Here is a 114,067-nt window from a genome sequence, read left to right as displayed (position 1 = left end):
TGCTGCTGGCCGATGACGCGGCGGTGCAGGATCTGAACAAGCGGTTCCGCGACAAGGACCGGCCGACGAACGTCCTGTCCTTCCCCGCCGCGGAAAGCGCCTTTCCGCATCTGGGCGACGTGGTGCTGGGCTACGCCTATTGCGCGGCTGAGGCTGCGGCGCAGGGCAAGACCCTGTCGGATCATCTGAGCCATCTGGTCGTCCACGGCGTGCTGCACCTGCTGGGCCGCGATCACGAGGACGACGCCGAGGCCGAGGAGATGGAGGCCGAGGAGCGCGAGATCCTGGCCGAATTGGGCGTCGCCGACCCCTATGCCGCCGAGAATGGTGCGATCGAGCATGAGGGCGCCGCGTGAGCGGGGCGATCGCCGCCCGGTTCGCGGGCCTTCTGAACAACCGCTGGGGCCGGATCGTTCTGGCGCTTCTGGCCGGGGCGGGCGCCGCCCTGGCGCATCCGCCGTTCGGTTTCCTGCCGGGGCTGTTGGGCTATCCGCTGCTGCTGCTGCTGGCGGATCGTTCAGGCGGCATGAAGGGCGGCTTCTGGGTCGGCTGGCTGGCCGGCTTCGCCTATTTCTTCATCGGCTGCTGGTGGGTGGCCGAGGCCTTCCTGGTCAATCCGGCCCAGGCGTGGATGGCGCCCTTCGCGGCCAGCCTGCTGCCGGCGGGCATGGGGCTGTTCTGGGGGCTGGCGACCATGGCCTATCGCCGGCTCAGTCCGGCAGGCGTGTGGCGCGTCCTGCTGTTCGCGGCCCTGTTCGCCCTGCTGGAATGGACGCGCGGCCATGTGCTGACGGGCTTTCCGTGGAACCCGGCGGGCGCGAGCTGGGCGGCCGGATCGGCCATGTCCCAGTTCGCCTCGATCGGCGGGGTCTATGGGCTGGGCCTGGTCACGGTGGCGGCGGTCAGCGCGTTTGCGACTCTGGCCGACGCCGGGCCGCGTCGCCCGCGCCTGATCGCGGCGGGGCTGGGCGTGTCGACCCTGATCGGCCTGTTTGCCTTCGGCGCCGTGCGTCTGTCATCGGCGCAGGTGGTGGAGACCCCGACCTTGGTGCGCCTGGTCCAGGCCGACATCGCCCAGGACTACAAGTGGAGCCCCGAGGCCTATCACGCCATCCTGGGCCGTTATCTGGAGCTGACGGCCCAGCCCGCCGCCGCCCTGCCTGACGTGGTGATCTGGCCCGAGGGCGCCCTGCCGACGACGGCCAATGACCTGTTCGCCACCAACGACGCCTATGCGGTGGCCGCTGCGCTGCAGACCGGCCAGACCCTGTTGGCGGGCCTGAGCCGGGGCGAGTCGGACCCGAGCGCCGAGACCGGCGCCCGCTATTACAACAGCCTGTTCGCCCTGCACGACGAAGGCGGCGAGGCGGGGCTGCGCATCGGCCCCATCTATGACAAGCACCGGCTGGTGCCGTTCGGCGAATACCTGCCGATGGGCGAACTGATGAGCAAGATCGGCGTGCGTAGCCTGGTTCACGTTCCCGCCGATTTCACCGCCGGACCGACGCCCGCGCCGATCAGCCTGGTCAACGCGCCGCCGGTGCAGCCGCTGATCTGCTACGAGGCCCTCTATCCGGGCTTTACGCCGGCGACGGGGGCGACGCGCCCGGCGTGGATCGTCAACGTCTCCAACGACGCCTGGTTCGGCAAGACGTCGGGCCCGCGCCAGCATCTGAACCTGGCCTCCTATCGCGCGCTGGAGACGGGCCTGCCGGTGGCGCGGGCCACGCCGACCGGCGTTTCGGCCATGATCGATCCGTGGGGCCGCATCGTCGAAGGCAAGCGGCTGGACCCCGGTCAGGCCGGGATCATCGATGTGCGTCTGCCTCAGGCGGCGGCGCCGACGCTTTACGGCCGGTGGGGCGATATGGGGTTCGCCGTCCTGCTGGTTATAATGCTGATCGCGGGGCGACGCCGCGCCGGAAATGCGCTGCTGGAGCGTTAACCCTATCGAGAGCCGCGGCGCCCCTGTGACGCGAAAACGCATGACAGAAGCCGAGAGCGGCGGCATGTCGAAAAGAAAATCAGGGAAGAGGGCAGGACATGGTCAGGGGTTCCGGGGCTGATGGTCCCCATCTGGTGGATCGGCATGTGGGGCGGCGCGTCTGCGAGAAGCGCATCGCCCTGGGCTATAATCAGACCGATCTGGGCCAGGCGCTGGGAGTCACCTTCCAGCAGGTGCAGAAATACGAAAAGGGCGCCAACCGAATCTCGGCGTCCAAGCTATGGGACATCGCCCGCTTCTTTCGCGTCGACATCGGCTACTTCTTCGATGGGCTGACCGGCGCGGCCCAGCCCGGTATGGCCGAGGGCGAGGCCGAGCCCTTCGTGCATGACTTCCCCGCGACCCGTCAGACTATCGAGATCGGCCGCCTGGCGCCGCGCCTGTCGTCACGCCAACAGAAGCTGGTGGTCGATCTGATGCGTGAACTGGTTGAAGACGGCGCCGACAACGACGGCTGAGGGCGCCGCGAGCCGGCGGACAAAGAAAAGGCGCGGAGCGATCCGCGCCTTTTCCTGTCTTGGAATTCGCTCGGGATCAGGCGGTCAGCGCCGTCTCCGAGGCGATGATGCGGCTGGCGGCGTGGACGACGGCGCCGATGCGTAGGGCGGCCTGAATCTGGACGTTCGGCACGGCGTGCTTGCGCAGTTCGCCTTCGTGGGCGTCCAGGCAGGCGCCGCAGCCGTTGATGGCCGAGACGGCGGTCGACCACAGTTCGAAGTCCAGCTTGTCGACGCCCGGATTGGCGATGATGTTCATCCGCAGCTTGGCCGGCAGCGTCGTGTACTCCTGGTTCTTCATCAGGTGCAGCGAGCGGTAGTAGATGTTGTTCATGCCCATGATGGCGGCGGCGGCCTTGGCGGCGTTCATCGCTTCGGGCGTCATGACGGTCGCGGCCTGGGCCTCGATCAGCTTGACCACGGGGCCGACGCCGATGGCGTGCGCCGAGGCCAGGAAGCTGCCCCACTTCTGCTGATCGTTCAGCACGGTCTCGTTGGCGAGCGAGGACAGGTTCAGCGAGATGTCCTTGCCATAGGCCGGGATCAGGTCGCGCAGGGCGTCGATGGACATTTTCGTGTTCCTTTCAGGAAGCGGCTATCGTTCGCGACGCGGTCGCTCACTGCTTGAGCCGCACGGCTTGGATGGGCGCTCAAGCCGCGAGGCTCCGCGAGCCGAGCATAGCGCCCAAGAATAACGAAGCAGGCATGAAAAAGGCGGCGACAGTCGCCCGCCGCCGCCTCTTTCGAGGGGCGGCCCGGACCCTACTCACGCGGTCCGGGCCTGTCTGGGCCAGTACTTACGCGGCCAGAGTGTCGCCGCCGACCGGGCGGTTGCAGGCGCACAGCTCGTCGGTCTGAAGAGCATCGACGACGCGCAGGGTGTCTTCCGGCGAACGGCCGACGTTCAGGTTGGTGACGTAGACGTGCTGGATGACGTTGTGCGGGTCGACGACGAAGGTCGCGCGCAGGGCCACGCCTTCTTCTTCGTCCAGCACGCCCAGGGCGCGGGCCAGCTTGCCGCCGTTGTCGGCGAACTGCCAGATCGGCAGCTTGTTCAGGTCGGCGTGGTCGCGGCGCCAGGCCAGCTTGGTGAACTCATTGTCGGTCGAGCCGCCCAGAACCACGGTGTCGCGGTCCTCGAAGTCCTTGCCCAGCTTGGCGAAGGCGGCGATTTCGGTCGGGCAGACGAAGGTGAAGTCCTTCGGGTAGAAGAAGATGACCTTCCACTTGCCCTCGAAGCTGTCCTGCGTGACGGCTTCAAACGCCGAGACGCCGTTCTCTTCGTGAGCGTTGAAGCCCGGCTTCACACCGATAATCTTGAATTCAGGCAGTTTTTTACCGACGCCGAGCATCGCGCTTCTCCATCCGATGATAAAAGATTTCGGCGGCGTCGATTGGGGAGGACGCCGTCGATGGACAGGGGATCGGCTTTTCCCGGCTTGAAGTCAAATCGATGATTTGACGCATGACGATAGATTTAATCTATCAAACCGGTCGTGCTTGATAAGCGAGGCCTGCAAAGCAAATTCAGGCTTCGCTATAAGTTTCTTCTGTGATCGCGAACAAGTTAATCGATTTTCCTTTCCTCCTGAGCGGTCATAGCCTCGAGGCTTCGAACCTGAGGAGGAACGATCATGGACGGCAACACCGACGGAGCCCCCAAGGGCCGCCCGATGAAGAAAGACGCGGTGCGCTCGCTGCTGGGACGCACCAATCGCGATTGGTGGCCCAATCAGATGTCGCTCGACATCCTGCATCAGCAGGGGATTAACGGCGATCCGATGGGCGACGACTTCAACTACGCCGAGGCGTTCAAGTCGCTGGATCTGGCGGCGGTCAAGCGCGACCTGACCGCCCTGATGACCGACAGCCAGCCCTGGTGGCCGGCGGACTACGGCCATTACGGCCCCTTCTTCATCCGCATGGCCTGGCACTCGGCCGGCACCTATCGCACCGGCGACGGACGCGGCGGCGCGGGCGCCGGCCAGCAGCGGTTCGCGCCGCTGAACTCCTGGCCGGACAACGGCAATCTGGACAAGGCGCGCCGCCTGCTGTGGCCGATCAAGCAGAAGTACGGCTCCAAGCTGTCCTGGGCCGATCTGATGATCCTGGCCGGCAATGTCGCCATTGAATCGATGGGCGGGCCGGTGTTCGGCTTCGGCGGCGGCCGCGCCGACGTCTGGGAGCCCGAGAAGGACGTCTATTGGGGCACGGAAGAGCAGTGGGTCGGCGAAGAGGGCAATGAAACCCGCATCCAGCCCGACAAGGGCATGGCGCTGGAAGAACCGCTGGCCGCCATCCAGATGGGTCTCATCTACGTCAATCCGGAAGGCCCCGGCGGCGTGCCCGAAGCCCTGGCTTCGGCCCGCGACATCCGCGAGACCTTCGCCCGCATGGGCATGAACGATGAGGAGACGGCCGCCCTGACCGCCGGGGGTCACACCTTCGGCAAGGCGCACGGCGCCGGCGACGCCGGCAAGGTCGGCGCCAGTCCCGAGGGCGCGGACATCGCCCAGCAGGGCCTGGGCTGGATCTCGGGCCATGAGAGCGGCGTGGGCGACCACGCCATCACCTCGGGCATCGAGGGCGCCTGGACGCCGACGCCGATCACCTGGGACATGACCTTCTTCGACATGCTGCTGGACCACGACTATGAGCTGGTCCGCAGCCCGGCGGGCGCCAAGCAGTGGCAGCCGATCGGCAATCCGCCCGAGACCCTGGCCCCGGCCGCCCATACGCCGGGCAAGCGCGTGCCGACGATGATGACGACCGCCGACATGGCGTTCAAGATCGACCCCGAGTACCGCAAGATCATGGAGCGGTTCCGCGCCGACCCGGCCTATTTCGGCGATACGTTCGCGCGGGCCTGGTTCAAGCTGTGCCACCGCGACATGGGGCCGAAGGCCCGCTATTTGGGCCCAGACGTCCCGGCCGAAGACCTGATCTGGCAGGATCCGATCCCGGCGCAGCAAGGACCGGTGATCGACGCCGCCGACATCAAGGCGCTGAAGGCCAAGATCGCCGCCTCGGGTCTGACGGTGGCGGAGCTGGTGCAGACGGCCTGGGCTTCAGCCTCGACCCATCGCGGTTCGGACCATCGCGGCGGCGCCAACGGCGGCCGCATCCGCCTGGCTCCGCAGAAGGACTGGGACGTCAATCAGCCGGAACAACTGGCCCGGGTGCTGCAGGCCTATGAGGCGATCAAGGCCGAGTTCGACGGCCAGGCCTCGGGCGGCAAGACGGTGTCGATCGCCGATCTGATCGTCCTGGGCGGCGGCGTCGGTGTCGAGACGGCGGCCCGCGCCGGCGGTCATGCGACGGAGGTTCCCTTCGTCCCCGGCCGCACCGACGCCTCGCAGGAGGAGACCGACGTCGAAGGCTTCGCGGTGCTGGAGCCGCGCGCCGACGGCTTCCGCAACTATCTGCAGGTGCGGTTCAACGTGCCGACCGAGGAGCTGCTGGTCGACCGCGCCCAGTTGCTGGGGCTCAGCGCCCCGCAGATGGCGGTGCTGGTCGGCGGTTTGCGGGTCATGGGCGCCAATCACGGCGGCTCGACCCACGGCGTGCTGACCAATCGTCCGGGCGTCCTGTCTAACGACTTCTTCGTCAATCTGCTGGACATGGGCACGGCCTGGAAACAGGTGGACGACAGCGCCGACGAGGTCTTCACCGGCAATGACCGCGCCAGCGGCGAAGAGTTGTGGACGGCGACGCGCACCGATCTGGTGTTCGGCTCCAACGCTCAGCTGCGCGCCCTGTCAGAGGTCTATGCCTCGGCCGATGCGGGCGAGAAGTTCGTCCGCGACTTCGTGTCGGCCTGGGTCCAGGTGATGAACGCCGACCGCTACGACCTGGCCGCCTAAAAGGGCTGCGAGGCCGAACTCCACGCGGGCGCCGTCGATCGGCGGCGCCCGCAAGTGTTCGGAGCTGCATCATGGATTTTGCTCTCTGGGCCGCGAGCCCCTATGTCGCTCGCATGCTCCCCACTCTGCGCCAGCTTCAGTATCTCAAGCTCCTGGCCGAGCACGGCTCCTTCAGCCGCGCCGCCGAGGCCGCTCACGTCAGCCAGCCGGCCCTGTCGGCCGGCGTTCAGGAGTTGGAGAAGATCCTGGGCGCGCCCGTCGTCGAGCGCACGCGCGGAGCGGTGATCCTGACCGCCGTGGGCGCCGAGGCGGTCAAGCGGGCCGAGGACGTTCTGGCGCGCACCGAAGATCTGGTCGAGGCGGCCCGTAACGCCGGCAAGCCCCTGTCGGGCCGGTTCCGCCTGGGCGTCATTCCGACGGTCGCGCCCTTCCTGCTGCCCAGGACCATGCCGGGCCTGCGAGACCGCTATCCGGGCCTGCGCCTGTTCCTGCGCGAGGATCTTACGCCGCGGCTGATCAGCGCCCTGAAGGCGGGACAGCTGGACGCCGCCGTCATCGCCTTGCCTTACGATGCGCCGGGCATCGACCACGCCCGTATCGGCGACGATGAAATCCTGGCCGCCGTGCCCGCCGGTCACGCCCTGGACGGCGCCGGACCCATCCCTGAAGGCCTGCTGAAGTCCGAGGATCTGATCCTGCTGGAGGACGGCCACTGTCTGCGCGACCAGGCCCTGGCGGCGGTGAAGATCGAGGCGCCGCGCGGCGAGGACGTCTTCGCAGCGACCACCCTGCCGACGCTGGTGCAGATGGTCTCGTCCGGCCTGGGGGTCAGCTTCCTGCCCAATATGGCGGTGAAGGCGGGCCTGGCCGATCATCCCGGCGTGGTCATGCGCCCCATCGCCGAGAACGCCCCGCACCGCGAGATCGTCGTCGCTTGGCGGGCCGGATCCAGCCGCGCCGCTGAGGCGCGCCTGCTGGCCGAGGCGCTGAAGCTGGATTGAGCCGCGTCAGCCGAACAGGCGGCTGTCCCACCAGACCGGCGTCTCCAGCCCCGGCTTGATGCGGGCGAAGTCGGGATGGGCGGTGTTGAAGACGAAGTTGCGCTCCATCCGCGCCACGACCGAGGGCGTGATCAGCAGGGCCGAGCGGCCTTCCGCATGCCAGGCGCGGCCGAAGGCGCGGGCGGCCGCCCCGCCCGGCTCGGCCCAGCCGGGGACCAGGTCCGGGTTGACCACTTCATAGGAGACGCCCGCCGGGATGTGGATCTCCACATGGTGCTGGCCCAGCGGCAGTTCGCCGCCGAAGTGGACCAGCTTCTCCAGCATGGCGGTGGAATAGTGCTCGGCGGCGTAGATCACCCTCTGGCCCGCCTCGTGCCAGCGGCCGGAAGCTCGGCGCGAACCGCCGTCGCTCCAGATGGGATATTCGCCGCGCGGATCGCCGATGCGGAATCCCTTGAGCGCGTCGTCCAGCCGACGGTGCATGGGAGGGCCTAGACCGCGAAGCCGGCGTCGGCGCGGCGCACCAGATTGATCACCGCTTCGGCCCCCGCCGAACTGGACTGGGCCATGGCCAGGGGGGTGCGGCCGTTCAGCAGCTGATGCGGGCGGTTCAGGAAGCGGACCACGGCGGCGCTGTCGCCGCGATAGGCGCGGCCCACGGCGTCGACCACGCGGCCGACCTCGTACAGGCGCTCGCTCATCTCGCGCGACAGGGGCTTGCGGCTGGTGCGGGCGCGCCGCAGCGTCGCCTCGGGGATGATCTGGCCGACCACGCGGGGCATGCCGATCACCTGACCCAGGGCGGCGGCGGCGGCGGGCTTCAGCCCCTGCGACACCCGCTCGGCCAGGGCCACGTCGTCCATCGTCTCATTGTCGTTCAGGCCCAGCAGCTTGCCGATCCGCGCCGCGTCGCTGGCGGGCAGGGTCTCGGGCGAGGCGTAGAGGTCGAGGGCGGTCATGGCGGCGGCTTTCGTCATATGACGACAATATGGGCGTCAAGCGACGATGCGGCAAGGGATGAGTGGAATGTGCCGGTCGGCGTCCAAGAAAAAAGGCCGGCGGATCGCTCCGCCGGCCTTCATTCTGGTTGGTCTAACGCGCTTTCGCGCGGCTTGAGACCGCTTACTTCTCGTCGCCGCGCGCCAGGTTGCGCAGGACGTAGGGCATGACGCCGCCGGCCTTGAAGTAGTCCAGCTCCGTCTGATTATCGATGCGGCAGCGGACCGGGAAACGGGCCATCTTGCCGTCCGACGGGCGGAACATCTCGACCCACAGATCCTGGCGGGGCTTCAGCTTGCCGACGTTGGCGTCGGTCAGGCCGCGGATGGTGACGATCTCTTCGCCCGTCAGGCCCAGCTTCTGCCAGCCGTCTTCCTTGAACTGCAGCGGGACGACGCCCATGCCGACCAGGTTCGAGCGGTGGATGCGCTCATAGCTTTCGGCGATGACGGCGCGGACGCCCAGCAGGCGGGTGCCCTTGGCCGCCCAGTCGCGCGACGAACCGGTGCCGTATTCCTTGCCGGCGAAGACGACCAGCGGACGGCCTTCCGACTGATAGCGCATGGCCGCGTCGTAGATCGACATCGTGTCTTCCGAGGGGAAGTGCTTGGTGACGCCGCCCTCGATGTCCGGGGTGATCTTGTTGCGGATGCGGATGTTGGCGAAGGTGCCGCGCATCATGACTTCGTGGTTGCCGCGGCGGGCGCCGTAGCTGTTGAAGTCCAGGGCTTCGACGCCGTGGTTGGTCAGGTACTGACCGGCGGGCGAGGCCTTCTTGATCGAACCGGCCGGCGAGATGTGGTCGGTGGTGATCGAGTCGCCGAAGATGCCCAGGATGCGCGCCTCGACGATGTCCGTGACCGGAGCGGGCTCCATGGTCAGGCCCTCGAAGTAGGGCGGGTTCTGGACGTAGGTCGAGGTGTCTTCCCACTCATAGGTCTGGCCGCCGGTGACGGCGATCGCCTGCCAGTGCTCGTCGCCCTTGAAGACGTCGGCGTAGCGCTTGGCGAACATCTTGGGCGTGACCGACTTCTTCTGGATGGCGGCGATCTCTTGCGAGGTCGGCCACACGTCCTTGAGGAAGACGTCATTGCCCTTCTTGTCCTTGCCGATCGGCTCCTTGGTGATGTCGATGCGCATCGAACCGGCCAGGGCGTAGGCGACCACCAGCGGCGGCGAGGCCAGGTAGTTGGCCTGGACGTCCGGGTTCACCCGGCCCTCGAAGTTGCGGTTGCCCGACAGGACCGAGGTGGCGACCAGGGCGTTGTCGTTGATGGCCTTGGACACGGCCGGGTCCAGCGGACCCGAGTTGCCGATGCAGGTGGTGCAGCCGTAGCCGACCAGGTTGAAGCCCAGGGCGTCCAGATCCTTCTGCAGACCGGCGTCGGTCAGATAGTCGGTGACGACCTGCGAGCCGGGGGCCAGCGAGGTCTTGACCCACGGCTTGGGCTTCAGGCCCAGGGCGTTGGCCTTGCGCGCCACCAGACCGGCGGCGATCAGGACCGACGGGTTTGAGGTGTTGGTGCAGGAGGTGATGGCGGCGATCACCACATCGCCGTCGCCGATGTCGAAGCTTTCGCCTTCCACGGCGGCGCGCGGGGCGTCGGCCGGACGGGCGAAGACGCCGGTCAGGGCTTCTTCGAACGACGGGGCGGCGACGGTCAGTTCAACGCGGTCCTGCGGACGCTTCGGACCGGCCAGCGACGGCACGACCGTCGAGATGTCCAGCTCCAGAACGTCGGTGAAGATCGGGTCTTCGGACTCTTCGTCGATCCACAGGCCTTGGGCCTTGGCGTAGGCTTCGACCAGGGCGACGCGCGCCTTCTCGCGGCCGGTGGCCGTCAGATAGTCGATGGTGGCCTGCGAGACGGGGAAGAAGCCGCAGGTGGCGCCGTATTCCGGGGCCATGTTGGCGATGGTGGCCTGGTCCTCGATGGTCATGCCGGCGATGGCGGGACCGAAGAATTCCACGAACTTGCCGACCACGCCCTTCTTGCGCAGCATCTGGGTGACGGTCAGCACCAGGTCGGTGGCCGTCGCGCCTTCCGGCAGCTTGCCGGTCAGCTTGAAGCCGATGACTTCGGGGATCAGCATCGGGATCGGCTGGCCCAGCATGGCGGCCTCGGCCTCGATGCCGCCGACGCCCCAGCCCAGGACGGCCAGGCCGTTGATCATGGTGGTGTGGCTGTCCGTGCCGACCACGGTGTCCGGATAGGCGACGGTCTTCTTGCCTTCCTCGGCGGTCCAGACAGTCTGGGCCAGGTTCTCCAGGTTCACCTGGTGGCAGATGCCGGTGCCGGGGGGCACGACGCGGAAGTTGTTGAAGGCCGAAGAGCCCCAGCGCAGGAAGTTGTAGCGCTCGATGTTGCGCTCATACTCACGCTCGACGTTCTGGCCGAAGGCTTGGGCGTTGCCGAAGTGGTCGACCATGACCGAGTGGTCGATGACCAGATCGACCGGGACCAGCGGGTTGATCTTCTTGGCGTCGGCGCCGAGCTTGTCCATCGCGTCGCGCATGGCGGCCAGGTCGACGACGGCGGGAACGCCGGTGAAATCCTGCATCAGCACGCGAGCCGGGCGGAAGGCGATCTCGTGCTCGACGGCGCCCTTGTTCTCGATCCAGGCGGCGACGGCCTTCAGGTCGTCTTCGGTGACGGAGACGCCGTCTTCGTTGCGCAGCAGGTTCTCCAGCAGCACCTTCATCGAGCGCGGCAGGCGGGAAATCCCGGCCAGACCGGCTTCCTCGGCGGCGGGAAGGCTGTAATAGGCGTATTTCTTGCGCCCGACCGCGAGGTCTTGGCGGGTCTTGAGGCTGTCAATCGACGGCATGGAGAGTAGTCCTCTGACAAACGCCGCCCGACAATTCGGTTGCGCCTTCGCGCGCTGGACGTCGGGGCGCACAGGTCCCCGGCGCGCGCGGCGAAAGCCTGCTGCGGCGCTTGCGCATATAGTCCCGCGCGCGAGAGCCGTCCATGTATCCACACCCTCGACGTGGACATTGAGAGAGACTCGCAAGTGTTGACCCGTCTGGAGATCGCAGGTCTGAGCCTGTCGCGCGGCGAGCGGCGGTTGTTCAGCGACCTGTCTTTCGCCCTTTCGGCAGGCGAGGCGGCGGCGCTGACCGGGGCCAATGGGGCAGGGAAGACCAGCCTTCTGCGCGCGGTCGCGGGGTTCATTCGCCCGGATGCGGGCTCAGTCGTCTTTCATGACGCCGACGGCGAGATGGAGGCTGAGACGGCCAGGCGGTCCGCCCTGCATCTGCTGGGCCATCACGAAGGGTTGAAGCCCCAGCGCACGGCCCGGCAGGAGCTGGGCTTTCAGGTTGAGTGGCTGGGCGGTTCTGCGCAGGCCTTCGGCGCCGCCGTGGAACGGTTGAAGCTGGCGCCCTTGCTGGACCTCGAAACGCGCAAGCTGTCGGCGGGGCAGAGGCGGCGGCTGTCGCTGGCGCGCCTGGTCGCCGCCCCGCGCGCCCTGTGGTTGCTGGACGAGCCGCTGGCGCCGCTGGACGAGGCCTGGCGCGGCGTCGCCGCCGAGTTGATGGCCGAGCATCTGGCGGGCGGGGGCATGATCCTGGCCGCCGTGCACGATCCCTTGCCCGTCCCGGCTCGGTCGCTGAATCTAAAGGGGTCGCGATGAAGGCCGTCCGCGCCCTGTTCGCGCGCGAGTTGTCGCTGGCCTGGGGCGGCGGCGGCGGGCCGCTGCTGGCCTGCGGCTTCCTGTTGTGTCTGACGGCCATCCTGCCGCTGGCGGCGGGGGGCGATCCGCGCGTCTTGGCCCCGGCGGCCTCGGGGGCCAGCTGGATGGCGCTGGCTCTGGCCTCCCTGCTGTCGCTGGAGCGGATGTTCGAGCGCGATCTGGATGACGGGGCGCTGGACTTGCTGGCGACAGGGCCGCTGCCGCTGGAGGCTGTGGTGGGCATCAAGGCGCTGGCGCAATGGCTGGCGAGCGGCTTGCCCCTAGCGCTGGCCGCGCCCGTCGCGGCCCTGGCCCTGGGCCAGCCGCCGGAGCTGATCGTGCTGACAGGATTGTCGGCGGCGCTGGGCGGTCTGGGGTTCGCCTTCACCGGGGCGCTGGGCGCGGCGCTGGCGCTGGGCGCGCGGCGCGGCGGGCTGCTGATCGCCGTGGTGGTGCTGCCGCTGTTCATCCCGCCGGTGGTGTTCGGGGCGGGCGCCCTGACCCGCGCGGCCAGCGGTCAGAGCCCGACCTCGGCGCTGGCCCTGCTGGGCGCTTACGTCCTGTTCGCCCTGGTGATCGCGCCGATCGCGGGCGCGGCGGCGGTCAGGAACGCGCAGGGCTAGCGCGGTTTCAGCGTGACATAAAGCGCGCCGTCGCCGCCGTGGCGCTGGTGAGCGGAGGCGAAGCCCGACACCACTCCGCGCAGGTGCGGACTGGTCAGCCATTCGTGCACCGAGGCGCGGATGACCCCGCCGCCACGCCTGCCCTGGCCTGTGATAACCAACACCGAGCGCAGGCCGCGCATCTGGCAGCCGATCAGGAAGCCGCGCAACTGATCCTCGGCCTCGAAGCGGCCGAAGCCGTGCAGGTCGATGCGCGCCTCGATCGGATCGCGCTCGCGCGACAGGCGGCGCTGGCGGCGCGGCTCCAGCTCTTCGGGCGCGGAACGAGGCCGTGGCGCAGCGGCCTTCGGGGGCGGAGGCGTCGCCGCCCGTCCGGCCGAGGCGGTCGTCAGGGCGGTCGCGCGCTTCTTGCCCGCGACGCCGCGCGGCGGCGGCGCGATGAGAGGCGCGGCTTCGTCTCCAAGCGCAGGAATAACGGCGCCGGGCGTCACGCGCGCGGCCTTGCGGCGGACGGGCGGCGTCACCGTGGACGTCACTCGGTTCCAGATGCGCTTGTCGTCGTCGCCGGTCGCGGAGGCGGCTTTCGGCGGTCCCTTGCCCGAAGGGGGGCGGGCCACGCTCAGCCCTCGTCGTCGAAGGCGTCCGGCGGACCGGGCTCATGGGCCAGCAGGTCGCCGGGCTGGCAGTCCAGCTCGCGACACAGGGCGTCCAGGGTGGAGAAACGCACGGCGCGCGCCTTGCCCGTCTTGAGGATGGACAGGTTGGCGACGGTCACGCCGACGCGGTCGGCGAGCTCCGTCAGCGACATGCGGCGCTGGGCGAGGATACGGTCGAGTTGGACGCGGATGGCCATGGGGTGAGCTTTAGCGTTTCTCGATCAGATCGTCAGTTCGGATTCGCGACGAAGGCGCGCGCCCTCGCGGAACACCTCGGCCAGGACGAAGACGACCAGGACGGAGAAGACGGGGGTGAGCAGATCGCTGATCCCTTGCGGCTCCATCACCCCGGGCGCCAGACGCGCGGCGACCAACCCCTGTACGATCCAGACGCCGCCGGTGACGACGGCCAGGATCAGGCCGATCTGGCGCAGGCGACGGACGTTGTCCGGTTGGAACGGATCGCCCAGGGTCAGGGTGCGGAAAATCTTGCGCAGATGGCGCAGGATCATCAGGAATCCGCCGAAATAGGCGGTCAGCGCGCCCAGGCCGAACAGCAGCAGCGGACGGGTCAGCGGCATTTCGCGGCCGTCCGCGCCGTCCGAGACGGTGACATTCAGGTTGTCGATCGGAATGAAGATCGAGGCGACCCACAAGAGCAGAAGCAGGCCGGTGACGAGGATCATCACCACATAGGCCACGTCCAGGGCGATCTTCAGCAGGCTGGAGACCGAGCCGGGGCCCAGAGTGCGCAACGGGGTGCGGAAATGAGGCGCGCGCAGCGGGGTCTGATGGCCGAGAGGTTTCGGTTTCCGCAAGCGCGTCATCGGGCGTCTCAGGCCGGGGACAGGGGCGCCGTCGCCGCGGCGGGTCCGGCCGACCCGCGCACGGCTCTATTCTTCATGGCGTTCATGGCGATCGTCAAAGCCTCCTCGCTCGCAGGAGCGGTCAGAAGCTTTGGATGATCAGGGCGATCGCGGCGGCCGGCAGGGAGGCCAGCAGGAAGGCGTTGCCCAGGCTGTGCGCCAGACGGTCCATCAGATTGGTTTTGTGCATGGCTTGCATATCGGTCTCTCCATCGATGCACGTTTTTTGTGCGTATCTGTTGTGCCGCTGGATCATTGTTGCGAGATGTTTCTCTCGTTTGAACGGTGCGGCCGCCCGTCCTTGAAAATGAAGATAGGTCGTGCGCCGGCCAAAGCCAACTTACATATCGTTTAACGATGTTACCATTTCGCAATGGATCGGACGGGGCTAAGGTCGGGCCATGAATCTCAAGCTGATCAAGGGGATGCGGCTCGTCGCCGCCACCCACAATCCGGGCAAGGCGCGCGAGATCGAAGCGCTGCTTGACGGACATTACACGATCGTCACCGCCGGAGAGCTGAATCTGCCTGAACCGGACGAGACGGAGACCACTTTCGTCGGCAACGCCATGCTGAAAGCGCGCCACGCGGCCCAGGCCTCGGGCGAGGTCGCCCTGGCCGACGATTCCGGCCTGTCGGTCGCAGCCCTGGACGGGGCGCCGGGCATCTATTCCGCGCGCTGGGCCGGGCCGACCAAGGATTTCGCACTGGCCATGAAGAAGGTGGAGCAGCGGCTGGAGGAGATCGCCTCGACCGACCGCCGCGCCTGGTTCACCTCGGCCCTGGCCGTGGCCTGGCCCGACGGCCCTTGCGTAGTGGTCGAGGGGCGGATTGACGGCGAATTGGTCTTCCCGCCGCGCGGCGACCGGGGCTTCGGCTATGATCCGATCTTCCGGCCGGAAGGCTCCGCCCTGACCTTCGGCGAGATGGACCCGGTCGAGAAGGACGCTCTCAGCCACCGCGCGCGCGCCTTCGCCCGCCTCAAGGCGGCGCTGATTGACTGAGAGGACCGCCCCACAAGCCGCGGCCCTGCGCCAAGGCGGCGATCGAGGCGAGCATCAATCTGTCCCTCAAGCAGCCGCCCTCCGCGAGGGCGGCGATAGGGACGAAAAAGACTCCATCGCCCTCTATGTCCACTGGCCCTACTGCGCGCGCATCTGTCCCTATTGCGACTTCAACGTGGTGCGCGACCGGGGGCGGACGCAGGAGCAGGCGGAGCTGGCGCAGGCCATCCTGAACGACCTGGAGGCGCAGGCCGCCCTGGTCGGGCCGCGCGCCCTGGCCTCGATCTTCTTCGGCGGGGGCACGCCGTCCTTGATGCCGCCCGACGCCGTGGCGGCGGTGACGGCGCGGGCTAGGGCGCTGTTCCCTCCTTCTGGCGATATTGAGATCAGTCTGGAGGCCAATCCCACCGACGCGGAGGCCGGGCGCTACGCCGCTCTGGCCCAGGCCGGGATCAACCGCCTGTCGATGGGGGTGCAATCGTTTGACGACGCGGCGCTGAAGTTCCTGGGCCGCGATCATTCGGCCGCCGAGGCGCGTCGCGCCATCGCCCTGGCCGCGCAGGCCTTTCCGCGGCTGTCGATTGACCTGATCTACGCCCGGCCGGGCCAGGGCGTCGCCGACTGGACGGCCGAGCTGACCACGGCGCTCGATCTGGGGTTCGAGCACGTCTCGCCCTATCAGCTGACCATCGAGGGGACGACGGCCTTCGGCCGGGCCGTGGCGCGCGGCGCCTGGTCGCCGCCGGACGAGGATCTGGCCGCCGCCCTCTATGAAGCCACGCAGACGACGCTCGAGGCGGCGGGGTTCGAGGCCTATGAGGTGTCCAACCACGCGCGCGACGTGGCCGCCCGCTCCAGCCACAACCTGCATGTCTGGCGCGGCGGCGACTATCTGGGCCTGGGGCCGGGGGCGCATGGGCGGCTGACCCTGGCCGAGGGGCGGATCGCCACCGTGGCTGCGCGCCGCATCGGCGACTATGTGGCGGGCGTCGCCGCCGGTTCGCCCTGGGCCGAGCGCGAGGTTCTGGAGCCGCAGGACGCCGATGAGGAGCGCGTGCTGCTGGGCCTGCGCACCGTCGAGGGCGTGCCCTTGGCCCTGCTGCAGCGGCTGGGCCTGTCGGCGGTTGAGGGCCGGCTGTTCGACCTTCTGACGGACGGCTTCCTGAGTCTGAAGGACGGCCGCGTCGCCGCCACGGCGACGGGCCGTCCCTTGCTGGACGCGGTGCTGAAGAGCCTGCTGGTCTAGACGATCAGACGATCAGACGGTCGCCGCCGCCTCTTCGATCAGGTCGCAGATTTCGGACGGATGCGACGCCAGGGAGGCGTGGCTGGCGTCCAGGGTGATGACCTTGCGGGCGTTCAGCCGCGCCGACATCCGTTGCTGGTTGGTCGGGGCGATCATGTGGTCCTGGCTCGAGACCTGATACCAGCTCGGCTTGCTGCGCCAGGCGGGCGCCGTGACCGCGTCGCCGAAGGTGGTGGCCAGGGGCGCCTTCTGCGTCACCGCCATGACCAGGGCCTCGTCCGCCGTCAGATCCTGGCAGAAGCTCTCGTGGAACTTGTCGGCCTTCACCCACAGATAGCCGTCGCTGTCGGGGGCCAGGTTGGGGGCGGCGACCGGGGGATCCTGCTGGGTGATGGCGCCGGGGCTTTCGCCTGCGTCGGGCGCGAAGGCGGCGACGAAGACCAGGGCCGCCACGTTCGGCAGGTCGCCGGCCTCGGACAGCACGGCTCCGCCGTAGGAATGGCCGACCAGGATGACCGGCCCCTCCTGCTGACGCACCATCTTGCGCACGCGCTCGGCGTCGTCGGCAAGCGAGGTCAGCGGCATCTCGACCGCGTGCAGGGAGGTGTAACCGCGCTTGGCCAGTTCGGTGATGACCTTGCCCCAATGGGCGGCGCCGCCCCAGAAACCGTGAACGAGGACGATGGAGGCGGATTTGGACATCGGCTCGGTTTTCCTTGGAGTTCAGCGGCTCTGACGCCGCGTGTGGCTGAAATGTGTCAAGGCCGCTCGCGTTCCCTGATGGTCGCCGCTTTCACGACACCGTGACGGTGACTAGGATGGCGTCATGTCCGACGCCTCCCTGTTCCCGCTGATCGCCCCGCCCGCGCGCCCCGTTTCGCCGGGCCTCTATCTGGTGGCGACGCCGATCGGCAATCTGCGCGACATGACGCTGCGGGCGCTGGACGTGCTGGCGGCGGCCGACCTGGTGCTGGCCGAGGACACGCGGGTGACGGCCAAGCTGCTGACCGCCTACGGGCTGAAGGCCAGGCTGGAGCGTTGCGACGACCACGCCTCGAACCGCGCCGCCGAGATCGCCGTCGAACGGTTGAAGGCGGGCGAGGTGGTGGCCCTGGTGTCGGACGCCGGCACGCCGCTGGTGTCAGACCCCGGCTATGTGGTGGCGCGGGCGGCCGTGGCCGAGGGGTTGCCGGTTCATCCCGTGCCGGGTCCGTCCAGCCTGCTGGCCGCCCTGTGCATCGCCGGCCTGCCCGCCGACCGGGTGCTGTTCGCGGGCTTCCTGCCGCCCAAGTCGGCGGCGCGCCGCACGGCGCTGGAAGAGCTGCGGCCCGGCCGTCAGACCCTCGTCTTCTTCGAGAGCGGGCCGCGCCTGCGCGACAGCCTGGCCGACATGGCCGAGGTGCTGGGCGCCCGCCCGGCCGCCGTCGCCCGCGAACTGACCAAGCTCTATGAAGAATGCGTGCGCGGCGACCTGGCCGATCTGGCTGTCGATCCGCGTCTGGACGCGCCCAAGGGCGAGATCGTGGTGGTGGTCGGCCCCGGCGAGGCCGAGACGGCCAGCGCCGCCGACGCCGACGCCGCCCTGGCCGAGGCCCTGACCCGCCTGCCGCCCGGCGAGGCGGCCGCCGAGGTGTCCAAGGCGCTGAGCCTGCCGCGCAAGCCGCTCTACAAGCGCGCGCTGGAGTTGAAGGGGCGGTGAGTCAGGCCCTGCGACCGCATCCGCCGCCGAAGACGTCCAAGGCGGGCTGGCGCCGCAGCCTGGGCGGGCGGTCGCATCGTCAGGGGCATGACGCCGAGTGGATCGCCGCCGTGTGGCTGATGCTCAAAGGCTATCAGGTGCTGGCCTTCCGCCTGAAGGGGCGGGGCGGAGAGATCGACATCCTGGCCCGGCGCGGGCGCGTCCTGGCCGCCGTCGAGGTCAAGCGCCGCGCGACGCTGGAGGCCGCGACCCTGGCCCTGGGGCCGGACCAGCACCAGCGCCTGATCCGCGCGGCCGAGGCGGCGGCGCGCGGGCGACCGGCCCTGTCGGGGCTGGAGCTGAGAATCGACATGGTGGCGCTGGCCCCCGGACGCTTTCCGCGCCATCTTCGCGGCGTGATCTCCACGGGAGCGGACCGGCGTTGACGCGCGAGGAAGCAGAGGCGGTGCTGGCCCAGGCGGGGCAGGGGGCGGACGAGGCCTTCCCCCTGCTGGATTGCGCCATCGCCTGCGCCATCCACGACTATCCGTTCCGCGACGCCGACTGCGTGCGCATTCTGGCCGACCACGCGGCCCAGCGGCTCAAGGAGCGGGCCGCCAACGAAAGCCCCGACGACGCTTTGACCGAGGCCCTGGCCGGCGACCTGCGTCTGAACGGCGACCTGTTGAACTACGACCATCCGGCCAACACGGACGTGATCGACGTGGCCGAGCGGCGGCGCGGCCTGTCGGCGGTGCTGGTCATCTTCTATCTGGACGCGGCGCGGCGGGCCGGGCTGACGGCGGCGCCGGTCGATTTTCCCGGCCACGTCCTGCTGCGGGTCGAGACGCCTGAGGGGCCGGTGGCGCTGGACCCGTTCAGCCAGGGGCGGCTGGTCCTACCGTCGGAGCTGACGCGCCGGGCCCTGCTGGCGGGCCTGACCCCGCATGTGGCCGACCGTCTGGACCTGCTGATGGCGCCGGTCAGCGAGCGTCAGGCCTTGATCCGTCTGCAGAACATCCTGTTCACCCGCGCGCTTCAGGCCCGCGACTACGAAGGCGCCGAGCGCTCGGCCCTGCGTCGCGCCCTGCTGGACCCCGAGGATCACCGCCCCTGGTTGGACGTGGCCGCCGCCCGCGAGAAGCAGGGCGCTCTGACCGGCGCCATGCAGGCCCTGTCGCGCGCCCGCAGCCTGGGCGAGCCGATCGCCGCCTGCGACGCCCGGCTGGACCGCGTGCGGATGCGGTTGAACTGAAGCGCGGCCTTGCGGCGGGCGCTGTCGGGCCTCAAGTAACGCCCAGCGGCGCTCTTGCTCGGGCGCTCAAGCAGCGCGCGCCCGCGGGGCGAACGTTAGCGCCACTAAAATCAGCTCAAGCAGCGAGCGCCCGCGGCGCGAGCGATAGCGCCACCAAGAAGGACACCCCATGCTCAAGGTCGCCATCCAGATGGACCCGCTCGAGGCGGTCAACGTCGAGTCGGACACCACCTTCCTGATGGCCCTGACCGGGCAGGCGCGCGGCCACAAGCTGTGGGTCTATGACTTCCGCGCCCTGGCGCTTGAGGACGGCCGCCTGTTCTGCCGCGCCCGTCCGGTGACGGTGAAGCGCGAGCAGGGAAACCACGCCGACTTCGGCCCCGAGCAGCGGCTGGACCTGGCCGAGGACGTGGACGTCATCCTGATGCGTCAGGATCCGCCGTTCGACATGGCCTATGTCACCGCCACCTATCTGCTGGAGCGGGTGCATCCCAAGACCCTGGTGGTCAACGACCCGGCCGAGGTGCGCTCGGCGCCCGAGAAGCTGATCGCCACCCTCTTCCCCGGCCTGCAGCCGCCGACCCTGGTGTCGTCCGACCCCGAGGCCCTGGTGGACTTCCACCGCCGTCACGGGGACGTGGTGCTCAAGCCCCTGCACGGCGCGGCCGGGTCGGGCGTGGTGCGGCTGAAGGCGGACGATCCGAACCTGGAGGCCCTGATCGAGATTCACGCGACCGGGTCGCGCGATCCTCTGGTGATCCAGAAATTCATCCCGGCCGTCTCGGCGGGCGACAAGCGCATCATCCTGATCGACGGCGAGCCGGTCGGCGCCATCAACCGCATTCCGGCCAAGGACCAGGTGCGCTCCAACCTGCGCGTCGGCGGCACGGCGGCGCCGGTCGAGCTGACGCCGCGCGATCTGGAGATCTGCGCCGCCATCGGCCCCTATCTGAAGGAACGCGGCCTGATCTTCGTCGGCATCGACGTGATCGGCGACTATCTGACCGAGATCAACGTGACCTCGCCCACCGGCGCCCAGCAGTTGCTGAACTTCGCCGGGATCGATGCGACCGAGCGCATGTGGGAGGTCATCGAGCAAAGGAAACGCGCGGCCGCCTGACGCCGCGCTGCACGGGAGGAGACTTTATGAGCGTACTGAACAAGGCCGGGGCGTCCGCCGCCCTGGCGCTGGCGATCGCCTGCCCGGCGGCGGCCCAGGAAGCCTCGCCAGACGTCGCCCCGAAACGCCCGTCGCTGGAGGTGCTGGAGCGGATCATCGAGACCCGCACGCCCGAAACCCGGATCGAGACGCCGGACCATGACCGCATCAGCGCCCGCCGCATCGACATCGTCGACGCCGACGGGACCATCCGCATGACCCTGTCGGGCGCGACCCCGCCCCCGATCATCGACGGCGTTCAATATAAGCGCGCCTTCAACGTCGCCGGACTGATCCTTTACGACGACAAGGGCAGCGAGCGCGGCGGTTTCGGCACGGCCGACGTCGAGGGCGGCATGGCCGTTCTGGCGCTGGATCACCCGGCGATGGACGCCGTCGGCTGGCGGGTGTCGCCCGACGGCTCGGTCAGCTTCGTCTTCAACCAGGCGCCGCCGCTGGTGCGCGAACCCGGGCTGGGCGGGGCGCTGGTTCCGGGCGTGCAGACGCCGACGCGGATGCGCCTGTCGCTGGCGGCCGACGGGACGCCCGCCGTCGCCCTGTCGGACAGGAACGACAAGCCGCGCCTGCGTCTGACCGTGACCGAGGAAGGCTTCGGCGCCATCCAGTTCCTGAACGCCGAGGGTCAGGTGATCCATACGATCGCGCCGGAGGCTGACCTGCCGTCGAACTGACCGAACAACGCTCTTGCAGTGTTGATTGGTTCGTGATTTGTTCTCTCGACTGCGGGAGGGAACGACATGGTCGCGCGGGTGGTGACGGTGGCTTTCGACGGCGTCGATGCGCGCCGGGTCGATGTCGAAGTGCAGCAGGTCGGCTCCCCCGCTGGGGCTTTCGCCATCGTCGGCCTGCCGGACAAGGCGGTGGCCGAGAGCCGCGAGCGGGTGCGCGGCGCCTTTGCGGGCATCGGCCTGGCGCTGCCAGCCAAGAAGGTGATCGCCAATCTGGCCCCCGCCGACCTGCCCAAGGAAGGCAGCCATTTCGACCTGCCCATCGCCCTGGCCCTGCTGGCCTCCATGGGGGTGATCGGGCCGGACGCCCTGGACGGCTGGGCGGCGGTGGGCGAACTGGGCCTGGACGGCCAGATTGCGGCGGTGGGCGGAACTCTGCCTGCCGCGATGGCGGTGAACGCCATGGGGCTGGGCCTGATCTGCCCCGAGGCCAATGGGCCCGAGGCGGCTTGGGCGGGCGAGGCGCGGCTGCTGGCGCCGCGCTCCCTGATCGGCCTGATCAACCATTTTCGCGGAACTCAGGTGCTGCGCCCGCCTCAACCGGGGCCGGTGCTGGAAGGGCGCGCCGTGCCCGACCTGCGCGAGGTCAAGGGACAGGAGGGCGCCAAGCGGGCGCTGGAGATCGCCGCCGCCGGGGGCCACAATCTGCTGTTCGTCGGCCCGCCGGGTTCGGGCAAGTCGATGATGGCGGCGCGCTTGCCGGGCCTGCTGCCGCCGTTGACGCCGATGGAGCGGCTGGAGACGTCGATGGTGTGGTCGGTGGCCGGACTGATCGAACGCGGAGGGCTGACGCGCGAACGGCCTTTCAGAGCGCCGCATCATTCGGCGTCGATGGCGGCCCTGACCGGCGGCGGGCTGAAGGCCAAGCCGGGCGAGGCCTCCCTGGCGCACAACGGCGTCCTCTTCCTTGATGAACTGCCCGAATATTCGCCCCAGGCGCTGGACAGCCTGCGCCAGCCGCTGGAGACAGGCGAGATCGTGGTGGCGCGAGCCAACGCCCATGTACGCTATCCGGCGCGCTTCCAGCTGGTGGCGGCGATGAACCCCTGTCGCTGCGGGCTGGGCGGGCCGGGGCGCGGCGCCTGCGGCAAGGCCCCGCGCTGCCAGAAGGACTATCAGAACCGCATCTCCGGCCCGATGTTCGACCGCATCGACCTGACGGTGGAGACCCCGGCGGTGACGGCGGCCGACATGATCCTGCCCGCCCCGGCCGAGGGGACGGCCGAGGCCGCCGCCCGCGTCGTCGCCGCCATGCAGATGCAGGAGGCCCGCATGGCCGAGGCCGGGTTGGCGGGAATGCAGGCGCTCAACGCCCGGGCCTCGGGCGAGGCGTTGGAGCGGTTCGCCGCGCCGGATCAAGCCGGCCGCGCCCTGTTGATGAAGGCGGGCGAGGCCGGGGGGCTGACCGCGCGCGGCTGGACCCGCACCCTGCGTCTGGCGCGCACCATCGCCGATCTGGACGGCGCGGACGGCGTGCTGCGCCGCCATGTGGCCGAGGCGCTGATGTATCGGCGCAGCACGGTCGGCGCCCATGAGGACTTCGATCGTCAGGTCAGTCGCCGCGCGCTGTTTCCCGCGCAGGAAGGCGAGGCGGGACAAACGCCGTTCGTCTGGAATTAACCCCTCGGCCCTAGCGTGGCCTTATGGGACAGACCCGTCGCAAACCGTCGCCGCAGAGCGATCTCTTTCCTGTCGCGCCCGACGTCGCGCAGGCCGCGATAGAGGCGTCCGCCGACGGCGTCTCGCCCGAACACCAGTTCCTGCGACTGATGAGCCATGAGATGCGCACGCCCTTGAATGGGGTGATCGGCATGCTGGGCCTGCTGTCGCGCACCCGTCTGGACGGCGCCCAGCGCGCCTATGCCGAGGCGGCGCAGAAGTCGGCCGAGCATCTTCTGGGCCTGGTCAACGATCTGCTGGACTATGCTCGGCTGGAGGCCGAGGCGCTGGAATTCGACCCTGCGCCGGTTGATCTGGAAGGCCTGGTGCGCGGCGTGGCCGAACTGCTCAGCCCGCGCGCCCACGACAAGGGGTTGGAGATCGTCTGGTCGGTCGCCGCCGACGCCCCGGATGTCGCCGCCGATGAGGGTCGCCTGCGGCAGATCCTGTTCAACCTGGCGGGAAACGCCGTGAAGTTCACCGACCGGGGCGGGGTGCGCCTGGCGGTTGAGGCGGTCGGCGAACGCATGGATGGGGCGCCTGCGCGCCTGGCCTTCATCGTCGACGACACCGGCCCCGGCGTGCCCGAAGCGGCGCGCGGCCGCATCTTTGAGGAGTTCGGACACGCCGACATCTCGGACGCCGCCCGGTTCGACGGGGCGGGCCTGGGCCTGGCGGTGGTGCGACGGCTGGCCCGCGCCATGGGCGGCGAGGCCGTGGTCGAGGATCGGCCGGGCGGTCCTGGCGCCCGCTTTCGCTTTGAAGCCGAGTTTCCGGTCGTGGCCGACGTGGAAGCGCGTGCGCGACTTCTCGACGGGCTGGCCGTGGCGATCCGCACGCCGAATCCCTTCGTGCGCCGGGCGGCGACCGATCAGATCGAGGCTTCGGGCGGTCGGGTGGCGCGTCAGGCCGGCGTGACGCTGATCGACCACGCGGGCGCCGAAGAGGAAGGCTTGGCGGTTCGACCCAGACAGGGCCAGGCCATCATTTTGTTGCGCCCGTCCGAGCGTGACCTGATCAGCCGCTATCGGGCGGCGGGCTTCTGCGGCTATCTGATCAAGCCCCTGCGCCGCGAGTCGCTGGCGGAGCGCGTGCTGGCGGCCGCTGCGCCGCGTCGGGGCCTGCCCTCGCCGCCGGTGCGGCCCGGCGACGACGATCGCGTGGCCCATGTGGCCTTCAAGGGCGTGCGGGTGCTGCTGGTCGAGGACAATCCGGTCGGCGCCCTTCTGGCCAAGACCTTGCTGCGACGCGAGGGCTGCGTGGTCCAGACCGCCGCCGACGGTCAGGAGGCGCTGGACGCCCTGAAGGCGGCGCGGTTCGATCTGGTCTTCATGGACATGCGGATGCCGCGCCTGGACGGACCGAGCGCCGCGCGGGCGCTGCGGGCGCGCGGGGACCAGACGCCGATCATCGCCCTGACCGCCAACGCCTTCGCCGAGGATCGCGTCGCCTGCCTCGAGGCCGGGATGGATGATCATCTGGCCAAGCCGCTGGAGGCGGACGCCCTGCGCGTCGCCCTGGCCCGCTGGACGAACGCCGCCAACCGCGCCAAGGTCGCCGTTTCCTGATCTGCCAGTAGTCCGTCGTCCGTATCGTCCGGCGGCGCCCCGCCGGAGCCACGCATGACCGATTCCAAGACGCCCGCTTCCGAGGTCGCGGCGTTGCAGCCGTCTCCCAAGGGCCTGGGCGTGCTCAAGGCGGCGTTCCGCGAACGGCGCACCCTGGCCATGCTGCTGCTCGGCTTCTCGGCGGGCCTGCCCTTCGCCATGTTGTTCGGAACGCTGAACGCCTGGCTGTCCGATGCGGGGGTGTCGGTGGCGACCATCGGCGTCCTGTCGTGGGTCGGGCTGTTCGGGGCCTTCAAGTTCCTGTGGTCGCCCGCGGTCGGGCTGACGCCGCCGCTGATCGGCCGGATGGGCCGGCGTCGGTCGTGGCTGATCCTGTGCCAGATCGTGTTGGCGGGCGCGCTTTTGACCATCTCCCTGTCGCATCCGGGCACGGGCGCCATCGTGGTGCTGGCGGGCGCCGCGGCCCTGGGCGCCTTCGCCTCGGCGACCCAGGACATCGTCATCGACACCTGGCGGATCGAGGTGGCCGACGAGCGGACGCCGGTCGACCTGCTGTCGACCGTCTATCAGCTGGGTTTCCGCACGGCGGCCCTGGTCGGCGGGGCGGGCGCCCTGGTGCTGGCGGATCAGCTGGGCTGGTCGGCGACCTTCGTCATCGGCGCCGGGCTGATGGGGCTGGGCGTTCTGGGCACGCTGATCGCGCCCGAGCCCAAGGCCGCGCCGCGCGCCGCGATCGCGCGCGAGCGCATCGGCTCGCCGCGCCTGCGCATGACCGCCCTGGTCGTCACCCTGGCCGCCTGGGCCTGGGCGGCCTTCATGCTGGTGCGCTTCATGGTCACGGCCCTGACGGTCAAGCCTGCGCCCAGCGCCGGAGAGTTCACCGCCGTCTGGGGGCCGTGGATTGTGGGCATGGCGGTGATCCTGCCGGCCGTCCTGGCCGGGATCATCGTCTGGCGCGGCGGCAAGTCGGCCCCATCATCGTCGCCGTCGAGCGCCAAGGGAACGAGTTTCGCCGACACCCTCTACGACGCCATCCTGGCGCCCCTCGTCGAGCTGATGGGCCGTCTGGGCTGGGGCGCCGTCATCGTGCTCGGCCTGATCCTGACCTATCGCATCACCGACGGCGTCTGGGGCCCGTTCGCCTTTCCCTTCTACATGGGAGACACGGGCGGGGCGCTGGGCCACACCAAGACCGAGATCGCCCTGGCGTCCAAGACCTTCGGCGTGGTCATGACCATCGTCGGCATCGCCCTGGGCGGCTGGGCGCTGCTGGTCATCGGGCGGATGGCCAGCCTGCTGCTGGGCGCGGCCCTGTCGGCGGCGACCAATCTGCTGATGATGGATCTGGCCATGGGCGCGCCGGTGATCGGCGGCTTCATGAGCGCGACCGGCCTCTACAAGCTGTTCGGCGCCTTCGGCGTGGGCGAGCCCCTGGCGCGGCTGATGATGGCCATTGCGGGCGAGAACATCGCCGGCGGCTTCGCGGGCGCGGCCTTCGTGGCCTATCTGTCGGCCCTGTCGAACAAGATGTTCGGGGCGGTGCAGTTCGCCGTCTTCACCTCCCTGGCCCTGCTGATCGGCACCCTGGGGCGCGGCGCCTTGGGCGAGTTGATCGAACGTCAGGGCTATGCCGCCATGTTCGTCATCGCGGCCTGGCTGGGCGTGGTGGCGGTGGTGTTCTGCGCGATGGAGTGGGGGCGTCAGACGATGGAGCGTCGTCGCCTCAACCTCGATTCCTAGAGGCTGAAGCGCCCTGAGTTGGAACGCAAAGAGGCGGCCCGAAGGCCGCCTCTCAACGTCGTCGCGACAGAGCGGACGATCAGTCCTCGATCTCCACCCCTTCGGCGTAGGCGGCGAAGGTGGCGGCGGTGATAATCTCGCCGACCGAGGCGCCCAGAGGCACGATCTGCACCGACTTCTCGAGGCCGACCAGCAGGGGGCCGATCACCGTGGCGCCGCCCAGCGACTGGACCAGACGGGTCGAGATGGCCGCTGAATGGATGGCCGGCATGACCAGGACGTTGGCGTCTCCGGTCAGGCGCATGAAGGGATAGTTGGCCCGCGCCTCGGGGTTGAGCGCCAGCTCCGGCGGCATCTCGCCTTCGTATTCGAAGTCGACGTCCATGGCGTCCAGGATTCGGATGGCTTCGCGCACCTTCTCGCCGCGATCGCCCGGCGGGTCGCCGAAGGTCGAATAGCTGAGGAAGGCCACGCGCGGCTTGCGGCCCAGCTTCTTGACCGTGGCGGCGGCCTTGACCGCGATCTCGGCCAATTCGGCGGCGTTGGGCAGTTCATGGATCGAGGTGTCGGCCACGAACAGGGTGCGGCCCTTGGCCAGTAGGATCGACAGGCCGATCATGCGGTCCGTGACGTCGAGGACGCGGCGGACCTCCTTCAAGGCCATGTTGAAGTTGCGGGTGACGCCGGTGACCATGCAGTCCGCCTCGCCGCGCGCGACCATGGCGGCGGCGAAGTAGTTGCGGTCCTGGTTGATCATGCGCTGCACGTCGCGGCGCAAATAGCCGCGGCGCTGCAGGCGGGCGTACAGCCACTCGACGTATTCGGCGTTTCGATCCGATACGCGGGCGTTCATGATCTGAATGCCCAATTCGTCGAAGTTCAGACCGGCTTCGGCGGCGTTGTGGCGGATCAACTCCTCGCGGCCGACCAGGACCGGCGTGCCCAGATCCGCTTGCTTGAAGGCCCATGCGGCGCGGATGACGACCTGCTCCTCGCCCTCGGCGAAGACGACGCGCTGCTTCGGACCCGAGCGCACGCTGGCCTGGATCTTCTGCATCAGGGCGGCGGACGGATCGACCCGTTGGCGCAGGGCGATGCGATAGGCGTCCATGTCGGCGATTGGCTTTCGCGCCACGCCGGTCTCCATCGCCGTCTGGGCGATGAAGGGCGGGATGTACCAGATCAGGCGCGGGTCGAACGGGGTGGGGATGATGTATTCCGGGCCGAACTTCAGCTTGCGGCCGCGATAGGCGGCGGCGACTTCGTCCGGCACGTCCTCGCGAGCCAGGGCCGCCAGGGCCTGGGCGCAGGCGATCTTCATCTCGTGGTTGATCTGACGCGCGCGCACGTCCAGCGCGCCGCGGAACAGATAGGGGAAGGCCAGGACGTTGTTGACCTGGTTCACATAGTCCGAACGGCCGGTGGCGATGATGGCGTCCGAGCGCACCGACTTGACGTCTTCCGGCGTGATCTCGGGGTCCGGGTTGGCCATGGCGAAGATGATCGGATTGGGCGCCATGGAGGCGACCATTTCCTTGGAGATCGCGCCCTTGGCGGACAGGCCCAGCACCACGTCGGCGCCGACCATGGCCTCGGCCAGGGTGCGCAGCGGCGTGTCGGTGGCGTGCGCCGCCTGCCATTGCGAGACGTTGTCGCGGCCCTTGTAGATCACGCCCTGACGGTCGCAGATGACGGTGTTCTCGGCCTTGACGCCGGCGGCCTTCATCAGGGCGATGGACGACAGGCCTGCGGCCCCGGCGCCCGACAGGACGACCTTGAGGTCTTCCAGCTTCTTGCCGACGATATGGGCGGCGTTGATCAGGCCGGCGGTCGAGATGATGGCCGTGCCGTGCTGGTCGTCGTGGAAGACGGGGATGTCCAGCAGATCCTGCAGCTGGGCTTCGATCTCGAAGCACTCGGGGGACTTGATGTCCTCCAGGTTGATGCCGCCCCAGGTGTCGCCGATGTTCTTGACCACGGTGACGAATTCATCCGGATCGGTGGTCTTCACCTCGACGTCGAAGCTGTCGACGTCGGCGAAGCGCTTGAACAGGACCGACTTGCCTTCCATCACCGGCTTGGACGCCATGTGGCCCAGGTTGCCCAGGCCCAGGATGGCGGTGCCGTTCGAGATGACGGCGACCATGTTCCCCTTGGCGGTGTAGTCGTAGGCCTTGTCCGCATCGGCGGCGATGGCCAGGACCGGCACGGCCACGCCCGGCGAATAGGCCAGCGACAGGTCGCGCTGGGTCGCCATCGGCTTGGTCGGGGCCATGGAGATCTTGCCCGGCGTCGGATCGCGGTGGAACTCCAGCGCGTCGTCGTCGGAGAAGGTCTGTTTGTCGGTCAATTCGGGCATTTCGATCTCGGGAAGGGGCAGGCGCATTTCGTTCCTAGATCGTGGGATCGGCGGCGACAACCGCTGACGCTGGGTCAAGGCCGATTGCGTGGTTTCTCCGTCACCCGGCGGGCAGGAGTCCTGTTCCTTCGATCTCGACCGGGCCGGTCATGAAAACGTGGCCGGACGCCTCGTCCCAGTCGATGATCAGTTCGCCGCCGTCGACCGTCACGGCGGCCTTTCGGTCGGTCAGACCGCGTCGCGCCGAGGCGACCAGGGCGGCGCAGGCGCCCGTGCCGCAGGCCAGGGTCAGGCCCGCGCCGCGCTCCCATACCCGCAACCGAATGTGATCCCGGGCCAGCACGTCGGCGAAGCCGACGTTGACCCCTTCGGGGAACAGGGGGTGGTGTTCGATCAGGGAGCCGGAGCCGCGCACGAAGGCGTCGTCCTGTCGGTCGGTGAAGAAGACGACGTGGGGGTTGCCCATCGAGACGGCGCCCGGCGTGTGCAGCACGGGGGCGTCGATCGGCCCGACCTGCAGCTCGATCCCGCGCGTGTCCATTTCTTCGGACAGCGGCACCTGGGCCCAGTCGAGGCGCGGCGCGCCCATGTCCACGGTGACTTGATGGGTTGCGGTCGTCGGCTCTTCGGGATTTCCGGACCCGACGCGGCCTGCCGCCCGGCGCGCCGTCGTCGGTCCGCCCAGGGTGTCGATGACCACCTCTTCCTTGTTCGTCGCCTCCAGCAGCAGCCAGCCGACGCAGCGCAGGGCGTTGCCGCAGGTCTCGACCATGGAGCCGTCCGCGTTCCAGACGCGCATGAAGGCGTCGGCCGTCTCGGACGGTTCGACGCCGATCAACTGGTCGAAGCCGCCCAGACCCGCCGCCGGACCGGCCAGGGCGCGCACCTGATCCTCAGTCGGGTGGAACGGCGCTTCAAAGGCCTGGACGACGATGAAGGCGTTTCCGGCGCCGTTCATGCGGATGTAGGGTCGGGCGGACTGGCTCATGTTCGTCTTCATATAGGATTTTTCGCCGGTTCATGTATCGGTGGCGGCGATGACGTCTGACCAGAGCCAAACCGCCAAATCCGACGGGCTGCGGCTGAGGGCGCGTTTGCGCTACCTCTATCACGGCTCACAGCCGGCGGCGGTGAAGTTCCGCCTGATGGTCATCGTCATCGATCTGATCATCATCGGCTTCTTCCTGGCCACGCCGATCCTGAAGGAGGCGGGCTGGGCCTTCTATGTGCTGGACTATCTGATCGCCGCCGTCCTGGGGCTGGACCTGGCGGCGCGCGCCTACGCCTATTCCGACATCCGGTCGTGGCTGAAGCGGCCGATCGTCTGGGTCGATCTGTTCGTCCTGGCGACCCTGCTGTTCCCGGCCTGGCTGGCCAATTTGGGCTTCCTGCGGCTGTTGCGCTTCTGGAGCCTGCTGAACAGCGACCTGTTCTGGCGCACCATCGGCCGCCGCTTCGACGACACGCGGGTCGAGGAGGTCACGCGCGCCCTGACCGCCCTGGTCACCTTCGTCTTCGTGACCACCGGCTTCGTCTACGCCTATTTCCGGGGCAAGGCCGAGCACATCAACGGCTATCTGGACGCCCTCTATTTCACCGTCGCCACCCTGACGACGACGGGCTTCGGCGACATCACCCTGCCGGGTAACTGGGGGCGGGTCATCTCCATCGTCGTCATGCTGGTGGGCATCACCCTGTTCATCCGCCTGGCCCAGACCCTGATCCGGCCGCACAAGGTGAAGTTCCCCTGTCCCACATGCGGGCTGCAGAAGCACGATCCCGACGCCGTCCACTGCAAGGCCTGCGGCCAGATCCTGTGCATCCCCGACGACGGCGACTGAGGCGCGTCCTGCGGCGAAAGATTACAAGCCTGTAAGATTACACACGCTTGCCCCCTGCCTCCGGTCTCGCCAAGGTGCCGCGCGAAACACACCGTCCGTTGGGGGACCATCATGATCATCCGCACCCTGGCGTCCGTCGCCGTCCTTTCCTTCGCCGCCGGAGCCGCACCCGTCGCCATGGCCCAAGCCGCCGCTTCCGCAACCGCCGCCTCGACGGCTCCGGGCTTCGCCACCAGCGACGCTACCGACCCCTACATCTGGCTGGAGGAGGTCGAGGGCGACCGCGCCATGGAGTGGGTCAAGGCGCACAACGAAACCTCGCTGGGCGTGCTGCAGGGCGACCCGCGCTATGAGGGCCTGCACCAGCAGGCGCTGGACCTGGTGCAGTCGCGCGACCGCATCCCGTCACCGGGCTTCACCCACGACGGCCATGTCGACAACTTTTGGCAGGACGCCGAGCATGTGCGCGGCATCTGGCGCCGCACGACGCTGGACTCCTACCGCACCGACGCGCCGCAGTGGGAGACCATCCTGGACATCGACGCCCTGTCGGCGGCCGAGGGCGCCAACTGGGTCTATAAAGGCGCGTCCTGCCTGCCGCCGGACGAGCGTTACTGCCTGATCTCCCTGTCGAACGGCGGCAAGGACGCGGTGACGGTCCGCGAGTTCGACAGCGTCACGAAAACCTTCGTGGAGGGCGGCGTCAACCTGCCGGAATCCAAGGGCGGCGCCAGCTGGATCGACAAGGACACCCTGCTGATCTCGCGCGACTTCGGCGAGGGCTCGCTGACGGACTCGGGCTATCCGCGCACGGTGCGTCTGATGAAGCGCGGCCAGAGCGTCGATCAGGCGATCGAGGTCTTCGCCGGCCAGCAGACCGACGTCTCAGTTTCGGGCTACACCCTGCGTGACGCCGACGGCGTGGTTCAGGCGGTGCTGCTGAACCGGGGGATCAACTTCTATGAGAGCGAGACCTGGCGCCTGAACGCCGACGGCTCGACGACCAAGCTGGAGCTGCCGCTCAAGGGCAATATCAACGCCCTGGTCGCCGGCCAGCTGGTGGTGACGACGGATCAGGACTGGACCGCGCCCTCGGGCCAGGATTTCAAGACCGGCGATGTCATCGCCTGGAACCTGCAGGCCTGGCTGGCCGACCCCAAGACCCCGGCGCAACTGGTGATCCGTCCCGGCGAACGCGAGGCGATCGAGGGGATCAACGCCACCCGCAACAAGCTGGTCGTCGCCCTGTACGAGAACGTGCGCGGCTCGGTCTATGTTTATGACCCGGCCGACTGGAGCCGCACGCGCCTGGACCTGCCGCAGAACGTCTCGGTCGGCGTCGGCTCGGCTTCCGAGCAGGACGACAAGATCTTCGTCAGCGTCACCGGCTATCTGAACCCGTCCAGCCTCTACCTGGCCGACGCGGCGACCGGCGCGGTCGCCCTGACCAAGGCCCTGCCGGACAAGTTCGACGCCAGCGGCATGCGCGTCGATCAGTTCGAGGCGCGCAGCGCCGATGGGACGATGATTCCCTATTTCGTCGTCCACAAGGACGCCATGGCGATGGACGGATCGAACCCGACGCTGCTGTACGGCTACGGCGGCTTCCAGTCGTCGCTGCTGCCCGGCTATTCGCCGACGGTCGGCAAGCTGTGGCTGGAGCGCGGCGGCGTCTATGTTATCGCCAACACCCGCGGCGGCGGCGAGTTCGGTCCGAAATGGCACCAGGCGGCCCAGCAGGAAAACCGCCAGCGCGCGCACGAGGACTTCCAGGCCGTGGCCCAGGATCTGATCACGCGCGGCGTCACCTCCCAGCCGCACCTCGGGATCATGGGCGGCTCGCAGGGCGGCCTGTTCATGGGCGCCATGCTGACCCAGCGCCCGGACCTGATCAATGCGGCGGTCATCCAGGTGCCCCTGTTCGACATGCTGCGCTTCCACAAGCTGCTGGCCGGCGCCTCGTGGATCGGCGAATACGGCAACCCGGACGTCCCGGAGCAGCGCGCCTGGATCGAGCAGTATTCGCCCTATCAGAAGCTGTCGGCGGGCCAGCCCTATCCGGAAGTCTTCATCCACACCTCGACCAAGGACGACCGCGTCCACCCCGGCCACGCGCGCAAGGCGGCGGCGCGGATGGAGGAGCTGGGCTATCCGGTGCTCTTCTATGAAAACGTCGACGGCGGCCACGCGGCCGGCGCCAACCTGCGCGAGACGGCCCGCCGCATCGCGCTGGAATACACCTATCTGACCCGTCGGCTGATGGATCAGCCGGCCCAGCCGTAACCGACGGAGCCCGAGATCATGATGAAGTCCCTGTTCCTCTCCGTCGCCTTGCCCGCCCTGATGCTGGCCGACGCGCCCGCTATGGCCGGGGGCGCCGTGTCCGATCCGGTCGCCGCGTCCGCGACCAATCCGCCGCCGCACTTCCCGCGCGACCTGTCGCCCGAGGGGGTCAAGGCCGCCGATGACCATCTGGCGCTGGAAGAGGTGGACGGCGCCGAAGCGCGCGCCTTCGTCGCCGCCTCGAACGAAAAGGCCCTGGCCGCCCTGACCGGCGACCCCCGCTATGAGCCGTTCCGCCGGCAGGCCGAGGCCATCCTGACCGCCACCGACCGCATCCCCGGCGTCAGCTTCCTGGGCGAAGGCCTGGGGAACTTCTGGCAGGACGCGGCCAATCCCAAGGGCGTCTGGCGCCGCACGACGCTGGCCTCATACCGCACGGCCCAGCCGCAGTGGGAGACGCTGCTGGACATCGACGCCCTGGCCAAGGCCGAGGGCAAGGACTGGGTGTTCAAGGGCGCCAACTGCCTGGCGCCGGACGAGACCCGCTGCCTGATCAACCTGTCGGACGGCGGCAAGGACGCCGTGACGGTGCGCGAGTTCGACCTGACGACCAAGCGGTTCGTGGACGGCGGCTTCGCCATCCCCGAGGGCAAACACCGCATCAGCTGGCTGGACCGCGACACCCTGCTGATCGCCACCGACTTCGGTCCCGGCAGCCTGACGGAGTCGGGCTATCCCTTCATCGTCAAATCCCTGACGCGCGGCCATCCGCTGGCGCATGCGACCGAGGTCTATCGCGGCGAGCAAGGCGACGGCGGCTACGGCGTCTCGCCCATGGTGTTCCGCGACAAGGCGGGCGCGGTCGAGGCGGTGCTGTTCAGCCGCCCGCTGGACACCTTCCGGTCAGAAATCTGGGCTCTGGGCGGCGACGGCAAGCCGTATAAGCTGAACCTGCCTGAGCGCGTCGCCATCGAAGGCGTAAGGGATGGCAAGCTGGTCTTCTCGCCGGAACAGGCCTGGAGCTTCGACGGCCAGGACTACGCCGCTGGATCGCTGTTGTCGTTGCCGCTGGGCGTGCTGGGCGATGTCCGTCTGCATGTCCGCATCGACGCGAAGTCGGCGACCATTTTCACGCCTGGTCCGCGCCAGTCGCTGCAGAACGTCAGCGTATTCGAGGACAGCATCGTCGCCGTCATCGCCGACAATGTTGTCGGCACGCTGAAACGGTTCACCCCGAGCGCGAACGGCTGGATCGCGACCGATCTGGATGTCCCCGCTAACAGCGCCGTGGGCCTGGGCGACAGCTCCAAGGCCAAGGGCCAGGTCTTCGTCTCGACCCAGGGCTTCCTGACGCCGCCGACCCTCAGCCTGGCCGATGTCGCCACCGGCGCCCTGAGCGAGCTGAAATCGGCCCCGGCCAAGTTCGACGCCTCGACCCATGTGGTCGAGCAGTTCGAGGCGACTTCGACCGACGGGACCAAGATCCCCTACTTCGTCACCCGGCCCAAGAACCTGGCGATGGACGGGACCGGCCCGACCATCCTGTTCGGCTACGGCGGTTTCCAGGCCAGCTTCCCGCCCGCCTACAAGCCCGAGATGGGCAAGCTGTGGCTCGAGAACGGCGGCGTCTTCGTTCAGGCCAACATCCGCGGCGGCGGCGAGTTCGGCCCCGGCTGGCACCAGGCGGCTCTGCGCGAAAACCGCCAGCGCGCCTTCGACGACTTCGCCGCCGTGGCCCGCGATCTGGAGCAGCGCCGCATCACCAGCCCGCGCCACCTGGGCATCTACGGCCGCTCGAACGGCGGGGTGCTGACCTCGGTGTCCATCACCCAGCATCCGGAACTGTTCAACGCGGCGGTCATCGAAAGCCCGCTGATCGACATGCTGCGCTATCAGGAGCTGCCGGCGGGCGCCTCGTGGATGGGCGAGTACGGCGATCCGCGCATTCCGGGCGACGCCGAATTCATCGCTCGCTACTCGGCCTATCAGCAGCTGCGGCCCGAGGTGAAGTATCCGCGCGTCTACATCACCACCAATACGCGCGATGACCGGGTGCACCCCGGCCACGCCCGCAAGTTCGCGGCGCGTCTGGGCGACCAGGGTCACGACCATCTCTATTTCGAGGACACGGCGGGCGGCCACTCCAACGACGCCGACCCGGTCGCCAACGCTCGCCGCTGGGCGCGCCATTACGTTTATCTCAGCCAGCAACTGATGGACTGATTGTAGCACTCGTCGCGCCCGACGCGCCGCTCACGCATTTATGAGCGGCGTTATCGGGCCGAAGGGATAGGATCGCCGCCATGATGGCACGGGGCCTGTTCAGGTACGGAATGACGGCGGCGGTCGCGGGCGTGGGCCTGCTGGCCGTCGCCGCCGCGCCGTCGCGCGAGCGGGACGCCCCGGTCCAGCCGGTGGTGGTCGAGCTGTTCACCGCCCAGGGCTGCGCAGGCTGTCCCGACGCCAACCGCACGGTCGAGACGGTGGCGGCTGAGCCGGGCGTGATCGTCCTGACCTACGGCGTCGACTACTGGGACTATCTGGGGTGGTCCGACACCTTCGCTCGGCCCGAGTTCGCCGAGCGCCAGCGCGCCTATCGCCAGGCCTTGAAGCTGCGGAACGTCTCGACGCCGCAGGTGGTGATCGACGGGCGCCGTCATGTCTCGGGCGCCCGCTCGCCGGAGCTGAAGGCCGCCGTCGAGGCCGAGGCGCAGGGCCGGGGCTGGCCGCCCGAGATCGAGTTCCGCGAGACCGGCGATCGCGTCGGCGTCGGTTCAGGGCGTCCTCCGGAAGGCGGAGCCGAGGTCGTCGCCGTCGTCTATCGACCGGGGCAGCAGACGGTCGAGGTCAAGGGCGGCGATAACCGCGGCCGGGCCGTGACCCACGTCAATGTGGTGCGCGAGGTGCGCCGTCTGGGCGACTGGAACGGGCGGCCGGTGCTGTTCCCCCTGCCCCAGGACGCAGGGAGCGACGACGGGGTGGTGGTGCTGCTTCAGGCCAAGGACGATCGCCGCATCCTGTCGTCGGCCGCGCGCCCGGAACCGGGGCGCGATTGAACCGCTGACGGAAAAGGTCTAAAGGCCCGCCGCTCTTGATGGGCGCGCGCCTCCTCGCGCGACCCGGAGAACATTGCATGGTCGGGGATACGCCCCGCGGCGACGCCGCGCCAACCGCCAACGCCTCCTCTTCTGCGAACGCCCAGACTCCGCCTTCCGGCGGGGCGGACGGGCACGGCGGGGGCAAGGCCAGCCATCGCGCCCTGATCCTGGGCGCCATCGGCGTGGTCTTCGGCGATATCGGCACCAGCCCGATCTACGCCCTGCGCGAGGCGACGGCCCACGCCCAGAAGGGCGTCGGCGGCGATCTGGCGATCATCGGCGTGGTGTCGCTGGCCTTCTGGGCGCTGATGATCGTCGTGACGTTCAAATACGTCATGTTCCTGATGCGGGCGGACAACAAGGGCGAGGGCGGCACCCTGTCGCTGATGGCCCTGGCCCAGCACGCCATCGGCCGACGCAGCGCCTGGCTGTTCGTCCTGGGCGTCTGCGGCGCGGCCCTGTTCTACTCCGACGGCGTCATCACGCCTGCGATCTCGGTCCTGTCGGCGGTCGAAGGCCTGCAGGAGGCGCCCGGCCTGAACGGGCGGTTGGATCCCTTCATCCTGCCGCTGGCGGCGGGCATTCTGATCGCCCTTTTCCTGGTGCAGTCGCGCGGCACGGCGGGCCTGGCCAAATTCTTCGGCCCCATCACCCTGATCTGGTTCCTGTCGCTGGGCCTGCTGGGCGTGGTCCATATCTTCGACGACCTGTCGATCCTGAAGGCCCTGTCGCCCTACTATGGGATCAAGCTGCTGATCGCCGACGGCTTCCTGGGCTTCGTCATCCTGGGCAGCGTCTTCCTGGCTGTCACCGGCGCCGAGGCGCTGTATGCGGACATGGGCCATTTCGGCAAGGCGCCGATCCGCCAGAGCTGGCTGTTCATCGTCCTGCCGTGTCTGACGCTCTGTTACCTGGGCCAGGGCGCCTTCCTGCTGTCGCACCCCGGCGCGGCGCATAACCCGTTCTGGAACATGGTGCCGCAGCTGGCCTATTGGCCCATGCTGATCCTGGCCACGGCGGCGACGGTGATCGCCAGCCAGGCGATGATCACGGGCGCCTTCTCGGTCACGCAGCAGGCGGTCCAGCTGGGCCTGTTGCCGCGTATCGACATCCGCAACACTTCAGAGACCCAGGCCGGTCAGATCTATGTGCCCGCGATCAACAGCCTGCTGCTGGTCGGGGTGCTGTTCGTTCTGGTCAGCTTCCAGTCGTCGCACAACCTGACGGCCGCCTATGGCGTGGCGGTGACGGGGACCATGATGGTCAACACCCTGATGGCCTTCACCGTCGTGCGTCACAAGTGGAAGTGGTCGTGGTGGGCCATCCTGCTGACGCTGGCGCCGTTCGGCTTCATCGACGCGGTCTTCCTGACGTCCAACCTGCTGAAGATCCCGGCGGGCGCATGGATGCCGCTGGTGCTGGGCGGGGGCTTGGTCATGCTGATGTGGACCTGGGTGCGCGGCTCCCAGATCCTGGCTGACAAGACGCGCAAGGACAGCCTGCCGCTGAATGATCTGATCGAGATGCTGCGCGCCCGTCCGCCGCACCGGGCGCCGGGTACGGCCATCTTCCTGACCTCGGACCCGGACGTGGCGCCGGTGGCCCTGATGCACAATCTCAAGCACAACAAGGTGCTGCACGAGAAGAACATCATCCTGACCGTGCATACGTCCGACCGGCCGCGCGTGCCGGACCTGCAAAGGGTGGCGGTCGAGCCGATCAGCGATGATTTCAAGCGACTGACCCTGACCTTCGGCTATATGGAGACGCCGAACGTGCCGCGCGCCCTGGGTCTGTGTCGCAAGCAGGGGCTGAAGTTCGACATCATGTCGACCAGCTTCTTCCTCGGCCGACGCTCGGTCGTTCCATCCGCCCGCCAGGGCATGCCTCTGTGGCAGGACAAGCTGTTTATCTTCCTGATGCGTAACGCCGCCAATCCGACCGACTTCTTCCGCATTCCGCCCGGCCGCGTGGTCGAGCTCGGCACCCAGGTGTCGGTGTGAGCGGGGGAACGCCCAAGGGGCGCAGCTCGGCCGCGCGCGGCCGCCGCATCGCCGAAAAGGCGCGCGGGCCGCGTCGTGAACCGACCCGGCAACCCGTCGCGCACGATCCGCACGCGGACATCGGCGTCGAGGCGCGGTTGGTCGCAGGCATCCTGCTGAACGCGGCGCTGGAGAAGCGCACGGGTCTGGACGAGGCCCTGTCGCAATCGCCCGCGCGCGACCTGCCGCCCCAGGACCGGGCCTTCGCCCGCGCCGTGGCCATGGCCGCCCTGCGCCGTCTGGGCGAGATCGACCAGATCCTCGATCGTCGTCTGCAGAAGGCGCCGCCGCTGGCGGTGCTGACGATCCTGCGCGTCGCCCTGGCCCAGACCCTGGTGCTGGACACCCCGGCGTTTGCGGCGGTGTCGACGGCGGTCAAGCTGGCCGAACGCGACGCCAAGACCCGGCCGTACAAGAATCTGGTCAACGCCGTGCTGCGCGGCGTCGGTCGCGACGGCCCCGGCTTGACGACTGCTGAATCCAACCTACCCGACTGGCTGGCCCAGCGCTGGAAAGCCACCTATGGCGAGGCGGCCCTGATCGGCCTGGCCCTGGCCACGCGCGAAGAGCCGGCGACCGATTTGACGGCCAAGCCGGGCGTCGCTCCGGCCGAACTGGCGGCGTCGGTCGAGGGCGAAGCCCTGCCCGGCGGCACGGTCCGCACGGGCAAGCGCGGCGACGTCGCCTCATGGCCCGGCTTTGAGGCCGGCGACTGGTGGGTGCAGGACGCCGCCGCCGCCGTCCCGGCGCGCCTGCTGGCGGTCAAGGCGGGCGAGACGGTGCTGGACCTGTGCGCCGCGCCGGGCGGCAAGACGCTGCAATTGGCCGCCGCCGGGGCCGAGGTCGTCGCCCTGGACCGCTCCGAGGCGCGCCTGAAGCGCCTGCGCCAGAATTTCGAGCGCATGAACCTCAAGGCCGAGGTCGTCGCCGTCCCGGCCGAGGACTGGGAGGACGACCGGACGTTCGACGCCGTCCTGCTGGACGCGCCCTGCACCGCCACCGGCACCTATCGCCGCAATCCGGAAGTGCTGCGCGCCACCCGCCCCGCCGACGTGGCCAAGCTGGCCGACGTGCAGCACCGTCTGCTGGACACGGCCGCCGCAAAGGTGAAGCCGGGCGGTCGTCTGGTCTATTGCGTCTGCTCGCTGGAACGCGAAGAGGGCGAGACGCAGATCATCGCCTTCCTGCGCCGCAACCCGGCCTTCCGCACCGTCGCAGCGGTCACGGCTGAGATCGGCGCCCCTGACGAGGCCCTGACCCCCGAAGGCTGGCTGCGCATCCTGCCGTCGCAATGGGCGGAAAAGGGCGGGCTGGACGGCTTCTTCGCCGCCAAGCTGGAGCGGATCGCGGACTAGGACGCGGGTGTCTCAGTCCTCGTCGTCCTCGATGGCGTGGATCTGGTCGTCGTCCAGGCCCAGGTGGTGGCCGATCTCGTGGATCAGGACGTGGGCGATGATCTCGGCCAGGCCGACGTCGCCGCGCTCGCACCATTCGTCGAGGATCGGGCGGCGATAGAGGAAGACGCGCGACGGCTCCGGCGCCGGGCCCATGGCGTCGCGCTCGCCGATGTGGACGCCGGAATACAGGCCGGTCAGCTCGAACGGATCCTCGATCCCGAGGTCGTGCAGGGTCTCCTCGTCGGCGAAATCGTCGATGCGGATGACGACATCTCCCGCCGCCTGACGGAACAGGACGGGCAGGGCGGCGAAGGCCTCTTCGGCCAGGCGGGCGAAGTCGTCGAGGGAAGGGGCGGTCTGATTGTTCCAGGTCTGGCTCATGCCTTTGGATATCGCGCGCCGGGCGCGCTCCGGCAATCGGCGGCGACGCCGCATCGCAAATCGCGCAATCAGGTTATGGTAAACGCGAATCGGTCGGCTGGCTGACGATCAGCGGCGGCCGCAGCGCGACGCATCATTCGGGGATCCATGGCCGAGGCCGACATCGCTTATGCAGCCACAGCAGGGGCGGCCGGTCTGGCGCTGGCGGTCAGCGCCTGGACCTGGCGGCTGCGCGCGCGGCTGGGCGCGCGCGAGGTCGAGGTCGAGCGCTGGCTGGGCGGCGCCCAGGCGTCGGCCGCGGCCAGCGAGGGCGCCCTGACCGCGTTTGACGACGTGCGTCTGGCCCTGACCCCGGAAGGAAGGCCGCTGGCCGTGTTCGGATCGGTCGAGGCCTTGTCGATCCTGGCGCCTGGCATGGAAGGGACTGCGGCGGCGGAAGCGGTCGTCGATGTCCTGAACCGGTTGCATACGGGGCGCATGGAAGCTCTGGTTCAGGGCGGTGAAGCTTTCGAGACCTTGATGGAGACGCCCGAGGGCGCCTGGGCGGTCGAGGGGCGGCCGCACGGCGGATCGGCCTGGCTGCGACTGTCGCGCCTGACCGGCGTGGGCGAGGAGGGCGCGCTGGACGGCGGCGTGGGCGCGGGGGTTCTGGCCGAACAGTCGCCGGCGCCGACCTGGGTCGTGGACGGGGCCGGGCGTCTGGTCTGGGCCAACAGCGCCTGGCTGGCCGAGACGGGGGCCGAAACCCTGGCCGAGGCGCGCGAGCGGGGGCTCAGTTTTGATCGCGGCGCCGACGGGGTGGTGGGCGAGGCCCTGCGCCTTAACGCGCGCCAGGAGGGCTTTCGCTGGACCACCGCGGGCGGGCGGCGGCGGGCGTGGAAGATCCTGGCCGAGCCGCTTGCGGGCGGACGGGGCGCCGTCATCGCCTTCGCCGTCGAGATGACCGAGGCGGAGGAGACCCGAGACACCTTGCGTCGTCATGTCGAGGCCCATGACGAAACGCTGAACCACCTGGCGGACGCCGTGGCGATCTTCGGCCCGTCCAAGCGGCTGGCCTTCCACAACACCGCCTTCCAGTCGTTGTTCGGGGTTGATCCGGCCTGGCTGGACGAGCGCCCGACCCACGCCGAACTGCTGGACCGGCTGCGTCAGAAGCGACTGCTGCCCGAGGTCGTCGACTACGCCGCCTGGAAGGCCGAGGAGCTGGACTTCTACGGCGCCGCCGAGGCCTCGCCGGACGATAGCTGGTCCCTGCCGGACGGGCGGACGCTGCGGGTGGTGCGCCAGCCGCATCCGCTGGGCGGCATCCTGCTGATCTTCTCGGACATCACCGGCGAGCTGCAGCTGCGTAGTCGCTACAACGCCCAGATTCAGGTCCAGCGCGCGACCCTGGACAAGCTGAACGACGCCGTGGCCGTGTTCGGCTCGGACGGGCGGCTGCGGCTGCACAATGAGGCGTTCGAGACCTTCTGGGCCGTCTCGGGCGAGCGGCTGAACGAAGCCGCCGACTTCGACGCCGTGGCGGCCCTGTGCCGTCCGATCCTACCCGATGCGGCCCTGTGGCTGGGCTTGAAGGCGCGGGTGGCCGATCCCGATCCCGAAAGCCGGGTGCCGATTGCGGGCGAGGGGCGAACTGAGGACGGCCGCAGCGTCGCCTGGCAGACCCGGCCTCTTCCGGACGGCGCGACCCTGGTCGCCTTCTCGGACGTCACGGCGCGGCGTGGACTGGAGCAAGCCCTGGCGGCCAAGGAGGCCGCCCTGGCCGAGAGCCAGGCGCTGAAGCGCGAGTTCGTCGGCAGCGTCTCCTATGAGCTGCGCACGCCGCTGACGACCATCGTCGGCTATTCCGAACTGCTGGAGGCCATGGGCGACCTGCCCGAGCGCAGCCGTCAGCACGCAGGCGCTATCCGCGTGGCGGCCAGCCACCTGGCCCGCTCCATCGACGACGTGCTGGACATGGCCCAGATCGACGCGGGGGAGATGGAGTTGACCCTGGGCGACGTGCGGGTCTGCGACCTGCTGGACGAGGCGGCGGAAAAGATCAGGGCCAAGGTCGAGGGTCGCGGGGCGACGCTGCATCTGGCCTGTCCGACGGGGCTAAAGCCGATCCGCGCCGACGCCCGCCGCATAGCCCAGGCGGTCGATCATCTGCTGGAGAACGCCTGCCGCGCGGTGTCCGAAGGCGGCGCCGTCAGCCTGACCGCCGAGGCCGGACCCGGCGAGGTCCGCATCCGTGTCGAGGACACCGGCCGGGGCATTCCCTACCATCTTCAGGCGCACGTCTTCGATCGCTTCGTGCGGCGCGAGCGCGGCGGACCGGGCGTGGCCCTGGCCCTGGTCAAGGCCCTGGTCGAGCTGCACGGAGGCTGGGCCGAGGTCCAGTCGGAACCGGGCAAAGGGGCCGCCTTCATCCTGCACCTGCCGGTCGAGGCGACGGCGCCGACCGCCGCGCCGGAATTGCTGCTGGGCTGATCTGACCCGCCCAGTCGTGCTAGAGGGCGTGTCCAAGCCTTCCAGGACGTCCTCATGGCCGACACGAACCGCCCCCTGCTCAAGACCGCCGTCATCTATGATTTCGACGGCACCCTGGCGCGAGGAAACATGCAGGAGGTCAGCTTCATTCCCTCGATCGGGATGACGCCGGCCCAGTTCTGGAACGAGACCGTCCGTCCACGAACCATCGCTTCGGACGGCGACGGCATCCTGATGTACATGCAGATGATGCTGCTGGCCGCGCGCGAACAGGGCGCCCCGGTGACGCGCCAGACGCTGCGCGACCACGGCCGCGACGTGGCCCTGTTCGAGGGCCTGCGCGACCGCTCCTGGTTCGACCGGATGAACGCCTTCGGCGCCCAGTTCGGGCTGGAGATCGAGCACTATATCATCTCGGCGGGCCTGACCGAGATGATCGAGGGCTGCCCCATCGCCGAAGCCTTCACCCACGTCTTCGCCTCGAAGTACGCCTATGACGACGAAGACGTGGCGGTCTGGCCCGCCGTGGGCGTCAACTACACCACCAAGACCCAGTATCTGTTCCGCATCAACAAGGGGGTGCGCAACCACTGGGATGATGAGCGCATCAACCGCTTCATCCCGGACGAGGAACGCCCCATTCCCTTTGATCGCATGATCTTCCTCGGCGACGGCGATACCGATGTGCCGACCATGAAGATGATGCACACCAAGGGCGGCTTCTCCATCGCCGTCTACGACCCCGACAGCACCCCGCGCGACCACGACAAGATCCACCGCCTGATCTCGGAGGACCGGGTCAACTTCGTCGCGGCGGGCGACTATCGCGAAGGCTCGCCCGTCGACCTGATCGTCAAGGGGCTGATCGGCCGCATCGCCGTCAACTATGGCCGGATGCCGGCGGACTGAAGCAAGCGGGCTGAGGCGGGTCCGCCTTAACGCGGGGCGCGTTTCGCTAGGATGCGTTGCAGGGTGCGACGGTGCATGCCCAGGCGGCGCGCCGTCTCGGACACGTTGTGGTCGCACAGCTCATAGACGCGCTGGATATGCTCCCAGCGCACTCGGTCGGCCGACATGGGGTTCTCGGGCGGCTCGGGCGCTTCGCCGGACGACAGAAGGGCCTTGACCACGTCGTCGGCGTCAGCGGGCTTCTGCAGATAGTCGACGGCGCCGGCCTTGACCGCCGCGACAGCCGTGGCGATGGCGCCGTAGCCGGTCAGCATGACGATGCGGGCGTCCTCGCGCCGCTCGCGGATCATTTCGACCACCTTCAGGCCGTTGCCGTCCTCAAGCCGCATGTCCAGAACGGCGAAGGCCGGGACCGACTGGCGCAGGGCGTCGCCCGCCTCGGCCACTGAGCCGGCGACGGTGACGGCGAAGCCACGCGATTCCAAGGCTCGGCCCAGGCGGGTGCGCAGGGCTTGATCGTCGTCCAGCAACAGCAGGGACTTGTCGTTGAGGGCGGCGATCTGGGTCTCGAGTTCGGACATGAAATTCTCCTGCGGTTCAGGTCGTGCGTCAGCGACGCAGGGTCAAGGGCCAAGCTCGCAACTGCGACATCAGGTTCCGCTCTCGTCTGCGGGCCCGTCCATGGCCGAGGCGGTGACTTCCAGCGCCTGTCGCGGCCAACGCACGGAGACCAGCGCGCCGCCGGGCTGCCCCTTGGCGGCGTCGCCGGAGCCGACCGAGACCTTGGCCCCGGTCCGTTCCAGCAGGGTGCGGGCGATGAAGAAGCCCAGGCCCATGCCGCCCTGGCTGGGGGCGATGGGGGCGGTGACCGGCGGCGGCGCTCGGCGTCCGCGCTTGACCGCCGACCGGCCGGGGCGGGTGGCCGAGGCGATCTGGGCGGCCAGGGCGCGGCGCGCCTTGGCCTGGGGGCGACTGGTCACATAGGGCTCGCCCAGACGCGGCAGGATTTCGGAGGCGAAGCCGGGGCCGTCGTCGATGATGTCGATCTCGATCCATCCGGCGTCGACCACGGCGGTCAGCTGGACGCGGGCGGTGGCGAAGTCGGCGGCGTTCTCGACCAGGGTGGACAGGCCGTGGATGATCTCGGGCAGGCGACGCAGGCGCGGGGCGTCGTGGCCGAGCGGAATCTTCAAGGCGATGTCGAAATCGAGGTCAAAGCCCCGATGCGGTTCGGCCACTTCTTCCAGCAGAGCCTTCAGGCCGATGTCGGCGAACAGGGCGTCGCCCTCCTCGGGTTTGGCCGACAGTTGTTTCAGGATGGCGCGGCAGCGTTCCGCCTGCTGCAGGATCAGGGCGGCGTCCTCGGCGGCCGGACTGTCGGCGGGCGCGTCGCGCAGCATCTCCTTGGCGACGACCTGGATGGTGGCCAGGGGCGTGCCCAGTTCATGCGCGGCGGCGGCGGCCAGACCGCCCAGGGCCGCCAGCCTCTGTTCACGTTGCAGCACGTCCTGGGTCGTGGCCAGGGCCAGCTCCAGCTTGTCGGCGTCGGCCGCCACCTTCCAGGCGTAGCCGGCCGTGAACAGCACCCCCGTCACGAGGGCCAGCCCCAGCCCCAGTCGATAGAGGCCCGGCAGCTCCAGGTGCTCATGCAGCCGCCACGGCAGGGGCAGGGACCAGGAGAACAGGAATCCCACGGCGATCAGCGCCATGACGCCCAGGATCACCGCCTGGCGCGCAGGCAGGGCCGCCGCCGCGATGGTCACGGGCGCCACCAGCAGCAGGCAGAAGGGGTTGGCCAGCCCGCCGGTCAGGGCCAGCAGCGTGGCCAGCTGCAGGATGTCGAAGCCGAGCTGGGCGGCGGTTCTCGGCCCGTCGGGCAGGCTGCCGTCGATGCGCCGCGCCCGCGCCATGGTGGCCAGGTTCATCGCCACGCCCGCGCCGATCACGGTTAAGCATTCCCACAGAGGCAGGGGGAAGTGCAGGGCGAAATAGGCGGTCAGGATGGCCGAGGTCTGGCCGATCACCGCCATCCAGCGCAGCACGATCAGGGTGCGCAGCGACAGGCCCCGCCCGCGTCGGGGCAGTTCCGGCAGATCGGCCAGTTCGCCGGCCGCCTGGATTAGGTCATGCGGATGGGCCTGGGGGCGGGCGTGCGACGGGATGGGGGCTTCTGTACGGCTCACCGCTCTTCTATAGACCGGGCGAAGAGCGGCTGCACGGTTCGCCGTGTCGCGGCCGCCGAAATGACCTCCGTGCCTGATGAGGAGACGCCATGCCCCGCCGTCCTGTGATCCTGTTCGCCGCCGCCTGCGCGGTCATCGCCCTGGCGCTGGGCCTGATCACCATGGTGGTCGTCGGCGGCCGCCAGCAGGCGGCCCAGACCACGGACGTCGCGACGGGCCAGCCCCTGGTCGGCGGCGACTTCACCCTGACGGATCAGGACGGCAAGACGATCGATCAGACGATCCTGAACGGCAAATGGACCTTGGTCTTCTTCGGCTTCACCTATTGCCCCGACTACTGCCCGACCACCCTGGGCGTGCTGAACGCCGTGCAGGAACGGATGGGCGACAAGGCTGAGGATCTGCAGATCGTCTTCATCAGCATCGACCCCGAGCGCGACACGCCGCAGATGCTGAAGGACTACCTCTCGTCTGACGGCTTCCCCGACGGCGTCATCGGCCTGACCGGCACGCCGGAGCAGGTGGCCAAGGCCGCCAAGGCCTATCGCGCCTTCTATCAGAAGGTCGGCGAGGGCGAGGGCTACACCATGAACCACGGCCTGACCGTCTATCTGATGGGGCCGGACGGAAAGTTCCGCAGCGCCGTCGCCCACGACCTGGGGCCCAGCCGCACCGCCACCCTGATCGAGAATGCGATGGAGAAGGGCTGATCACCTTTCCCTGAACGAAGCGCGACCGGTCTTTTTTGCGGCGCGTCACTCTGTATGATCGGCGTTCCGCATCGGCGGGGGCCGCAATCGGGGTTTCATGCTCTACGCTTTTCACGAGCTCGCCTATCATTCGGCGACGCCGTTCCGGATCGGGGCCCAGATGGCCCGCCAGTTCTGGACCTCTCCGTTCAATCCGGCGTCGGACACCGCGATCGGCCGCACCGCCTATGCATCGGCCGAGGTGTTCGAGAGCCTGACCCGCCGTTACGGCAAGCCTGACTGGGGCCTGGAGACGCTTGAGATCGACGGCAAGCCGGTTCGCACCATCGAACAGGTCGTCTGGTCTTCGCCCTGGTGCCGTCTGGTGCGGTTCGCCCGCAACATCGGCGACTTGAAGCGCGCAGGCAAACCCGCGGCGGCGCCCGCCGTGGTGATCGTGGCCCCGCTGTCGGGCCACTACGCCACCCTGCTGCGCGGCACGGTCGAGACCTTCCTGCAGGACCACGACGTCTATGTCACCGACTGGACCAACGCCCGCCAGGTGCCGATGCTGGAGGGGCGGTTCGACTTCAACGACTACATCGACCACGTGCGCGAGATGCTGGCGGCGGTCGGGCCGCGCGCCCACGTCGTCGGCGTCTGCCAGCCGGGGCCGCCGGTGCTGGCGGCCTGCGCCGTGATGGCGGCGCAGAATGACCCGAACCGCCCCGCCTCCATGACCTTCATGGGCTCGCCCATCGACGCCCGCCTGTCGCCGACGGTGACGAACCAACTGGCCGAGGAAAAGCCCTTCACCTGGTTCAAGTCGAACATGATCCACACCGTGCCCTGGCCCTATCCGGGCGCGGGGCGGCGGGTCTATCCGGGCTTCGTCCAGCTCTACAGCTTCATGTCGATGAACGAGGACAAGCACGTCGACGCCCATCGCCGCTATTTCGAGGATCTGGTGGCGGGCGACGGCGACGGGGTCGAGAAGCACGAGCAGTTCTACGATGAATATCTGTCGGTGCTGGACCTGACCGAGGAGTTCTATCTCCAGACCATCGACATCGTCTTCCAGCAGCACCTGCTGCCGCGCGGCCTGTTGCAGCATCGTGGCGAGACGGTTGATCTGACCGCGATCACGGACATCGGCCTGGCCACCATCGAGGGCGAGATGGATGACATCTCCGGCGTCGGCCAGACCCAGGCGGCGCACGGCCTGACGCCCAATATTCCCGACGACCGCCGCCTGCTCTACGTCCAGCCCAAGGTCGGCCACTACGGCGTCTTCAACGGCCGTCGTTTCCGCGAGGAGATCTATCCCCGCGTGCGCGATTTCATCGCCAGCAACGAAGCCCTCAGTGTCGTACCGGAACGGTCAGCGTCTGCCGCTTGAGGGCGGCGGCGCCCTGAGGCTATCGGTCAATCCGCGCGCGCGTCGGCTGTCGATCCGCATCGACGCCCGCGCCGGCGAAGCCGTGGCCGTGGCCCCCAGCGAGCGACGCCTGGGCGAGGTGGTGGCCTTCGCCCGCACCAAGGCCGGATGGATCGCCGAGCGACTGGCCGCGCGGATCGAGACCTTGGCGTTTGCGCCGGGCGCGGTCGTGACCTGGCTGGGTCGCCCGGTGCGCCTGGAAACCAGCGGGGGCGCAGGGGCGGCGCGCCTGATCGACACGCCGGAGGGTCCGGTGTTGCGTTCGGGCGGCGAGGGCGAGGCCTTCTCGCGCCGCATTGAGAACTGGTTCCGCCGCGCCGCGCGCGACTTTCTGGTCGAGCGAACCGACGTCCATCTGAAGACCCTGGGCCAGAAGCCGGTGAAGGTGTCCATCGTCGACACCCGCTCGCGCTGGGGCTCGTGCAGCCCGCACAATCGCTCGATCCGCTATTCCTGGCGCGTCATCATGGCCCCGCCCGCCGTCGCCGACTACCTGGCCGCGCACGAGGTCGCCCACCTGGTCCACGCCGACCACAGCCCCGCCTATTGGGCGGTGGTCGCCCGCCTGGTCGGAGATCACCGCCCGCACCGCCGCTGGCTGCGCGATCACGGCGCGGCCCTGCACGCCGTCGGCGGCTAAAGCCCTTCTCCCACAAGGGGAGAAGGATCAGAAGAACAGCGCGTCGGGGCGGCGTTCCTGTTGAGGCGCGGCCTGCGGCGGAGCAGGGCGCGCCGCCGGGGGTTGCTGCGGCTGAGCCGGCTGCGGAGCCTGGCCGTCGATGACGACGGGCGGTTGCGCGTCGTCATAGGGCTGCGCCGTGGCGTAGGGGTCTTCGACCTGGCCCATCAGGTCGCCGACGGGATCGGGCGGGATCCAGCCCTCGGGCAGGGGCGGGCCGTTGGGGATGGCCTGGACCGCCAGCTTGGGCAGGGCCGCCTCCATGAAGCCGCGCCAGATGGCGGCGGGCGAGGAGCCGCCGGTGACGCGGGCCATTGGCTTGTTGTCGTCCTTGCCGACCCAGACGGCGGCGACGAAGCCGCCCGTGTAGCCGACGAACCAGGCGTCCTTGTAGTCCGAGGTGGTGCCGGTCTTGCCCGCGATGTCGCGCCCGCCGATGGCGGCCGAGCGGCCGCTGCCCGAGGTGATCACCCCGCGCAGCATCTGGTTCATATAGTAGAGCGGCGGATTGTTGATGGCTTGGCCGCCTTCGGACGGGCCGTGGGTGTAGATCACCCGCCCGGACGGGGTGCGGATGCGGCTGATGCCATAGGCGTCAACGCGGCGGCCGCCGTTGGCGAAGGCGTCATAGGCCTGGGCCATCTCCAGCGGGCTGACCTCGACGGCGCCCAGGGCCATGGACGGCTGCAGGCCGATTTCGCTGGTGATCCCCAGGCGCTTGGCGGCGCGGGCCACGCTGTCGCGGCCGACCTGATCGGCGACATAGGCGGCGACGGTGTTGGTCGACTGGGCCACGGCCTGAGCCAGGGTCATCTGGCCTGAGAAACGGCCGGAATAGTTGCGCGGCGACCAGCCGCCGATGGTCACGGGCTGATCGACCACGGGGGTCTCGGGCGTATAGCCGGCCTCGACCGCCGCCAGATAGACGAAGGGCTTCCAGGCCGAGCCGGACTGGCGACGCGCATCGACGGCGCGGTTGAACTGGCTGTCGCCGTAGGCGGCGCCGCCGATCATGGCGCGCACTCGGCCGTCGCCGTCCAGAGCGACCAGGGCGGCCTGTTCGACGCCCTTGCCCTTGTCGCGATCCAGGATGCGGCGCACGGCGCGTTCGGCGTCGGTCTGCAGCGTCAGGTCCAGGGTGGTCTCGACCACCAGATCCTCGGTCGGTTCGCCGACCAGGCCGCGGATCTGCTTGTCCAGCCAGTCGATGAAGTACTGGGCGTGCTGGCTGGCCAGGGTCTTGGACACCCGCACCGGCTCGGCCACGGCGGCTTCGCGCTGGGCCGGGGTGATGGCGCCGACCTCGACCATTTCGTTCAGCACGACGTTGGCGCGGGTAGCGGCGCGCTCGCTCTCGGACACGGGCGAATAGCGCGAGGGCGCCTTCAGCAGACCCGCCAGCAGGGCCGCCTCGCCGACCGTCAGCTTGTCGGCGCTCTTGTCGAAATAGCGCTGCGAGGCGGATTCGATGCCATAGGCGCCGGCGCCGAAATAGACGCGGTTCAGATAGAGGGCGAGGATCTCCTTCTTGGAGAACTTCATCTCCAGCCACACGGCCAGCATCAGCTCCTGGACCTTGCGCTTCATGTTCTGATCGGGCGTCAGGAACAGGTTCTTGGCCAACTGCTGGGTGATGGTCGAGCCGCCCTGGACCACGCGCCCGGCCTTCAGGTTCGAAGCCATGGCGCGGCTCATGCCGATCGGGTCGAAACCGGGGTGGTGATAGAAGCGGCGGTCCTCGATGGCCACGAAGGCGGCGGGGACGTAGTCGGGCAGGGCGTCCAGATCGACCGGCGGCGCCATCTGGGTGCCGCGCACCGCGATCAGGGCGCCGGAGCGGTCCAGATAGGTGATCGAGGGCTGGCGATCGACTTCATACAGGCTGGAGGTGTCCGGCAGGTCGCGCGCGAAGACGGCGAAGAAGACGACGGCGAAGATCAGGCCCCAGACGGCCAGAACCGCGCTCCAATAGAACAGGCGGCCCATGAAGGTCCGGCGCGGTTTTCCTCCGCCCTGATCGTTCCCATCGGGTCCGCGGTCTTTGCGCGCCATGAACATCCCTCTATGCCAGCGGCGCGAACCCTAGCCGTTCGCGTCGCCGACGAAAACGCCCCCGTTTCCGATCACGGCAGCGTGAGCGCCTATTTCGCCGAAAGAATGGCGCGCCGGGCCAGCCAGACGCCGTTGTCGCCGGCGTTCTCCACCGTCAGATCGGCCTCGGCCAGCAGGGCGCGATAGGCGTCGGGGTCCAGGCTGCCGTGATAGAGCGCTTCGCCGCGCCATTCGCCGATCGCCTCGCCGTGGGCGGGACCGGCGGTGAACATCAGCCGTCCGCCGGGCGTCACACGGGCGGCCAGGGCGGGCAGGACCGCCGTCTGCGCTTCCGGCGTCAGGTGGAACAGGCTGTGCCAGGCCAGCACGCCGTGAAAGGCGCCGTCCGGCAGGCCGTCGCGCATGTCGCCGACGCGCCAGTCGCCTTTGGGCAGGGTCTCGCGCGCATGGGCGATCAGGCCGGGCGAGGCGTCGACGCCGACGACCTCGAAGCCGCGTTCCAGCAGGGCGGCGCCCATCGGCCAGCCCGAGCCGCAGCCGACGTCCAGCACGCGGGCGACGGGCGGCCAGCCTTCTGTGAAGCGATCCAGCCAGGCGACCTCGTCCCAATCGCCGTCATGACGGCGCAGAACAGCGCCCCGGTCGCGAATCCAGTCCGCCGCCTTGTCCTGATAAAGGCCGACGATCCGATCCGCGGCTGGGTGGCTCATTTGGCCAGGAAGGCGTCCAGTTCGCCGTAGAAGGCCGTCGGCTGGTCGAACATGATGAAGTGGGCGCTGTCGTCGATGCGCTTCAGCTTCGCGCCGGGCAGGGTCGCGAAGGACATCTGATAGATGGCGTCGGTGACGGCGTCGGTCATGCGGGCGTCGTTGAACTTGACGTAGAGCACCTGGGTCGGGACGGTGATCTTCGCCAGTTCGGGGCGCAGGTCGGTCGTGACCAGTTCGCGGAAGGCGGCGGCCGAGACCTTCTGGTCGCTGTTGCGCATGTCCTCAAGCGCCTCCTCGCGGCGGCTCTCGGTATTGATCATGCCGTTGATGGCGGTGGTGGCCTGGGCGACGTAGGCCTCGCGCGGGCTGGCGGACTGGGCGGTCCAGATCTGGTCGGCGACGGGGGTCACGCTTTCGGCCGTTGTTCCCGGCGCGCCGAACATGGCGCCCATGAAGGGGATCATGTCCACGACCATCAACTTGCCGACCAGATCAGGGTGACGCGCGGCCAGCATCATGCCCATGGTTCCGCCCATGGAGTGGCCGACGACGGCGGGCTTGTTCAGATGCTGTTCGCGGATGTAGCGGGCGATCTCTTCGGCCACGGGGGCGCCGACCGGCTGGGGCGCATCGCCCTGGGCGTTGGCTTGCGGCGCGGCGCCCGCGAAACCGGCGACGTGGATGCGGTGGATGCGATAGCGCCCGGCCAGGTGCTCGACCGTGCCCTGCCAGATGTCGGGCGAGGACGACAGGCCGGGGATCAGGATCAGATCGGGCGCGCCTTCCGGCCCGTCGACGCGGACGCTGAGGCGGTCGGACGCAAAGGCGGCGTGCGCCGCGCCGTGGGCCGCGTGGTTGACGTGGCCGTCCTGAGCCAGGGCGGGCGCGGCGGCCAGCAGCAGGGCGGCGGCGATGAAGGCGGCGGAGGCGGTGCGGATCAAGGCGTCTCTCCCAAAGAGAATTTGAGACAGATTAATTCATCGGCTGAGGAAGGGAATGGCCTTTGGACGGCCAGCCGTCCCTGCTGCTACAAGGCGGCCATGACCGCAGACGCCGCGCCCGCATCATCCGCCACGCCTGAAGCCAAAGCCCCGCCGACGGCCTTCGGCAAGGGCTTCGTCACCGACGCCTGGTATTTCGTCGCCCTGGCGCGCGACGTGCCGGTCGCCAGCCTGAAACGCTATGAGATCATGGGCGAGCCGGTCCTGATCGGGCGCACCCGCGCGGGCGAGGTCTATGGCATGCGCGACATCTGCCCCCATCGCGCGGCGCCGCTGTCGGCCGGGCGGCTGGTCGAGAAGCCGGGCGAGGGCGAGACGATCGAATGCCCCTATCACGGCTGGCGCTTCCGGCCGGACGGGGTGTGCGCGGCCATCCCGTCGCTGGTCGAGGATCAGGCGTTCGAGGCGAACCGCATCAAGGTCCGCTCCTATCCGGTGCGCGAGAGCCAGGGCATGGTCTTCGTCTGGATGGCCGCCGACGCCCGCAACCCGTCTGAACCGGATCAGGAGCCGCCGCAGTTTCCCGGCGCCGTCGGCCAGCCGCGTCTGATCGAATGGATGGATTTCGACAGCCATATCGACCACGCCGTCGTCGGCCTGATGGACCCCGCCCACGGGCCTTATGTCCACCAGCAGTGGTGGTGGCGTTCCGAACATTCGATGCACGAGAAGGCCAAGACTTTCGCCCCGGTGGATTTCGGCTGGGCCATGGTGCGCCATGCGCCGTCGTCGAACAGCCGCCTTTATAAGGTGCTGGGCGGGGCGCCTGCGACCGAGATCACCTTCCGCCTGCCGGGCTATCGCTGGGAGCATATCCAGGTGGGGGCAAAGCAGGTGCTGGCCCTGACCTGCCTGACGCCGGTCAGCGAGACCAAGACCCGCATCACTCAGATCTTCTGGTCCGACCACTGGGTGTTCGGCATCGCCAAGCCCTTCCTGCGGATGGGCGTCGTCGCCTTCCTGAAGCAGGACGGCGGCATGGTGAACCTGCAGAACGAGGGGCTGAAGTACGACCCGGCCCTGATCTGGATCGACGACGCCGACAAACAGGCCAAATGGTATCAGCAGCTGAAGCGCGAATGGCTGAAGAGCCGCGCCGAGGGCCGCGCCTTCGTCAATCCGATCAAGGAGACGGTGCTGCGCTGGAAGAGCTGATGGTCAGGGCGGGGGGCTCTGGTCGTCGGCGCTTAATAGCGTAATCATGCGGCCATGAAGCGGGTCGCGCGCATCTTCCGTCTGCATTTCGCCCTGTGGCTGGGGCTCGCCGTGCTGGCGGTCGCGGTGGGGCTGACGCCCGCCGTCTGGGACTGGCCGATGCGGATCGCCGCCGCCTGGGACGCCAGCGTCAGCGTCTTCCTGAGTCTCACCTTCATCCGCCTGTATCGCCATCGCACGGCGTCGGCCATTCGCAAGCGGGCGGCGGACCTGGATCAGGCGGGCGGCGCCGTCCTGCCGCTCAGTTTGCTGGCGGCGGCGGCCAGCGTCTTCGTGATCGTCATGGAGACGGCGGACGGCGGCAAGCCGAGCCTGGGCGAGGCGTTGTTCTCCCTCGGCACCATCGTCGCCTCCTGGCTGTTCACCCACGTCCTGTTCGCCCTACACTACGCCCATGAGTTCTATGCGCCCGCTCGCGGCGGCGGCGATCGGCGCGGGTTGATCTTTCCCGGCGAAGAAGAGGCGGACTACGGCGACTTCCTGCATTTCTCCCTGATCATCGGCGTGGCCAGCCAGACGGCCGACATCCAGATCAGCAGCCGTAAACTGCGCCGGATCGCCACCGTGCACAGCCTGATCGCCTTCGTCTTCAACACGGTGATCCTGGCCCTGGCGGTGAATATGGCCGTGAGCCTGCTTTAGGCTTTCGCACGCCCATTCCAGCCGGGCGCCTTGACTTGGCCGCTATTGAGGCCCATCTGCGCTGCATCGCACAATGCGGTGACCGGCGCCTCCAGCGCGTGTTTGGCCTCCCTCCCCGGAAGGCCTGTCTGTCGAGCGGCCGGCTCATTCGATTTCATACGTCGTCCATACACGCGGGGCGGCGCCCGTTCCCCGCCCGATTTCGGGCAGGCGACGTGCGCCCTTTGTGAAGGCTGGTTCGTCCAGCCGCGCGCGCCGCCGTTCGTGAAAGACAGACGTGAGCGACACCATCACCTTCGAATCCATGGGCCTGAACAAGGCTCTCCTGACCGCCCTGGCGTCGACCGGCTATGAGAAGCCGACGCCGATCCAGGCCAAGTCCATCCCCGACGTCATGAAGGGCAAGGATCTGCTGGGCATCGCCCAGACCGGCACCGGCAAGACGGCGGCCTTCGCCCTGCCGATCCTGCATCGCCTGGCCGAGAACCGCGTGGCGCCCAAGCCGCGCACCACGCGCGCCCTGATCCTGAGCCCCACGCGCGAGCTGGCGACCCAGATCGCCGACAGCTTCAAGCAATACGGCGCCCACCTGGGCTTCCGCGTCGCCGTCATCTTCGGCGGCGTGAAATACGGCCCGCAGGAGCGCGCCCTGCAACAGGGTCTCGACGTTCTGGTCGCCGCGCCGGGCCGCCTACTGGACCACCTGCAGCAGAAGACGCTGGACCTCAGCTCGACGGAAATCTTCGTCCTGGACGAAGCCGACCAGATGCTGGACCTGGGCTTCATCAAGCCTATCCGCCAGATCGTCAGCCGCATCCCGGCCAAGCGCCAGAACCTGTTCTTCTCGGCCACCATGCCGTCGGAGATCGGCAAGCTGGCTGGCGAGCTGCTGAAGGATCCGGTCAAGGTCCAGGTCACGCCGCAGTCGACCACGGTCGAGCGCATCAAGCAGTCGGTGATCTGGATCGAACAGGGCAAGAAGCGCGCCCTGCTGACCGAGCTGTTCTCTGATCCCGCCTATACGCGCTGCCTGGTCTTCACCAAGACCAAGCACGGCGCCGACAAGGTCGCGGCCTATCTGGAGGCCGGCGGCGTCGAGGCCGGGGCCATCCACGGCAACAAGAGCCAGCCCCAGCGCGAGCGCGCGCTGGAAGCCTTCAAGAACGGCAAGCTGCGCGTCCTGGTCGCCACCGACATCGCCGCGCGCGGCATCGACGTGGACAAGGTCACCCACGTGGTGAACTTCGAGCTGCCCTATGTGCCGGAAGCCTATGTCCACCGCATCGGCCGTACGGCCCGCGCGGGCAAGGACGGCACCGCCATCAGCTTCGTCGCCGGCGACGAGATGAAGCTGCTGAAGGACATCGAGAAGGTCACGCGCCAGAAGATCCCGGCGATCGACCGCCGCAACGACAAGGCCCTGGCCCAGCTGGACGCCTCCATCATGTCGGCGGGCGTGGCCAAGAAGGCCACCCTGCCCGAGCGTGAAGGCCGTTCGGACGGCGAAGGGCGCGGCGGCCGTCGCGGCGGGCGCAACCCGCACCGCGAAGGCGTCAAGCAGGAGGGCGGCGGTCAGCCGCACCGCCAGCGTCGCGGCCGCAACGGCGCGCCTGCGGCCGAGCGTCCGGCGGCGGCCTATGATCCGATGGCGGGCGACCGCGCCCGTTCGTCGGCGCGCGCCGCCCCGGCGGCCGAGCCCAAGCCGGTCGGCGAGCTGCAACGCCGCCCGCGTCGTCGCCGTCCGTCGAACGGCGGCAAGGGCCACGCCGCCCAGGGCTGATGCTCTCGGCGTAGAGGCGAATAAAAACGGCGGCTCCTTTGCGGGAGCCGCCGTTTTCACGTCAGTCGTCAGGCTTGGGTCAGAAGGCCCAGCGCGCGCCCAGCGAGGCGACCAGGGCCGAGCCTTCGGCTTCACCACGCAGGTGCGAGGTCATGGCGCCCTGGTACAGGGTGCGGTCGTCGCGGATCGTCGAGTCGCTGAAGGCGATGTAGGTCAGGCCGGCGTCGAAGGTGACGCCCTCGGTCACTTCGGTCGAACCGCCGACCGAGAACAGCCAGCGGTCGGCGTCGGGGATGCGGGCGGTGCGCAGGCTGTCGCGGGTCGGGGTCGGGTCATAGCCGACGCCGGCGCGCAGCGTGGTCTTGTCGCTGATCGCATAGTCCAGGCCGATGGCGCCGGTGGTCACGTCCTTGTAGTCCTGATGGATGACGTCGCCGCCGCCCGTGTATTCGACGGTGATGGCGTCAAACTCGGACCAGCCGATGCGGTTGACCTGGGCGTTCAGGGTCAGCTTGTCGTTGACGGCGTAGCGGACCGAGGCCGAGGCGAACCACGGGGTGTTGAAGCTGGCCTTGCCGCCGGTCGAGACGTTGGCGCCCGCCAGCGGGCCCAGCAGGCCGGCCACGGTCACGTCGCCTTCCAGTTCATGCTCGATCTTGGAGCGGTAGCTGAGGCCGAAGTCCCACGGCCCCTTGTGCACCTGGGCGCCGACGTTCCAGCCGAAGTCCCAGCCGTCGCCTTCCAGGTTGTTGGAGCCGTCGGGCAGCAGCGGCGACAGGTTCGGCATGGCCGAGGTCAGCTTGGCCTTGACGAACTGGGCGTTCAGCCCGGCGCCGACATCCAGCCAGTCGTTGACCTGATAGGCCACGGTCAGGCTGGCGTCGCCCGAGCGCAGCTCCGATGTCAGGGCGTCATAGCGGGCGAAGGAGCCCTGTTCGTACTTGGTGGTGAAGTTGTAGGGGGCGGCCACCGAGACGCCGACGGCGAAGCGGTCGCCGATCGGCGTGGCGAACGCGAAGTTCGGCACCAGGCCGCTTTCGATCGGATCGACCTCGGTATTGCGCGGGTTGACCACCGGCACGTCCACGCCGCCCGGATAGGTCAGGTAGGAGCCGGCGTTCTTCACTTCGGAATCGATGCGAATGGCGTGCATGCCGACGGAGACTTCACGGCCGCTGCGGGCGATGGAGGCGGGGTTCCACCACATCGAGCCGACGCCGCGATCGGCGGCCTCGCCCGAGAAGGCGCGTCCGGCGCCGCGCACGGACTGTTCCTGCAGATAGAAGGAGCCGGCGAAGGCCGGGGCGGCGACGCCCGTCATCAGGGCGGTGATCAGTGCCAGGCCGCCGAGGCGGGCCATGTTCCTGGGGGTCATTTACGCTTCACCTATGTAATGGGCCGGCCATTTTTGTAGAGGCGGCCAGCCTTGGTTCGGGGAGAGCCGTCACGCTAACAGCCACAGCGTCCGTGTCATGAAAGCGTTGCGTCCAAGGCCGGTGTCGGACCCCTTCTCGGCGAAAGCGTGGCGCAAAAATCGCACAATTTCACACCTTGGTGAGGTTACGTAACGGCAATTTCGATGCCTGAAGAACGCAGGTTTGCGGCAAGATCGTGTTCCGCAGCGTCAACTTCAGACTGATCTCGACCCCGGATCACCAGCTGGGTTCCGACCTCGCCGGTGGTCTGTCCGGCGCCGAAACCGAAGGGGTAGGAGCCGAAGGACAGATGCGGTCGCGCCACGGCGGCGGCGCGCAATATGTCGGCCACGGCGCCCTCGCCGACGCCGGTGACGCGCAGGGACCGGCTGTGGACCGGGGCGCCGGCTTTCAGGCGCGGCGCCACGTCGTCCAGCATGGCCTCCATGATCTTGGGCACGCCGGCCATGACGAAGACGTTCTCAACCTGGAAGCCCGGCGCGTCGCTGACCGGATTGGCGATCAGGACGCCGCCTTCGGGCACGCGGGCCATGCGGCGCCGCGCAGCGTTGAACTCTCCCGGCGCATAGCGACGCGCGAGGATGGCGAGGGCCTCGGGGTGTTCGCGCACGGGAAGGCCGAAGGCGGCGCCGACCGCATCGGCGGTGATGTCGTCATGGGTCGGGCCGATGCCGCCGGTGGTGAAGACGTAGTCGTGGGCCGTGCGCAGAGCGTTCAGCGCCGCGACGATCTGATCCTGACGATCGCCGACCACCCGCGCCTCCATCAGATCGACGCCCAGCGGCGCCAGGAAGCGGGCCAGGCTGTTCAGATTGGTGTCGCGCGTGCGGCCTGACAGGATCTCGTCGCCGATGATCAGAGCGGCGGCGGTGGGGGAGGGGGCGATCTGGGACATGGGCCGTAGATAGGAAGGGCGGGGCCCTGCGTCAGCCGTGAGCCCTGACGGGCTTGAGGTTTTATGCTAGTCTGACCATCTGAAGTCCTGAAAGCAGCCTCTTCGCCTGTTCCGCGCCCTTGCGGAGCGCGCCTCCCCGAAAGCCGAGCATGTACGAGACCCCCGACCTGGAAACCGACGTCTTTGTCCGCAGCCACGAAATCCGCATCTATGACGCGGAAGGGTTCGAGGGCATGCGCAAGGCGGGCCGTCTGGTCGCCGAGGCGCTGGACATGATCGGCGAGCATGTGAAGCCGGGCGTCACCACGGGCGAGCTGGACGATCTGGTGCGCGAGTTCACCCTGGACAACGGCGGCGCCCCCGCCTGCCTGGGCTACAAGGGCTATACCAAGACGGTCTGCACCTCGATCAACCACGTCGTCTGCCACGGCATTCCCGGCGACAAGGTTCTGAAGGAAGGCGACATCGTCAACATCGACCATACGGTCATCGTCGACGGCTGGCACGGCGATAGCAGCCGGATGTACCCGGTCGGCGAGATCAACGCCCGCGCCAAGCGGCTGATCGACGTCACCTATGACTCGCTGGACCTGGGTCTGGCCCAGATCAAGCCGGGGAACACCTTCGGCGACATCGGCTTCGCCATCCAGAAATTCGTCGAGGCCCAGCGCATGAGCGTGGTCCGCGACTTCTGCGGCCACGGCATCGGCCGGGTCTTCCACGACAGCCCCAACGTCCTGCACTACGGCCGTCGCGGCGAGGGCGCGGTGCTGAAGCCGGGCATGTTCTTCACCGTCGAGCCGATGGTGAACCTGGGCAAGCCCGCGGTGAAGGTGCTGTCGGACGGCTGGACCGCCGTGACGCGCGACAAGTCGCTGTCGTCGCAGTGCGAACATTCGATCGGCGTGACCGAGGACGGGCTGGAAATCTTCACCGCCTCGCCCAAGGGCCTGTTCCGCCCGAAATTCTGAGCTAGTCTCCCTTCCGGGGGAGGCTGATGCTCGATCAACCGCCGGAACAACCGAAGGCCAAGCCGCACCACGCCGGTCATCGCGAACGGCTGCGTGAACGCGCGCGCGGGGCGGGCCTCCATCATCTGCCGGACTATGAGCTGCTCGAGCTGTTCCTGTTCCGCAGCCAGCCGCAGGGCGACGTCAAGCCGGTGGCCAAGGCCCTGCTGACGCGGTTCGGGTCGCTGGCGGCGGTGCTGGCGGCCTCGGTCGAGGATCTGATGACGGTCAAGGCCGAGGATTCGCGGGGCCGGGCCAAGGGGTTGGGGCCTGAGACGGCGCTGGACCTGGCCGCCCTGCACGAAGTCTCGCGCCGCGTGGCCAAGGAGGAGGCGAACAAGCGCACCGTCATCTCGTCGTGGACGGCGCTGCTGGCCTATGTGCGCCTGTCGCTGCAGCACGAACCGCGCGAGCAGTTCCGCGTCCTCTACCTCGACAAGAAGAACCAGCTGATCCTGGACGAGATTCAGAACCGGGGCACGGTCGACCACGCCCCTGTCTATCCGCGCGAGGTGGTGCGCCGGGCGCTGGAGCTGTCGGCCAGCGCCATGATCATCGTCCACAACCACCCCTCGGGCGATCCGACGCCCAGTCGGGCCGATATCGACATGACCAAACAGGTGATAGAGGCGGCGCGCGCCCTGTCGGTCCAGGTTCACGACCACCTCATCGTCGGCCGCGACGGCGTGGCCAGCTTCAAGCAACTGGGATTGATGTGACCGTTCTTTCGACTGAACGCCTGACGTTGACGCCCGTCGCCGTCGGCGACATGGGCGACCTGACCGCCCTGTGGGCCGACGCTGAGTTCACCCGCCACATCATGGGGCGCGGCCTCTCCGAGGAGGAGGTGTGGTTCCGCCTGCTGCGCGATCTGGGCCACTGGCAGGCCAGGGGTTACGGCAACTGGACCATCCGCGAGACAGCCACAGGCGCCTATGTCGGCAGTGTCGGCGTTCTGGACTATCGCCGGGACATCACGCCGCCGTTCGACGCGCCGGAACTGGGTTGGGGCGTGGCGCCCGCCTTCCAGGGGCGCAGCATGGCGCGCGAGGCGCTGCAGGCGGCCCTGGCCTGGGCTGATCGTCGCCGACCTGAGCCGCGCACCGTCTGCATGATCTCGCCCGACAACGCCGCTTCGATCCGTCTGGCCGAGCGGGTGGGCTATCGCCCTTACGGTCACGCCGACTACAAGGATTCGATCGTCACCCTGTTCGAGCGGCCCAGGGGCGGATGAGCGCGCTGACGGCTGACAGGGCCGCCGCCGCCGGGTAGGCTTTACATTCTCGGGTCAGGCTCTACGGCCCGTCGTTTCTGGAGTGCTTTCCCATGCCCATGTCCGTCGATGATCTTCGCGCCCATCTGACCGAGGCCTTCCCCGACGCGGACATCGCCATTGAGGATCTGGCCGGCGACGGCGACCACTATCGCGCCCGCATCGTGTCTCAGGCGTTTCACGGTCTGAATCGCGTGCGTCAACATCAACTGGTCTACGCCTCGCTGAAGGGCAAGATGGGCGGTGAGCTGCACGCCCTGGCGCTGGAGACCTCGACCCCTGTCGAGGCGGGCTGATCCATGCGCTATCGCCCCTTCGGCGTGTCGGGGGCGGCTGTCTCCAACCTGACCCTGTGCCTGGGGGCGGCCGCGGCGGCGCGCGGCGGCGTGCATGTGCGCGACATGATCTTCGCGGCGCTAGAGGCGGGGATCAACGCCTATCACTTCGACATCGCCGATCCGGCGCTGCTGCGGGCGGCGGGCGAGGCCCTGGCCCATGTCGAGCGGCGGCTGGTCATCGTCAGCCTGGAGCTGGGCGCAGGCGCGGACCGGGATTTTTCCCCGATCGGCCTGGGGCGGGAGATCGAGCAGGGGCTGCACGCCTCGGGCCTGGGCTGGTTCGACATCGCCGTGCTGGATCGGCCGGGTGAAGACGAGTTGCCGCAGACGTCGCTGACGGCGCTGAAGACGATCCGCAAGGCGGGTCATGTGCGGATGCTGGGCGTGTCCGGGAATGAGGCCGTGACCGACCTCTATGTCTCGACCGGGGCCTTCGACGCCCTGTTCACCCCCTTTCACGCCAATATCGAGTGGCGGGTGCGCGCGCGGATGCGCACGGCGCTGGAACGGCAGATGAGCCTGTTCGTCTATGATTATTTCCCCGACAGCCTGTCGACCGAACGCAAGGCGGCCGAGACCGGGGCGCCGAAGAAGCGCGGTCTCTTCGGCCTGGGCGGGCGAGGGCCGGTCGAGGAGGCGCGGCGCGGCTCCTTCGCCTTCCTGCATCAGACCCAGGGCTGGACCGCCGAGGCCATCTGTCTGGCTTACGGCCTGACCGATCCGGGGGTGTCCAGCGTCCTGATCCGTCCGCGCGACCGGGCGCATCTGGAGGCCCTGGCGGCGGCGCCGGAGCGCGACCTGCCCGCCGGTCTGTCGGCCCAGATCGAAATGGCCCGGGTCGACGCCCAGGTCTGAGGCGCGGGCCTGGCTCTCAGGCGCCGATGGCCGAGAAGGGGCCGTTCAGGAAGCCGGGCTTTCCATAGGCCAGGGGGCGGCCGTCCTCGGCCAGGACGCGCCCGCCGGCCGCCTCCAGCACCGCCTGGCCCGCAGCCGTGTCCCATTCGCTGGTCGGGCCGATGCGCGGATAGGCGTCGTAGCGACCCTCGGCGATCAGGCAGAACTTCAGCGAGGAATCCATGCCTTGCCACTGGGGGCAGCCGTTGCGCGCGGCTAGGCGCAGGGCGTCCTCATCGCTAATGCTGTGGCTGACTAGGGCGACAGCCTCCTGCGGGCGCTCGCGCACCCGGATCGGCTTCCAGGTTTCGCCGAACGCCCGGCGCAGAGCGCCTGCCCCCGGCGCGGAGGAACGCCAGGTCAATCCAAGGGCGGGCGCCGTCACCGCGCCGGCGACGGGGGCGTCGCCACGGATCAGGGCGATGTTGACGGTGTAGCTCTCTCGACCCTGGATGAAGCCCTTGGTCCCATCCAGCGGATCGATCAGCCAGAACCATTCGCCGACCTCGGTCGGCAGCCCATCGGCGCAGGCGGCCTCTTCGGCCACGGCCTCCACCTGGGGCCAGAGGGCGGTCAGGCGCTTCAGGATCAGCGCCTCGGCGGCGCGATCGGCGGCGGTGACGGGGCTGTCGTCGGCCTTGATCTCGGCCGTTGTTCCGGCGCGCCAGTAGGGCAGGATCAGTTGGGCCGCTTCTTCGGCGATGTCGGCCAGAACGCCGGCCAACCGGCCCGAGGCGAGATCGTCTTCAAGAGCGGCGAGGGCGGAAGAAGAGGCGGAGGCGGTCATGCTCATCCGATAGCCCATGCGGCCGGTTTCAAGAACCGGCAAATCAGGTCACCTTGGCTTTAACCTTTTAAATACCATGCCGCTGATCGCCGTGTCCGACCTGACTCCAGAGCCCATCATCGCCGACCTGCCTGTCGCAGACTTGCCCGTGGACGGGGCCGAACTGGCGGCTTACATCGCCGCCAAGCTTTGTCATGACTTCATCAGCCCGGCGGGCGCGGTGATGTCGGGGCTGGATCTTCTGGATGATCCCAGCGCTCAGGACATGCGTGACGACGCCCTGGGCCTGATCCGCCAGAGCGCGGCAAAGATGGTGGCCCTGGTTCATTTCGCGCGCGTGGCCTTTGGGGCCGCGACCACCAGCGAGCGGTTCTCGGGCGAGGAGTTGCGAAACGTTCTGGCAGGGCTGACCGACGGCGGACGGGCGACGCTGGACTGGCGCGTCGGCGAGGAAACCTTCACCAAGATTCAAGCCCGCGCCTTGTTGAATCTCGCCTATCTGACGGTGTCGGCTCTGCCGATGGGCGGAGAAGCGATCGTGGCCGTTCGGAGTGAAGACGGGCAGCTGATCCTGGTCGGCTCGGCCGAGGGAGCGCGGGCGCGGCTCAAGGCCGAGGCCCTGACCGGCCTCCGAGGCGAGCGCCTGACCGAAGGGCTGGCCGGACAGTGGATTCAGCCCTACTGGCTGTGGCTGACGGTCTGCGACGCGGGGGGGCGGCTGCAGACCACGGTCGAGGACGGTCGCGTGGCCCTGATCGCACGCCTGCCTTCGGCGGGCTGAGGCGAACCTTCCGTTAACCGCCGCTGGATCATGGTGGTGGGAATATCGTCGTTATTTCGCGTGTTGCGAGAATGAACTCCGTGGATCCTAGAACCTGTCTGATCGTTGATGACAGCCGCATCATCCGCAAGGTGGCGCGACGCATCCTCGAAGATCTTGCTTTCGAGGTACAGGAAGCGGCTGACGGCGCCGAGGCGCTGGAGGCCTGCGTCGCCGCCATGCCGGACGTGGTCCTGCTGGACTGGCAGATGCCGGTCATGGACGGCATGACCTTCCTGGGCCGTCTGCGCCACCTGCCCGGCGGCGACGATCCCAAGGTGTTGTTCTGTTCGGTCGAGACCCGCGCTGATCGTATCGCCGAAGCACTGTCTGCGGGCGCCGACGAATATGTTATGAAGCCTTTCGACGGCGAGATCCTGTACTCAAAGCTCGCCGAAGTGGGAGCGGTTCAAACGCCGTCATGACGCCGGAGGATTTCGAACGTCTTCAAGCACTCCTGTCCTCGCGCGCGGGTTTCCGCCTCTCGCGAGAACGGATGCAGCTGGCCGAGCATCGGCTGGGGCCTGTGGCGCGGCGCGAGGGCTATCACAATGTCGAGGCCATGCTGGCCAGCCTGTGGAGCCGCCCTGTGGCCTCGCTCGGCTGGGGCGTGATCGAGGCCCTGCTGAACGGCGAGACCTGGTTCCGGCGTGACCGGGCGGCCTTCGAGGTGCTGGAGCGCGAGCTCCTGCCGGCCCTGACGGCGGCGCGCGGCGGGCGGGTGCGAATCTGGTCGGCGGGCGGCGGCACGGGCCAGGAAGCCTATTCCCTGGCCATCGCCGCCCTGGAAGCCGGCGCCGAGGTCGAGGTTCTGGCCACCGACCTGTCGCGCCAGGCGATCGAAAAGGCCATGTCCGGCCTTTACACCTCCTTCGAGATTCAGCGAGGTTTGTCGGCTCGCGTCATGTTGCGCTGGTTCGAACAGGTGGACGACCAGTGGCGTGCTCGACCCGAACTGCGCGCCGCGATCCGTTTCAAGCGCGCCAACCTTCTGGACGAGCCGGGGGACGAAGGTCGCTTCGACATCGTCTTCTGCCGTCATGTGTTGAACGACATGGCGTCGGACCGCCGGGCGCGCCTGCTGGATGGACTGGAGCGCCGACTGATCGACGACGGCTGTCTGTTCCTGGGCGCGGACGAGCGGCCGGACGGCGATAGCGTCGCCTTCCGTCCGGTGGCGGGGCGGCGGGGATTGTATGTAAAGGCGCCGTCAGCCTATCGCCGCGCCGCCTGACCGTCAGGGCTTGAGCAGGCCCGCGGCCGCCACCGCCTTGACGCCGGGGCCGGGAACCTCGGCGAAGGCCAGGTCCGTGACGCCGAAATATTCATGCTGGTTCAGGGCGCACCAGTCGGTGGTGACGATGCGGACCGTCTCGCGCTGTTCGCCGCCTTCGACCGCGCCATAGACGAAGTCGCCGGTGCGGCGTGCGAAGGGCATGACCCGGTCCTGATTGGCCAGGGTCGTCAGTTCGGCCAGGCGAGCGGCCGGAACCTCGGCGGCCATCAGCTTGCCGTCGAAACGCACCACGGCGTCGAAGGCGTAGCGGCTGACCGGGCCGGCGCTCAGGCCCGTGCCCAGGGTGGTGTGGCCGATGAAGCCCGCCTGGGCCCCGGCGAAGCGGGCGAAGGCGGCGGCCACGGCGCGGCCGGTGTCGCCCAGAGACAGGGCGGTCGAACTGGTCCCGAGGATTACGCGCTCCTGATCGGTCAGATGCCGGTTCAGCGTCGTGCGGATCAGGGCGGCCAGGGCCGGGTCGGCGGGGCCGTCCAGGGCGACGGTGCGCGACTGCGCCCGGACGCTTCCGTCGCTGAGATAGTCGGCCGCCGTATAGGCGTTGCTCCACGATCCGGTGTGGGCGTAGAGGCCGCGCCCCAGCGTCTCCTGGAACAGCAGATGATTGTGGCCGCCGATCATCAGGGCGCCGTCGGGCAGGGCGGACAGCATCCCACGATCGCCCGCCACCCCGGCGTGGCTTATCACCAGGGTCAGGTCCGCGCCGTCCAGAAGGGTCGGCAGCTGGACATTCGCCCATTCGCTCGGATCGGGGATCGACAGCCAGTCGCGGCTGGCCTTGGGATAGGTGTTCAGCGCGTTCGTGCCGAAACCGATGATGCGCAGCCGTCGATCGCCGAAGGCCAGTTCAGTCGCCGCCGGCGCATAGGGCTGACCGGTTCGGGCGTCGATGATGTTGCTGATGACGGCGATCCCCAGGCCGCGCATCCGCGCGACCACCTCATGCAGGTCCGGCGTCAGGTCATTGTCGTGGTTGCCCAGATTGACCACCGTCGGGGCGATGGCGGGCAGGGCGGCCAGGAAGGCCCAGTCGATCGCGCCTTCGGAGCGTACCGAGACGACGTTGCCGTGCTCGAAGATATCGCCGTCGATCGCGATCAAGTGCGGAACGGGATGGCTGCGAACCTCGGCGCGCAGAGCGGCCAACAGTTGGGCGCTGCGTTCATAGGCGGAGTGAAGGTCCGACATGGCCAGGACACGGCCGATCACGGCGGACGGTTTGTCAGCGCCGAAAACAGACGTCGCGCCGAACAGGGGCAAGGCGGTCGCGCCCTGCATGAAGCGGCGACGGGACGGGGCGGCGATCAGCATGGGCTTCTCCTGCGGCGGGTCGCGCGCTTCGTGCATCTGCCAGCCGCAAGGGGAAGGCGCAGCCGATCTGCTTTACACGTCCTTCTGCGGCGCACAACGGCAAGGCCGCTTCGTTGATGAATCGAACATTGGTTTCTTTTGGCCTGTGGCCATGTCGCGAAAGGTTCACGCGGGAGCGCGTCTCGCCGCTGGCGCCGGCTCAGCTTCGGGCCTAGGGCCTGCGGCGAATTCACCCACTCCAGATCATCAAGAAGGGGATATCTCGATGACGCGTCTCTCGGTTCTCGCCGCCTCCGCCAGCGGCCTGGCTTTGTTGCTCTCCACGCCGGCTCTGGCGCAATCCGCCGATGTCCAGGCAGAACAGGCCGCCGCCGTCGGCGACATCGTCGTCACCGCCCAGCGCCGCAGCGAAAACATCCGCGACGTGCCGTTCGCCGTCACCGCCATGAACACCGAGACGCTGAACGCCGTAAACGCCGGCGGCGGCGACATCCTGCAGCTGTCGGGTCGCGTGCCCAGCCTGCAGGTTGAGAGTTCGAACGGCCGTTATGCGCCTCGCTTCTACATTCGCGGCCTGGGCAATGTGGACTTCGACTTCAACGCCTCGCAGCCGGTTTCGGTCGTGTTGGACGACGTGGTGCTGGAGAACGTCTATCTGAAGGGCTTCCCCCTGTTCGACGTGAAGCAGCTGGAAGTGCTGCGCGGTCCGCAGGGCACCCTGTTCGGCCGCAACACTCCGGCGGGCGTGGTCAAGATCGATACGGTGAAGCCGGGCGATGACTTCACCGGCTTCGGCTCGCTGACCTACGGCAACTACGGCTCGATGCGCGCCGAGACGGGCGTGACCCTGCCGGCGTCGGATACGCTGTCGGTGCGCGTGGCCGCCCTGTGGAACCACCGCGACGACTGGGTCAACAACGCCTGGGACGCCCCCTTCGCCAAGAAGGACGGCAAGGATCTGGGCTCCTTCGACGACGTGGCGGGTCGTATCCACGTCGCCTGGACCCCGACCGAGCGTCTGTCGACCCTGCTGACCCTGCAGGCGCGCGACTATGAGGGCACGGGCACGATGAACCGCGCCAACGTCCTGACCAAGGGCTCGAACAAGCTGAACGACAACTTCGACCGTGAGACGGTCTGGTACGACGGCGGCCGCAACAACTATCAGAAGCAGAAGACCCTCTCGCAGTCGCTGCAGGTCGCCTATGACTTCGGCCCGGCGACGCTGACCGGCGTCATCGGTTCCTATCAGGGCGAAAGCCAGGGCAATGGCGACATCGACGGCGGGGTCTCGGTCGGGGCTCCGACCGGCGCCGGTTACAAGACCCCGTTCGCGGTCGAGACCGGCACCCTTTCCAGCGACCTGATCCAGAACACCTATGAGCTGCGCCTGGCCTCGAACGGCGACGGCCGCTTCGGCTGGCAGGTCGGCGCCTTCTACTGGGACGAGCGCTTCAACCTGGTCTCGGGCACCTTCAACGGCGTCGGCGGCATCGCGCCGACGGTGGTTCCCGACGTCATCCAGAAGTCGGACTCCTGGTCGATCTTCGGTCAGGGCCGCTATCAGGTCACGGACGCGCTGAAGCTGACGGCCGGGGTTCGCTACACCGACGACAGCCGCGACTTCTGGGGCCGCCGCATCATCCCGGCAGGCAGCTCTTCCACGGCCAAGCCGCTGGATAATGTCACCAAGTCGGTCGGCGACGAGCAGGTCAGCTGGGACGTGAGCGCCCTTTACGAGGTCAATGACGGCCTGAACCTGTTCGCGCGCGTGGCCAACGGCTATCGCGGCCCGTCGATCCAGGGCCGCATCGCTTCGGCGGACATCGTGACCACGGCGGATTCGGAAACGGTCATGTCCTATGAGGCCGGGTTCAAGGCTCGCCTGTGGGACGGCCGCGCCCGCCTGAACGCCACGGCCTACTTCTACGAAGTCTCCGATCCGCAGTTCACGGCCATCGGCGGCGCCGGCAACTTCAACCAGCTGCTGAACGCCGACAAGGGCGAGGGCTATGGCCTGGAAGTGGACGGCGACGTCTATCTGGGCGCGGGCTTCAGCCTGGCCGGCGGCCTGGCCTGGAACCATACCGAAATCAAGGACAAGGATCTTCAGGTCGGCGTCTGCTCGCCGCTCGCCAACTGCACCGTCACTGACCGGATGGTGACGGTTGGATCGGCGCGTCTGGCCTATATCGACGGCAACCCCTTCCCCCAGGCGCCGGAATGGACCGCCAATCTGACGCTGTCCTACGTCCATCCGATCGGCGACGATCAGGAGCTGTTCGCCGCGACCGACTGGGTGATGCAGAAGGACTTCAACCTGTTCCTCTATGAATCGGTCGAGTTCATGCAGGACACGGCGTTCGAAGGCGGCCTGCGTGCGGGCTGGCGCGACCTGAACCAAGGTCTCGAGGCGGCCGTCTACGTCCGCAACATCACGGACGAGGCCAACATCCTCGGCGCCATCGACTTCAACAACCTGACGGCCTTCGTCAACGAACCGCGTATGTACGGCGTGGAGCTGTCGAAGCGCTTCTAAGCCTTTACGGCTGATCGCATGGGTGGGCGGCGGCGGGGAGACCTGTCGCCGCCCTCTTGCCATTCCGGTCCAGCTTGGTCCTACTGCGGACCGGATCGGGGAGGATCTCGCATGCGGCTGGCCTTGCTGTTCGGATCGCTGACGCTCGCCTTCTTGCTGGCGGTGTGGACCACCCAGACGCCGAAGCCGCGCGCGGCGGACGCGCCCGCCGTCGCCTTCTCGGCCGCGCGGGCCATGACCGATATCGAACAGATCGCCCGCGCCCCCCACCCGGTCGGCTCGCCCGAACACGCGCGGGTCCGCGCCTTTCTGAACGCCCGGCTGACGCAGCTGGGGCTGGAGGTCAGCGAGCAGGCGGGGCCCTTGTCGCCCGCCTCGGTCAAGCGGCTGGCGCGCGCGGGAGGCGATCCGGCGGCGGCGAACAATCAGGCGATCAATCTGATCGGCGTCCTGCCCGGCAAGGACCGCAGCCAGTCCGCCGTCATGCTGATGGCCCACTATGACACCGTGGTCGGATCGCCGGGCGCGGCCGACGATTCCGCCGGGGTCGCCGCCATTCTGGAAGCCGTGCGGGCCATCAAGGCGCGCGGCCCGGTCGAGCGCGATCTGGTCGTCCTGCTGACCGACGCCGAGGAGCTGGGTCTGGACGGGGCGCGGGTCTTCTTCGGCGGCCATCCCCTGCGTGACCGCATCGGGGCGGTGGTGAACCTCGAGGCGCGCGGCGGCGGCGGCCGCGCCGCCATGTTCGAGACGGGGCGCGAGGCCGGGCCGACCGTGCAGTTGTTCCGTCGTGCGGCGGCCAGGGCCGACGGCGGGACCACCGCCACTTCCATCGCCGCCTTCATGTACGAGCGGATGCCCAACGGCACCGACTTCACCGTGCCCAAGGACCGGGGGATCGGCGGTCTGAACCTGGCCTTCATCGGCCGCCCGGATCAGTACCATTCGGCCAACGCCACGCCCGCTAACCTGGATCGGGGCGCGGTTCAGCATCTGGGCTCCCAGGCGCTGGAGGCGGCGGATGCGTTGACGCGCGCGTCCAGCCTGCCGGCCAAGGGCGAGAACCTGGTCTACTCCGACGTCTTCGGCCGCTGGATGGTCGCCCATGCGCAAGGAACCGGCTGGGTTCTGCTGGCCCTGGCGGCGGCGTTGGGCGGTTTCGCCGCCTGGCGGGCGCGGCGCCGGGCGGGACTGACGGCGGGGCAGGTCGGCCTGGGCGTGCTGGACGGGCTGTGGTTCCTGACCGGGGGCGTGATCCTGGTGCAGGCGACGCGCCTTCTGGCCGGGCCGATGTCGAGCCGGGCCGATTCTCCGGACGTCTATTACACCCTGTTGCGCCGCCTGCCGTGGATGGAGGCGGGGGCGACGCTGGCGATCGTCGCCCTGGCCCTGGTCCTGCTGACCGGCGCGCGCCGGGCGCGGCCGCGCGTGATCGGCGGGGCGTTCGCCGTCTTGACCGCCGTCGTCCTTCTGGTCGGCGGGTTCAGTCCGGTGATGCTGGGGCTGGGCGTGGCCGCTATCATCCTGTCGCTGTGGCCAGGGCGCGCCGAGCGTTCGGCCTGGGGCGGCTGGCTGGGCCTGATCGCCCTGATCTTCGTCTTCGGCTGCGCCTTGCAGGGCGCGGCGCCCGAGGCGGCCCTGCTGTTTGTCTGGCCAGTGTTGCTGGCCGCGACGGCGGCGGCCCTGGCGGCCTTGATCGACCCAGACCTGACGCGGCCGCTCGGTTTTCTGCCCGCCGCCGTGGCGACTGTGCTGGGCGGCGCCTGGTTGCTGGGGATCGGCCACTTCGTCTTCCTGGGCGTGGGGATGGACATGCCGGGCGCCCTGGCCCTGATCGCCTTGCTGGCCCTGTTGTTCGCCCGTCCGCTGGCGCCGGGCGCGAAGACGACGCGCCTGGTCCTGTTCGCGGCGGCGGCCTGTCTGATCGCGGGCGTCGGGCTGAACATCTCGGCCCAGCTGCTGGCGCCGTCGCCCGCCGTGGCGGAGGCTCTGCCCTAGAGGGGTGCTGGCGTCGGACCGCGTGAGCGTTTATCGCAGCCGATCATGAGCGATCCCGTCCTCGTCACCGGCTCCGCCGGCTTCATCGGCTTCCACACCGCCCGGCGTCTGCTGGAGCGGGGCGAGCGCGTCATCGGTCTGGACAACCTCAACGCCTATTATGATCCGGCGCTGAAGCAGGCGCGTCTGGCACAGCTTCAGGCCTATCCCAACTATCGCCATCATGCGCTGGACCTGGCCGACCGCGACGGCGTCGCCGCGTTGTTCGCTGAGCACAGGCCGCGCCGGGTGGTGCATCTCGCCGCCCAGGCGGGCGTCCGCTACAGCCTGGAAGCGCCCGAGACCTATGTCGATTCCAACGTCGTCGGCTTCCTCAGCATCCTGGAAGGCTGCCGCGCGGTCGGGGCCTCCAACCTGGTCTTCGCCTCGACCAGTTCAGTGTTCGGCGCCAACCGCGCCCTGCCGTTCTCGGTGCGTCAGCCCGCCGATCATCCGCTGACCGTCTATGCCGCGACCAAGCTGGCCAATGAGGCCATGGCCCATTCCTACGCCCACCTGTTCGGCTTTCCCGCGACGGGCTTGCGGTTCTTCACCGTCTACGGGCCGTGGGGGCGCCCGGACATGGCCCTGTTCAAATTCACCCGCGCCATCCTGAAGGACGAGCCGATCGACGTGTACGGCGAGGGGCGGATGAGCCGCGACTTCACCTATGTCGACGACATCGTCACCGGCGTGGTCGCCGCCCTGGACCGGCCCGCGGCGATCGACCCGGCGTGGGACGCGACCGCTCCCAATCCGGCGACCAGCGGGGTCGCCCCCTGGCGTATCCTGAACCTGGGCGCGGGCCGCCCGGTGCCGCTGATGCGCTACATCGAGGTGCTGGAGACCAAACTGGGCCGCAAGGCCAAGCTGAACCTGATGCCCATGCAGGACGGCGACGTGGCCGACACCGAGGCCGACGTGACCGACACCCTGGCCGCCCTCGACTACGCTCCTACGACCCCGGTGGAGGAGGGCGTCGCCCGCTTCGTCGACTGGTACTGCAACTTCTACCGCGAGAACTGAGGCGCAGAGGCGCTCGCCCTGGAGGGCGGTCGAACGTCAGCGATTTCGTGAAGGTGCCCTGGTGGAGCCGAGGGGAAACGAAACACCCCTTGATTTCACACGACTTTTTTTAGGCTGGTGTTACAGATTGAGCTTATTGCTGTAGCAGCTTCTCAATCGGTCTGCCAGCCTTCGGCAGAGATGGCGGGGCTGTCGCCTCTGCTGCCGATTACGATAGAAACTGACTTTAATCGCCGTCGGGAGAGGCAGGTGCTTGATCCGACCCGGGGTCGGGCAACACCTCTACGTCTTCGCCGTTTGCGATCCGCCGGGCTGTTCGGAGCTGTGCTTCGGTCATCATGCCCTCGCTTTGCTCGGGATTATAATCATACCAGCGGAGCACCTCTAAGACGCCCACCGGGCAGACGCTTTCCACCAGCTCAAACATCGGCCGGTCTGCTGTCACAAACACGGCACCGTGAGCCCCGTCGCAGTCGCCCGCCACGACTAGCGCCATCACTCGTCGTCGCTCATTCGAGAAGGCGCTATCGCCTAGGGGACCCGCCGGGGCTTCTTGGCTCGCCATCACGCCAACTGCGACCGCTAGCATCTGACCAATCATTCCGCCCTCCACGATCTTCTCATGCTGCCTCTACCGACAAGGCGTCAAACGACCAAGCCTGTGGCGGAGACGGAGGGATTGCCCTAGTCCGCCCAAAATCTCAATGAAATCAATGCCCTCACGAAAGGGGCATGTAGCGGTTGAGGGATACGAATGTAGCAGTCGGCCGGACAGGCGCAAGCCCATCCGGCTATTCTTTACCAGCCGTAAGTCGGCCGTCGGTCCAGATCGCTCACCTTGCTTTCAAGGCTGTCGAGGCGACTAGATAGGTCATAAGCGTTTTGATCTGCGTTTGCCGCCGCGTCTGACGCATCTTCAACCCTCGAAGAAAGTTGCGTGTAAAGGATTAGGGCGGTCAATGCCCCCACCACCGCAAGTCCACCGGCTTTCCTATGAGCCATTATTGCGGCTCCCGTGCAGGCCGAGTTGCCCGCACCCCGATTGCTGCTAACGCAAAAACAGCAGCGAGAGTGATCGTGTCGACATCATAGCGATCCTCCATTGCCACGAATGCGAACCAGCCGAAGCCTAGCCACAAGGCGGCTTCTCCAAACGGAAACGCCTTAAGGCGATTGGGCTTAGTGGTCTGAACGTCTGACATGATGTCCTCCTACGGAAACGACAGGGGTAGAAGATCAACATTACTCAACCCTTGCTATTCACTCCGAAAGCCCTTGAATGGTTACGGTTGAAAACAAACGAGGGGCGTCGTGAACAGCGGCATTTTGCGACTTAGGTTCTACGGCGGCATAGCGTCACTGATCCTGATCAGTGCGCTCGCTTGTTCTGGTTCGGTTGCGGCGCAGTCCCAATCCGATGTGCCGCTCTACGTTGGCGAGGTGACAACGGCCAATGCCGAGAGGTTCACGTCCACCCTGGCTAATCACGTCGATAAGGTCGTGGGCCTACAGATCGCCTTCGGCACGATCAGCGAAGGCAACACATTGACAGACGGGTCGCCGAACGGCGGTGCCTATATCTCATACGCCAACTCGTATTACGGGGGCGTGCAAATCAATATTCCCGACGCTTATTGGCGGCATGGTCAATGGGTCTCAGATGGCTTCTACACCGTTAAATATGGCGGGATGGGTCAGGGCATCATGGGCTACTATCTGCGCCCGGCAGACGAAGCTGCAATCCGCCTCTCGGAAAAGCCAATCGTCCAGCATCCGGTTGCGTCATTGCCGCCTGTCGAGCGCGAGAGGACCGCCGACTAAGGTTCGGTGGCTGGTTAGGTTTCATCGGCCGAAATCCGGCTTAGCTATGCGAGAGGCGACCTCCGATCTTAAGAGGCATTGGCTCCCCCGTTATCCCCTCCCGGCTGGCCGCAAATCATCATGCCGCCAAGCCATTGGCTGCCGCCACGATCCAGCCAGCGGGCCTCTCACGAAAATGGAGAGGCTTCCGCCCCCGCCAGAAACAGACGTCTCGCTTGGCTATACCCATGCAAGGCGTCTCATCCGGGCGCACTTAGTGTCTCATACGGGCCTTTACAGCAGTTACGAGACAAGCTAACGCTGATGGTCTAGACCCATTCGAGACACAGAGACAGTCATGGCCGCCATTGGATACGCCCGCGTCAGCAGCACCGGGCAGAGCCTAGAGGTTCAGACGGAGAAGCTGATAGCCGCAGGCGTCGAGCCCGATCATCTATTTGCAGAGAAGCGCAGCGGGACCACGGCCAAGGATAGGCCGGAACTGGAGGCAGCCCTGCGCTCAATCCGCAAGGGTGACGTGCTGATCGTCACAAAGATGGACCGCCTCGCCCGCTCCGTCTCAGACCTCCGCAGCATAGTCGATCAACTGGACGCCAAGGGCGTAGGCTTCCGCGTTCTGGATCAGGCCGCCGTGGACACCACTACGCCTAACGGCCGCCTGATGCTCAACATGCTCGCAGCCTTCGCGGAGTTTGAGACGGACCTGAGGAAAGAGCGCCAGCGCGAGGGCATCGAGAAGGCGAAGGATCGCGGCGTCTATAAGGGCCGCCCGGTCACCCTGCCCCGCGATCAGGTCAAGGCGTTGAAGGCCGAAGGGCTAGGCGCAACGGAGATCGCCAAGCGCCTCGGCATGGGCCGCGCCTCGGTTTATCGGCTGCTCAATGAGGCGACGGCATAGGCCGGGACCGCAGCGGCCACGCTAGGCCCATTTTCCGGCCCGTGGGCGGGCTTCTCTGGCTCGCTCGACACTTGGGGCGCCGACGCTTTCCCGGCGCTCCACGGGCCTCGCAGCAGCATTTGGTCGAGCCGCCCCATTTCACCCAGGCATTCAGGCACGGGACGCCCGGACCTGAGGACCGGCAGGATATTTTCGACGGGCGCGAGGAAATTCAGGAAAGCAAAGATCGTGCGCTGTCCGGCCGACAAGCGAGGATCAAGGGGTCGGATCGTGCCGGTCGGAGTTTCGATACCCTTCGGGAGAGAAACCATTTTCGCCCCCCGGGTTATTTGAACAGAATTTCCCCGTCTTGGCCGACGCAAAAAGGCATGGTCGCAGGTAGGGCGTTTCGCCCGAGGGAGGTCGGCGAAAGCCGATCACGGCCACCGGGCACACTCACGCAACGCTCAATCCAACTCATGGTCAGACCAAGAGTTAGCGTCGCTGATCCGGCAAACTCGCCATCTATTTTGGCCGAGGGAGCCGGGCAGCCTACGAACAACTCATCCAATCTATGGTCAGATTAGGTTAGCGGGACTTATCGAGACCCCGTCGGCGCAAACATGCGGTCGATTTCCATATATGATTGGATAGTCTGAACGCTGGCCTTCATCAAAGCGCGCCGCGCCGCCTTAACCGAAAGCTGGCGGGTTGCGATCTGGGCATCAGCAATAACTTCCAGTTCAATCAGCGCGGCGCGTAGCCGGGACATGTCATCCTGATCCAGTCGCAGCTTAGCTTGGTTCAGGAGACTGCCTAGCTCGCGGTGCAGGGCATGGTCGGATCGCTCCCGACCTATCGCCGCGAAGAACCAGATCGCTGCTAGGACGACCAAACCACCGACTACAAATTCCACCACACCCTCCATTCAGCAAGACGAATGGTGCATAGATCGGGTGGTGCGTAAATCCAACGTGCGGCGACGCTGTATGGGTGCCAAGGGTCGCCGTCAGTCCTGATAATCAACGCGCGCTGGGACGCCTCGGCGATGCTATCCGCGCGCGCAGAAACGAGCGGAGGATGTCGCAGGAAGCGTTGGCTGACGCCGCAGGGATTAACCGGACCCATATGGGCGAGGTCGAGCGTGGCAAGCGGAACGTCAGCCTTGTAGCCCTGATCGGCATAGCAGCAGCGCTGGGCTGCACCGTGTCGTCAATATTGTCTGAGGCCGGGATTTAGACCGCCGAATTCGCGAGCCGCATCTGTCTCGAAAAGCCGGCTATCCGAGCCAGTGGACCCCGGCCACGTTGAGAGGCCCTTCCACCTGAAGGCCATTCTCAGCGTCAAGCGGCTTCCCGTCGCCGATACGCGGGCGGTGGTGCGGGAAGCGTAAGGCCAGTTACGCGATATTTCGACATCGCAAGCACCATAGGGCGTAGCGGATACGCGAGCGACGATCCGTAGCGGCGGGCGACGGCCTGCCCTCGGTGTCCGGTGAACGCGTCATTCACGTCCTCAGGAATTTCCGCCTCCCGCGCATAATCCTTGAACGCGTGGCGGAATGAATGGAACCGCATTCTGTCGTCCGTAACCTTGATCGTGCCGCGCAGGTAGCGCCCAAACCACTTGGACCAGTTAGCGGTGATGGTCCCATACTTGTCAGGCCGCAACTCAGAGAAAATGCGCGCCTGCCCAGCCTCGCGCGCAGCATCCACGTATTTGAGGAAACCCAGCGCGACCAAGTCGGCGTGGATAGGCATACGGCGCGCGCTCCATGCGTTCTTGAGCTTCAGACCGTCCTTCTTGTCGGCGATGATACGGATGCACCACGCCTCCTGTTCCTCGCCGTCATGGTCCAGGTAGGGCATTTTGAGTATGTGGATGGGCGAAGCTGCCCCACCTCATTCAGGCGTGCGCCAGTGTACATCGCAAGGAGAGGCAACCAGTAGGCCGCCTCACCAGCTCCAGCCTCTGGGCGCTCATCGTTCGTGTAGATCGGCGACGCGAAGATCGCCTTGAGGGCGGGAAGGTCAAAGGGCTGAACGTCTTCTTCCGGGTCAGCCTTAACATCGACGGTCACCCCCGCCGCCGGGTTTGACGGAATGAGGCGAGCCTTCAACCATGCCACCCGAAGCAAGGTGTTGAAGTTTGACATCTTGGTCCGTGCGTTGGCGGGAGACGTCTTCGCTAAAAGTTTTTCGGACCAGCTGATCACTATCTCCGGGGTGATTTCCTCGACCGGGACGCGGCCCATGTCGTCTTCAAACCACGCAACTACCTGCTTCATCCGGTCGATGGTCTTCTGGTTTTTCTGGTTAGCGGCCCACCTATCAACCACCGCGTTCAAAGGCGTTCCTCGGGTAGGGCGTGGCGCTGCTGCTCCAGCTTTCTGCGCCGCAGCCTCCGCAAGTCGGTCCTGACGGACTATTTCGCGCTCATCTCGCTGGCTCTGTTCCCAGCGTTCGCGCGCGGCCTCCACCGCGTCGCGTATGCCTTGCTCCTCGGGGCTCAAGTCTTCGTAGTCGGGATAGGGGTTCTCTGCCCAGTAAGCCTCGTTCTCCCTCTCCCACTCAAACTGCTGGCGCTCTTGCTTGGCCCGCTCGGCGGGCGTTAGCGGTCTGCGGGCTGTGGCGCGGTCGTCCGATGGCGCTGCGAGCTTGGCCTTCGCGGCCATGAACTCCTCATCCCAAGCCATCTGCTGGAGGCGTTCGAGCGGCTTGGCCTGCTCAAAATCCGTGGTCCCGAGAGATTTCCACACCTCTCGCCGCCCGTAGGCTTTCTGGAGTACTTTTGGGATTACGCGCCGGGCGTAATAGACGGCGCTGCCTTGGCGGCGGCTAGGCTTAGACATGCTGCTACATCCTATAACAGGTGTAACACCCGACCGTCATAAGCCCGTGGAAAGCAAGCTTTTTCCAGGCTCCGAAAGGGGAATAGATTGCCTGGTGGAGCCGAGGGGAGTCGAACCCCTGACCTCGTCATTGCGAACGACGCGCTCTACCAACTGAGCTACGGCCCCGACCGACAGGCAGGCGCGGGACATAGAAGCGTGCGGGGGGGCGTGTCAACGGGCCGCGCACGAATCCTTGGCGATCTGCGGCGGGGCCGCTAGAAGCGGCGTGAACGAAGCAGGAGTTTCTCATGGGTTTCGCCCTTGTCTGGCTGGTGAACGCCGTCGTCACCTTGATGATCTGGTGCATCATCGCCTCGGCGATCCTGAGCTGGCTGTTCGCCTTCGACGTGATCAATCGACGCAACCGTTTCGTGGGTCAGGTCGCCTATGTGCTGGATACGGTGACGCGGCCGATCCTGGGACCGCTCCAGCGGGTGGTGCCGTCGCTGGGCGGCATCGACATCACGCCGATCATCGCCTTGCTGGCGTTGCAGTTCTTGAGCGTGCTGTTCAACCGGACGGTCGCGCCGATGCTGATCATGTCGCTGGGCTGATCCACGGCTGCGTCGAGGGGGAGGCCGTCGGGCGTTGAGCCCGGATCACGGCCCCCCAGGAATCCGCACATGGAGCCCAATCCGCCCTTGCGCGGCGCGAGCGGGCTCCTAAGGTGCCGACGACTGGTCCCTGGCGGACCGCCTTTTTCGCGTAATTCATGACCACGATCAGGACAGTCGCCGTCATCGGCGCCGGGCAAATGGGTTCGGGCATCGCTCAGGTGGTGGCCGCCGGCGGCTATGAGGTGAAGCTGTACGACATTGCGCCGGACCGCGTGACCCTGGCCCTGGGCGAGATCGCGGCCAGCCTGGCGCGTCGCGCCGCACGCGGCCTGTCGAGCGAGGCGGAGGCCCAGGCGGCCCTGCAGCGCATCGCCCCGGTGACGACCCTGGCTGAGGCGGCCAAGGCGGATATGGTCATCGAAGCCGCGTCTGAGGAGGAAGCGGTCAAGAAGGGCGTCTTCGCCGAACTGACGCCGCTGCTGGGGCCGGACACCCTGCTGGCGTCCAATACCTCCTCGATTTCCATCACCCGCCTGGCCTCGGTCACGGATCGGCCTGAGCGCTTCATCGGCCTGCACTTCATGAAGCCGGCGCCGACGATGAAACTGGTCGAACTGGTGCGCGGCATCGCCACCTCGGCCTCGACCTTCGAGACGGCGGTCGCCTTCGCCGAGAGCCTGGGCAAGATCATCACGGAGTCCGAGGACTTCCCCGCCTTCATCGTCAATCGCGTCCTGGTGCCGATGATGAACGAGGCGGTTTATGTCCTGTACGAAGGCGTCGGCGACGTCGCCTCGATCGACAAGGCGCTGAAGCTGGGCGCCAACCACCCGATGGGGCCGCTGGAGCTGGCGGACTTCATGGGGCTGGACGTGGCCCTGGCCATCATGAACGTGCTGTATGACGGCCTGGCCGACAGCAAATACCGGCCCTGTCCGCTGCTGGTGAAATATGTCGAGGCCGGCTGGCTAGGCAGGAAGAGCGGGCGCGGCTTCTACGACTATTCCGGCGAGACGCCGGTGCCGACCCGCTGATGGCCGTCGCCTTTCCCTCCCTGCCGGGTCTGAAGCGCGTGGCGCCGCGGCGCGGCGCGGGCGCCCTGGTTCCGGCCGCCCTGGCGGCGGCGGCCTGGCCGCCGGTGATCCTGACCCTGTTCATCTGGCCGCCCGAGAATTGGTGGTCGGGCGTGGATACGGACTGGCGGCTGGTGATGTTGGCGGTCGGACTGATCGCGGCGCCGTTGGGGCTTTGGCTGCTGCTTGACGGCCACGGCAAGACCGGGCGCCCGTCGACGCGACTGGGCGTGGCGTGTCGCTTCACCGTGTTCGGCGGTCTGCTGGCGGCGGCGATGCAGACGATCATGGCCGTGGTCATGGCGGGTCTGGCGGGCGCCGCCTCGCAGAGTCTGGTCCAGGGCCTGGGCGCGATCGAGACGGCCCTGCTGATCTATGGCGTCGGCGGCCTGCCGCTGGCGGTCATGGTGGGCGTCAGCTACGCCCTGTGGGGCGGTCTGTGCGTGGCCTATCTGGGCTTTGTCCCGGCGCCGGTGGTCAACAACCGCATGGGCGTCCTGTCCGAACGGGACGTTACGGGGATTTAACGTGAACCGAAGCGGCCGTCCCGCCTAAGCCTGAACCCCTATGCGACGAACGGGGGGAGCATGAGGGACCAGGTCACGACGGCCGAGCCGAATCCGGTGGCGGCGAACCAGCGGATCGTGACGCTGGACGTGCTGCGCGGCGCGGCCGTTCTGGGCATTCTGGCGGTCAATGCGGCGGCCTTCGCCCTGCCGATGGTGATCCTGGAATCGGCGCCGGATCAATCGCCCTTTCCCGCCGTCGTGGGGACTTCGGGCGTGGCGCAGTGGGCGGTCGATGTCTTCTTCCGCCAGAAGTTCGTGACCCTGTTCTCCATGCTGTTCGGCGTGTCGATCTTTCTGGTCGGCGGCGAGCGCGGCGATGAGGCCAAGGGGCGCGTCCTGCGCCGTCGCCTGATGTTCCTGGCTCTGTTCGGCCTGATCCACGGCCTGGCCTTCTGGTACGGCGATATCCTGCTGCTCTACGCCTGGTCGGGGCTGTTCGTGATGCTGATGCGGTCGATGCCTGCCAAGCCGCTGATCTGGATCGGCGCCGGGGCGACCGTTCTGCTGGCTACGCTTCAGGCGGGCCTGATGATGACGATGGCGCATTTCCCGGAGGCCATGAGCGAAGGCGGGCCTGCCGATGGCGCGGTCGCCGCCTCCATCGTCGCCTACCAGAGCGGCTGGGCGGGCGCGGCGCTGGAGAACCTGAAGGCCTGGGCTTTCGCCCAGGGCGCCAGCCTGCTGATGTATGTCTTCTCGACCGTGCCGCTGATGATGCTGGGGCTGGGCCTGTTCAAGGCGGGCTTCTTCCATGGCCGCGTTCCGACGCGCGTCTATGCGATGCTGATGGCGGGCGGCGCGGCGGTCTTGGCGCTGCTGGGCGTTCTGGAGTGGCTGGAGATCCAGGCCGGTCCAGGCGTCGAGGCCACCGGCGGCTGGGCGGCGGTCGTCGCCTCCTATCCGATCATCATCACCCTGGCCTACGCCTCGGCGTTGATCCTGGCGACGACGCGCGGCGTGGTTTGGCTGCGCAAGGTCTTGGCGCCGGTGGGGCGGATGGCCTTCACCAACTATCTGACCCAGACCCTGATCATGACCACGATCTTCTACATGCCGTGGGGACCGCGTCTGTTCGGCCAGGTCGACTATCCGATGCAGTGGGCCATCGTCGTCGGCGTCTGGGCGCTGCAGCTGATCTGGTCGCCGCTGTGGCTGTCGAAGTTCACCATGGGGCCGTTCGAGTGGCTGTGGCGACGCCTCAGCTATGGGCGCGACCTGCCGCTGAGGCGCGCGGCCTGAGCGGGAAGGGGCGGCGGCGAGTTGCGGCGACGGAACTGATGGCTTAATCGCCGCCTCATGACCGACGAAGCCTCCAACCGCCCCGAAGCTCGCGCGCCGCGCGGGTTCGCCGACCGTCGCGGCCGCGACCTGACCGCCGAGCGCCGCATCGTCGCGCGCGTGTCCGAGGTCTATGAGCGCTGGGGCTTTGAGGCGCTGGAGACGCCGGCGTTCGAATACGCCGACGCCCTGGGTAAGTTCCTGCCCGACGCCGACCGTCCGAACGAGGGCGTCTTCGCGCTTCAGGACGATGACGATCAGTGGATGGCCCTGCGCTATGACCACACGGCGCCGCTGGCCCGCTTCGCCGCGCAGAACTGGGAGACCCTGCCCAAGCCGTTCCGCCGCTACGCCTATGGGCCGGTGTGGCGCAACGAGAAGCCGGGACCGGGCCGCTTCCGCGAGTTCTGGCAGTGCGACGCCGACACCGTCGGCTCCGACCGGCCCGAAGCCGACGCCGAGATCATCGCCATGGGCTGCGAAGGCCTGCGCGCCGCGGGCCTGGAGGCCGGGCAGGCGGTGATCCGCGTCTCCAACCGAAAGCTGTTCGACGGCCTGTTCGACGCGGGCGGGATCACCGATCCGATGCAGCGCCTGACGGCTCTGCGGGCCGTGGACAAATACGATCGCCTCGGCGTCGAGGGCGTGCGTCTGCTGCTGGGCGAGGGCCGTCTGGACGAGTCCGGCGACTATACCAAGGGCGCCAACCTGCCCGCCTCGGTGATCGGGGCGATCGAGGCGTTTCTGGCCTCGGCCGAGACACCGGGCCTCAGCCGCGCAGGCGTGCTGGACGCCGTGTCGGGCGCCGCGCGTTCAGGTTTCTTGGGCGTCGCCGGCGAAGAAGCGTTGAAGGAGCTGGCCGCCATCGACCGCGCCCTGATCGCCATGGGCGTGTCGCAGGACGACGTGCGTTTCGACCCGACCATCGTGCGCGGGCTGGAATACTATACCGGCGCGGTGTTCGAGGCTGAACTGCTGCTGGACACCAAGGACGAGAAGGGGCGCGCAGTGCGTTTCGGCTCGATCGGCGGCGGCGGGCGCTATGACGACCTGGTGTCGCGTTTCACCGGCCAGTCGACCCCGGCGACCGGCTTCTCCTTCGGCGTGTCGCGTCTGGCCTCGGCCCTGCGCGCGGCCGGTCGCGGCGCCGAGGACGAGACGCGCGGGCCGGTGGTGGCCATCGTCTTCTCCGAGGACGACATGCGGCACTATCTCGACGCCGTGTCCGAACTGCGCGCGGCGGGCATTCCGGCCGAGCTGTATCTGGGGCGGGCGGGCATGAAGGCGCAGATGAAATACGCCGATCGGCGCGGCGCCCCGGCCGCCGTCATCCTGGGCGGAGACGAGATCGCCGCCGGTCAGGTGACGATCAAGGATCTGGACGCCGGACGCGCCCGCGCCGCCGCCATCACGGACAATAACGCCTGGAAGGCCGAGCGTCCGGGTCAGCAGACCGTGGCCCGCGATCAGCTGGTCGCGGTGGTTCGTTCTATTATCGAATAAACTTCGATAATATCCATGACGACAGCGTGACTTATCAACGTTTAGTCATAAAAGGATGCGCTTTGGGCCAGGGTTTGGTTGACGTAGGGCAGCGGAAGGCGTCATTTGGTCTCACTCAAGAGGCGCAGCGCACCGTCGCAGCGACATCTTGAAGGCGTTTCGGGGAGGAAACGTCCGCTCCTTAGAGAGCGTGAAGGCCCGCTGCGATGTATCCCCCGCAGCGGGCTTTTTCATGTCTGGAAGTCAGGGTTCTCGACGGTTGTTTGATAAGGTGGGCGAGGCGCTTCGAGCGCCGTCATGCAAGGGCGCGGCGGTGCGGGGGAGTGCGCCAATGCAAAAGGGCCGGAGCGTCGCGGCTCCGGCCCTTTCTCATTAATCCGGCGTCGCCTTACCAGATACGAACGCGGTCTTCCGGTTTCAGGTAGTATTTGTCGCCGGGCTTGACGCCAAAGGCTTCGTACCAGGCGTCGATGTTGCGCACCGGGCCGATGACCCGGAATTCGGCCGGGCTGTGCGGGTCGGTGGCGATCTGGTTCTTCAGGGCGTCCTCGCGGTATTTCGACTGCCATACCTGAGCCCAACCGTAGAAGAAGCGCTGGTCTCCCGTCACGCCGTCGATGACCGGGGAGGGCTGGCCGTTGAGCGACAGGTGGTAGGCTTCGAGGCCCACCGCCGTGCCGGCTGCGTCGCCGATGTTTTCGCCCATGGTCAGGCCGCCCTGGACGTGGAAGCCGGGCAGGGGTTCGAACTGGTCGTACTGGGCGCCGAGGCGCGTGGTCAGGGCCTTGAAGTTGGCCTTGTCCTGCTCGGTCCACCAGTTGCGCAGCACGCCGTCGCCGTCGGATTTGGAGCCCTGGTCGTCGAAGCCGTGGCCGATCTCGTGGCCGATCACGCCGCCGATGCCGCCGTAGTTGACGGCCGGGTCCGCGTTCGGATCGAAGAAGGGCGGCTGCAGAATAGCCGCGGGGAACACGATCTCGTTATTGGCTGAGTTGTAGTAGGCGTTCACCGTCTGCGGGGTCATGCCCCACTCATCTTTATCGACCGGCTTGTTCAGGCGGTTGAGCTGGTAGTTCCACATGAACTGGCCCAGGCGCTGGGTGTTGCCGAACAGATCGTCGGCCCTGATCTCCAGCGCCGAATAATCCCGCCACTTGTTCGGATAGCCGATCTTGACGGTGAATTTGCGCAGCTTCTCCTGGGCGGCCGCCTTGGTCTCGGCGCCCATCCAGGTCAGGTTGTCGATGCGGTGCGACAGGGCGGTGCGCAGGTTGGCGACCAGCTCTTCCATCTTGGCCTTGGATTCCGCCGGGAAGTATTCGGCGACGTAAAGACGGCCCGCAGCTTCGCCCAGCGAACCTTCCGCAAAGCTGATGGCGCGTTTTTCGCGACTGCGCTGCTCGGGCTGGCCCGACAGGTCGCGCGAACGGAATTCCCACTGGGCGTCGGAAAAGCGCTTCGACAGGCTGCCGGCGGCGTCGTCGGTGGTGTGGAAGGCCTGCCAGGCCTGTAGAGTGGCGACCGGCGTCTCGTCGAAGATGGCGGCGATCTTCGGCATCGCCGTGTTCTGGCGCACGATCAGGCGATCGATCGAGCCCAGGCCGGCGGCGTTGAAGTAGCCGGTCCAGTCGAAGCCGGGCGCTTCGGCTGCCAGGCTTTGAATCGAATACTCGTTATAGGTCTTGTCACGATCACGGTTCTCGATCGGCGTCCAGTGAGCTTCGGCGATCTTGTCTTCCAAGGCGACGATGGCGGCCGCAGAACCCGCCGGATCCGTCCAGCCGATGTTGGTCAGCATCCGCTCGACGTAGGCCTGATACTTCTCCTTCTTGTCGGCGAAGCGAGCGTCCAGATAGTAGTCGCGGTTGGGCAGGCCCAGGCCCGACTGCCCGGCGGTCACGGCGTAGCGGGTCGGGTTCTTCTGATCGATTGTGATACCGGTGCCGAAGAAGGATGAGCCGACGCGGCCTTGCGTCTGGCCCATGTAGGCGGCGATCTTCTCGTGCGTGTCGGCAGCGCGGATGGCGGCCAGGAAGGGCTGCAGCGGTTGCGCGTCCAGCGCCTCGATGCGGGCTTCGTCGATGTAGGAACGATAGGCGTCCGCGATCTTGGCTTCGTCCGATCCGGCGGCCAGGTCGGTGCGCGCGACCAGGCTCTGGATCAGGGCCTTCATGCGATTGTCAGACAGCTCACGCAGAAGGGGGAAGGAGCCGTAGGAGGTGCGGTCCGACGGAATCGTCAACTGGTCCAGCGCCGCGCCGTTGGCGTAGCGGAAGAAGCTGTCGCCCGGTTTCACCGAGGTGTCGCGTCCCGCCAGATCGAAACCCCAGGCGCCGTAGCGGGGCGCTTCCGTGCCTTGCCAGCCAGAGGCGCCGCCCTGGGCGGCTGGAGTCTGGAACAGTTCGAAGACGGAACAGGCGTCGTCGATGCAGGCGTGGTCATGGCCATCATGGGCCAGGGCCGCGCCCGGCGCCAGAAGGGCGACGGCGGCGACGCCGACAAGCAGTTTCTTCATGGGTGTTTCCTCATTTCAGCCCCGGAACCGTGCCGCCGAGCCTAGGCCGGATGCGCGGAGCCGCTGTCTTAAAAAAAATTCATGCTGAGAGCGAGAGCTCTCTCCCTACGGCGGCGGGGGCGCGACGCTCTGCCCATTTATGAGGGTGTAAGTAGATGTATGCAAAACTATAGTTTTTCGCCCGAAAAGCCGTATCGTTGTTCATATGACGTGATAGTCATTCGTATAATTGCGTAGGCTTCTTGATTGCTCCGCTTAGGCAGGGCAGAGATTTTTACCCGCCATGACCCATTTTGGTCATTGTTCGGTGATGAAAGTTCGCCCTTAGTTTCAGGGGCGCCCGTCGTCTTAAGGTTCGGACCCATGTCAAGCAGGCAGGGTCTGGCTTGCCGAGCGCGCCACCCATTTAAGCCCAGAGCCACCTGTCTATGCGCGTGCCCTCCCCCACTCTTGCCGAAACCGTCGAAACCGTCGCCCCGCCGCGGATGAACCGCCGCCAGGCGGCGAAGGTTCGTACGCGCCTCAAGGTGCTGGACGCGGCGCGGACCCTTTTCGCCGAGCGCGGCTATGACGCGGCGACGATCCGCGACATCGCCAAGGGCGCGGGCATGTCGACCGGCGCCGTCTTCGCCAACTTCCAGGACAAGGCCGAACTGTTCGAGACGGTCTTTGCTGAAGAGATGGAAGGCTTGCTGAACGACATGCGCGCCGGCGACGCGGGCGCCGATGCTCGCGTGACGGATCGCCTGACGGCAGCCCTGACCGCAGGTTATCACCGCTCTCTGGGCCATCTGCCGTTGATGCAGGCCATGGTTGCCCGTTCCTGGTTCCAACCGGAAGACGCCGATCAGCGCTCGCGCGCTTTTGTTGGTCCGCTGGTAGTCTGGATTCAGGACGTGCTGCAGGCGGCCGTGGGGCAAGGTGAGCTTCGCCAGGATATCGACCAGACGCTGCTGCCGCGCATGATCTGGGATGTCTTCATTTCCAACTTCCGCTACGCTGCTTATGACGGCTGGGGCGTTGAGGAATTGACCCCGCATGTGCGCAAGCAACTGGATCTGATCCTGTCGAGCCAGACGGCGCGTCAGTAGCTTTCGCTTGCGACAGTATTCGAGGGCCGCTTGCCGAGAGGCGAGCGGCCCTTTTTCACGACGGGCTCAGGGCGGCTGTGGCCGACTTACGCCCTTTCCGTCAGCCTAACGTCAACAATGGCGCTCTCCGCGGTCAGGACGGTCTTGGGCGCGATGCGGACGAAGCGCGACGCGTAGGTCGACCAGCCGGCCAGAATGCGTCGCGCCAGAGGCGAGCCGGTGGCGCCGGCGTGGGCCTCGATTAGGGCCTTGAGCCTGCCTTCCGCCTCGGCGTCGATGCGACCGACCCCGGCCATGTCGCCGTTCAGCGCCTGAACCGCGCGGCCCTCGGCGTCGAGCACGAACAATTCGCCGCCGCTCATGCCCGCCGCCAGGTTCCAGCCGACCGCGCCGAGCACGACCACACGACCGCCGGTCATGTATTCGCAGCCGTGCGCGCCCAGCCCCTCGACTACGGCCTCGGCGCCGGAATTGCGGACGGCGAAGCGTTCGCCCGCCGCGCCGGCCACGAACAGACGGCCCGAGGTGGCGCCATAGAGGGTGGTGTTGCCGCAGACCTGCTGGTCGGCGCGCCACTCATGGGGACGAACATGGATGTCGGCCCCCGACAGACCCTTGCCGACGTAGTCGTTGACCTCGCCGGTGACGTCGAGGATCAGGCCCTTGGCCCCAAAGGCGCCGAAGCTCTGACCGGCGATGCCTTCCAGCTTCAGCTTCAGGCGGCCCTGCGGACCCTGAGGGCCGAACTTGCGGACGATGGCCGAGGAGACCCCGGCGCCCGCCGTGCGCTGGGTGTTGTTCAGCGGATAGGACAGCTCCAGCGTCTGGCCGCGCTCGAGGAAGGGGGCGGCGTCCTTCAAGACCTGGGCGTCCAGGCTCTCGGGGACCGGCTGGCGCGCCTTGTCGGCCCAGCGGCCGGGCCGGTCGACGTCGACCTTCATCAGCAGGGGGTTGAGGTCCAGGTCGTCCAGATGCGAACCGCCGCGCCGCGTCTGACGCAGCAGGTCGGTGCGGCCGACAATCTCGTCGATGGTGCGGGCGCCGATCGAGGCCAGGATCTCGCGCACCTCCTCGGCGATGAAGGTGAAGAGGTTGACCACCTTTTCCGGCGTGCCGGTGAACTTGGCGCGCAGGCGCTCGTCCTGAGAACAGACGCCGACCGGGCAGGTGTTGGAGTGGCACTGACGCACCATCAGACAGCCCATGGCGATCAGGCCCGAGGTGCCGATGCCGTATTCCTCGGCCCCTAGTAGAGCGGCCAGGACCACGTCGCGACCGGTGCGGATGCCGCCGTCGGCGCGCAAGCTGACCGAGGAGCGCAGGTGGTTCAGGCTGAGCACCTGATGGGCCTCGGCCAGACCGATCTCCCACGGCATGCCCGCGTGCTTGACCGAGGTCTGGGGTGAAGCGCCCGTGCCGCCGTTGTGGCCGGCGATCAGGATGGCGTCGGCTTTGGCCTTGGCCACGCCGGAGGCAATGGCGCCGATGCCGGTGGCCGAGACCAGCTTGACCGTGACCTTGGCGTCGGGATTGATCGCCTTCAGGTCGTAGATCAGCTGGGCCAGATCCTCGATCGAATAGATGTCGTGGTGCGGCGGCGGGCTGATCAGGGTGGTGCCCGGAACGGCGTGGCGCATCCGTCCGATGAACTCGGTGACCTTGAAGCCGGGCAGCTGGCCGCCCTCGCCGGGCTTGGCGCCTTGGGCCACCTTTATCTCGATTTCGCGGCACTGGTTCAGGTATTCGGCGGTGACGCCGAAGCGGCCCGAGGCCACCTGCTTGACCGCCGAGTTGGCGTTGTCGCCGTTCGGACGAGGGACGTAGCGCGCCGGGTCTTCGCCGCCCTCGCCGGAAACGGCGCGCGCGCCCATCCGGTTCATGGCGATGTTCAGGGTCTCATGGGCCTCAGGGCTGAGGGCGCCCAGGGACATGGCCTGGGACAGGAAGCGGCGGCGGATGTCCGAGACGCTCTCGACCTCGTGCAGTTGGACGGGGGTCAGGCCATCCTTGAAGTCCAACAGGTCGCGCAGGGCCAGATCCGGCTGCTCGCGGACGGCGGCGGAGTATTGCTTGAAGCGCTTGTAGTCGCCGCGGTTCACCGCGTCCTGCAGCAGGTGGATGGTCTTGGCGTCATGGGCATGGGCTTCTCCGCCCGCACGGATGCGGAAGAAGCCGCCCATCGACGGGGAGGGGACCGCCGCGCCGAAGGCCACGGCATGACGCTTTAGCGCCGCCTGCTCCAGACCGGCCAGGCCGATGCCGGAGATGCGCGACGGCGCGCCGGGGAAGAACTCGGCGGCCAGGGCGCGGGACAGGCCCAAGACCTCGAACTCGCAGCCTCCGCGGTAGGCGGAGATGATGCTGATGCCCTTGCGCGCCAGCACCTTGAGCAGCCCCGCCTCTATGCCGTGCTTGTAGTTGAGGCAGGCGTCGTGGAGCGTCAGGCCCGGATAGGCGCCGCGATCCAGACGCTCCTGGAACAGTTCCTGCGCCAGCCACGGATTGACGGCGGTGGCGCCGACCCCGACCAGAACGGCGAAGGCGTGCGGGTCCAGGGTCTCGGCCGACCGCACGACCAGCGAGCAATAGGTCCGCAGGCCCGCCGCGATCAGGCGGCCGTGGGTGCCGGCGGTGGCCAGGATCATCGGCGCGGCCAGACGCTCGGCCGAGGCGTGCTCGTCGGTCAGGACGATCAGGGTGGCGCCCTCGCGCGCGGCGGCCTCGGCTTCGTCGCGGATGCGGTCGAGCGCCTGACGCAGGCCGGCGCCGGGGCGGTCGCCTTCGGCCGGAACGGGATAGGTGCAGTCGATCACCGTGGTCGAGCCGTCGGCGACGACGCCCAGCAGGCGCTGGTACATGCCGGTGGTCAGGACCGGGCTGTCCAGCACGAAGACCTCGGTCTGGGCCTCGTCCTGGGCCAGGATGTTGCCGAGGTTCTTGAAGCGGGTCTTCAGGCTCATGGCCCCGGCTTCGCGCAGGGGGTCGATGGGCGGGTTCGTCACCTGCGAGAAGTTCTGGCGGAAGTAGTGGGCCAGGGGGCGGGGCAGGCTGGATAGGACGGCGGGCGGGGCGTCGTCGCCCATGGAACCCACGGCCTCCTTGCCGTCACGGACCAGGACGTCCAACAGCAGGTCCAGATCCTCGCGGCTGAACCCGGCGGCGATCTGGCGACGGATCAGGGCCTCGCCGGTGGCGGCGCGCGGCTCGGGGCCGGGGCCGATGATGGGCTCCAGGTCGACCATGTTCTCCAGCCACTGTTCATAGGGCTGGGCGGCGGCCAGGGCGTCGACGGCCTCATGCTCATCGTAGAGGCGGCCGTGCTTCAGATCGACGGCGATCAACTTGCCGGGGCCGATGTGCAGACGGCGCTTGATGCGGCCCTCGGGCAGGGGGACCAAGCCGGCTTCGGAGCCGGCCAGCAGCAGGCCGTCCACGGTCTCGACAGCGCGCAGGGGGCGCAGACCGTTGCGGTCCTTGCCGGCGACGACCCAGCGGCCGTCGACGGCGCACAGGGCTGCGGGGCCGTCCCACGGCTCCATCACGGCGTTGCAGTAGGCATAGAGGGCGCGGTGTTCGGGCTTCATCACCACGTCGTCCGAGGACCAGGCCTCGGGCACGAGCAGGGCCTTGGCCAGGGGGGCGGGGCGCCCGGCGCGGACCAGAACCTCGAAGACATTGTCCAGCGCCGCCGAGTCCGAGCCGCCCGGCTGGACCACCGGCTTGACCTCCTGATCACGCTCGCCGAAGGCCGAGGCCGCCATGCGGATCTCGTGGGCGCGCATCCAGTTCAGGTTGCCCTGAAGCGTGTTGATCTCGCCGTTGTGGGCCAGCATGCGGAAGGGCTGGGCCAGCTTCCACTCGGGGAAGGTGTTGGTCGAATAGCGCTGGTGGAAGACGGCGTAGCCGGCCTCGACCGTGGGGTCGTTCAGGTCGTGATACAGCTGACCCAGCAGCTCGGCGCGGACCATGCCCTTGTAGACGATGGAGCGGGCCGACAGGGAGCACAGGTAGAAGCCGTTCAGGCCCGACGCCTGCACCGCCTTTTCGATGCGGCGGCGACACAGGAAGAGCTCGCGCTCCAGTTCCTCGATCTCCATGCCTTCGCCCTGGAGGGACTCTGGGGCGGCCAGCATGATCTGCTCGATCTCGGGCCGGGTGGCGTCGGCGCGGACGCCGACGACCGACAGGTCCAGCGGGGTCTGGCGCCAGCCGTAGATGTAGAAGCCCGAGCGGATGGCCTCGGCCTCGACGATGGCGCGGGCGTGGTCCTGGGCGCCCAGGTCGGTGCGCGGCAGGAAGACCTGACCCACGGCGATGGGGCCGGGGCGCAGGGTCTGGCCGACGGCGCGCACCTGGGTCGCGAAGAAGGCCTGGGGCAGTTCGATCATGACGCCCGCGCCGTCGCCGGACAGGCCGTCGGCGTCCACCGCGCCACGGTGGGCCACGGCCTTCAGCGACTTGATGGCCATCTCGACGATCTCGCGGCGCGGCTTGCCGTCGATGGCGCAGACCAGGCCCACGCCGCAGGCGTCGCGCTCGGACGACGGGTCATAGGCGCCGCCCTCGATCAGGCGGGCGCGGTTCTCTTCATACCGGGCCAGCCAGTGGGATTGCGATGCGTCGGTCATGCCGCGGCTTCCTCGGTACGCGCGCGCAGGTAGCGGTCGATTTCGGCCGCGGCGTCCTGGCCGTCGCGCACGGCCCAGACGACGAGAGAGGCGCCGCGCACGGCGTCTCCGGCGGCGAACACGCCGGGCAGGGTGGTGGCGAAACCGCCGCGCGCCACCTGCAGGGTGTTCCATTTGGTAAGGCCGAGGTCGGCGTCGAGCTGCTCGGCGAAGGCCTCCGGCTCGAAGCCCAGAGCCTCGATCACCAGGTCGGCGGGCAGGTCGAAGTCCGAGTCCGGCACGGGGGCGATGTCGCGACGGCCACCGGGCGCGGCGTCCGTCAGGGCCATGCGCTGGGCGCGGACGGCCACGACGGCCTCGCCCTTGGACATCAGGGCCTTGGGCGCGCCAAGCCATTCAAAGCGGACGCCTTCCTCTTCGGCGTTCTGCACCTCGCGGGCCGAGCCGGGCATGTTGTCGCGGTCGCGGCGATAGAGGCAGACGACGCTGTTCGCGCCCTGACGGACGGCGGTGCGGACGCAGTCCATGGCCGTGTCGCCGCCGCCGACGACGACGACATCGCGACCGGCGGCGTGGGGCGCGGAGGCGTCGGCGGCGTCGCCGCAGTCGACCCGGTTCTGGGCGATCAGGAAGTCGAGCGCGGCGACGGTGTCGTGCGGGCCGCGACCGGGCACGGCCAGGGTGCGGGCTTGATAGACGCCCATGGCCAGCAGGACGGCGTCATGGCGCGACCGCAGTTCGTCCATCGTCACATCGACGCCGACGTTGGTGTTGAGCACGAACTGGACCCCGCCCTCGACCAGGCGGTCGATTCGGCGCTGGACGATGCGCTTCTCCAGCTTGAAGCCGGGGATGCCGTAGGTCAGCAGGCCGCCGGCGCGGTCGTGACGGTCATAGACCGTGATCTGATAGCCCTCGCTGCGCAGGCGGTCGGCGGCGGCCAGGCCGGCCGGGCCGGAGCCGACGATGGCGACGCTCTGGCCGCGTTCGGCCAGGGGGCGGATGGGCTCGACCCAGCCGTTGTCGAAGGCGACATCCGCGATCCAGGCCTCGACCGAGCCGATGGTGACGCCGTCCCAGCCGGACCGCTGCAGGGTGCAGGCGCCCTCGCACAGACGGTCCTGCGGACAGATGCGGCCGCAGATCTCGGGCATGGTCGAGGTGGCCGAGGCGACGCGCCAGGCCTCGCGCAGGTCGCCGTCGGCCGACAGGGCCAGCCAGTCGGGGATGTTGTTCTGCAGCGGACAGGCGTTTTGGCAGAAGGGCACGCCGCAGTCGGTGCAGCGCGACGCCTGGGCCGTCCCGCCAGCGGCGGTCGGTTTGAGCGTGATCTCCGTGAAGGCGCGTACGCGCTGCTCGGCGGGCTGTTTCTCAAGCCGCCGCTGTTCAATCAGGAAACCGCCAGGGTTGGATCGTCCGCCTTTTTGCATGTGCACATTAGACGGATATATTTTCTCAACGCGCAAATATTTTTCTTATTTTGCGGAATAAATTTTTCTAAAAGGCATAAAGATGCGAAAAAATCGCAATAATGACAACCAGGGCAGGTTTTGCTTGGGTGCGTTGCGATAGGTTTCCGGGCTCGCCGCCTTGGGCGGGTCGGCCAGTCGGCAACAGTTGGCCGTCCGCGGCGGAACGTCGCGGCCGTTCGCGTGTTGCCCCTTCTCAAGGCCAAGCTGCGGGAACAGGAGGGGCGAGATGCCATCCATCGAGCGCGGACGCGGATTCGGGAGCGTCCTGGTAAGGCTTTTGGGCATTGTCATCGCCCTGATCGGGCTGACGCTGACCATTGGCGGAGGCCAGCTGATCATGCTGGGCGGGTCCGCCTATTATCTGATCGTCGGCCTGTTGATGATCGTGTCGGGCGGGCTGCTGGCCTTGCTCAGACCGTTGGGCGCCTGGCTCTACATCGCCATCTTCATCGGCACCGTCGTCTGGGCGCTGTGGGAGGTCGGGCTGAACGGCTGGGCCCTGGTCCCGCGCGTGGTGGCGCCGCTGGTGCTGTTGATCGCGGTGGTCCTCAGCTTCCCGGCGCTGAAGCGCGACGGGGGCGGGGGCAAGCTGGCCCTGGGCGGACTGGCGGCCATCGTCGTCTTCGGCCTGATCTCCGGCGTGGTGGTGGCCCAGGCGAACAAGGCGAGGGTGCTCAGCCCGGTTCCGGGCGCGGCGAACGGCGGCGTGGGCGATCCGGCGGTGCTGAAGGTCGGCGCCGACTGGCCCGCCTGGGGCGGTTCGGACAGCGCCCAGCGCTATTCGCCGCTGAGCCAGATCACCAAGGACAATGTGAAGGGGCTTCAGCGCGCCTGGACCTTCCGCACCGGCGACCTGCCGGACGAGCGCTGGGGCGCCGAGACGACGCCGCTGAAGATCGGCGACACCCTCTATCTGTGCTCGGCCCGCAACCGGCTGTTCGCGGTCGACGCGGCGACCGGCAAGCAGAAGTGGACCTATGATCCCAAGGTCGCCGACGACCAGATCCCCTATACCGCCGCCTGCCGGGGCGTGGCCTATTACGCGACCCCGAACGTCGACGCGGCCCAGCCCTGCGCCACGCGCATCATCGAGGGCACGCTGGACGGGCGCCTGGTGGCGGTGGACGCGCGCACGGGCGTTCCCTGCGCCGGTTTCGGGACCAACGGCTCGGTCAGCATCAAGCACGGCATGGGCGATCCCTACCCCGGCATGGTGTCGATCACCTCGGCGCCGGTCATCGTGCGCGGCGTGGTGGTCACGGGCCATCAGGTGCTGGACGGACAGAAACGCTGGAACGCATCGGGCGTCATTCAGGGCTTCGACGCCGTGACGGGCCAGTTGCGCTTCGCCTGGGACATGATGCGGCCGGACATCACCACCCTGCCGCCCGAGGGGGAGACCTATACGCCGGGCACGCCCAACATGTGGACCACGGCCACGGCGGACGAGGCGCTGGGTCTGGTCTTCCTGCCGATGGGCAATTCGGCGGCGGACTACTATTCCGGCCTGCGTCGCCCGGCCGAGAACGAATACGCCACCTCCCTGGTCGCGCTGGACGTGACCAGGGGCAAGCCGCGCTGGCATTTCCAGACGGTGCGCAAGGATGTCTGGGACTATGACCTGGGCTCGCAGGCGACCCTGGTCGATATGCCGATCAACGGGACTGTGGTTCCTGCGGTAATCCTGCCGTCCAAGCAGGGCGACCTCTACATCCTTGACCGTCGCACCGGCCAGCCGCTGCACAAGGTCGAGGAACGCCGCGTGCCGCAGGGTGGCGTCGAGCCGTCGCAGCGCAGTCCGACCCAGCCCTTCTCCCTGTTCCACACGCTGAGGAAGGCCGACCTGACCGAGCGCGACATGTGGGGCATGTCCCCGATCGACCAGATGGTCTGCCGCATCCAGTTCCATCAGGCGGCCTATGACGGCTATTTCACGCCGCCGACGGCGGACCGGCATTGGATCCAGTATCCGGGCTACAACGGCGGCTCGGACTGGGGCGGGGTGGCGGTTGATCCGGCGCGCGGCGTGATCGTCGCCAACTACAACGACATGCCCAACCACAACCGTCTGGTGCCCCGCGCCGAGGCCGAGCGTCTGGGCTGGTTCGCGCGCGACGACCCCCGCTACATCGAACGCGAGAAGGAGGCGGCCAATCGCGGCGGCAACCTGTCGAAGTCCAAGGCCGAGGGCGCGGGCGATCCGCAGATGGGCGTGCCTTACGCCATCGACGTCAATGCGGGCTGGCGGGTGAAGTTCACCGGCCTGCTGTGCAAGCAGCCGCCCTATGGCGGGATGCGCGTCATCGACCTGAAGAGCGGCCGCACCCTGTGGGATCGCCCGTTCGGTACGGCGCGCAAGAACGGGCCGTTCGGCATTCCGTCGATGTTGCCGCTGGAGATCGGCACGCCGAACAACGGCGGCTCGGCGGTGACGGCGGGCGGGCTGATCTTCATCGCCGCCGCGACGGACGACCTGATCCGCGCCATCGACATCGAGACGGGCAAGACGGTGTGGTCGGACGTGCTGCCGGCGGGCGGTCAGGCCAATCCGATGATCTATGAGCAGAACGGCCGCCAGTATCTGGTCATCATGGCCGGCGGGCATCACTTCATGGAGACGCCGCGCGGGGACTATGTGATCGCCTATGCGCTGCCTGAAAGCCGTTGAGGCGCGGTTCTCCCTCCCCTTTATGGGGAGGGAGGATGTGTATTACGGTCGCGTCTGGCCTTCGCCGCGCACCACATATTTGTAGGTTGTCAGCTGCTCCGCTCCGACCGGCCCGCGCGCGTGCAGTTTTGACGTTGAGATGCCGATCTCTCCGCCGAAACCGAACTCGCCGCCGTCGGCGAACTGGGTCGAGGCGTTGATCAGGACGATGGCGCTGTCGACGCCCTCCGCGAAGCGTTCGGCCGCCTGCTCATCGGTGGTGACGATGGCCTCGGTGTGGCCCGAGCCGTAAGCGCGGATGTGCGCGACCGCGCCGTCTACGCCGTCCACGACACGCACTGACAGGATGGGGGCCAGGTATTCGGCGGTCCAGTCGGCTTCGACCGCCTCGCCCATGTCGGGGATCAGGGCGCGGGCCTCGGCGTCGCCGCGCAGTTCGCATCCGGCGTTGATGAGATCAGCGGCGACGGCGGGCAGCAGGCGCTCCGCCGCCGCGCGGTCGACCAGAAGGGTCTCGGTCGCGCCGCAAACGGAAACGCGGCGCATCTTGGCGTTCAGGGTCACGCGGCGGGCGACGTCGAGGTCTGCGGCGGCGTCCAGATAGGTGTGACACAGGCCCTCAAGGTGGCCCAGCACCGGCGCCTTCGCCTCGGCCTGGACGCGGGCGACCAGGCTCTTGCCGCCGCGCGGAATGATCAGGTCGACGGCGCCGTTCAGGCCCGACAGGATGGCCCCGACAGCTTCGCGGTCAGGGATGGGGACCAGCTGGACGGCGTCGGCGGGCAGGCCCGCTTCGGTCACGGCGCGGGCGACGACGGCGGCGATGGCGCGCGAGGAGTCAAGGCCGTCCGAACCGCAGCGCAGGATCGCTGCATTGCCGGACCGGATGCACAGGGCGGCGGCGTCGGCGGTGACGTTGGGGCGGCTCTCATAGATGACGGCCAGCACGCCGATGGGGGTGCGGACGCGGGCGATGTCCAGACCGTTGGCCGGGGTCCAGCGGGCCATTTGGGCGCCGACGGGATCGGGCTGGGCGGCGATGGTCTCGACCGCGAGGGCCATGCCCTCGACGCGGGCGGGGGTCAGGGCCAGGCGGTCGATCAGGGCCTCGGACAGGCCGCCGTCGCGGGCGCGGGCCACATCGCGGGCGTTGGCGGCCAGGATGTCGGCCTCGGCGGCGCGCAAGGCTTCGGCGAGCCGGTGAAGCGCCTCGTTTCGGGCGTCGGGCGTCGTGGCGCGAAGGGCGTCGGCGGCGGCGCGGGCGCGGCGGCCCATGTCCAGCATGGCGGCGTCGAGGTCGCTCATCGGTCCTCCAGAACCAGATCGTCGCGGTGGATGACGACCGAGGGGCCGCGATAGCCCAGCAGGCTTTCGATCGCGTCGGAATGACGGCCTCGGATCAGGGCGATCTCTTCGGCGGCGTAGGACGCCAGACCGACGCCGACGCGCGCCCCGTCGGGACAGATCAGGCGCACGCTGTCGCCCTTGCCGAAGTCGCCGCTGACGGCGACGACGCCGGAGGGCAGCAGGCTCTTTCCGGCATGGAGGGCGGCGACGGCTCCGGCGTCGAGCGTCAGGGCGCCGCCGGGCGCCACGCTGCCGGCGATCCACTGTTTCCACGCGGCCAGAGGCGTGGCGGGGGCCAGGATCAGGCTGGCGCGGGCGCCTTCGCTCACAGCCTTCAGCGGATGGTTGCTCAGGCCCGAGGCGATGACGGTGGCGCATCCGGCCGAGGCGGCGATCTGGGCCGCGGCCAGCTTGGTCGCCATGCCGCCCGTGCCGACCCCGGCCTGCGCATTGGCGCCTGAGGCCATGGCCAGAATGTCGGGCGTCAGCCGCTCGATCAGCGGCAGATGGCGGGCGTTCGGATCGCGGCGCGGGTCGGCGGTGTAAAGGCCGTCCACGTCGGACAGCAGAATCAACAGGTCGGCGCGCCCTAGCTGGGCCGCGCGCGCGGCCAGTCGGTCGTTGTCGCCATAGCGGATCTCTTCGGTGGCGACGGTGTCGTTTTCATTGACCACGGGGATGACGCCGTGGGTCAGCAGGGCCTCCAGGGTGGCGCGGCCGTTTAGCCAGCGGCGGCGCCGTTCGGTGTCGTCGCGCGTCAGCAGCACCTGGCCCGCCATCAGGCCGTGGGGCGCCAGGGCTTTCTCCCAGGCGTGCATCAGCAGGGATTGGCCCACAGCGGCGGCGGCCTGTTTGTCCTGAAGGCGGCTGGACGACAGGTTCAGTCGTCCGCGTCCCAAGGCGACGGCTCCGGATGAGACGACGACTGCCTCTCGTCCCTGGCGACGCAGGTCGGCGATGTCGGCGGCCAGGCTCGCCAGCCAGTCGGCGGCGACGGCGCGGCGCGCGGCGTCGAACAGCAGGGAGGAGCCGATCTTGATCACCACCCGGCGCGCCTGGGCCAGGGCGACGGCAGGCGAGGCGGCGGCCTCAAGGGCTTCGGGGAGGGGGGCGGCGGAGGAGGTCACCCAGCCTCCCTATCGCAAGATCATCGTTCAAGCCAAGTTTTTGGCGACGATTGTTCATTGCGGTGTCGGATTGGCAGTGTCGTTATGAATAATATTCGGATCGTCGTCGGTTCAGCAGAAGAGCCGCCAAAGAAAACGCCCGGCGGGCGAACCGGCCGGGCGTCCTAGTTTCAGCTTGAGGCTGAAGGTCAGGCTTCGGGATCGGGAGCCTGTTCCCAACCACCCGCCAGGGCCTTGAACAGGCCGATCTGGTAGGTGGTGACCTGGGCTTCCGAGGCGGCCAAGGCGGCGTCGGCGCCGGCCAGGGTCCGCTCGGAATCGAGCACCGTCAGGAAGCTGTCGGCGCCCGCGTCGAAACGCAGACGCGACAGGCGGGCCGCGGTGGCCGCCTGATCCCGCGCGGTGCGCAGGGCCGTGCGGCGGTCCAGTTCGTTGGCGTAGGCGCTGAGCGCCGTCTCGGTTTCCTGCAGCGCCGTCAGCACGGTCTGGTCGAAGGTCGCCAGGGCTGCGTCCGACTGGGCGTCCGCCTGCTTGATCCGGGCCCGGGCCGCCCAGACGTTGGGGAAGGACCAGGAGATCAGCGGGCCGACGCTGAAGCGGAAGTTGGCGTCCTCGCCCAGATCCGAGGCGTCGAGCGCCGTCGAACCCACCGACCCGCCCAGGCGGATGCTGGGATAGAGGTTGGCGGTGGCGACGTTGACGCGGGCGGCGGCCGCCGACAGGCGGGCCTCCGCCTGACGCACGTCGGGACGGCGAGCCAGCAGGGCCGCGCCGTCGCCGACCGGGATCGGCTGCGACAGTTGCGGCGGCGACTGGCAGGCGCGAGCCGCCTCGCTGGCCTCGGCCGGAGTGCGGCCGGTCAGGGTGGCCAGGCGGAACAGGGCGCCGTCGCGTGACGCCCGCAGGGGCGGCAGGCTGGCGCGGGTCTGCTCCAGGGCGGCGCGGGCGCGAGCCACGTCCAGGCCGTTGCCGGCGCCCCCGTCCAGCAGGCGCTGGGTCAGGTCGACGGTCTTGGCCTGCAGGTCGATGGTCCGCTCGGCCACGGCGATCTGGGCGTTGGCCGAGCAGGTGTCGGCGTAGGCCCGGGCCGTTTCGGCCGCGACGGTCACCCGCACGACCTCCAGGGCGGCGGCGGCGGCGGCCACGTCGCCCCGCGCGGCGCGGATGGAGGACTCCACCCGGCCGAACAGGTCGATCTCATAGGAGACGTCCAGGCCGACGTCATAGGTGTCGACTTCCGGCAGCTTGGCGCCGCCGGCGGTCGGCACGGTGTCGGTCGAGGCCCGGCTGCGGTTATAGGCGGCCGAGGTGGTGGTGGTCGGGAACCGGCCCGAGCGGGCTTCGGACAGCGAGGCCCGGACAGCGCGCAGATTGGCTGCGGCCGCCTCCAGCTCGTTGTTCTCAGTCAGGGCCTGCTGGATCAGGCCGTCCAGCGTCGGATCCTGATACAGCCGCCACCAGTCGTCGCGGGCCGCCTCGGTCGAAACCGAGGCGGATTGCGAGCCGACGAAGGCGCCCTGGCCTTCGGCCGGGAGGGTGGGGAGCGGCGCCTTGGGGCCCACCGCGCAGGCGGCGAGCAGGGCGGCCGACCCCGCGGCGGTCAGCAGAGTACGGAGTTTGCCGTTCATTTTACGCATCTCCCTGGCGCGGAGCGGCGGGAGCCGGTTCCGGGCCGTCGGGGTCAAAGGGGTCGTGCGGGGTGGAGCCGAAGCTGGTCGGGAGCTCGCGCTCCTTGCCCGGCGCCTTGGGCAGCTTGCCCGCCATCCAGCGACAGATGACATAGAAGACCGGGGTGAAGATCAGACCGAAGAAGGTCACCCCCAGCATCCCATAGACCACCGCGATGCCCAGGGCGTTCTGCATCTCCGAGCCGGGGCCCGTGGCGATGGCCAGGGGCAGCACGCCGAAGATGAAGGCGAACGAGGTCATCAGGATCGGGCGCAGACGCTGGCGCGCGGCTTGGATGGCGGCGTCCCAACGGTTCAGGCCCTCTTCGTCCTCAGCCTGCTTGGCGAATTCCACGATCAGGATGGCGTTCTTGGCCGCCAGCGCGATCAGGACCACCAGGCCGACCTGGGTCAGGATGTTGTTGTCCAGACCATGCAGGTTCACCCCGAGAATGGCCGCCAGGATACACATCGGCACGATCATGATGACCGCCAGCGGCAGGGTGAAGGCCTCATACTGAGCGGCCAGCACCAGGAAGACGAACACCACCGCCATGATGAAGATGATGGTCGCGCCGCCCGCCGCCTGCTTCTCCTGCAGGGCGATTTCGGTCCACTCGTAGCTGAAGCCATCCGGCAGCGTCTTGGCCGCCAGCTCTTCCATCGTGGCGATGGCGTCGCCGGTGGACACGCCCGGCGCCGCTTCACCCTGCAGTTCCGAAGCCGGGAACAGGTTGTAGCGGACCACGCGCGCCGGGCCGGAATCGTCGGCCAGGGTCGCCACAGAACCGATCGGCACCATCCCGCCCGAGGCCGAACGGACCTTCAGGTTGGCGATGTCGGCCAGCTCGTCGCGATAGGCGGGCTCGGCCTGGGCGGTCACGCGGAAGGTGCGGCCCAGGAAGTTGAAGTCGTTGACGTAGGTCGAGCCGAGGTAGGTGCCCAGGGTGCTGAACACGGTCGAGGGCTGGACCCCCATCAGCAGGGCCTTGTCGCGGTCGACATTGGCGGCGATGCGCGGCGAGCCGGTGTTGTAGAGGCTGAACACCTGCTGCACCTGCTCCGGCGCCTGAGCGGCCGCGCCCATCATGGCGAAGGTCGCGCCTTCCAGAGCCTGGAAGCCGGCGCCGGAACGGTCCTGGATCATCATCTTGAAGCCCGAGCCGGTGCCCATGCCCTGAACGGGCGGGGGCGACAGCATGAAGATGCTGGCTTCCTCGATGACGCCGGTCGCCCCGCTGAGCGCGCCGGCCAGGGCCGAGGCTTCCAGTTCGGGCGTGGTCCGCTCTTCATAGTCCTTCAGCTTGATGAACATGGTCGCGGCGTTGGACGACAGCGAGAAGCTGGAGCCGTCCAGGCCGGCGAAGGCGGTGACTTCCTGAACGCCGTCGGCCTTCTGGACGATCTCGACAGCCTTGGTCATGGCGGCCTTGGTGCGTTCCAGCGAGGCGCCCGGTGGAAGCTGGACGACGCCGATCAGCACGCCCTGGTCCTGGGCCGGAATGAAGCCGGTGGGCGTGTCGGCCATGCGCCAGCCCGTCAGCGCCAGCAGGGCGGCGTAGATGACGAGCATGATGGTGACCATGCGGATCAGGCGGGCGGTCAGACGGCCGTAACGGTCCGACACCCAGTCGAAGCCTTCGTTGAACTTGGCTCCGGCCCAGCCGAGGTAATACATCACCGTGCCGATCAGGCCCGGCTTGCGGTGCTGGTCGTGATCCTTGTGCGGCTTGAGCAGCAGGGCCGAAAGGGCCGGGGACAGGGTCAGCGACACCAGCAGCGAAATCAGCGTCGCCGAGGCGATGGTGACGGCGAACTGGCGGAAGAAGATGCCGGGGATGCCGGGCACGAAGGCGGTCGGCACGAACACCGAGGTCAGCACCAGGGAGATGGCGATCAGGGCGCCCGACACTTCCTGCATCGACCGATAGGCCGCTTCCTTGGGGGTCAGGCCCTCGCGGATGTAACGCTCGACGTTCTCGACCACGATGATGGCGTCGTCGACGACGATGCCGACGGCCAGAACCAGGGCGAACAGCGACAGGGAGTTGATCGAATAGCCCAGGGCCAGCTGCACCGCGAAGGTGCCGACGAGGGCGACCGGGATGGCCAGGATCGGGATGATGGCCGCGCGCCAGGTCTGCAGGAAGACCAGGATGACGATCATCACCAGGAAGACGGCTTCGATCAGCACGTCCTCCACGGCCGAAACCGAGGCGGCGACGTATTCCGTCGGGTTATAGGGGATGGCGTATTTCACGCCCGGCGGGAAGTCGGCCTTGATGGCGTCCAGTTCGGCGATGACCGCATTGGCCGTCGACAGGGCGTTTGAACCGGGTTGCTGGATGACGGCGACGCCGACGCCGCGCTGGCCGTTGAAGTAGCCCTCGACGCCGTAGATTTCCGAGCCGAGTTGGATGCGGGCGATGTCGCTGACGCGGGTCACGCGCCCTTGAGCGTCGGTCTTGAGTACGACCTTGCCGAACTCTTCCGGGGCCGACAGACGACCCTCGACCTGAACCGGCAGCTCGAAGGCGGCGGCGTTGGTCGGGAAGGGGGGCTGGCCGATCGAGCCGCCGGCGGCCTGGACGTTCTGGGCCTGCAGGGCGGCGACGATCTCGGGCGCGGTCAGGTCGCGCGCGGCCGCCTTGGCCGGGTCGATCCAGATGCGCATGGAGTAGTTGCCGCCGCCGAAGACCTGGACGCCGCCGACGCCGTTGATCCGCAGCAGGCGGTCGCGGATCGTCGACTGAGCCATGTTGCCCAGGTAGTCGCTGTCGATGCCGGGATCGTCGGACGTCAGCGAGGCCAGCATCAGGAAGCCCGAGGACTCCTTGTTGACGACCACGCCGACCTGACGGACCTGCGCCGGAAGGCGCGGCTCGGCCAGGGCGACCCGGTTCTGCACCAGCACCTGGGCGGTATCGAGATCGGTGCCCGGCTGGAAGGTCACGGTCACGGAGACCCGGCCGTCCGAGGTGGACGACGAGGTCATGTAGAGCATGTTCTCGACGCCGTTGATCTCCTGCTCCAGCGGCGCGGCGACCGTTTCGGAGAGGGTTTCAGCCGAGGCGCCGGCGTAGGAGGCGGTCACGCTGATCGTCGGCGGCGCGATGTCGGGATACTGCGCCAGCGGCAGCATCGGCATGGCGAAGGCGCCGATCAGGGTGATTAAGACCGAGATCACGATCGCGAAGATCGGTCGGTCGATGAAGAAGCGGGATATGTTCATGAATCAGGTTCCGGCTCGTGAGCCCCCTCCTCAGCCGGCGCTGGCGACGAAGGTGGCGGACGAAGCGACCGGCGCCGTGGTCACGGGCGCGTCGGTCTTGGTTTGCTCGGCCTTGATGGTTCCGTTCTGGGCGGTGACTTTCTGGCCCGGACGGGCGCGCTGAAGGCCGTTGATGATGACCCGGTCGTCCGGCGTCAGGCCCGTGCGCACGACGCGCAGACCGTTGGCCAAGGGGCCCAGCTGGACCGGCTTGGCGCCGACCGTGCCGTCCTTGGCGACGACATAGACCACCTTGCGCGGGCCATCGGTGACGACGGCGGAATCCGGCACCAGCATGGCCGCATAGCCGCCCGAGCCCGCCAGTTGGGCGTGACCGAACATGCCGGGCTTCAGGAAGCCGTCGGCGTTCTGCACCACGGCGCGCAGGCGGATGGTGCCCGAGGAAGCGTCGATGGCGTTGTCGGTGAAGTCCAGCGTACCGGTGCGGTCATAGCTGGTCTCGTCCTGCAGGCGGATGCGGATCGGGGCCGAACCGTTGCGGGCGTCGCGCTGATACTTCAGCGCCAGGGCTTCGGAGCCGTCAAAGACGAAGTAGATCGGCGAGGACGAGACGATGGTCGTCAGTACGTCGCCGGCCGACGAACCGCCGCCGATCAGGTTGCCCGGATCGACCCGGCGGTCGGACACGCGGCCCGAGATCGGGGCGGTGACGCGGGTGAACTCGACGTCCAGCTGACGGGCGCGAATGGCGGCGTTGGCGGCGGCCACGGCGGCCTCAGCGGTCTGGACGGCGCCGCGCTTGGAGTCGACCTCGGCCTGAGACACGGCCTGCGAGGCCAGCAGGCCCTCGGCGCGGGCCAGTTCCGTGCGGGCCAGCGTCAGTTGCGCCTGACCCTGGGCCAGTTGGGCGCGAGCCGAGGCCAGGGCGGCCTGGGCCGGACGCGGGTCCAGGGTGAACAGGGGTTGGCCCTGGCGCACGAAGTCGCCGTCCTTGAAGTGGACCGACTGGATGTAGCCGCCGACGCGCGCGCGCACGTCGACCGAACGGGGCGCCTCGAAGCGACCCGTGAATTCGTCCCAATCGACGACCTGTTGCGACAGGGGGGCGGCCACCGTGACGGGCGGCGCGCCCTGGGCGGGCGCTTCCTGTCCCTTGGAACAGCCATAGAGGGCGGCCGCCATCAGAGCGGACGCGGCCGCGATCTTAACCGTGCGCATCGGCGCAATCTCCTTGGGAGTAACGTGATCTGGGAGACTGTCGCTCTTTGGGGAGGATGCGTCCAGTCAACACTGGCTGACTTAAAGACGACGAAAGCCGCGCTTGTCAACGCCTGATGACAAGGCCATATAGCGCGTAAGGTTTATTGGAGTGCGACCAATTGGTCCTGTGCGACGTCCCCCGCCCGCGTAACGCCAACGCCACCCGCCAGGCCATCCTGGAGGCGGCGCGCGAGCGTTTCTGCGCGGAAAGCTATGATGATGTCGGCATGCGCGACGTGGCGCGCGACGTCGGCGTCGATGCGGCGCTGATCAGCCGCTACTTCGGTTCGAAGGAAGATCTGTTCCTGTCCGTGCTGGACAGTTGCAAGAACGGACGCGACCTGATGGAGGGCGACCGCGCCGATTTCGGTCAGCGCCTGGCCACGGAAGTCGTCTTTGGCGAGGCGGCCCGTTGTGACGCCGATCCGACCGGCGAGAAGATGCGCGGCCTGCTGATCCTGTTGCGCTCGATCGGTTCGACCAAGGCGATGGACGTGGTGCAGCGCACGGCGAACAACCGCTTCTTCGATCCCCTGATCCAGTGGATCGGCGGCGAGGACGCGGCCGTGCGGGCGCGCCTGGCGTCTGGCCTGATCATGGGCATGGCCATCGGCCGTGAACTGTCGGACGGCTTCTCCGCCCTGACGGACGAGCAGCGGGACCGCCTGCGCGACCGCATGGCCAAGGCGCTTCAGGGTCTGATCGACGGCTGAATTGAAAAGAGGCGGACCGCAGCCCGCCTCTCGTCTCCTATTATAGATGTCGTCTAGGCCCAGTGCATCGGCACATGACGCGCCGCCGCCCAGTGGATGGCGCGGATGGCGTCGACGATGGCGCGGGTGGCCGACACCGTGCCCAGCGGCCCGCCCAGGTCGGCGGTGACCGCGCCCGAGGCCAGGACGGCCGCGACCGCCGCCTCGATGGAGTCGGCCTCGTCCTCCAGATCGAAACTGTGACGCAGCATCATGGCCGCCGACAGCACCATGCCGACCGGATTGGCCAGGTCTTGCCCTGCGATGTCGGGCGCCGAGCCGTGGATCGGCTCGAACAGGCCGGGACCGTCCGCGCCCAGGGAGGCCGAGGGCAGCAGGCCGATGGAGCCGCCCAGCACCGAAATCTCGTCCGACAGGATGTCGCCGAACATGTTCTCGGTCAGGATGACGTCATAGTCGCGCGGCTTCCTGATCAGGTGCATGGCCATGGAGTCGACCAGGGCGTGCTCCAGGGTGATCTGCGGATATTCCTCGGCGTGGATGTGGGTCACGACCTCGCGCCACAGGCGGCTGGTCTCCATGACATTGGCCTTGTCGACCGACGTCACCTTGCCGCGGCGTTGCTGGGCGGCCTGGAAGGCGGCGCGGGCGACACGCTCGATCTCATCGACCGTATAGACGCACAGGTCCGAGGCGCGGGTTTCGGTGCGGGTCTTCTCGCCGAAATAGACGCCGCTGGTCAGCTCGCGGAAGACGATCAGGTCGACGCCCTCGACGATCTCCTTCTTCAGCGGCGACAGGTGGGCCAGGACCGGCGAGACCTGCAGCGGGCGCAGGTTGGCGTACAGGCCCATGGCCTTGCGGATGGACAGCAGGCCTTGCTCGGGACGAACCGGCGCGCCGTCCCATTTGGGCCCGCCGACCGCGCCCAGCAGCACGGCGTCGGCGGCCAGACAGGCGGCCTTCGTTTCTTCCGGCAGGGCTTCGCCCGTTGCGTCGATGGCGGCGCCGCCGATCAGGTGTTCGGTGAAGTCGAACCGATGGCCGTAGATGTCGCCGATGCAGGTCAGCACCCGCTGGGCCGCCAGGGCGACTTCGGGACCGACGCCGTCGCCGGGCAGGACGACGATGTTGAAGGTGCGCGGGGCGGGAGCGGTCATCGTGCGGTCTCCGTTTGGGGGGCGTCGTTTCTCAGGCGTTCGAAGGTGGCGACGTAGGGCAGTTTCGACTGAAGCCAGCCGAGGGCGTCGACTCCGTCCAGCAGGCACTGGCGGGCGAAGGACTCGACCTTGAACGGCACGGCCCGGGCGTTGCCGCGCCGGATCTCATTGGCGTCCAGATCAATCGTCACCGGCTGTTCCGGATGGGCGGCCAGATCGTCCCAGACCGCCTGATCGACGACGATGGGCAGGAAGCCGTTCTTCAGGGCGTTGGAGGTGAAGATGTCGGCGATCTCGGTCGAGATCACCGCCCGGAAGCCGTAGTCCAACAGGGCCCACGGCGCGTGCTCGCGCGACGAGCCGCAGGCGAAGTTCGGCCCCGCCAGCAGGATGCGCTGTTCGGTCGGGTCGATGCGGTTCAGCACCGCCTCGGGCTTGGGCGAGCCGTCGGCCTCGTAGCGCCAGTCATGGAAGGCGTGGGCGCCCAGACCCTCGCGCGTCGTGGTGGTGAGGAAGCGCGCCGGGATGATCTGGTCGGTGTCGATGTTGGCCTGACTCAGCGTCAGGGTCTTCGACGTTAGAGATTTGAAAGCCTCAGGCATGGATGGCCTCCAGATAGGCGCGCGGGTCAGTCAGGACGCCTGCCACGGCGCTGGCGGCGGCGGTGGCGGGACTGGCCAGGATGGTGCGGGCGCCCTTGCCCTGACGGCCCTCGAAATTGCGGTTGGAGGTCGAGACGGCCAGTTGGCCCGGCGCGACGAAGTCCCCGTTCATGGCGATGCACATGGAACAGCCGGGGATGCGCCATTCGGCGCCCGCCTCGGTGAAGACCCGGTCCAGACCTTCGGCCTCGGCGTCGCGGCGGACGGCCTCCGAGCCGGGGACGACCAGCATCCGCACGCCCGGCTGGACCTTGCGGCCGCGCAGGACATCGGCGGCGGCGCGCAGGTCGGGCAGGCGGCCGTTGGTGCAGCTGCCGATGAAGACCACGTCGACCTTGTGGCCGGTCGTGGCCTCGCCGGCGGTGAAGCCCATGTAGGCGATGGCCTTGCGGTCCGAATCCGAGCGCGGCTGCGGCACGGGCGCGCCGACGGGGGCGCCGGCGTCTGGCGTCGTGCCCCAGGTGGCCATGGGGCGGATGGCGGCGCCGTCCAGCACGACCTCCTTGTCGAAGACCGCGCCGGGGTCGCTGGCCAGGCTCAGCCAGTCGGCGGCGGCGGCTTCATAGTCGGCGGGGACATGGCGACGGCCGCGCAGCCAGTCGATGGTGACGCGGTCAGGGGCGATCATGCCAGCGCGCGCGCCCGCTTCGATGGACATGTTGCACAGGGTCATGCGCCCTTCCATGTCCAGCGCGCGCACGACCTCGCCTGCATATTCGATGACGTAGCCGGTGCCGCCGCCGAAGCCGATGGCGGCGATGACGGCCAGGGCCACGTCCTTGCCGGACACGCCGGGGCGCAGGCGCCCCTCGACGGTCACCCGCATGGCCTTGGCCCGGCGCTGCAGCAGGCACTGGGTCGCCAGCACATGACCGACTTCCGAGGTGCCGATGCCGAAGGCCAGCGCCCCGAAGGCGCCGTGGGTGGCCGTGTGGCTGTCGCCGCAGACGACGGTCATGCCCGGCTGGGTCAGGCCCAGCTCCGGTCCCATGACGTGCACCACGCCGCGCTGGTCCGAGCCCCAGCCCGCCAGTTCGACGCCGTGACGGGCGCAGTTGGCCTCCAGCGTCTCGACCTGACGCCGCGCCTGTTCGGTGACATAGGGGCGCTGACCATCCGGCCCGGCGGGCAGGGTGGGGGTTGAGTGGTCCAGGGTGGCGAAGGTGCGGTCGGGGCGACGGACCTTCAGCCCGCGCGCCTCGATTTCGGAGAAGGCCTGGGGCGAGGTGACTTCGTGGACCAGATGCAGGTCCACATACATGACGCCCGGCGTCTCGGCGGTTTCCGGCACGACGACGTGCCGGTCCCAGACCTTCTGATACAGGGTCTTAGGCTGGCTCATGCGCGCGCTCCTTGGCCGGGGCGGCGGCTGCCTCGCCGATGGGCTCCAGCCAGCCGAAGCGGTCGGGCGTCGTGCCGTCGAACAGGCCGCGGAAGGCCTTGTTGACCGCCTTGGTCACCGGGCCGGGGCCGCCTGCGCGGGTCATGATGCCGTCGATGGAGCGGACGGGGGTGATCTCGGCCGCCGTGCCGGTCATGAAGACCTCGTCGGCGACATAGAGGGCTTCGCGCGGCAGCACCTGTTCGCGCGCCTCATAGCCCAGGCCGCGCGCCAGCTTCATCACGCTGTCGCGGGTGATGCCCTGCAGGATGGAGGCGGCGGCGGGCGGGGTCATCAGCACCCCGTCCTTGACGATGAACAGGTTCTCGCCCGCGCCCTCGGACAGCAGGCCGTCGGCGCCCAGGGCGATGCCTTCGCCGAAGCCGCGCACGCGGGCCTCGCGCCCGATCAGATAGGAGGACAGATAGTTGCCGCCCGCCTTGGCGCCCGCCGGGACGGTGTTCGGCGCCACGCGGTTCCAGCTGGAGATGCAGGCGTCGACCCCCTTCTCCAGCGCCTCTTCGCCCAGATAGGCGCCCCAGGCGAAGGCCGAGATCATCACATCGCTGCGGATCGCCTCGGCCGAAGGGCTGACGCCCATGCCGCACTCGCCCAGGAAGGCCAGCGGCCGCAGATAGGCCGAGCGCAGGCCTTCGGCGCGCACCACGTCCTTGCAGGCCTGAACCAGCTCGTCCTCATTATAAGGCATGGGGAAGTGGTAGATGCGCGCGCTGTCGAACAGGCGGCGGATATGGTCGGTCAGGCGGAAGCCGCACGGGCCGTTGGGGGTGTTATAGACGCGGATGCCCTCGAACACCGAGGTGCCGTAGTGCAGGGCGTGGCTCATGACGTGAACCGTGGCCTTTTCCCACGCGATCAGCTCGCCGTTGATCCAGATGTTTTTAGCCAGCGGTTGCATAGGTCGTATCCTGTGGTGCGGAGGCCGTGACGGCCGCGATGATGGCGGTCAGTTCCGCGTCATTGATTTCGCCGATCTGGTCGGCGCGTTGCTTGAAGCCGGCGAAGACGTCGGCCAGGCGCTGGCCTTCCAGCACATGGCCCAGGGCCTCGGCCCGCTTGCCGACCGCGTGGCGGCCGGAATGCTTGCCCAGCACGAAGTAGCTGCTCTCGAAACCGACGTCCTCGGGACGCATGATCTCGTAGGTGCGGGCGTCGGCCATCATGCCGTGCTGGTGGATCCCGGCCTCGTGGGCGAAGGCGTTCAGGCCGACGATGGCCTTGTTGCGGGCGATGACGCTCTCGGTCACGTCGCGCAGGGTCTGGGAGGCGCGCACCAGATGGCGGCTCTCGGCGGCGACGGTCGCCCCATAGCGGTCCGCGCGGGTGCGCAGGGCCATGATGACTTCTTCGATCGAGGCGTTGCCTGCCCGTTCGCCGATGCCGTTGATCGCGCCCTCGATCTGGCGCGCCCCGCCCTCGACGGCGGCCAAGGAGTTGGCGACGGCCAGTCCCAGGTCGTTGTGGCAGTGCGAGGAGAAGATCACGTCCGCGTGGCGCGGGCGGATGACCCCGTCCAGATAGGCGAACCGCTGGCGCGCTTCTTCCGGCGTGGCGTAGCCGACGGTGTCGGGCACGTTCAGCGTCTGGGCGCCCGCGTCGGCGGCGGCCGTCAGCGCCTCGGCCAGGAACTCCGGCTCGGTGCGGAAGGCGTCCTCGGCCGAGAACTCCACGTCGTCGAACAGGGAGGCGGCGTATTCCACCGTGCGCGAGATCGTGGCCAGCACCTCGTTGGTGCTCATGCGCAGCTTGGCCGAGCGGTGGATCGGGCTGGTGGCCAGGAAGACGTGGCAGCGACGGTGCGATTTCGGCGCCGGAGCCAGGGCGCGGAAGGAGGCGTCGATGTCCTTTTCGTTGGCGCGCGACAGGGAGGCGAAGACCGGGCCCTCGATCTCGCCCGCCACACGACGGATGCACTCCTCGTCGCCCGGCGAGGCGGCGGCGAAGCCGGCCTCGATCACGTCCACGCCCAGGTCGCGCAGGACATGGGCCATCTTCAGCTTGGCCTCGGCTGACATGGAGAAGCCCGGCGCCTGCTCGCCGTCGCGCAGGGTGGTGTCGAAGATGATGACGCGGTTGGGATCGGACGCCGCGATTTGGGCGGTTCTGGATACGCGTTCTACTCGGGACATTACGCGGCCTCGGACTGGAAGGTTTGGGCCTGGATGCGCGCGACGCCGATCAGGCGGTCGATCTGGCGGCCCAGGGTGTCGATGGAGCGGGCGGCGTCACGCCCGCGAACGGTCAGGGCGATGCGGCGCATCGCGCCCTCATCGGCCATGTTGATGCCGTCGATGTGGAAGCCGCGGCGCTCCACCAGGCCGATGAGACGCTGAAGCGAGCCGTCGGCCCGGTCGATCTGGATGTGAATGGTGTCGCTCATGCTCATGCGCCTTCCATCATTTCAGCGTTGCTCTTGCCCGGCGGCACCAGCGGCCAGACGTTTTCCTTGGGGTCGATGACGACGTGGGCCAGACAGGCGCCCTTGGCGGCCAGCAGGCGGGCCAGACCGGCTTCGACCTGATCGCGGCGGTCGATGCGGAAGGCCTCGACGCCGAAGGCTTCAGCCACCTTCACGAAGTCCGGATTGTCGGACAGGTCGATCTCGGAATAGTTCTCTTCGAAGAACAGCTCCTGCCACTGGCGCACCAGGCCCAGGGAAGAGTTGTCCAGCAGGACGATCTTCAGCGGCACGCCGTAGCGGCGCAGGGTGGCCAGCTCCTGGACGTTCATCATGAAGCCGCCGTCGCCGGCGATGGTGACGACGACTGCCTCGGGGTCGGCCATCTGGGCGCCCAGACCGGCGGGCAGGCCGAAGCCCATGGCGCCCAGACCGCCCGAGGTGATGTGGGCTTCAGGCCGGGCGAAGCGGCAGTGCTGGGCGGCCCACATCTGATGCTGGCCGACGTCGCAGGCGGCGACGAAGCGGTCGCCCGCCATTTCGGACAGCTGCTTCAGCAGGGCGGGCGCGTAGACGCCTTCTCCCGGCGCGTCATAGCGGGCGGCGTGACGCGCCGCCGCCGAGGCGCAGCGGATGACCCACGGGTCGATCGCCAGAGGGGCGGCGGCCATGAGCGCGGTCAGGGCCTCGATGGCCGGGCGGATCTCGCCGCCGACGGCGACGTGGGTCTCGCGCAGCTTGCCGATCTCGGAGGCGTCGACGTCGAAGTGGACGACGCGGGCGTGGGGGGCGAACTCGGCCAGCTTGCCGGTGGCGCGGTCGTCGAAGCGGGCGCCCATGACGATCAGCAGGTCGGACGCCTGAACCGCCTCATTGGCCGCGCGCGTTCCATGCATCCCCAGCATCCCCAGGAAGCCGGGGGCGTCGGTCGGCACCGTGCCCAGGGCGTTCAGGGTGGCGACGGCGGGCATGCCGGTGGTCTCGGCGAAGGCGCGCAGGGCCTCGGTCGCGCGGCCGATCTTCACCCCGCCGCCGATGTAGATCAGCGGGCGCTGGGCGGCGCGGATGAAGCGCTCGGCCTCGGCGATGGCGTCGGGATCGGCGTCGGTCGTCTCATTGGGAATGTTGAAGCCGAAGGGGGCGACCGTTTCGGCGAACTGCACGTCCTTGGGCAGGTCGACCAGCACCGGACCGGGACGACCCGAGGCGGCGATGTGGAAGGCCTGTTCGATGACGGCCGGGATCTCGGCGGCGTCACGGACCAGGATGGAGTGTTTCACGATCGGCAGGGTGACGCCCAGGATGTCGATCTCCTGAAAGGCGTCGGTGCCCATGACCCCTTGCGGGACATTGCCGGTGATGCAGACCATCGGCGCCGAATCCATCATGGCGTTGGCGATGCCGGTGATCAGATTGGTGGCGCCGGGGCCCGAGGTGGCCATGCAGACCCCGACCCGGCCGCTCAGGCGCGCATAGGCGTCGGCGGCGAAGGCGGCGGCCTGTTCGTGGCGGACCAGGATGTGCTTCAGCGACGAGCCGGTCAGGGCGTCGTAGATCGGCATGATGGCGCCGCCGGGATAGCCGAACACGACCTCTACGCCCATCCGCTCCAGGCTGGAGACAAGCAGGCGCGCGCCGGTCATGACGGCCGGGGCGGGGGGTGTTTTCAGGGCGGGCGCGGCGGCGCTCATCGGATGAGTCTCTCTTTATATATAGAGGTTCAGGCGGCGGCCTGTTTGGCCGTCTGCAGCCAGGCCATGCGGTCGCGCAGACGGGCGCCGACCTGTTCGATCTGGCTGGCGCGGTCCTCGGTCAGCAGGGCCTCGTATTTCGGCTTGCCCGCCTCGTTCTCGGCGATCCATTCGCGCGCGAACTGGCCGCTCTGGATCTCGTCCAGCACGGTCTTCATGCGGGCGCGGGTCTCGTCGGTGATGACGCGCGGGCCCGAGGCGACGGCGCCCCATTTGGCCGTTTCCGAGATGAAGTGGTGCATCTTGGAGATGCCGCCTTCGTAGAACAGGTCCACGATCAGCTTCAGCTCGTGCAGGCATTCGAAATAGGCGATCTCGGGCTGGTAGCCGGCCTCGACCAGGGTGTTGAAGCCCTGGATGACCAGCTCCTTGGCGCCGCCGCACAGGACGGCCTGTTCGCCGAACAGGTCGGTCTCCGTCTCTTCGCGGAACGAGGTCTCCAGCAGGCCGCCAGTCGCCCCGCCGATGCCCTTGGCGTAGCCCATGGCGCGATCGCGCGCCTGACCGGTCGCGTCCTTCTCGATGGCGAACAGGGAGGGGACGCCGCGACCGCGCGCGAACTCGCGACGGACCAGATCGCCCGGCCCCTTGGGCGCGACCAGGATGACGTCCATGTTGTCGCGCGGCGTGATGCGGTCGTAGATGATCGAGAAGCCGTGCGCGAACAGCAGGGCCGAGCCGGGCTTGGCGTTGGGCTCGATGACGTCGCGATAGATCTCGTTCTGGATCATGTCGGGCGTCAGGATGGCGATGATGTCGGCCCCGCGAACGGCCTCGGCGGGCTCGGCGGCGGCCAGGCCGTCCTCGGTCGCGTGCTTCCAGCCCGTGCCGCCGTGACGAACGCCGACGATCACGTCGTGGCCCGAATCCTTCAGGTTCTGGGCGTGGGCGCGACCCTGCGAGCCATAGCCGATGACGGCGATGCGTTGCCCGGCGATGGCGCCCGGCTTGATGTCTTCATTGGTGTAGATGGTGATGGCCATGGGAGGACGTCCTTAAGAAGCAGCGGTTTCGGTGGAGCGGGCGGCCAGATCGGCAGGGATCTGGGCCGGCGGCGGATTGGGAATGGTCACGGCCCCTTGCGAGGCGGAGGCGACGGCGGCGCGGTATTTCGCGAAAACGCCTTGCGCCGGGCGGATACGGTTGGGGGCGAAGTCCGCCCGGCGCGCCTCCAGATCGACGAGCACATCGATCCTTCGGTTGGTGACGTCGATGACGATCGGATCGCCATCGCGAATGAGAGCGATGGGGCCGCCCGCCGCCGCCTCGGGCGAGACGTGGCCAGCGACGAAGCCATAGGAGGCGCCCGAGAAGCGGCCGTCGGTCAGCAGGGCGACGTTCTCCACCTTGCGGCCCTTCAGGGCGGCGGTGACCTGCAGCATCTCGCGCATGCCGGGCCCGCCCTTGGGGCCTTCGTAGCGGATGATGATGACGTCGCCTTCGCCGACCGAGCCGTCCTGCACTGCGTGGAAGGCGTCTTCCTCGCAGTCGAACACGGCGGCGGGGCCTTCGAAGCGATCGACCTTGTGCCCGGTCAGCTTGATGACGGCGCCTTCCGGCGCGACATCGCCATAGATGACGGCGTAGGAGCCGCGCGCCATGACCGGCGCCTCGAAGCGGGTCACGACCTGCTGGCCGGGCTGCTCCTCGGCGTCGCCCGCTTCGGCGAACAGGCTGCGGCCCGAGACGGTCGGGACGTTGGCGATCTTGCCCGCCTCGGCCAGACGTTGGGCGACCAGGCGCGTGCCGCCCGCCGCATACAGGTGCGAGGCCAGGAAACGGCCGCCCGGCTTCAGATCGCAGATGACCGGCGCCTCGACGCAGGCCTGGTGGCAGTCCTCGACGCCGAAGTCGACGCCCGCTTCGGCCGCAATGGCGGTCAGGTGCATGACGGCGTTGGTCGATCCGCCCGAGGCCGAGACGGCGATGGCCGCGTTCTTCAGGCTGGCCTTGGTGATGTATTTGCGGGCGGTGTCTCCGGCGAAGACGCGCTCGACGATCAGGCGGCCGCAGCGTTCGCCTTCCGCGCCCTTGCCGGGATCGACGGCGGGCACGTCATTGGCGCCCATGGGGCTGATGCCCATCATCGACAGGGCCATGGCCATGGTGTTGGCGGTGAACTGGCCGCCGCAGGCCCCGGCGCCGGGGCAGACCGCGCTCTCGACCGCCTTCAGGCCCGCATCGTCCAGCGAACCGGCGGCGTGGGCGCCGATGGCCTCGAACACTTCCTGAACCGAGACTTCCTTCGTGCCGATAACGCCGGGCAGGATGGTGCCGCCGTAATAGACCAGGCCGGGGATATCCATGCGGGCCAGGGCCATGGCTGCTGCAGGGATCGTCTTGTCGCAGCCGACGATGCAGACGACGCCGTCCAGCTGGTGCCCCTCGATGGCCAGTTCGATGGAATCGGCGACGACCTCGCGACTGATCAGCGAGGCCTTCATCCCCGCCGTGCCCATGGAGATGCCGTCGGTGACGACGATGGTGTTGAAATCGACCGGATAGCCTCCTGCGGCGACGATCCCGGCCCGCACGTCTTTGGCCAGACGGCCCAGGTGCATGTTGCACGGCGTGACGGTCGACCAGGTGTTGACGATGCCGATCATCGGCTTGTCGAAATCGGCGTCCTGCATCCCCGCCGCGCGCAGATAGGAGCGCGCCGCCGCCCGGTTCGGGCCCTGGGTGACGGCCGCCGAGCGGCTATTGGGTTGTTTCGTGCTGTCAGAAGGCGTCGTCATTGTGATTTTGGAACTTCTTGCCTGTCGGTATTGGGCTGGGCACAAGAAAAACCCCGCGTCCGGAGCCGGAGCGGGGTGAATGGGCGAAACTGGCTGGGTTCAGGTCAGGTCGCAGGCATCCACACCGCTTGGCTAAGCGGAATGAGAATTACCGAGAGAAGGAGTACGCCCAGCGACAGCACGCGCAGATCGGCCACCGCTTGCGCGGGGCTCAGGATCGCAGCGATGGCGGCGCGGTGGGACAAGGAGAGACCTTTCGAACTGGCGCTCTTATGCCTCGTCGAATGTTGCGGCGCAACCGCGGATGCGCGATTTATGGAAGAAAGAACCCTGCGGCGGCGTCGATACGGGGTTTGGGCGCCAAAAACAGCCGCTCAAATGCGTGTCGGGGATGAAAATTTCACCTTGAGGCCGATTTCGCTTTAGCTCTCAAGACGCGCGCGTGCGTGAAGGGCGCCGGAAGTAAGGCGCGGACGACTCTGGTTCGTTGAGTTTCTTGAGCTTTTTGTGAAAAGCCTATTGCCAGTCGGAGGGAGCGGACGTATATCGCCGCCTCGCTCGGAGACGGGCTGGCCCGACGGGCTTCGGAGA

At 68.2% G+C, this 114,067-nt stretch carries 98 protein-coding genes and 1 tRNA gene (1 of these 99 cut by a window edge); 53 read left to right on the top strand and 46 right to left on the bottom strand.

Features of this window, described 5'->3' with window-relative positions:
• The 3 genes from ybeY to EGK63_RS08035 all read left to right on the top strand — a co-directional run.
• On the top strand, nt 1–356 hold the 3' portion of the coding sequence (gene ybeY, locus EGK63_RS08045) for an rRNA maturation RNase YbeY (protein ID WP_125900748.1). 115 nt of this gene lie to the left of the window's left edge; 356 of the gene's 471 nt are visible here — the last part of the coding sequence; its start codon lies beyond the left edge, outside the window; its stop codon occupies nt 354–356.
• Nucleotides 353–1,945 carry an apolipoprotein N-acyltransferase gene (gene lnt / locus EGK63_RS08040; protein WP_125900747.1) on the top strand — a complete coding sequence of 531 codons (1,593 nt, stop codon included), beginning with the start codon at nt 353–355 and terminating at the stop codon, nt 1,943–1,945. Before ybeY ends, lnt begins: the two co-directional genes overlap by 4 nt.
• A gap of 98 nt (nt 1,946–2,043) precedes the next feature.
• A complete protein-coding gene (locus EGK63_RS08035; RefSeq protein WP_125900746.1) occupies nt 2,044–2,463 on the top strand; it encodes a helix-turn-helix domain-containing protein in 420 nt (139 codons plus the stop codon).
• Nucleotides 2,464–2,539: 76 nt separating this feature from the next.
• On the opposite strand, the gene EGK63_RS08030 is transcribed toward EGK63_RS08035, so the two are convergent.
• Together EGK63_RS08030 and EGK63_RS08025 are read right to left on the bottom strand one after the other, a co-directional pair.
• Complete coding sequence (locus EGK63_RS08030) at nt 2,540–3,073, bottom strand: carboxymuconolactone decarboxylase family protein (protein WP_125900745.1); 534 nt, start codon at nt 3,071–3,073, stop codon at nt 2,540–2,542.
• Between the two features lie 226 nt (nt 3,074–3,299).
• Nucleotides 3,300–3,854: a peroxiredoxin gene (locus EGK63_RS08025; protein WP_125900744.1), complete on the bottom strand. Its 555-nt coding sequence runs from the start codon at nt 3,852–3,854 to the stop codon at nt 3,300–3,302.
• 282 nt (nt 3,855–4,136) lie between these two features.
• Between EGK63_RS08025 and katG the strand changes: the two genes are divergently transcribed.
• Both katG and EGK63_RS08015 read left to right on the top strand, forming a co-directional pair.
• Nucleotides 4,137–6,365 (top strand): catalase/peroxidase HPI, encoded by a 2,229-nt coding sequence (gene katG, locus EGK63_RS08020; protein ID WP_125900743.1) that lies wholly within the window; start codon nt 4,137–4,139, stop codon nt 6,363–6,365.
• Nucleotides 6,366–6,478: 113 nt separating this feature from the next.
• Nucleotides 6,479–7,366 (top strand): hydrogen peroxide-inducible genes activator, encoded by an 888-nt coding sequence (locus tag EGK63_RS08015; protein ID WP_125900742.1) that lies wholly within the window; start codon nt 6,479–6,481, stop codon nt 7,364–7,366.
• 6 nt (nt 7,367–7,372) lie between these two features.
• Here EGK63_RS08015 and EGK63_RS08010 read toward each other — a convergent pair whose 3' ends face one another.
• From EGK63_RS08010 to acnA, 3 genes are all read right to left on the bottom strand, one after another.
• Complete coding sequence (locus EGK63_RS08010) at nt 7,373–7,849, bottom strand: RES family NAD+ phosphorylase (protein WP_125900741.1); 477 nt, start codon at nt 7,847–7,849, stop codon at nt 7,373–7,375.
• Nucleotides 7,850–7,857: 8 nt separating this feature from the next.
• Nucleotides 7,858–8,343, bottom strand: a complete 486-nt coding sequence (locus tag EGK63_RS08005) for an antitoxin Xre/MbcA/ParS toxin-binding domain-containing protein (protein ID WP_003166528.1) — start codon at nt 8,341–8,343, stop codon at nt 7,858–7,860.
• 145 nt (nt 8,344–8,488) lie between these two features.
• A complete protein-coding gene (gene acnA, locus EGK63_RS08000) occupies nt 8,489–11,194 on the bottom strand; it encodes an aconitate hydratase AcnA (protein WP_125900740.1) in 2,706 nt (901 codons plus the stop codon).
• A gap of 186 nt (nt 11,195–11,380) precedes the next feature.
• Here acnA and ccmA point away from each other — a divergent pair, with 186 nt between their 5' ends.
• The gene (gene ccmA / locus EGK63_RS07995) at nt 11,381–12,001 is read left to right on the top strand and encodes a heme ABC exporter ATP-binding protein CcmA (protein ID WP_125900739.1); all 621 of its coding nucleotides are present in this window, start codon (nt 11,381–11,383) and stop codon (nt 11,999–12,001) included.
• On the top strand, nt 11,998–12,663 hold the full coding sequence (ccmB, locus tag EGK63_RS07990; protein WP_125900738.1) for a heme exporter protein CcmB: 666 nt from the start codon (nt 11,998–12,000) through the stop codon (nt 12,661–12,663). The genes ccmA and ccmB overlap by 4 nt, the downstream gene beginning before the upstream one ends.
• Here the strand turns inward: ccmB and EGK63_RS07985 are convergent.
• From EGK63_RS07985 to EGK63_RS07975, 3 genes are read right to left on the bottom strand one after another with little or no spacing between them, the layout of a single operon-like run.
• Nucleotides 12,660–13,280 (bottom strand): Smr/MutS family protein, encoded by a 621-nt coding sequence (locus EGK63_RS07985; protein WP_125900737.1) that lies wholly within the window; start codon nt 13,278–13,280, stop codon nt 12,660–12,662. The two genes, ccmB and EGK63_RS07985, sit on opposite strands and share 4 nt — an antisense overlap.
• 2 nt (nt 13,281–13,282) lie before the next feature.
• Nucleotides 13,283–13,516 carry a helix-turn-helix transcriptional regulator gene (locus EGK63_RS07980; protein WP_003166522.1) on the bottom strand — a complete coding sequence of 78 codons (234 nt, stop codon included), beginning with the start codon at nt 13,514–13,516 and terminating at the stop codon, nt 13,283–13,285.
• Nucleotides 13,517–13,540: 24 nt separating this feature from the next.
• Nucleotides 13,541–14,146 (bottom strand): DUF2975 domain-containing protein, encoded by a 606-nt coding sequence (locus EGK63_RS07975; RefSeq protein ID WP_243637619.1) that lies wholly within the window; start codon nt 14,144–14,146, stop codon nt 13,541–13,543.
• A 440-nt stretch (nt 14,147–14,586) separates the two neighbouring features.
• On the opposite strand from EGK63_RS07975, the gene rdgB reads away from it, so the two are divergent.
• Both rdgB and hemW read left to right on the top strand, forming a co-directional pair.
• Nucleotides 14,587–15,189: an RdgB/HAM1 family non-canonical purine NTP pyrophosphatase gene (gene rdgB / locus EGK63_RS07970; protein ID WP_125900736.1), complete on the top strand. Its 603-nt coding sequence runs from the start codon at nt 14,587–14,589 to the stop codon at nt 15,187–15,189.
• 115 nt (nt 15,190–15,304) lie between these two features.
• Nucleotides 15,305–16,435: a radical SAM family heme chaperone HemW gene (gene hemW, locus EGK63_RS07965; protein WP_125900813.1), complete on the top strand. Its 1,131-nt coding sequence runs from the start codon at nt 15,305–15,307 to the stop codon at nt 16,433–16,435.
• A 12-nt stretch (nt 16,436–16,447) separates the two neighbouring features.
• Here the strand turns inward: hemW and EGK63_RS07960 are convergent, their stop codons facing one another.
• Entirely contained in the window at nt 16,448–17,137 is a 690-nt protein-coding gene (locus EGK63_RS07960; RefSeq protein ID WP_088410749.1) for an alpha/beta hydrolase, read from the bottom strand.
• A gap of 124 nt (nt 17,138–17,261) precedes the next feature.
• Here EGK63_RS07960 and rsmI point away from each other — a divergent pair, with 124 nt between their 5' ends.
• The 8 genes from rsmI (at nt 17,262) to EGK63_RS07920 (ending at nt 26,243) form a co-directional block, all read left to right on the top strand.
• Nucleotides 17,262–18,134: a 16S rRNA (cytidine(1402)-2'-O)-methyltransferase gene (gene rsmI, locus EGK63_RS07955; RefSeq protein ID WP_125900735.1), complete on the top strand. Its 873-nt coding sequence runs from the start codon at nt 17,262–17,264 to the stop codon at nt 18,132–18,134.
• Nucleotides 18,131–18,559, top strand: coding sequence for a YraN family protein (locus EGK63_RS07950; RefSeq protein ID WP_125900734.1), 429 nt, complete (start codon nt 18,131–18,133; stop codon nt 18,557–18,559). Before rsmI ends, EGK63_RS07950 begins: the two co-directional genes overlap by 4 nt.
• A complete protein-coding gene (locus tag EGK63_RS07945; protein ID WP_125900733.1) occupies nt 18,556–19,368 on the top strand; it encodes a SirB1 family protein in 813 nt (270 codons plus the stop codon). The genes EGK63_RS07950 and EGK63_RS07945 overlap by 4 nt, the downstream gene beginning before the upstream one ends.
• A gap of 169 nt (nt 19,369–19,537) precedes the next feature.
• Entirely contained in the window at nt 19,538–20,488 is a 951-nt protein-coding gene (gshB, locus tag EGK63_RS07940) for a glutathione synthase (protein ID WP_125900732.1), read from the top strand.
• Between the two features lie 26 nt (nt 20,489–20,514).
• Nucleotides 20,515–21,219 carry a hypothetical protein gene (locus EGK63_RS07935; protein WP_125900731.1) on the top strand — a complete coding sequence of 235 codons (705 nt, stop codon included), beginning with the start codon at nt 20,515–20,517 and terminating at the stop codon, nt 21,217–21,219.
• Nucleotides 21,220–21,285: 66 nt separating this feature from the next.
• Nucleotides 21,286–22,896: a YifB family Mg chelatase-like AAA ATPase gene (locus EGK63_RS07930; RefSeq protein WP_125900730.1), complete on the top strand. Its 1,611-nt coding sequence runs from the start codon at nt 21,286–21,288 to the stop codon at nt 22,894–22,896.
• A gap of 23 nt (nt 22,897–22,919) precedes the next feature.
• Nucleotides 22,920–24,503 (top strand): response regulator, encoded by a 1,584-nt coding sequence (locus tag EGK63_RS07925; RefSeq protein WP_125900729.1) that lies wholly within the window; start codon nt 22,920–22,922, stop codon nt 24,501–24,503.
• 54 nt (nt 24,504–24,557) lie between these two features.
• The gene (locus EGK63_RS07920; protein WP_125900728.1) at nt 24,558–26,243 is read left to right on the top strand and encodes a beta-lactamase induction signal transducer; all 1,686 of its coding nucleotides are present in this window, start codon (nt 24,558–24,560) and stop codon (nt 26,241–26,243) included.
• Nucleotides 26,244–26,322: 79 nt separating this feature from the next.
• On the opposite strand, the gene EGK63_RS07915 is transcribed toward EGK63_RS07920, so the two are convergent.
• Entirely contained in the window at nt 26,323–28,602 is a 2,280-nt protein-coding gene (locus EGK63_RS07915) for an NADP-dependent malic enzyme (RefSeq protein ID WP_125900812.1), read from the bottom strand.
• Between the two features lie 100 nt (nt 28,603–28,702).
• Entirely contained in the window at nt 28,703–29,590 is an 888-nt protein-coding gene (dapF, locus tag EGK63_RS07910) for a diaminopimelate epimerase (RefSeq protein ID WP_243637618.1), read from the bottom strand.
• Nucleotides 29,591–29,639: 49 nt separating this feature from the next.
• On the opposite strand from dapF, the gene EGK63_RS07905 reads away from it, so the two are divergent.
• From EGK63_RS07905 to EGK63_RS07880, 6 genes are all read left to right on the top strand, one after another.
• On the top strand, nt 29,640–30,443 hold the full coding sequence (locus EGK63_RS07905; protein ID WP_125900726.1) for a potassium channel family protein: 804 nt from the start codon (nt 29,640–29,642) through the stop codon (nt 30,441–30,443).
• A gap of 111 nt (nt 30,444–30,554) precedes the next feature.
• Nucleotides 30,555–32,726 carry a prolyl oligopeptidase family protein gene (locus EGK63_RS07900; RefSeq protein WP_125900725.1) on the top strand — a complete coding sequence of 724 codons (2,172 nt, stop codon included), beginning with the start codon at nt 30,555–30,557 and terminating at the stop codon, nt 32,724–32,726.
• An 18-nt stretch (nt 32,727–32,744) separates the two neighbouring features.
• A complete protein-coding gene (locus EGK63_RS07895; RefSeq protein ID WP_125900724.1) occupies nt 32,745–34,949 on the top strand; it encodes a prolyl oligopeptidase family protein in 2,205 nt (734 codons plus the stop codon).
• Between the two features lie 80 nt (nt 34,950–35,029).
• On the top strand, nt 35,030–35,782 hold the full coding sequence (locus EGK63_RS07890) for a thioredoxin family protein (RefSeq protein WP_125900723.1): 753 nt from the start codon (nt 35,030–35,032) through the stop codon (nt 35,780–35,782).
• A gap of 77 nt (nt 35,783–35,859) precedes the next feature.
• Complete coding sequence (locus EGK63_RS07885) at nt 35,860–37,827, top strand: potassium transporter Kup (RefSeq protein WP_125900722.1); 1,968 nt, start codon at nt 35,860–35,862, stop codon at nt 37,825–37,827.
• Nucleotides 37,824–39,221 carry an RsmB/NOP family class I SAM-dependent RNA methyltransferase gene (locus EGK63_RS07880; RefSeq protein WP_125900721.1) on the top strand — a complete coding sequence of 466 codons (1,398 nt, stop codon included), beginning with the start codon at nt 37,824–37,826 and terminating at the stop codon, nt 39,219–39,221. The genes EGK63_RS07885 and EGK63_RS07880 overlap by 4 nt, the downstream gene beginning before the upstream one ends.
• Before the next feature lie 12 nt (nt 39,222–39,233).
• Here the strand turns inward: EGK63_RS07880 and EGK63_RS07875 are convergent, their stop codons facing one another.
• Entirely contained in the window at nt 39,234–39,644 is a 411-nt protein-coding gene (locus tag EGK63_RS07875; protein ID WP_125900720.1) for a metallopeptidase family protein, read from the bottom strand.
• Between the two features lie 147 nt (nt 39,645–39,791).
• Here EGK63_RS07875 and EGK63_RS07870 point away from each other — a divergent pair, with 147 nt between their 5' ends.
• Together EGK63_RS07870 and EGK63_RS07865 are read left to right on the top strand one after the other, a co-directional pair.
• Nucleotides 39,792–42,116, top strand: a complete 2,325-nt coding sequence (locus EGK63_RS07870) for a PAS domain-containing sensor histidine kinase (protein WP_125900719.1) — start codon at nt 39,792–39,794, stop codon at nt 42,114–42,116.
• Nucleotides 42,117–42,170: 54 nt separating this feature from the next.
• Nucleotides 42,171–43,025: an HAD family hydrolase gene (locus tag EGK63_RS07865; RefSeq protein WP_125900718.1), complete on the top strand. Its 855-nt coding sequence runs from the start codon at nt 42,171–42,173 to the stop codon at nt 43,023–43,025.
• A gap of 26 nt (nt 43,026–43,051) precedes the next feature.
• Here the strand turns inward: EGK63_RS07865 and EGK63_RS07860 are convergent, their stop codons facing one another.
• The gene (locus EGK63_RS07860; RefSeq protein ID WP_125900717.1) at nt 43,052–43,606 is read right to left on the bottom strand and encodes an ActR/PrrA/RegA family redox response regulator transcription factor; all 555 of its coding nucleotides are present in this window, start codon (nt 43,604–43,606) and stop codon (nt 43,052–43,054) included.
• Nucleotides 43,607–43,675: 69 nt separating this feature from the next.
• Nucleotides 43,676–45,208, bottom strand: a complete 1,533-nt coding sequence (locus EGK63_RS07855; RefSeq protein ID WP_125900716.1) for an ActS/PrrB/RegB family redox-sensitive histidine kinase — start codon at nt 45,206–45,208, stop codon at nt 43,676–43,678.
• Nucleotides 45,209–45,297: 89 nt separating this feature from the next.
• On the opposite strand from EGK63_RS07855, the gene EGK63_RS07850 reads away from it, so the two are divergent.
• The 3 genes from EGK63_RS07850 (at nt 45,298) to EGK63_RS07840 (ending at nt 47,975) form a co-directional block, all read left to right on the top strand.
• On the top strand, nt 45,298–45,918 hold the full coding sequence (locus EGK63_RS07850) for an SCO family protein (protein WP_125900715.1): 621 nt from the start codon (nt 45,298–45,300) through the stop codon (nt 45,916–45,918).
• A 97-nt stretch (nt 45,919–46,015) separates the two neighbouring features.
• Entirely contained in the window at nt 46,016–47,296 is a 1,281-nt protein-coding gene (locus EGK63_RS07845; RefSeq protein ID WP_125900714.1) for a polyhydroxyalkanoate depolymerase, read from the top strand.
• Complete coding sequence (locus EGK63_RS07840; protein WP_125900713.1) at nt 47,262–47,975, top strand: M48 family metallopeptidase; 714 nt, start codon at nt 47,262–47,264, stop codon at nt 47,973–47,975. The genes EGK63_RS07845 and EGK63_RS07840 overlap by 35 nt, the downstream gene beginning before the upstream one ends.
• 27 nt (nt 47,976–48,002) lie before the next feature.
• Here EGK63_RS07840 and EGK63_RS07835 read toward each other — a convergent pair whose 3' ends face one another.
• The 3 genes from EGK63_RS07835 to EGK63_RS07825 all read right to left on the bottom strand — a co-directional run bounded on the left by EGK63_RS07835 (nt 48,003) and on the right by EGK63_RS07825 (nt 51,717).
• A complete protein-coding gene (locus EGK63_RS07835) occupies nt 48,003–50,072 on the bottom strand; it encodes a transglycosylase domain-containing protein (RefSeq protein WP_125900712.1) in 2,070 nt (689 codons plus the stop codon).
• A gap of 83 nt (nt 50,073–50,155) precedes the next feature.
• Nucleotides 50,156–50,776, bottom strand: coding sequence for a trans-aconitate 2-methyltransferase (locus tag EGK63_RS07830; protein ID WP_125900711.1), 621 nt, complete (start codon nt 50,774–50,776; stop codon nt 50,156–50,158).
• Nucleotides 50,773–51,717 carry an alpha/beta fold hydrolase gene (locus tag EGK63_RS07825; RefSeq protein ID WP_125900710.1) on the bottom strand — a complete coding sequence of 315 codons (945 nt, stop codon included), beginning with the start codon at nt 51,715–51,717 and terminating at the stop codon, nt 50,773–50,775. Before EGK63_RS07825 ends, EGK63_RS07830 begins: the two co-directional genes overlap by 4 nt.
• A gap of 99 nt (nt 51,718–51,816) precedes the next feature.
• Here EGK63_RS07825 and EGK63_RS07820 point away from each other — a divergent pair, with 99 nt between their 5' ends.
• From EGK63_RS07820 to EGK63_RS07810, 3 genes are all read left to right on the top strand, one after another.
• The gene (locus tag EGK63_RS07820; protein ID WP_125900709.1) at nt 51,817–52,932 is read left to right on the top strand and encodes an aromatic ring-hydroxylating dioxygenase subunit alpha; all 1,116 of its coding nucleotides are present in this window, start codon (nt 51,817–51,819) and stop codon (nt 52,930–52,932) included.
• A gap of 54 nt (nt 52,933–52,986) precedes the next feature.
• On the top strand, nt 52,987–53,634 hold the full coding sequence (locus EGK63_RS07815; protein ID WP_125900708.1) for a DUF1345 domain-containing protein: 648 nt from the start codon (nt 52,987–52,989) through the stop codon (nt 53,632–53,634).
• Nucleotides 53,635–53,911: 277 nt separating this feature from the next.
• Nucleotides 53,912–55,414, top strand: a complete 1,503-nt coding sequence (locus tag EGK63_RS07810) for a DEAD/DEAH box helicase (protein WP_371412939.1) — start codon at nt 53,912–53,914, stop codon at nt 55,412–55,414.
• A gap of 79 nt (nt 55,415–55,493) precedes the next feature.
• Here EGK63_RS07810 and EGK63_RS07805 read toward each other — a convergent pair whose 3' ends face one another.
• Nucleotides 55,494–56,789, bottom strand: coding sequence for an OmpP1/FadL family transporter (locus EGK63_RS07805; protein ID WP_125900707.1), 1,296 nt, complete (start codon nt 56,787–56,789; stop codon nt 55,494–55,496).
• 185 nt (nt 56,790–56,974) lie between these two features.
• Complete coding sequence (locus EGK63_RS07800) at nt 56,975–57,745, bottom strand: competence/damage-inducible protein A (protein WP_125900706.1); 771 nt, start codon at nt 57,743–57,745, stop codon at nt 56,975–56,977.
• A gap of 149 nt (nt 57,746–57,894) precedes the next feature.
• Between EGK63_RS07800 and map the strand changes: the two genes are divergently transcribed.
• From map to EGK63_RS07775, 5 genes are all read left to right on the top strand, one after another.
• Nucleotides 57,895–58,716 carry a type I methionyl aminopeptidase gene (gene map, locus EGK63_RS07795; RefSeq protein ID WP_125900705.1) on the top strand — a complete coding sequence of 274 codons (822 nt, stop codon included), beginning with the start codon at nt 57,895–57,897 and terminating at the stop codon, nt 58,714–58,716.
• A 26-nt stretch (nt 58,717–58,742) separates the two neighbouring features.
• On the top strand, nt 58,743–59,474 hold the full coding sequence (gene radC, locus EGK63_RS07790) for a DNA repair protein RadC (RefSeq protein WP_125900704.1): 732 nt from the start codon (nt 58,743–58,745) through the stop codon (nt 59,472–59,474).
• Nucleotides 59,471–59,989 (top strand): GNAT family N-acetyltransferase, encoded by a 519-nt coding sequence (locus EGK63_RS07785; RefSeq protein ID WP_125900703.1) that lies wholly within the window; start codon nt 59,471–59,473, stop codon nt 59,987–59,989. The genes radC and EGK63_RS07785 overlap by 4 nt, the downstream gene beginning before the upstream one ends.
• 92 nt (nt 59,990–60,081) lie before the next feature.
• Nucleotides 60,082–60,324: a BolA/IbaG family iron-sulfur metabolism protein gene (locus tag EGK63_RS07780; protein ID WP_125900702.1), complete on the top strand. Its 243-nt coding sequence runs from the start codon at nt 60,082–60,084 to the stop codon at nt 60,322–60,324.
• Between the two features lie 3 nt (nt 60,325–60,327).
• Nucleotides 60,328–61,221: an aldo/keto reductase gene (locus EGK63_RS07775; RefSeq protein ID WP_125900701.1), complete on the top strand. Its 894-nt coding sequence runs from the start codon at nt 60,328–60,330 to the stop codon at nt 61,219–61,221.
• A gap of 16 nt (nt 61,222–61,237) precedes the next feature.
• Here the strand turns inward: EGK63_RS07775 and cysQ are convergent, their stop codons facing one another.
• The gene (gene cysQ, locus EGK63_RS07770) at nt 61,238–62,047 is read right to left on the bottom strand and encodes a 3'(2'),5'-bisphosphate nucleotidase CysQ (protein WP_125900810.1); all 810 of its coding nucleotides are present in this window, start codon (nt 62,045–62,047) and stop codon (nt 61,238–61,240) included.
• Nucleotides 62,048–62,123: 76 nt separating this feature from the next.
• Between cysQ and chpT the strand changes: the two genes are divergently transcribed.
• From chpT to EGK63_RS07755, 3 genes are all read left to right on the top strand, one after another.
• Entirely contained in the window at nt 62,124–62,828 is a 705-nt protein-coding gene (chpT, locus tag EGK63_RS07765; RefSeq protein WP_125900700.1) for a histidine phosphotransferase ChpT, read from the top strand.
• 71 nt (nt 62,829–62,899) lie between these two features.
• Complete coding sequence (locus EGK63_RS07760; protein WP_200168370.1) at nt 62,900–63,292, top strand: response regulator; 393 nt, start codon at nt 62,900–62,902, stop codon at nt 63,290–63,292.
• 71 nt (nt 63,293–63,363) lie between these two features.
• Nucleotides 63,364–64,101: a protein-glutamate O-methyltransferase CheR gene (locus EGK63_RS07755; protein WP_234287959.1), complete on the top strand. Its 738-nt coding sequence runs from the start codon at nt 63,364–63,366 to the stop codon at nt 64,099–64,101.
• Between the two features lie 3 nt (nt 64,102–64,104).
• On the opposite strand, the gene EGK63_RS07750 is transcribed toward EGK63_RS07755, so the two are convergent.
• Nucleotides 64,105–65,472: a metallophosphoesterase gene (locus EGK63_RS07750; protein WP_125900697.1), complete on the bottom strand. Its 1,368-nt coding sequence runs from the start codon at nt 65,470–65,472 to the stop codon at nt 64,105–64,107.
• A gap of 265 nt (nt 65,473–65,737) precedes the next feature.
• On the opposite strand from EGK63_RS07750, the gene EGK63_RS07745 reads away from it, so the two are divergent.
• The 3 genes from EGK63_RS07745 (at nt 65,738) to EGK63_RS07735 (ending at nt 71,074) form a co-directional block, all read left to right on the top strand.
• Nucleotides 65,738–68,011, top strand: coding sequence for a TonB-dependent receptor (locus EGK63_RS07745; protein ID WP_125900696.1), 2,274 nt, complete (start codon nt 65,738–65,740; stop codon nt 68,009–68,011).
• A 111-nt stretch (nt 68,012–68,122) separates the two neighbouring features.
• Complete coding sequence (locus EGK63_RS07740) at nt 68,123–70,009, top strand: M20/M25/M40 family metallo-hydrolase (protein ID WP_125900695.1); 1,887 nt, start codon at nt 68,123–68,125, stop codon at nt 70,007–70,009.
• A 45-nt stretch (nt 70,010–70,054) separates the two neighbouring features.
• Complete coding sequence (locus tag EGK63_RS07735; RefSeq protein WP_125900694.1) at nt 70,055–71,074, top strand: NAD-dependent epimerase; 1,020 nt, start codon at nt 70,055–70,057, stop codon at nt 71,072–71,074.
• Between the two features lie 226 nt (nt 71,075–71,300).
• Here the strand turns inward: EGK63_RS07735 and EGK63_RS16590 are convergent, their stop codons facing one another.
• Both EGK63_RS16590 and EGK63_RS07725 read right to left on the bottom strand, forming a co-directional pair.
• Nucleotides 71,301–71,501 carry a hypothetical protein gene (locus tag EGK63_RS16590; protein WP_207896354.1) on the bottom strand — a complete coding sequence of 67 codons (201 nt, stop codon included), beginning with the start codon at nt 71,499–71,501 and terminating at the stop codon, nt 71,301–71,303.
• Nucleotides 71,502–72,075: 574 nt separating this feature from the next.
• Nucleotides 72,076–72,276 (bottom strand): hypothetical protein, encoded by a 201-nt coding sequence (locus EGK63_RS07725; protein WP_125900692.1) that lies wholly within the window; start codon nt 72,274–72,276, stop codon nt 72,076–72,078.
• A gap of 109 nt (nt 72,277–72,385) precedes the next feature.
• Here EGK63_RS07725 and EGK63_RS07720 point away from each other — a divergent pair, with 109 nt between their 5' ends.
• Both EGK63_RS07720 and EGK63_RS07715 read left to right on the top strand, forming a co-directional pair.
• Nucleotides 72,386–72,895 carry a hypothetical protein gene (locus EGK63_RS07720; RefSeq protein WP_125900691.1) on the top strand — a complete coding sequence of 170 codons (510 nt, stop codon included), beginning with the start codon at nt 72,386–72,388 and terminating at the stop codon, nt 72,893–72,895.
• Nucleotides 72,896–73,232: 337 nt separating this feature from the next.
• The gene (locus EGK63_RS07715; protein ID WP_125900690.1) at nt 73,233–73,793 is read left to right on the top strand and encodes a recombinase family protein; all 561 of its coding nucleotides are present in this window, start codon (nt 73,233–73,235) and stop codon (nt 73,791–73,793) included.
• A 577-nt stretch (nt 73,794–74,370) separates the two neighbouring features.
• Here EGK63_RS07715 and EGK63_RS07710 read toward each other — a convergent pair.
• A complete protein-coding gene (locus EGK63_RS07710; RefSeq protein ID WP_125900689.1) occupies nt 74,371–74,688 on the bottom strand; it encodes a hypothetical protein in 318 nt (105 codons plus the stop codon).
• Between the two features lie 77 nt (nt 74,689–74,765).
• On the opposite strand from EGK63_RS07710, the gene EGK63_RS16890 reads away from it, so the two are divergent.
• Nucleotides 74,766–75,011, top strand: coding sequence for a helix-turn-helix transcriptional regulator (locus tag EGK63_RS16890; RefSeq protein WP_125900688.1), 246 nt, complete (start codon nt 74,766–74,768; stop codon nt 75,009–75,011).
• 104 nt (nt 75,012–75,115) lie between these two features.
• On the opposite strand, the gene EGK63_RS07700 is transcribed toward EGK63_RS16890, so the two are convergent.
• From EGK63_RS07700 to EGK63_RS07690, 3 genes are all read right to left on the bottom strand, one after another.
• Nucleotides 75,116–75,640: a hypothetical protein gene (locus tag EGK63_RS07700; protein ID WP_125900687.1), complete on the bottom strand. Its 525-nt coding sequence runs from the start codon at nt 75,638–75,640 to the stop codon at nt 75,116–75,118.
• A complete protein-coding gene (locus EGK63_RS07695) occupies nt 75,562–76,623 on the bottom strand; it encodes a DUF6538 domain-containing protein (protein ID WP_125900686.1) in 1,062 nt (353 codons plus the stop codon). The genes EGK63_RS07700 and EGK63_RS07695 overlap by 79 nt, the downstream gene beginning before the upstream one ends.
• Nucleotides 76,624–76,715: 92 nt before the next feature.
• A tRNA-Ala gene (locus EGK63_RS07690) sits at nt 76,716–76,791 on the bottom strand.
• A gap of 122 nt (nt 76,792–76,913) precedes the next feature.
• On the opposite strand from EGK63_RS07690, the gene EGK63_RS07685 reads away from it, so the two are divergent.
• The 5 genes from EGK63_RS07685 to hisS all read left to right on the top strand — a co-directional run bounded on the left by EGK63_RS07685 (nt 76,914) and on the right by hisS (nt 81,645).
• The gene (locus EGK63_RS07685) at nt 76,914–77,219 is read left to right on the top strand and encodes a YggT family protein (protein ID WP_125900685.1); all 306 of its coding nucleotides are present in this window, start codon (nt 76,914–76,916) and stop codon (nt 77,217–77,219) included.
• A 158-nt stretch (nt 77,220–77,377) separates the two neighbouring features.
• A complete protein-coding gene (locus EGK63_RS07680) occupies nt 77,378–78,256 on the top strand; it encodes a 3-hydroxybutyryl-CoA dehydrogenase (protein ID WP_125900684.1) in 879 nt (292 codons plus the stop codon).
• Nucleotides 78,256–78,822: a hypothetical protein gene (locus tag EGK63_RS07675; RefSeq protein ID WP_243637617.1), complete on the top strand. Its 567-nt coding sequence runs from the start codon at nt 78,256–78,258 to the stop codon at nt 78,820–78,822. Before EGK63_RS07680 ends, EGK63_RS07675 begins: the two co-directional genes overlap by 1 nt.
• Before the next feature lie 60 nt (nt 78,823–78,882).
• Nucleotides 78,883–80,103, top strand: coding sequence for a DUF418 domain-containing protein (locus EGK63_RS07670; RefSeq protein WP_125900683.1), 1,221 nt, complete (start codon nt 78,883–78,885; stop codon nt 80,101–80,103).
• A 57-nt stretch (nt 80,104–80,160) separates the two neighbouring features.
• Entirely contained in the window at nt 80,161–81,645 is a 1,485-nt protein-coding gene (gene hisS / locus EGK63_RS07665) for a histidine--tRNA ligase (protein WP_125900682.1), read from the top strand.
• Nucleotides 81,646–82,033: 388 nt separating this feature from the next.
• Here the strand turns inward: hisS and EGK63_RS07660 are convergent, their stop codons facing one another.
• Nucleotides 82,034–84,160 (bottom strand): M13 family metallopeptidase, encoded by a 2,127-nt coding sequence (locus EGK63_RS07660; RefSeq protein ID WP_125900681.1) that lies wholly within the window; start codon nt 84,158–84,160, stop codon nt 82,034–82,036.
• Between the two features lie 428 nt (nt 84,161–84,588).
• Here EGK63_RS07660 and EGK63_RS07655 point away from each other — a divergent pair, with 428 nt between their 5' ends.
• Nucleotides 84,589–85,251, top strand: coding sequence for a TetR/AcrR family transcriptional regulator (locus EGK63_RS07655; RefSeq protein ID WP_234288803.1), 663 nt, complete (start codon nt 84,589–84,591; stop codon nt 85,249–85,251).
• 86 nt (nt 85,252–85,337) lie between these two features.
• On the opposite strand, the gene gltB is transcribed toward EGK63_RS07655, so the two are convergent.
• From gltB to EGK63_RS07640, 3 genes are read right to left on the bottom strand one after another with little or no spacing between them, the layout of a single operon-like run.
• Nucleotides 85,338–89,879, bottom strand: coding sequence for a glutamate synthase large subunit (gene gltB / locus EGK63_RS07650; RefSeq protein ID WP_125900680.1), 4,542 nt, complete (start codon nt 89,877–89,879; stop codon nt 85,338–85,340).
• A complete protein-coding gene (locus EGK63_RS07645) occupies nt 89,876–91,309 on the bottom strand; it encodes an NAD(P)-dependent oxidoreductase (RefSeq protein ID WP_125900807.1) in 1,434 nt (477 codons plus the stop codon). The genes gltB and EGK63_RS07645 overlap by 4 nt, the downstream gene beginning before the upstream one ends.
• A 45-nt stretch (nt 91,310–91,354) precedes the next feature.
• Nucleotides 91,355–91,588 (bottom strand): hypothetical protein, encoded by a 234-nt coding sequence (locus tag EGK63_RS07640; protein WP_125900679.1) that lies wholly within the window; start codon nt 91,586–91,588, stop codon nt 91,355–91,357.
• Here EGK63_RS07640 and EGK63_RS07635 point away from each other — a divergent pair.
• A complete protein-coding gene (locus EGK63_RS07635; protein ID WP_125900678.1) occupies nt 91,578–94,019 on the top strand; it encodes a membrane-bound PQQ-dependent dehydrogenase, glucose/quinate/shikimate family in 2,442 nt (813 codons plus the stop codon). The genes EGK63_RS07640 and EGK63_RS07635 overlap by 11 nt on opposite strands.
• Before the next feature lie 42 nt (nt 94,020–94,061).
• Here EGK63_RS07635 and EGK63_RS07630 read toward each other — a convergent pair whose 3' ends face one another.
• The 5 genes from EGK63_RS07630 to EGK63_RS07610 form a co-directional block, all read right to left on the bottom strand.
• Nucleotides 94,062–95,324: a glutamate-5-semialdehyde dehydrogenase gene (locus tag EGK63_RS07630; RefSeq protein WP_125900677.1), complete on the bottom strand. Its 1,263-nt coding sequence runs from the start codon at nt 95,322–95,324 to the stop codon at nt 94,062–94,064.
• Nucleotides 95,321–96,493, bottom strand: a complete 1,173-nt coding sequence (gene proB, locus EGK63_RS07625; RefSeq protein ID WP_371412936.1) for a glutamate 5-kinase — start codon at nt 96,491–96,493, stop codon at nt 95,321–95,323. Before proB ends, EGK63_RS07630 begins: the two co-directional genes overlap by 4 nt.
• A 188-nt stretch (nt 96,494–96,681) precedes the next feature.
• Nucleotides 96,682–98,121 carry an efflux transporter outer membrane subunit gene (locus tag EGK63_RS07620; protein WP_125900676.1) on the bottom strand — a complete coding sequence of 480 codons (1,440 nt, stop codon included), beginning with the start codon at nt 98,119–98,121 and terminating at the stop codon, nt 96,682–96,684.
• Nucleotide 98,122: 1 nt separating this feature from the next.
• Complete coding sequence (locus EGK63_RS07615; RefSeq protein WP_125900675.1) at nt 98,123–101,392, bottom strand: efflux RND transporter permease subunit; 3,270 nt, start codon at nt 101,390–101,392, stop codon at nt 98,123–98,125.
• 30 nt (nt 101,393–101,422) lie between these two features.
• Nucleotides 101,423–102,610 carry an efflux RND transporter periplasmic adaptor subunit gene (locus EGK63_RS07610; RefSeq protein WP_125900674.1) on the bottom strand — a complete coding sequence of 396 codons (1,188 nt, stop codon included), beginning with the start codon at nt 102,608–102,610 and terminating at the stop codon, nt 101,423–101,425.
• Nucleotides 102,611–102,771: 161 nt separating this feature from the next.
• Between EGK63_RS07610 and EGK63_RS07605 the strand changes: the two genes are divergently transcribed.
• Nucleotides 102,772–103,365 (top strand): TetR/AcrR family transcriptional regulator, encoded by a 594-nt coding sequence (locus tag EGK63_RS07605; RefSeq protein WP_125900673.1) that lies wholly within the window; start codon nt 102,772–102,774, stop codon nt 103,363–103,365.
• A 53-nt stretch (nt 103,366–103,418) separates the two neighbouring features.
• Here the strand turns inward: EGK63_RS07605 and leuB are convergent, their stop codons facing one another.
• The 10 genes from leuB to EGK63_RS16475 form a co-directional block, all read right to left on the bottom strand.
• A complete protein-coding gene (leuB, locus tag EGK63_RS07600) occupies nt 103,419–104,525 on the bottom strand; it encodes a 3-isopropylmalate dehydrogenase (protein ID WP_125900672.1) in 1,107 nt (368 codons plus the stop codon).
• The gene (gene leuD / locus EGK63_RS07595) at nt 104,522–105,127 is read right to left on the bottom strand and encodes a 3-isopropylmalate dehydratase small subunit (RefSeq protein ID WP_125900671.1); all 606 of its coding nucleotides are present in this window, start codon (nt 105,125–105,127) and stop codon (nt 104,522–104,524) included. Before leuD ends, leuB begins: the two co-directional genes overlap by 4 nt.
• Nucleotides 105,120–106,529: a 3-isopropylmalate dehydratase large subunit gene (leuC, locus tag EGK63_RS07590; protein ID WP_125900670.1), complete on the bottom strand. Its 1,410-nt coding sequence runs from the start codon at nt 106,527–106,529 to the stop codon at nt 105,120–105,122. The genes leuD and leuC overlap by 8 nt, the downstream gene beginning before the upstream one ends.
• A complete protein-coding gene (locus EGK63_RS07585) occupies nt 106,516–107,487 on the bottom strand; it encodes a branched-chain amino acid transaminase (RefSeq protein ID WP_125900669.1) in 972 nt (323 codons plus the stop codon). Before EGK63_RS07585 ends, leuC begins: the two co-directional genes overlap by 14 nt.
• Complete coding sequence (locus EGK63_RS07580) at nt 107,471–108,718, bottom strand: 2-isopropylmalate synthase (RefSeq protein WP_125900668.1); 1,248 nt, start codon at nt 108,716–108,718, stop codon at nt 107,471–107,473. Before EGK63_RS07580 ends, EGK63_RS07585 begins: the two co-directional genes overlap by 17 nt.
• Nucleotides 108,718–108,969, bottom strand: coding sequence for an ACT domain-containing protein (locus tag EGK63_RS07575; protein ID WP_025976572.1), 252 nt, complete (start codon nt 108,967–108,969; stop codon nt 108,718–108,720). Before EGK63_RS07575 ends, EGK63_RS07580 begins: the two co-directional genes overlap by 1 nt.
• A 2-nt stretch (nt 108,970–108,971) precedes the next feature.
• Nucleotides 108,972–110,678 carry an acetolactate synthase 2 catalytic subunit gene (gene ilvG, locus EGK63_RS07570; RefSeq protein ID WP_125900667.1) on the bottom strand — a complete coding sequence of 569 codons (1,707 nt, stop codon included), beginning with the start codon at nt 110,676–110,678 and terminating at the stop codon, nt 108,972–108,974.
• A gap of 29 nt (nt 110,679–110,707) precedes the next feature.
• Entirely contained in the window at nt 110,708–111,721 is a 1,014-nt protein-coding gene (gene ilvC, locus EGK63_RS07565) for a ketol-acid reductoisomerase (RefSeq protein ID WP_125900666.1), read from the bottom strand.
• A gap of 12 nt (nt 111,722–111,733) precedes the next feature.
• A complete protein-coding gene (locus EGK63_RS07560; RefSeq protein WP_125900665.1) occupies nt 111,734–113,476 on the bottom strand; it encodes a dihydroxy-acid dehydratase in 1,743 nt (580 codons plus the stop codon).
• A gap of 104 nt (nt 113,477–113,580) precedes the next feature.
• Nucleotides 113,581–113,721, bottom strand: coding sequence for a hypothetical protein (locus EGK63_RS16475; protein ID WP_165906557.1), 141 nt, complete (start codon nt 113,719–113,721; stop codon nt 113,581–113,583).
• Nucleotides 113,722–114,067: the final 346 nt, after the last annotated feature.

This window comes from Brevundimonas sp. 357, from assembly GCF_003938605.1.
GTDB lineage: Bacteria > Pseudomonadota > Alphaproteobacteria > Caulobacterales > Caulobacteraceae > Brevundimonas.
The sequence above is the reverse complement of the archived record's forward strand: the minus strand, read 5'-3'. Positions and strand labels throughout refer to the sequence as shown.

Coding starts and splice junctions, on each gene's coding strand:
- EGK63_RS07925 (WP_125900729.1), top strand. CDS start 22,920: ATGGGACAGACCCGTCGCAAACCGTCGCCGCAGAGCGATCTCTTTCCT.
- EGK63_RS07930 (WP_125900730.1), top strand. CDS start 21,286: ATGGTCGCGCGGGTGGTGACGGTGGCTTTCGACGGCGTCGATGCGCGC.
- EGK63_RS08015 (WP_125900742.1), top strand. CDS start 6,479: ATGCTCCCCACTCTGCGCCAGCTTCAGTATCTCAAGCTCCTGGCCGAG.
- EGK63_RS07750 (WP_125900697.1), bottom strand. CDS start 65,472: ATGCTGATCGCCGCCCCGTCCCGTCGCCGCTTCATGCAGGGCGCGACC.
- radC (WP_125900704.1), top strand. CDS start 58,743: ATGCTCGATCAACCGCCGGAACAACCGAAGGCCAAGCCGCACCACGCC.
- EGK63_RS07755 (WP_234287959.1), top strand. CDS start 63,364: ATGCAGCTGGCCGAGCATCGGCTGGGGCCTGTGGCGCGGCGCGAGGGC.
- EGK63_RS07805 (WP_125900707.1), bottom strand. CDS start 56,789: ATGACCCCCAGGAACATGGCCCGCCTCGGCGGCCTGGCACTGATCACC.
- EGK63_RS07835 (WP_125900712.1), bottom strand. CDS start 50,072: ATGTTCATGGCGCGCAAAGACCGCGGACCCGATGGGAACGATCAGGGC.
- EGK63_RS07675 (WP_243637617.1), top strand. CDS start 78,256: ATGGCCGTCGCCTTTCCCTCCCTGCCGGGTCTGAAGCGCGTGGCGCCG.
- EGK63_RS07715 (WP_125900690.1), top strand. CDS start 73,233: ATGGCCGCCATTGGATACGCCCGCGTCAGCAGCACCGGGCAGAGCCTA.
- EGK63_RS07615 (WP_125900675.1), bottom strand. CDS start 101,392: ATGAACATATCCCGCTTCTTCATCGACCGACCGATCTTCGCGATCGTG.
- rsmI (WP_125900735.1), top strand. CDS start 17,262: ATGTCCGACGCCTCCCTGTTCCCGCTGATCGCCCCGCCCGCGCGCCCC.
- EGK63_RS07620 (WP_125900676.1), bottom strand. CDS start 98,121: ATGAACGGCAAACTCCGTACTCTGCTGACCGCCGCGGGGTCGGCCGCC.
- EGK63_RS07640 (WP_125900679.1), bottom strand. CDS start 91,588: ATGGATGGCATCTCGCCCCTCCTGTTCCCGCAGCTTGGCCTTGAGAAG.
- EGK63_RS07860 (WP_125900717.1), bottom strand. CDS start 43,606: ATGTCCGAACTCGAGACCCAGATCGCCGCCCTCAACGACAAGTCCCTG.
- EGK63_RS08010 (WP_125900741.1), bottom strand. CDS start 7,849: ATGCACCGTCGGCTGGACGACGCGCTCAAGGGATTCCGCATCGGCGAT.
- chpT (WP_125900700.1), top strand. CDS start 62,124: ATGCCGCTGATCGCCGTGTCCGACCTGACTCCAGAGCCCATCATCGCC.
- EGK63_RS07680 (WP_125900684.1), top strand. CDS start 77,378: ATGACCACGATCAGGACAGTCGCCGTCATCGGCGCCGGGCAAATGGGT.
- acnA (WP_125900740.1), bottom strand. CDS start 11,194: ATGCCGTCGATTGACAGCCTCAAGACCCGCCAAGACCTCGCGGTCGGG.
- EGK63_RS07815 (WP_125900708.1), top strand. CDS start 52,987: ATGAAGCGGGTCGCGCGCATCTTCCGTCTGCATTTCGCCCTGTGGCTG.
- EGK63_RS07580 (WP_125900668.1), bottom strand. CDS start 108,718: ATGTCCCGAGTAGAACGCGTATCCAGAACCGCCCAAATCGCGGCGTCC.
- EGK63_RS07575 (WP_025976572.1), bottom strand. CDS start 108,969: ATGAGCGACACCATTCACATCCAGATCGACCGGGCCGACGGCTCGCTT.
- gshB (WP_125900732.1), top strand. CDS start 19,538: ATGCTCAAGGTCGCCATCCAGATGGACCCGCTCGAGGCGGTCAACGTC.
- EGK63_RS07775 (WP_125900701.1), top strand. CDS start 60,328: ATGCGCTATCGCCCCTTCGGCGTGTCGGGGGCGGCTGTCTCCAACCTG.
- EGK63_RS07670 (WP_125900683.1), top strand. CDS start 78,883: ATGAGGGACCAGGTCACGACGGCCGAGCCGAATCCGGTGGCGGCGAAC.
- leuC (WP_125900670.1), bottom strand. CDS start 106,529: ATGAGCCAGCCTAAGACCCTGTATCAGAAGGTCTGGGACCGGCACGTC.
- EGK63_RS07915 (WP_125900812.1), bottom strand. CDS start 28,602: ATGCCCGAATTGACCGACAAACAGACCTTCTCCGACGACGACGCGCTG.
- EGK63_RS07845 (WP_125900714.1), top strand. CDS start 46,016: ATGCTCTACGCTTTTCACGAGCTCGCCTATCATTCGGCGACGCCGTTC.
- EGK63_RS07585 (WP_125900669.1), bottom strand. CDS start 107,487: ATGCAACCGCTGGCTAAAAACATCTGGATCAACGGCGAGCTGATCGCG.
- EGK63_RS07800 (WP_125900706.1), bottom strand. CDS start 57,745: ATGTCCCAGATCGCCCCCTCCCCCACCGCCGCCGCTCTGATCATCGGC.
- EGK63_RS07900 (WP_125900725.1), top strand. CDS start 30,555: ATGATCATCCGCACCCTGGCGTCCGTCGCCGTCCTTTCCTTCGCCGCC.
- ccmB (WP_125900738.1), top strand. CDS start 11,998: ATGAAGGCCGTCCGCGCCCTGTTCGCGCGCGAGTTGTCGCTGGCCTGG.
- EGK63_RS07610 (WP_125900674.1), bottom strand. CDS start 102,610: ATGCGCACGGTTAAGATCGCGGCCGCGTCCGCTCTGATGGCGGCCGCC.
- katG (WP_125900743.1), top strand. CDS start 4,137: ATGGACGGCAACACCGACGGAGCCCCCAAGGGCCGCCCGATGAAGAAA.
- EGK63_RS08030 (WP_125900745.1), bottom strand. CDS start 3,073: ATGTCCATCGACGCCCTGCGCGACCTGATCCCGGCCTATGGCAAGGAC.
- EGK63_RS16590 (WP_207896354.1), bottom strand. CDS start 71,501: ATGTTTGAGCTGGTGGAAAGCGTCTGCCCGGTGGGCGTCTTAGAGGTG.
- EGK63_RS08005 (WP_003166528.1), bottom strand. CDS start 8,343: ATGACGAAAGCCGCCGCCATGACCGCCCTCGACCTCTACGCCTCGCCC.
- EGK63_RS07890 (WP_125900723.1), top strand. CDS start 35,030: ATGATGGCACGGGGCCTGTTCAGGTACGGAATGACGGCGGCGGTCGCG.
- EGK63_RS08035 (WP_125900746.1), top strand. CDS start 2,044: ATGGTCAGGGGTTCCGGGGCTGATGGTCCCCATCTGGTGGATCGGCAT.
- EGK63_RS07645 (WP_125900807.1), bottom strand. CDS start 91,309: ATGCAAAAAGGCGGACGATCCAACCCTGGCGGTTTCCTGATTGAACAG.
- dapF (WP_243637618.1), bottom strand. CDS start 29,590: ATGAGCCAGTCCGCCCGACCCTACATCCGCATGAACGGCGCCGGAAAC.
- cysQ (WP_125900810.1), bottom strand. CDS start 62,047: ATGACCGCCTCCGCCTCTTCTTCCGCCCTCGCCGCTCTTGAAGACGAT.
- EGK63_RS07660 (WP_125900681.1), bottom strand. CDS start 84,160: ATGAAGAAACTGCTTGTCGGCGTCGCCGCCGTCGCCCTTCTGGCGCCG.
- leuB (WP_125900672.1), bottom strand. CDS start 104,525: ATGACCGCTCCCGCCCCGCGCACCTTCAACATCGTCGTCCTGCCCGGC.
- EGK63_RS07700 (WP_125900687.1), bottom strand. CDS start 75,640: ATGCCCTACCTGGACCATGACGGCGAGGAACAGGAGGCGTGGTGCATC.
- EGK63_RS07920 (WP_125900728.1), top strand. CDS start 24,558: ATGACCGATTCCAAGACGCCCGCTTCCGAGGTCGCGGCGTTGCAGCCG.
- EGK63_RS07560 (WP_125900665.1), bottom strand. CDS start 113,476: ATGACGACGCCTTCTGACAGCACGAAACAACCCAATAGCCGCTCGGCG.
- map (WP_125900705.1), top strand. CDS start 57,895: ATGTACGAGACCCCCGACCTGGAAACCGACGTCTTTGTCCGCAGCCAC.
- EGK63_RS07850 (WP_125900715.1), top strand. CDS start 45,298: ATGCCCCGCCGTCCTGTGATCCTGTTCGCCGCCGCCTGCGCGGTCATC.
- EGK63_RS07735 (WP_125900694.1), top strand. CDS start 70,055: ATGAGCGATCCCGTCCTCGTCACCGGCTCCGCCGGCTTCATCGGCTTC.
- EGK63_RS07865 (WP_125900718.1), top strand. CDS start 42,171: ATGGCCGACACGAACCGCCCCCTGCTCAAGACCGCCGTCATCTATGAT.
- EGK63_RS07935 (WP_125900731.1), top strand. CDS start 20,515: ATGAGCGTACTGAACAAGGCCGGGGCGTCCGCCGCCCTGGCGCTGGCG.
- EGK63_RS07725 (WP_125900692.1), bottom strand. CDS start 72,276: ATGTCAGACGTTCAGACCACTAAGCCCAATCGCCTTAAGGCGTTTCCG.
- EGK63_RS07685 (WP_125900685.1), top strand. CDS start 76,914: ATGGGTTTCGCCCTTGTCTGGCTGGTGAACGCCGTCGTCACCTTGATG.
- EGK63_RS08025 (WP_125900744.1), bottom strand. CDS start 3,854: ATGCTCGGCGTCGGTAAAAAACTGCCTGAATTCAAGATTATCGGTGTG.
- EGK63_RS07630 (WP_125900677.1), bottom strand. CDS start 95,324: ATGAGCGACCTCGACGCCGCCATGCTGGACATGGGCCGCCGCGCCCGC.
- EGK63_RS07780 (WP_125900702.1), top strand. CDS start 60,082: ATGCCCATGTCCGTCGATGATCTTCGCGCCCATCTGACCGAGGCCTTC.
- EGK63_RS07745 (WP_125900696.1), top strand. CDS start 65,738: ATGACGCGTCTCTCGGTTCTCGCCGCCTCCGCCAGCGGCCTGGCTTTG.
- EGK63_RS07975 (WP_243637619.1), bottom strand. CDS start 14,146: ATGACGCGCTTGCGGAAACCGAAACCTCTCGGCCATCAGACCCCGCTG.
- gltB (WP_125900680.1), bottom strand. CDS start 89,879: ATGACCGACGCATCGCAATCCCACTGGCTGGCCCGGTATGAAGAGAAC.
- EGK63_RS07895 (WP_125900724.1), top strand. CDS start 32,745: ATGATGAAGTCCCTGTTCCTCTCCGTCGCCTTGCCCGCCCTGATGCTG.
- leuD (WP_125900671.1), bottom strand. CDS start 105,127: ATGCCTGAGGCTTTCAAATCTCTAACGTCGAAGACCCTGACGCTGAGT.
- hisS (WP_125900682.1), top strand. CDS start 80,161: ATGACCGACGAAGCCTCCAACCGCCCCGAAGCTCGCGCGCCGCGCGGG.
- rdgB (WP_125900736.1), top strand. CDS start 14,587: ATGAATCTCAAGCTGATCAAGGGGATGCGGCTCGTCGCCGCCACCCAC.
- EGK63_RS07870 (WP_125900719.1), top strand. CDS start 39,792: ATGGCCGAGGCCGACATCGCTTATGCAGCCACAGCAGGGGCGGCCGGT.
- ilvG (WP_125900667.1), bottom strand. CDS start 110,678: ATGAGCGCCGCCGCGCCCGCCCTGAAAACACCCCCCGCCCCGGCCGTC.
- ilvC (WP_125900666.1), bottom strand. CDS start 111,721: ATGGCCATCACCATCTACACCAATGAAGACATCAAGCCGGGCGCCATC.
- EGK63_RS07635 (WP_125900678.1), top strand. CDS start 91,578: ATGCCATCCATCGAGCGCGGACGCGGATTCGGGAGCGTCCTGGTAAGG.
- EGK63_RS07885 (WP_125900722.1), top strand. CDS start 35,860: ATGGTCGGGGATACGCCCCGCGGCGACGCCGCGCCAACCGCCAACGCC.
- EGK63_RS07905 (WP_125900726.1), top strand. CDS start 29,640: ATGACGTCTGACCAGAGCCAAACCGCCAAATCCGACGGGCTGCGGCTG.
- EGK63_RS07875 (WP_125900720.1), bottom strand. CDS start 39,644: ATGAGCCAGACCTGGAACAATCAGACCGCCCCTTCCCTCGACGACTTC.
- EGK63_RS07830 (WP_125900711.1), bottom strand. CDS start 50,776: ATGAGCCACCCAGCCGCGGATCGGATCGTCGGCCTTTATCAGGACAAG.
- EGK63_RS07655 (WP_234288803.1), top strand. CDS start 84,589: ATGCGCGTGCCCTCCCCCACTCTTGCCGAAACCGTCGAAACCGTCGCC.
- EGK63_RS07820 (WP_125900709.1), top strand. CDS start 51,817: ATGACCGCAGACGCCGCGCCCGCATCATCCGCCACGCCTGAAGCCAAA.
- EGK63_RS07740 (WP_125900695.1), top strand. CDS start 68,123: ATGCGGCTGGCCTTGCTGTTCGGATCGCTGACGCTCGCCTTCTTGCTG.
- EGK63_RS07760 (WP_200168370.1), top strand. CDS start 62,900: ATGAACTCCGTGGATCCTAGAACCTGTCTGATCGTTGATGACAGCCGC.
- EGK63_RS07695 (WP_125900686.1), bottom strand. CDS start 76,623: ATGTCTAAGCCTAGCCGCCGCCAAGGCAGCGCCGTCTATTACGCCCGG.
- EGK63_RS07980 (WP_003166522.1), bottom strand. CDS start 13,516: ATGGCCATCCGCGTCCAACTCGACCGTATCCTCGCCCAGCGCCGCATG.
- EGK63_RS07960 (WP_088410749.1), bottom strand. CDS start 17,137: ATGTCCAAATCCGCCTCCATCGTCCTCGTTCACGGTTTCTGGGGCGGC.